A 111,262-nucleotide genomic window follows, 5' to 3' on the forward strand; every position below is an offset into this window, starting at 1 on the left:
GGTCCGGGGTGAGCGCGACGCGGTCGATGGCCGCCTCCCCCTCCCCGGTCGCGGCGGCGAGCCGATCCAGGGTGTCGGCGGTTTCGAGGACGGTGAGGATCTCGTCGACGGCGCTGGACTCGATCGGCACATCGGTGCCGGCGCAGATGTCGACGGGAATGCCCCAGCGGTTGGGGAGGGTGAGCCAACTTTCGTCGGCGCGGACAAGGCGCGGATCCTGCCGGGATGCGCTCATGGGCTTTTCCTTCGTGGCTGCTGGAATTCGGGCATGGGTCAGGCACGTGATCGTCCGCAGTGGACGCACGGGACATCGCCGGTGGGCGATGGGCTCCCCCGAGGTTCAGCAGCCGCGAGGTGCGACGAACACTAGCGGCGGCCTGCCGCTCGTCCAACCGGATTTCGGCGCCCGCGTCCCACGGGGGAACGGACGCCCCGGCCTGGTGCATATGCACTAGGCGATACGAGCGGCTGGTCCAGGCGCACCAGGGAAAAGACGGCGGCGGGAGACGATGCCGGGCGTAGGCGCCGGAGGGAAATCTGGGAGGCGCGTGAATCTCCCGCACTCCCCTTTCCAACGGCGTCTGGAGTGATCAACAGGTGGCGGCATATCTCTATCGGATCGGACGGTGGGCCTTCAGGCGGCGCCGGCTCGTGAGCGCCCTGTGGCTGGTCGGCCTGGTGCTGGCGGTGGTCGCCGCCGCCCTGGCGCCGTCCGGCCAGGACGAGGACCTCGCCATGCCCGGCACCGAGTCGCAGAAGGCGTTCGACCTGCTGGATCAGCGGTTTCCGCAGGGCAACTCCCAGGGCGCCGAGGCCCGCCTGGTGTTCCAGGCCCCCGACGGCCAGCGGATGACGTCCGCGCGGAGCAGGACGGCCGTCGCCGCCGCGCTCGGCTCGCTGGCGAAGGGCGACCAGGTCGCCTCGACCACCGACCCCTACCAGAGCGGCGCCGTCAGCAAGGACGGCACCATCGCCTACTCCACGATCACCTACGCGGTGGACGCCGTCGACCTGACCGAGCACGCGAGGCGCGCGCTGGCGGACGCGGCGGGCAGGGCCCGGGACGCGGGACTGACCGTGGAGGTCGGCGGCTCGGCCCTGGACTCCGAGGAGGCGCCGGGCGGCACGACGGAGCTCATCGGCGTCGGTGTCGCGGCGGTGGTACTGATCCTCGCCCTCGGGTCGCTGGTCGCGGCCGGGCTGTCGCTGCTGACCGCGTTCTGGGGCGTGGCGATCAGCTTCGGCCTGGTCAGCGCGCTGGCCGTCCCGCTGGGGCTGACGTCCACCGTCGCCATCCTGGCGCTGATGCTGGGTCTCGCGGTCGGCATCGACTACGCGCTGTTCATCACCTCCCGCTTCCGCGACGAGCGCGCCGTGGGCGGCGAGCCGGAGGAGGCCGCGGGCCGCGCGGTGGGGACGGCCGGGTCCGCCGTCGTCTTCGCCGGTGCGACCGTCTTCATCGCCCTGGTCGGCCTCGGGGTCGTCGGCATCCCCGAGCTGACCAGGATGGGCCTGGCCGGCGCGGGCGCCGTGGCGCTCGCTGTGCTCGTCGCGCTGACCCTGGTGCCCGCGCTGTTCGGCTTCTTCGGGCGGCGGGTGCTGTCCCGCGCCGTCCGCAGGGCGATGGTTCCGGGAAACGAGCGACCGCACCCCGCCGAGGCCGGGCGGCCCGGCCTCGGCATCCGCTGGGCGCGGTTCGTGCTGCGCCGTCCGGTCGCCGTGCTGCTGGTCGCCGGACTCGGGCTCGGCGCCGTCGCGATCCCGGCGCTGAGCCTCGAACTCGGCCTGCCCGGGGACGAGTCCAAGTCGGCGGACACCACCGAGCGCCGCGCCTACGACCTGCTGTCGGACGGCTTCGGCCCCGGCTTCAACGGCCCGCTGACCGTCGTCGTGGACATGCCGGGGTCCGCGAACGCCAAGGCCACCGCGGACCTGGTCGTCGACACCGTGCGCAGGGTGGACGGGGTCGCGTCGGTGGGTGCCCCGGTGCTCAGCCGGAGCGGGGACACGGCCGTCCTCACCGCCGTCCCGAAGACCGCGCCGAACAGCGGTGAGACCAAGGACCTGGTGCACGCGATCCGGGACGCGGCCCCCGGCGTCGAGGCCCGCACGGGTGCCGGCGTCCTGGTGACCGGCACCACCGCGCTGAACATCGACATCTCCGACGCCATGTCCGACGCCCTCGTCCCCTACCTGACCGTGGTGATCGGCCTGGCGGTGCTCCTGCTGCTGGTGGTCTTCCGCTCGATCCTGGTCCCGATCAAGGCCGCGCTCGGCTTCCTGCTGTCGGTCGGCGCCGCCTTCGGCGTCGTCGTCGCCGTCTTCCAGTGGGGCTGGGCGGCGGACCTGATCGGCATCGAGCAGACCGGGCCGGTCATGTCGCTGATGCCGATCCTCATCATCGGCATCGTGTTCGGCCTCGCCATGGACTACGAGGTGTTCCTCGTCAGCCGGATGCGGGAGTCCCACGTCCACGGCGCGTCCCCCGGCGAGGCGATCGTCAGCGGGTTCCGGCACAGCGGACGCGTGGTGGCCGCCGCGGCGATCATCATGATCAGCGTGTTCACCGGATTCATCGGCATGAACAACCCGACCATCCAGACGATGGGCGTCGGCCTGGCCTCCGCCGTCGCCTTCGACGCCTTCGTGGTCCGGATGGCGATCGCGCCCGCGGTCCTGGCGCTGCTCGGCGACCGGGCCTGGTGGCTGCCCCGTACGCTGAACCGTGTGCTGCCGAACGTGGACATCGAGGGCGAGGCGCTGAGCGGGCGCGCCCCGTCCCCCGCGACCACCCTGCCGCGGTTGCGCCATGGCGGGCGCTGAGCCGGACATGGCGGACGGGGCCGTGCGCGGGACGCGGTGGCGCGCGGGGGCGGTCACGGCGGTGGCGTTCGCGTTCTGCCTGCTCGGGGGCGTGCTCCAGATCGACGACACGCTGGGACCGCCGCCGGTCGCGGCCTACGTGATCGCCGTGGTGTCCTGCGCCGTCCTGCCGGTGCGGCACCGGGCCCCGCTGGCGGCCGTGGCCGGCACGACCGTGTGCGGCGTGCTGGTGCAGCCCCTGGGCCTCCTGCTGACCCCGCTCATCGTGGTCCCCGCCGTCGTCGCCGCCTACTCGCTCGCCGTGCGCCTCGACGGGCGCGCGGCGAGCGCGGTGACGCTGGCCTCCGCCGCGCTGCTGGTCGCCTCCACCCCCCTTTTCGGGGATCTCTCCTGGAAGGACGCGAGCCGGATGGGGCTGGTGGCGGCGTCCCCGCTGATCGCGGCGGTCCTCGGCCACTCGACGCGGAACCGCCGGGCCTACCTGGCGGCCATGGAGGAGCGGGCCAGGCGCGCCGAGGAGAGCCGCGACAGCGAGGCGCGCCGGAGGGTGGCCGAGGAGCGGGTGCGCATCGCCCGGGAGCTGCACGACCTGGTCGCCCACCAGATCACCCTGGCCAACGCCCAGGCGACGGTCGCCTCCCACCTGTTCGACGCCCGTCCGGAGCAGACGCGCAAGAGCCTGCGGGAACTCGTCGCGACCACCCGCGACGCGCTCGACGACCTGCGGGCCACGGTCGGCCTGCTGCGCCAGTCCGGGGACGCGGTGGCGCCCTCCGAACCGGCGCCCGGCCTGTCCCGGCTTCCCACGCTCCTCGAATCCTTCCGCCGCGCGGGCCTTGAGGTGACGGTGGAGCATGAGGGCACCGCCAGGCCGCTGCCACCGGGAGTGGACCTCACCGCCTACCGCATCGTCCAGGAGGCCCTGACCAACGTGGCCAAACACGCCGGTACCGGGACCGCCCGGGTGCGCCTCGCCTGGAACCGCGACCGCGTCACCATCACCGTCGCCGACGACGGAGGGGACGCGCCCGCGGCGGACCAGCCGCCCGGCTACGGGCTGATCGGGTTGCGCGAACGCGCCACCGCGGTCGGCGGGCACCTCTCCGCGGGCAGCCGCCCGGAGGGCGGCTTCCTCGTCTCCACCGAACTGCCCCTCCCGCCCGCCAGGGACACGGCCGCGGAGGACGCGTCGTGACGCTCCGGGTGCTGCTCGCCGACGATCAGGCCCTGCTGCGCGGCGCCTTCCGCCTGCTCCTCGACAGCGCCGACGACATCACGGTGGTCGGCGAGGCCGCCGACGGCGCGGAGGCGGTGAGGCTCACGCGGGAGCTGCGTCCGGACGTGGTGGTCATGGACATCCGCATGCCCGAGGTGGACGGCCTCACCGCCACCGCCGAGATCTGCGCGGACCCGGACCTGCGCGCCAGCCGCATCCTGATCCTGACCACCTACGAGACCGACGAGTACGTCGCCCAGGCGCTGCGCGCGGGGGCCGGGGGCTTCATCGGCAAGGGCATGGGGGCCGAGGACCTGCTGCACGCCGTGCGCACGATCGCCGACGGCGAGACCCTGCTCTCCCCCGCCGCGACCCGGTCCCTGGTCGCCCGTTTTCTGGCCACCGCACCGGACGGGCCCCCGACGCACGTTCCCGAGCAGCTCGCCGTCCTCACCCCGCGCGAACGCGAGATGGTGGCCCTGGTCGCGACCGGCCTGTCCAACCAGGAGATCGCCGACCGGATGTTCCTCAGCCCCTTCACCGTCCGCGCCCACGTCCAACGGGCCATGACGAAACTGGACGCCCGCGACCGGGCGCAGCTCGTCGTCATCGCCTACCAGACGGGGCTGGCCCAGGCCCCCGAGCACACCCCCGACGAGACCTGACGCTCACCGGCCGCCGCCCGGTCGGTGCCGGTTCCAATCGCGAACGGGGACGGCTGGAGCTTGGACACCCCTAATTCGATTGACGCTTCGGAGCGTAGCGAGTTGAGTACTTCCACGTGGTCGCTCCCTCGCCCATCTTCGTAGCCGGTACCGGACGGTCGGGAACATCGCAGCTCGCGAACATCCTCGGCGAACACCCCCGGGTACACAGAATCCCGATCGAGACCAGGTTCCTGGTCGACCCGGGCGGCTTCAGGGACCTGGCGGACGCGCTCACGATCCGATACGACCCTTACGTCGGGGACGACGCCCTCCGCAGGCTCAGCGACCTCCTGACCCGGCGACTCGTTCTCAACATCGACATCGACCGTGGTCACAACGTTCCGCAGGCCATCGGCGAGCGGCACTACTGGGGCGCGGTGGGACGGCTGTGGCCGGAACTCGTCGCGACGACGTTCGACGAGCCCGTGCCGGGCGCGGGGTTCGGCCACACCGACTGGCCCCCCGGGCCGTTCGAGCCTCAGAGCCGCCGACGGGCGGTCCCGAGGTACTTCAGTGATCGGAGCGAACTGCTCGCCGTCCTTCGTCGGGCCGTCGACACGATGTTCGGCGGTGCGGCAGAAGATGCGGGAAAGCCGATCTGGTGCGAGAAGACACCGTTCAATCTTCTGTGCATGGACTTCCTCTGGGAGCTCTACTCCGAGGCGACCATCGTCCACATCAAGCGCCACCCGGTAGCGGTGGTCGCGTCGCACATCGACCAGCCATGGGCGCCGTCCACGGTCGAGGGCGTGCTCGCCTGGCTGAAGCCGATCTATGACCGATGGCTCGCCTGGAAGGCGAACGCCGACCTCGATACCAGGCGCTACGTTGAGATCAAGGCGGAGGACCTCGCCGCGGCCTGGCCGGAGCAGCGAAAGGCCCTCTTCGAGAGCGTCGGCGTTGACGACTTCGCGACCGCGTCGACGTTCCGCACGCGCAACCTCCACCACCGCGACGACCGGTTCGACAGCGACACCCGCGCCCTGATCGAACGAGCGCTCGGGGATGTCATCGCAGCCATGGGATACCGGTAGCGACCGAACAGGCACACCCTCGCGGGGCCTCGATCAACCCCACCGAGGGCTTCTCCATGTGCTTGAGGGTTGCCGGCTGGTTCGGGCTGGTCGCCGAGATCGCGGACGGCGAAAGCCTCCGGGACCGGTTCAACGGAACAGTGGAAGTCATGGCTCTCGGAGACAGCCTCGACCAAGCCCGGTTTGAGGAATCCCCCCAAGCCAGTCCATTCCACCCCGCCCGGCCAGTCGGCGAAAACAGCACAATGGAGGAACCCATGAGCCCGAATTCGGTCACCATGGTCGACGGATATGTTCCGGTCATCGATATCGCCGCCCGGCACGACGAATCCGGCCGTGCCGCACTCGCCGAGGCGATCGGCAGGGCCTGCCGGACGTCGGGCTTCTTCGTCATCGTCGGTCACGGGATCCCATCTGAGCTCATCGACCGCATGCACACGGCGACCACCACGTTCTTCACACAGCCGGACGCAGAGAAGGACCGGTTCGCGAGCCGACCGGGATTCTCCGGCTTCCGCCGGTCCGGCGGCACCACCGCCCAGAGCCTCGACCGCAGGACGCCGCCCGACCTGTGCGAGTCCTTCGGCGCGCACGTCACGGGAGAGCTGGGCGACCGGGAGCGCGAGGCGCTCGGCGACTACTGGGCGACCTGGAAACTGGCCAACCTGTGGCCGCGGACCCCGGCCGACTTCAAGGACACCTGGCAGGAATACATGGCCGCGATCCACGCGCTGGCGGCCGACCTGCTGCATCTGTGCGCCCGCGCCCTCGGGCTCGCCGAAGACCACTTCGACGACAGGTTCGACCGGCACGTCTCATCGCTGGTCGCCAACTTCTACTACCCCCAGGTGGACGAGCCGCTGCCGAACCAGCTCCGCAGAGGCGCGCACACCGACTTCGGCGGGCTCACCGTCCTCTACCAGCAGGACGACAAGGGAGGACTGCAGGTCCTTCAAGGCGAGGACACCTGGCGCGACGTCCGCGCCATCCCAGACAGCTTCGTGATCAACATCGGTGACCTCATGGCCCTGTGGACCGGCGGCCGGTGGGTCTCGACCATGCACCGGGTGGTCAACCCCGAGCGGGCGGACACCTCCTCACGCCTGTCCATCCCGTTCTTCTTCCAGCCCAACCACGATGCGGAGATCGATCCGCTACCGCCCCTCTCCCCCGTCGCCAACCAGCAACCGCCCCAGTCCGTCATCGCCGGGGAATGGATGGCCATGAAGACACAGAAACTGTTCGCCCCCGCCCAGTAGCCAACGGTTCCGCCGGACCGAGGGCCGCGAATGCCGGGCGCCCCGCGGAGCCCACGCGGACTCGCAGCGCCCGGCACCGCTCCGCCGCTCAGGGGTAGACGTTATTTCGCCTCGGGGCCGAACCTGCGCTGGTACGCCGAGGGGGTGACGCCGGTCTCGCGACGCATCAACGCACGCAGATTGGCGGCGGTGCCGAGCCCGCTGCGCCGCGCGACGACCTCGAAGCGGGTCTCGCCCCGCTCGATCAGGCGGCATGCCAGAGCGAGGCGTTCGCCGGTGAGCCATCTCAGCGGGGTCGTGCCCAGTTGCGCCTGGAAGCGGCGATGCAGCGTCGCCGGGCTGACCGCCGCACGCGCCGCCAGGGCGGCGACCGTGAGCGGCGAGTCCAGCCGTTCGTTGGCCCAGTCCAGGACGGGTGCCAGCGACTCGTCCGGCAGGTTGGGCATGGGACGCTCCACGAACTGCCGCTGCCCGCCGTCGCGATGCGCCGCGAACACCAGTCGCCGGCTCACGGCGTTGGCGATCTCCGCGCCGTAGTCGCGGCGGACCACGTGCAGCCCGAGGTCGAGTGCGGCCGCGCTTCCGGCGGCGGTGAGGATGTCACCGTCGTCCACGAACAGCACATCCGGCTCCAGCCGCACGGAAGGGAAACGGGTGCGGAAGGAGTCCGCCCACTGCCAGTGCGCGGTGGCGCGGCGTCCGTCGAGCACCCCGGCTTCGGCCATGGTGAAGGCGCCGCTGCAGAAGCCGATCAGGCGCGCCCCGCGCTCGTGCGCCCGCCGGATGGCGTCGAGCACGACCAGACGGCGGGGAACCTCCACGTCGGGCCGGTTGGGGACGATCAGGGTGTCCGCCTCGTCGGCCTCCTCCAGCTCGGCGACCCCCGTGAGAGTGAAGAACCCGTCCCGCATCACGGTGCTCGGCTCGGCGGCGCAGAGCCTGAAGTCGTAGAGGTCACGGCCGAGCTCGGGCCTGGGCAGACCGAAGACCTCGGTCGCACAGCCGAGTTCGAACGGGTTGGAGTTCTCGTCGACGATCACGACGACCCGGTGCAGGCCCGCGCGAACGGCGTGCGAGGATTCTTTCGCCATATGCAATTCCTAGCACTCACGCGGAGCGCCCGCACACCCCAGGATGAGCCTATGAGCAACGACCCCATCCTTCTCGGCAAGGCGCTGACCTCCTTCGACGCCCTGTGGAGCCCCCGCATCGTCACGCGGGTCAACGACTACGACGTCCGCATCGCGAAGGTCGAAGGCGAGCACGTCTGGCACGTCCACGACGACACCGACGAGTTCTTCCTCGTGCTCGACGGAGAGCTGCACATCTCCCTGCGCGAGCCCTCAGGGGAGCGCACCGTTCTGCTCCCCCAAGGCGCGGTCTTCACCGTCCCCCGGGGCACGGAGCACAGGCCCTACGCTCCGTCCGGCGCCTCCATCCTCATGTTCGAACCCTCCGGGACCTCGTCGGTCGGCGATCGCCACGACGACATCCCGGACCACGTGGACGCGACGACCGGGCACGCGCTCGACTCCTGATCCAGAGCACGCTCGAACGGCGAGCAGCCTCACCGAGGCGTGCCGTTCCGGCAGATCGGACCGAAGAGCGGCTGAAGACCCACCTTCTTGGTCCTGGCCTCCCTGCCCAGCCTGGAGGCCAGGACCACCGCCTATCCGGCCCTGCTTGCAGTGAGACGTTGGGCACGCGGCTACCCTGGGGATCCGAAAGACCGATCCAAGGGGGCAGTCAAGTGCCGGACTCTCCGGTCAATTCTGCCCGTGAAGCGGGCTCCGACCTGCATCTTGAGCTGTCGCCCACCGGACCCCGCCGGGCGGCGGTGGCGGCGGCACTGCGGGAGGCGGTGCGCAGTGGACGGCTCGCGCCGGGGACGCGGCTGCCGCCGTACCGTTCGCTGGCGGTGGACCTGGGGGTCGCGCGCAACACGGTCGCGGACGCCTACGCCGAGTTGGTCGCCGAAGGCTGGTTGACCGCTCGGCAGGGTGCCGGTACCCGGGTCGCCGCACGCGTCGTCGCCAAGCCCCGGCGCGCGCCCGGAAAGGCGCCCGACCGCAAGGTCGGCGCCGTCGCCCACAATCTGCGGCAGGGCCAACCCGATGCGACGTCCTTCCCCCGTGCCGCGTGGACCGCGGCCGTCCGTCGCGCGATCACCGCCGCGCCGCATGACGCGTTCGCCCCCGGCGATCCTCAGGGACGTCCCGAACTGCGCCGGGCGCTGGCCGAGTACCTCGCGCGGGCGCGTGGGGTGTCCGCCTCACCGGACCAGATCGTTGTCTGCGCCGGGTTCGCGCACGGGCTGCGCCTGCTGTTCGGCGGTGTGCTGTCCGGGCCGCTGGCCGTCGAGCCGTACGGCCTGTCCTTCCATCGCGGCATCCTGGCCGACGCCGGAGTGCGCACGATCCCGATGGGCCTTGACGAGAGCGGCGCACGGACCGACGAACTGGCGTCGCACCCTGGTCTCGCGTCGCGGCGCGGGGCAGGTGGCGTCCTCCTCACGCCCGCTCACCAGTTCCCGACCGGCGGCCCGCTGCATCCGACGCGCCGTGCCGCAGCCGTCGACTGGGCGCGCGGCCGTGGCGGCGTGGTGCTGGAGGACGACTACGACGGCGAGTTCCGCTATGACCGTGAACCGGTCGGCGCCCTTCAGGGGCTCGATCCTGACCACGTCGTCTACCTGGGTTCGGTGAGCAAGAGCCTGTCCCCGGCGATCCGGCTCGGCTGGATGGTGCTGCCGCCGCACCTGGTCGAGGCGATGCTCGCGGCCAAGGGGTTGCGCGAGGCGTGGACGGGTGTCACCGACCAGTTGGCGCTCGCGGAGTTCATCGCGTCCGGGAACTACGACAAGCACATCCGCCGCATGCGGCAGCGCTATCGTGCCCGCCGCAACCTGCTGGCGGTGACCTTGGCCGAACGCGCCCCGCACATCGCGGTGACCGGGATCGCGGCCGGGCTGCACGCGGTCCTGCGTCTTCCACCCGGTACCGAGGCCTCGACCGCCAGGGCGGCCACCCGGATGGGCGTGGCGCTCGACGGCCTCGCGACGTTCCGACACCCCGACAGCCCCCAACCCCACCGCGACGGCCTGGTCGTCGGATACGCCACGCCTCCCGACCACCGCTACCGACCGGCGCTCGACGGGCTGTGCCGCGCCCTGCCGCCACCCCCCGCCGCCTGAGCCGCACACCGCTTCAGAACGCAAAGCGTGGTGCCACCCGGAAGGGGTGGCACCACGCCGAACCTGTGACGATCAAACGTGCATGACCGATCGACCGCCGGTCTGCTCGTGGCGCTCGGCCACCGGCGCGGTGCGGGGCTTGCGCAGGCCGAGTGCGACCAGCGCGGTCGCCACGATGCCCGCCGCGGCGATCAACACCGCACCGCGCAGCCCGTCGGTGGTCGCGGCACGCAGCGCCTGGCCCCCGAGCCCGTCCAGGCCCGCGTTGGCGACGGCCACCAGCAGGGCCAGGCCGACCGCGCCGCCGACCTGCTGGCTGGTGGACACGACGCCCGAGGCGATCCCCTGGTCCGCCGCGGCCACCCCCGACGCGGCGGCACCGAACATCAGGGTGTACCCCGCGCCCTGGCCGAGCCCGAGCACGAGCAGCCCGGGGATCAGCGCGGCGTAGGAGGCGTCGGTCGCCATGGTCGCGGCGACGATCACGGTGCCGACGCCACCCGCCGCCAGCGCCGCGACAAGCACCGGCCGGATCCCGTACCGGGTGGCCAGCCTGCCCGCGAGCTGCGAGCCGACCGCGATGGCGGCCATCGGCGCCAGGAACGCCAGCCCGGTGGTCAGCGCGTCGTAGCCGTGCACGCCCTGGAAGTACACGGTCAGGAAGTACATCAGCGTGCCGAAGGTGCCCATGTACAGGAACGTGACGACCGTCCCCACGCTCAGGTCGCGGTTGGTGAACAGGCGCAGCGGCATCAGCGGGTCCGCGCTGCGCCGTTCGACCGCGACGAAAGCGGCGAGCATGAGGGCGCCCGCGAGCGCGGCGGTCAGGACCACGGGCGAGAGCCATCCCGACTCCGGCCCCTGCACCAGGGCGAACACCACGGCCGTGACGCCGATCGTCGAGGTCAGCGCCCCCGCGACGTCCATCGAACGGTTACCGGCGCGCGGGCCGTCCGGTGCGATCAACACGAAGGCGAGCAGCGCGGCGGCACCGGCCAGGGGCACGTTGACGAAGAACACCGCCTCCCAGCCGAACGCGTCCGTCAGCACACCGCCGAGCAGCGAGCCGAGGATCATCCCGCTGCCGCCCGCAGTGCCCCACACCGCGAACGCCCGGTTGCGCTCACGCCCTTCGGCGAAGCTCGTGGAGACCAGGGTGAGCGTCGCGGGGAACAGGAGCGCCCCACCGATCCCCTGTCCGGCGCGGGCCCCGACCAGCACCGCGGCGGATTCGGCGAGGCCACCGAGCAGCGAGGAGACCGCGTACAGGACCAGTCCCGAGGCGAACAGCCGCCGCGACCCGAACAGGTCACTCGCCCGCCCGCCGAGCAGCAGGAAGCCGCCGAACGCGACGGCGTACGCGCTGACGACCCACTGGAGGTCCTGCGCGGAGAAGCCGAGGCCGGAGCCGATCTCCGGCAGCGCGACGTACACGATGTTGTAATCGATCGAGATGATCAACTGAGCGAACGCCAGCAGCGCCAGCGTCGCTCCCAGGCGGCGCCGCCCGGGTGCTGAGGACGTGGTCGAGGGCATGGGGAAACCACTTTCGGAGAAGGAGGCGCAGGGGGGACACCCGGCCGGGCCGCTGGTTCACGCGGCCCGGCTACGGGCTCAGTGCTCGGCGAGGGCCTTCGACCACACGGGGCTGTCGAAGTAGTGGTTGTCGTACTGCTGCGAGCTGTCGCGGATGTCCTGCACCGTGGCCTCGCCCCGGTGGACACGCTCCAGGAGCCGGTAGTAGTCGAAGCGCTCCAGGCCGGGGGTGAAGACCACCAGCATCTCGGCCTCACTGCCGGGAGCCGGCGCGAACGCGTGCGGCACGGTCGGCGGGACGGTGAGGAAGTCGCCCTTGTCCAGGGTCAGGACCTCCGCGTCCACGAGGATCCGCATCGTGCCGTCCAGGACGAAGAACATCTCGGTCGCCTTGGTGTGGAAGTGCGCGGGAGCGCCCGGCGAACCCTTCTGGAACGTGGCCTTGTTGGCGGTCAGCGCCCCGCCGGTCGCGCCCGCGTCGGCGAGCAGGGTGATCAGGCTCGTCGCGCCGTCCTGGAGGGACTCGGCGGTCTCGGACCGGACGAGAAGGGGTGCGTTCGAGTGGTTCGAGGCGGCGGCGTTCATGGATTCTCCCGGAGGGCCGGCCTGGCTTCCCACCAGGCGCTTCTTGCTGACACCGATGAATCTACGGCGCCCAAAGACCCATCAGATGGTTCATTCGGCGGCAAGCATCATGGGTCAATTTCTCGGTAGTCCCGAGGGGGCGCGTCCGGACACGTGCCCCTCCACCAGCACATGTCGATGGGCTCCACTTCCGATGCCCGGGATGGCCCTCGAACTCGTCAAGGCGCGGACGGCATCCCCCTAGGAGCGCGTCACCACAGCCGGCGCTCGTCCGGCGCGCACGCCTCCGACGCCGGGCGAACACGGAAGCCGAGCACACGATCAGCCGGGTGCGGGACGGTCAGACGTCCTCGTCGTGAAGGTCCATCAAGACGATGTCGGTGGCGCGGGCGCGGACCTCGGCGCGGGTGCGGCCCGGGTGGTCGGCGGCGAGGAAATGACTGCCGATGGCCAGGCAGAAGGCCAGCAGGCTGCGCGCCTCGATCTCGTCGGGATCAGAGCAGAACGTGCCGATCATTTCGCGTGCCAGCGTGATGCGCTGGTTGTCGACGCGGCGCAGGCGTTCGGAGACCGTCTCGTCGCGTCGCGCCCAATCCCGGACGGCCAGGTCGATCGGCAGCAGGCGGTCACCCGACAGCGTCAGCCGGCCGGCGAGCCGGATCTTGGCCCGAGCGTCGCCGCCCTCGTGTGCGACGCGGGCCACCACGTCGTCGATGCTCTCGCGCTCCCAGACGTCCAGCATCGCCTCCAGCAGCGCGTTCCTGTCGGCGAAGTGCCCGTAGAAGCCGCCCTTCGTCACGCCGAGGCTCTTGGCGAGCGCCTCGATCCGTACGGCCTCGGGTCCGCCCGCGGCGAGTGCCCGCAGTCCTTCCTCGATCCACGCGGCCTGTGGCGTTCGAACGGCTCCCACCGTGTGACCCACCTCATTCCCCAAGATCTATACGCACCCGTATATAGAGCCTAACCTCGATGTATACGCCAGCGTATAGGGCTGGTGGGCAAGGAGGAGACCATGTCGAACCGACTCCCGCACACCGAGCACACCTCACGCCCATGGCGGATCCACGAACTCACACCGGGATTCCGGGTGGAGGACGTGTGGCGGTACCGCACTCCTGGCGCGGGCCCGGACGACTTCCCGGTGATGCTCGACGCGCTCGCAGCGCTCGCCGGCCCCGGAAACGCGGGCCTCTCGGTGCGGTTCCTCTTCGCCGTCCGCTGGAAGCTCGGCGCCCTCCTCGGCTGGGACAAGCCCAAGGCGAGCCTGGGTAAGCGGGTCAGGTCGCTGCGGGAGATCCTGCCGTCCGATCTGCCCGTGCCCCCAGACGGCCAGGCCATCCGCGGCACTCCGTTCACCCGGCTGTACGTCCTCGAAGACGAGTCCGCCCTGGAACTGGCGAACAAGACCGTGCACACGGTGTGCCACCTGGGATGGGTACAGGGCGAGAACGGCGACTACGAGCTGCACATGGCCGCGCTGGTCAAGCCCAACGGAATATTCGGACGCCTTTACATGGCTCTGATCAAGCCCTTCCGGTACCTCATCGTCTACCCCAAGATGACCCAGCAGTGGGAACGCGCATGGCGCGACCGCGCCCGCCTCGTCCCAGGCATCAGGGCTTAGCGGAATGAAGAGGGCCCGCGTCCGCAAATGGACCCGGGCCATCTTCACTCACGCGGCCCCCATCACCCCTCGCCATTGAGAGCATTCGTACGCACGAAGTGCCGAGTTGGGTGTATGGATATGGTTGTCTAGGGGTGCGGTCGGTACGGAACCGTCGTCGCGATAACGGTGTCACCACACACGGCGCCCAGTGCGGCGAGCGCCCTGTGTCGCCTCGGCCTATTGATCGGGGACGGGTGCGGGTAGGGCGCGCATGTTGTCGCCCAGATGAGGGCGGCGGGAACGATCATGCGGAGGTTGTGGTCGCCGTAGCGGGCCGCCTGGGCCCCGGGGCCGTATGAGCCGTCGCCAAGGAAGCGACTCCCGCCCAGGTGGCCCTCGCCCGGCTCCTCACCTGCGGCGGCGACGTCATCCCCATCTCCGGCAGGGCGGCGTGCATCGTTCCTCCGTCACGCTGCCAGGGCCACGCGGAGGAACTCGAAGATCTCCGCCTGGGCGTCCACCGCCTGCGGCTCCACACCCGGCAAGGTGAGGAACGCGTGCCGCGCTCCGGGGTACTCCGTGAGCTGCACGGATGTCCCGGCCGCCCGCAGTCGCTCGGCGTAGCGGCGGCCGTGATCGGCGACCGCGTCCTGGGTCGGCACCACGACCAGGGCGGGAGCGAGCCCGCCCAGGTCGTCCGCGTACAGGGGCGAGAACGCGCGGGCGTCGACTCCCTGCGGGACGGCTAGCCGCCGCAAGAACTGAAGCAGGGGCTTGGCGCGGCTCGGGCTGTAGGCGTACTCGGCGACGGACGGGTAGTCGAGCATCGTCTCGGTCACGTCGGTCGCGGGGTTGACCAGCACCTGCGCCCTGAGCTCCACGCCGGCCTCCCGGGCCCGGACGGCCGTCAGGGCGCTGATCAACGCGCCGAAGCTCTCACCGAACACGGCCGCGCGCGTCGGGTCGGCGCCCCACTCCGAGGCGTTCCGCATCACGTGCTGGAGCACATCCCAGCCGTCGGCGGCGGCGTTCGGGAGCGGACTGTCCGGGGCGACAAGGCGGTGCTCGACGGAGACGACGAGCGCGGGCAGCCGCGCGGCGAGATGGCTGTTGGTCCAGTCGCACTGCGCCGCCGTCCCCACGAAACCGCCTCCGTGGACATGGACCACGAGGGGCAGGTCGGTCGCGGCCTCCAGCGGCCGGTACACCCGGACCGGAAGGTCTCGACCGGGCAGCTCGACGTCCTGCCACTCGATCAACGCGCCGGGGTCCGGTTCCCCGATGAACGCCCGAGCCGCGCTGGACGCCCGCCAGTTGTTCTCGGCGGTGCGATAGGAGATCAGCTCTTCGGCGGTGATCGCCGAGAGGTCCGGCTCCGGCGGGCGCTGCACATCAGTGGTCTCGCTCATGTCTCCCTCTTCCTTCCTGGCCGAGAGCCCTCGGCCGCTGCGTTGTCCTCATTATGCACGCACCGCGTGCAACGGCAAGTGCATGCCCTAGAGTGAGCACGGACGAGAGGGGCGAGATGGCAGGCCGAAGGCGTTGGTCCACCGAGGAGATCCTGGACACGGCGGCAGAGCTGCTGCGTACGGGCGACACCGAGCCGTTCAGCGTGCGCAAGCTCGCCGCCGCGCTCGGGACCGACTCCTCCAGCCTCTACCGGCACTTCCGCAACAAGACCGAGCTGCTACGCGCGGTTGCCGACCGGACCCTCGCGGCCGCGATGGACGGCTACCGCCCCGAGGGCGACTGGAAGCAGCGGATCACCGCCACGGCCCTGCGCCTGCGAGAAGCGTTCGGGCAGCACCCCCAACTCGCCGTGGTCTGGGGACGCTACGCGTCGGGCGGCGCCGGTTCCCGGCTGGTGATGGAGGAGGTGCTCCAGGCCCTGCGGGCCTCGGGCCTGCCCGATGAGGAGATCCCGTCCCGCTACCACCGGATCGTGATCCTCCTCGCCGCGCTGATCGCCTCCGAGGCCGGCATCGGCACCCTCGCCCCCGATGAGTACGAACAGGGCATGGAGCACTTCCGTGTCGCGGTCCTCGGCGCGGACCCCGACCAATTTCCCGCTCTGGCCCACTTCGCGCGCGAGATCCGCCCGCTCGCGGCCGATCGCCGCGCCGCGTTCGACGAGATCCTCTCCGGGCACCTCGCGCAGATCGAGGCCGCGATTCGCTGAGGCGAGTTGCCGACGCCCCTAGTCGGCCTCGAATTTCAGGTTGCTCTCAACATCGACGACCATCGCGTCCACGTCGAACGTCAGCTTTACGGGGCCCGCCAGCCATCCGAGATGGTGGGCGTAGAAGAATTCGTAGGATACGACTCCGGCTCGCGCGATCATCGGTTGCTCGTCTCCCCTGGCCCAGCCGCTGCCGATCGGCACCCAGGGCCGCCCGTCCGCGCCGACCACCTCGAACTCCGTGCCGTCAAGGACGAGCGTCCAGGCCGTGGATTCGGGATCGCTCAGGCTGTGCGCGGGCTGATCACGCCGGACCGTCTCGTAGCGGGCCATGACGGTGCCTCGCCCATCGAGGATGACGAACGGGACTTCGCCGGCCGCGATCACTTCTCCATCTGCCACGTCCCGTATTGTCCTGCGGTCACTCTCCGGGCGTCCGCAGATTCCCGGTCTTGGGGCGCTTGCCTATGTCGGGCTGAGGGGCTGGTAGGTCACGTGGCCGGTGTGGCGCGCTGTCAGTGCACGTGGCAGCCGGTGGGCGGCGGTGGGCGCCATACGGGATATCGCCTTGTCAGGAGGGAGGAAGACGAAGGCGGCGATCTCCTCTTCTTGGACCGTGATAGCGGAATGGTCGAGGACGCCGCCGTCGAAGACCAGGTAGATCATCGGCCGGGGCCGACCGCTTCCAGCCGCGACGAAGTCGACGGCCAGAAGCGGGCCGGCTGCACGGTCCAAGCCCAGTTCTTCGCGAATCTCCCTACCGCATGCGACGTGGGGAGGTTCGTTGTCCTCCGCGACTCCGCCGGGCAGACCCCAGTCGGTCCGGTAATGGGTCTTCACCAGCAGGACGTGTTCCTGCGGATCGGTCAGGAGCATGCCCGTCGCCAGATAGCAGGCGGGCAACCGCTCGAACCAGGAGGTGGGATCCGTCCAAGGCACCGAGCGATCCTGGTCCGGTCCGCCCGATGAGGCGGGATCAGGCTTGGGGGTCGAGGAGCACCCTGCCGAGAGGACGGTCTTCGACGACGCGTCTTTGAGCCTCGGCGGCCTCTTCCAGCGGATAGACGCGGTCTATCACGGGGGTGATCTCGTGGGCCGCGAGGTGCCCCAGCAGGGTGCGATACGTGTCGGCCAGTTCCTCCTGCGTGAAAGCGGTGAACAGGAAGCCCTCCACCCGCGTGGTCTTCCAGATGAGGTCGGTGACGTCGATGGCGGCCTTCCTGCCGGCGGTGTAGCCGATGCTGACCAGGACTCCCCCGCGCCGGAGCGTGCCGAGTGCCGGGCCGGTGAGGTCGCCGCCGAGGCCGTCGAGAACGATGTCCACCCCCGCGCCGCCGGTCAGCCGCGCGACCCCGGCGCCCAGCGTTTCCCGCTCCAGGTCGATGACCGCGAGGGCGCCGGCGCCGGGGACGGCGGCGAGGCGGTCGGCGCCGCGGACGGTGGAGATGACCTGCGAGGCGCCAAGGATCGGGGCCACCTGGGCGGCGGCGTAGGCGACCGCGCCGTAGATCCCGGGTGCGAGGACGACCTGCCCCGGCCGCATCCGGGCGGTCCTGGTGAGCGCCAGCCAGGCGGTCAGGTAGCCCGCCCCGGCCACCAGGCCGGCGGCCTCCTCGTCGCTGACGTCGTCGGGAATGGGGACGAGGTGGCTCGGCGGGACGGACGCCAGTTCCCGCCAGGTGCCGTCGCGTGTCGTCCCGTAGCCCCACCCGCACAGCAGGACGCGCGCACCGGGTGCGTGCCCCGACGGGCCGGGCTCCGCCACGCGCCCCACGGCACTGGCTCCGGGCACCAGCGGCAGCGGCCGGTGCATCGACGGGGGCAGGACGCCGGTGCGGACCTTGTCGTCGAGGGGGCTGACGCTGGCGCGGGCGATCCGGATCACGACGTTGTCGGCGCCCGATTCCGGCTCTTCCAGTTGGTCGACCCGCAGGGTGTCCCGTCCGCCGAACTCGTGGAAGCGCACGCCGCGCATCAGGCCAGCCTCTGCGCGTTGAGCCAGACGGTGCCGGGGTTGACCCGGTCCGGGTAGCGGTGGGTCATCTCGTCGAAGAACGTCCGCGCCGAGGGCTTCCCGGCGAGCACCTCGCGGGCGGTGCGCAGGTATTCCGCGGTCTCGTCGAGGATGCGCGGGTCGTCGGCACGGGCGGCGTCCTTGTGGCCGGCGACCACGGCGTCCGGTGACAGGGCGCGAACGGTGTCGAGGGCGCGGAGCCAGGCGTCGATGCCGCCGTCGAGCCCGCCGTCGGCGAGATACTGGTGGACGTTGTTGTAGGCGACGTCCCCGGCGACGACCAGACCGAGCGCCGGGACGTGCAGGACGGTGGAATCGTCGCAGTCGCTGTGCCCGACCTCGACCGCATGCAACGGGTGCCCCTCCAGGGTGAGGCCCTCGGCCGGAAGCGCCTGCGCGATCACCTGGACGTCGGGGAGCTGCCCAGGGAAGAGGTTCTCCCAGAATGCCTTCCGCCGCCCGGTCGTCGAGCCGTGCATGAGCCGGATGGTGCCCTCGGTGGCGTGCACCCGCGCTCCGGGAAAGCGCTCGGCCAGCAAGGACGCGCCGAACCAGTGATCGCCGTGGCCGTGGGTGATGTAGATGTGGGTCAGCCGTTTGCCGGAGCCTTCGACCCAGTCACCGACCCGGCGGGTCTGCTCGACCGTGAACGGCGGGTCGACCAGGACCGCGTCCGTGTCGCCGGAGACCAGGGTGGTCGACAGCGGAGACCACTGCTGGCGCGCCCCGGTCGGCAGCGTGCCGGTGGTGGGGATCGGCTCGGACACGAACACCTCGTACGACAGCGTCGCCGGGCTCGACTCGGGCATCGCCTTACTCCTTAGTGGATCATGTTGTATCATAAGGATGGAAGGTATCCTAAAGATAGTAGATCCGGGAAGTGGACCATGTCACATCGCGAGCTGGACATCGAGCACCTCCGGCCGTACTGCCCGTACTACGCCGCGGCGATGGACATGATCGGCCGCCGCTGGGCCGCGACCGTGCTGCGCGCGCTGCTCGGCGGCGCCACCCGGTTCAGCGACATCGCGGCCGCCGTTCCGGACATGACCCACAAGCTGCTGTCGCAGCGGTTGAAGGATCTTGAGGCCGACGGGCTCGTCGAGCGCAGCGTGGAGCCCGCCACCCCGGTGCGCATCGAATACCGGCTGACCGAGAAGGGGGCCGCGCTCGGCCGGGTGCTGCTCGACCTCAACCGGTGGGCGCTGGAGTGGGTCGAGCTTCCGGCCGAGTCCTGACGCCGTCAGCCGCATCCAGCGGGCGTCGATGAGCACCGCGGGCCGACATCATCGGCCCTCGCCGAAGAACTACGAAGCGTGATCGCTAGGCGGTGGCGGTGAGCGCGGCGGGGATCGCGGCGAAGGTCTCCTCGACCAGTTCCATCAGTGCGCCGCGGTCCCCTCGGCCGCCCTGCGCCGTCCAGCGCAGGGAGGCCGTGCGCCAGGCGGCGACGAATATCTCCACGGCCAGGCGGAGGCGCCATTCCTCGACGCCGGCGTCGGAGCGGCCGCTCACCACCGCGACCAGGGCCCGAGTGGTGTCCTGGCAGTAGCCGAGGCTGTGCGCCTGCAAGGCGGGGACGGCTTCCGACAATTCGCGGGCGGCCAGGAAACGGCGCTCCCAGTCGTCGTCCATGGCGCTCAAGGTGGTGGCCAAGGTGACGCGGAGGGCCTCTATCACCGGGCCGTTCATCTCCCGCGCCGCCACATCGTCGAGATAGGCCGACCACAGGTCGCTGTCGGCGGCCAGCGCGACGTCCTCCTTGGACCGGTAGTTGCGGAAAAAGGTGCGCCTGGAAACCTCCACCGCGTCGCACAGGTCGTCCAGCGTGGTGGCGTCGTATCCGCGTTCGGTGAACAGGCGGAGAGCGGTCTCGGCCAGGGCTCGGCGAGTGCGCGCCTTCTTGCGCTCGCGCAGCGGCAGGTCGCGCAGGTCATCACTCACACCACGAGGCTACCACCTGGGGGCTATTGCCCTTTGACAGCTAGTGCCACTCAGTGGCACTGTCGCCTTGGTGGCTGATTGGCCGTCGATCCTGCCCTGAAGGAGCCCGAACTCGTGACGACCGGACCCGCCGGACGCCCCCGTCCAACGATCACGCTCGCGGTGGTGATGCTCGCCTTCCTCACCGTGCCGATGTCGATCTCCGGGGCGGCCGTGGCGCTGCCCGACATCGGCGCGGACCTGCGCACCGCCGGTGCCCCTCTCCAGTGGGTCATGAACGCCTACAACCTGACGTTCGCCTCGTTCACGCTGGTCGCCGGCTCCACGGCCGACCTGGTGGGGCGCCGCCGGACGTTCGTGGCCGGCGCGGGGCTGTTCGCCGTCGGCTCGCTGGCCGCGGCCGCCGCCCCAGGCATCGCCCTGCTGGACGCGGCGCGAGCCCTGTCGGGCATCGGCTCGGCCGGGGTGTTCGCCAGCGGCGGCGCGATCCTCGCCACCACCTTCGACGGCGCGGCGCGCACCCGCGCGTTCGCGGCGCTGGGCAGCGCCGCCGGGCTCGGTCTGGCGGCCGGGCCGACGCTGTCGGGCTGGCTGGTCGGAGCGCTGGGCTGGCGCGCCACCTTCGGGACGCACGCCGCCTTGGTGGCCGTGGCGCTGGCCGGGGTGGGCTACGTGGCCGAGTCGCGCGCCGCGGAGCGCCCCCGGCTGGACGTGACCGGTGCGGTGGTGTTCGTCGCCGGGTTGGGCGCGCTGGTCCTGGGTGCGGTCCAGGGTCCGGAGTGGGGGTGGACGAGCCCCGGCGTGGTGGCTCTGCTGGCCGCCGGTGTGGGGCTGCTGGTGGCCTTCGTCGTTCTGCAGGCGCGTTCCGCCGCGCCGCTCCTCGACCTGTCGCTGGCGAAGAACCGCCGGTTCCTCGCGTTGTGCATGGTGCCCGTCGTCTCGACGTTCGGCTTCGTGACGCTGCTGACCTACCTGCCCACCTACCTGGTCGGGGCGAGCGGCCTGTCCCCGCAGCGCGCCGGGACGGTGCTGCTGCTGATGACCGCGCCGGTGCTGCTGGCCCCGCCGCTGGCCGGCGGGCTGGTGAACCGGGGCGTATCGCCCCGCGCACTGATCACGCTTTCCCTGGCGTTGTTCGCGGGCGGCAACGCCTGGCTCACCGTGATCGGCCCGTCCACGTCCGTCGCCGTCATCGCCGGGCCGCTGCTGATGGTCGGGCTGGGCGCCGGCCTGTCGTTCGGCGTGGGGGACGGAGCGGCGATGAGCCTCGTCGAACCCGAACGGGCCGGAATGGCGACCGGCTTTCTCAACACCATGCGCATCGGCAGCGAAGCCATTGTCATCGCCGTTTACGGCGCCGTCCTGGTCAGCCTGATCAGCGGTCGCGTCGGCTCCAAGGAACTGGCCGTGCGGGTCGCCGCCGGAGACGTCACCGGCGGTGCCTCCGGCGCGCCGGCCGCAGGATTCACCGATGCCCTGCACATCGCGCTGTACGGGACGGCCGCCGTGTGCGTCGTCGGCACGGTGGCCATAGCCGCCGCACTGGCCCAGCCGCGCAGACGCGTCGCCGCGGAGGTGGGCGCGGCGGACTCCCCCGCGCCCACCAAGGTCACCTGACCGGGCGCGTCGAGGGCTGGCGGGGCTCGCCGCATCGCCTTGACGCATGTGGTTGCGGACGACCAGCCCGTCCAGGAGGCCGAACCGGTCGGCCTCCTGGACGGGACGAGCCCTCAGGCGAGATCAGTCGGCGGGCCTGCCGAACCAGCGGGCGAGGTGGCCGTCCAGCTCCTGCTGATCGTCACCGATCCAGGCGACGTGGCCGTCGGGGCGCAGCAGGACGCACGGAACATCCAGCGCGGCCGTGGAATCCGCGAGGTGATCGACCCGGTCCGACCAGCCGCCGGCGCTCAGGCGTTCGGTGCGGTCCAGCAGCAGGCCGCGGCCGCGACGCAGCAGACCGTAGAGACTGCCCTGTTTCAGGTCGATGTCGTGCAGGCGGCGGCCGAGCAGGTCGGGGCCCTCGCCGAAGTCGTAGCGGATGCCGATCGCGCTGATCTTCTCGGTCAGATGGCGGTTCACCTCGTCGAAGTCCATCAGTTCGCTGAGCAGCCTGCGCACGGCCCGCGGGCCCGCTCCGGCGGACTGCAGTTCCATCTGGGCTCGGGTGTTGTCCAGTACGTCCGCGGCGACCGGATGGCGTTCGGCGTGGTAGGTGTCCAGGAGCGTTTCCGGCGCCCAGCCGCGGATCCGCGCGGCCAGTTTCCAGCCGAGGTTGAATGCGTCCTGAACTCCCAGGTTGAGGCCCTGACCGCCGGTGGGCGGATGGATGTGCGCCGCGTCGCCCGCCAGCAGCACCCGGCCGACCCGGTACCGGTCGGCCAGCCGGGTGGCGTCGCCGAAGCGGGACAGCCAGCGCGGGGAGTGCACGCCGAAATCGGTTCCGGCGATGGCGCGCAGCTCCCGTCTGAAGTCCTCGATGGTGGGCGGTTCCGCGCGATCGCTGACCCCGGCGGCGGGGACCACGACGCGATAGGCCCCTCCGCCGAAGGGGCCGAGCGTGAACGCCTTGTGGGTCTCACGGATTTCGGCCACCTTGGCGGCGATCTCCTCCTGCGGTGCGCGCACCTCCATCTCGCCCATCAGCGTGTCGGTGCGTGAGGGCTCGCCGGGAAAACCGACGCCGAGCAGTTTGCGCACCGTGCTGCGTGCGCCGTCACAGCCGACGAGATAGCGCGCCCGCAGCCGTTCTCCGCCGGCCAGTTCGACGGTCACGCCCTCCTCGTCCTGGACGAGACCGGTCACCGCGCGACCACGCCTGACCTGCGCGCCCAGCCCGACCGCGTGTTCTTCGAGCAGGCGCTCGACGACCGGCTGCGGGATTCCCAGCAGATAGGCGTAGGCGGAGTCCAGGCCCGCGGGGGCGGGTTTGCTGATGGCCGCGAAATAGGCTCCGGCCGGACGCCGCCGTCCGTGTTCGAGAACGCGCTCCAGCAGGCCGCGCATCGCCATCAGTTCGAGACTGCGGATATGCAGGCCGACGATGCGGACGAACGAGGCGGGCTCGGTCTCCTTCTCCACGACGAGGACCCGCACATCGTGCAGCCGCAGTTCGGCGGCCAGCATCGCACCGGTCGGCCCGCAGCCAGCGATGATCACGTCGTGGCCGAGGGGCGCGCGGACGTCGCGCTCGGCCGTGTCGTTCGACGACGGCCGGGCGGTGGATCGCGAAGCGTGCATAGGTGTTGCCTTTCGGGAGTGCCCTGATGGTGAGGCGCTCCCGGCGACACCTACGTCAATCGCCCAACCGCGACCGGAAGGGGAGCACCCACGTCGTTACTGCGTTCATGGGTCTCACCTCCTCGGGCGGTGTCACGGCCAACTGGAAGCTACAAGCACGCTCGTCATCCCGTCCACTCCTTTTCACGGTGCCGCGCTGGGAGCGCGGTGGCGTCACGCCCTCGTCCGCCGGTCATCGCTTGTCCATCGCGTGATCGACGGGCGTCCCTCCCGCAAGCGTTTCGGCCGGGGGCCCGGCGAGGCGGTGGGCCAGTTCGGACAGGCCCAGGGCGAGCAGGGCGACCACGGCCGCGGCCGGGGCGAGCCGGTCGGCGCCGAGCCAGCCGATGCCGACCGCACCGGCCATGCCCGACAGGGAGATGGCCAGGTAGAGGATGGCGGCGTTGAGGGAGACATAGACCGAGGCCGAGGCCGGATCCAACGCGATCAGCCGGTGCTGCTGGGGGGTCGTCAGCGCCCAGGCCGGGATTCCGTAGGCGACCACCATCACGGTCGCCGCGGCGAAGGAGTCCGTGGTCAGGGGCATCACCAGCAGCGCCGCGACGAGCAGGACGATCGCGCCGGACGCGACCGCGCGCCCGCCGAGCCGGTCGGCCAGCGTCCCGCCCGCGTAGTTGGCCACCGTGCCGACCAGGCCGAAGACGAACAGCAGCAGGGCCAGCCGGTCGGCGTCTCCGCCGGTCGCGGGTTCGAAGACGGCGGAGATGTAGGTGTAGGGGATGTAGACGGCGGTGAAGCCGACCAGCGTGGTGCCCATCAGGGCGAGCGCGCGCGGGTCGCGCAGCGGGCGCAGCCGCTCGCCGAGGCCCTCGGGCGCCGGGGCGGTGATCCGCTTGGGGATCACCGCCGACACGGTCCCGATGCCGAGGACGGCGAGGGCGGCCAGGAACCACACCGTCGCGCGCCATCCCAGCGTCCCGCCGAGGACGGTCCCGATGGGGGCGCCCAGGGCGGTGGCGGCGGTGAAGCCGGTCATGACCGCGGCGATCGCCCGGCCCCGGCGCTCGGCGGGGACCAGTGCCGCCGCGGTCACCGACGCCGCCGGTACGAACAGTCCGGCCCCCACAGCGGCGACCATCTGCGCGGCCACCAGCGCGGGGAAGCTCGGCGCGAGCGCGGTGGCGGCGTTGCCCGCCAGGTAGACGCCGAGCGCGAGCAGCAGGATGCGGCGCCGCGGCCAGCGGGCGGTCAGCGTGCCGAGGACCGGCGCCAGCAGCGCGCAGACCAGCGCGAACGCGGTGACCACCTGCCCGGCCGCCGCGATCGAGATGTCGAAGGTGTCGCCGAGCAGGGGCAGCATGCCGGCGAGGACGAACTCGTCCGTCCCGACCGCGAAGACTCCGAGTCCGAGGGCGAGCACGCTCCAGCGGGCGTGCCGCGTCCGTCCGTCATCGGCCACCAGGACCTCCAAAACGGTACCGATCGGTTCCATTGACTGCCCGGTACGGTACTGATCGGTTCCGTTTTGGGTCAAGTCGCGGTACTCTCGGCGGTATGCCGACACGAGCCCGCGAACGCCTCGTCCAGGCCGCCGAGGACCTCTTCTACGCCGAGGGCATCCACGCGGTCGGGGTGGAGCGCCTGCTGGAGCGGTCCGGCGTGGGCCGGGCGTCCTTCTACCGCCACTTCGCCAGCAAGGACGACCTGGTGGCGGCGTTCCTGCGGGAGCGGGACGAGACCTGGCGCCGCGCCCTGGCCGAGGACGTCGCCGCGCGCGGCGACGAGCCCCTGGCCGTCTTCGACGCGCTGGAGGCGGGCTTCGGCGACGACTACCGCGGCTGCTCGTTCATCAACGCGATGGCCGAGATCGCCGACACCGACCACGCGGTCTACTCGCTCGCCGAGGACCACAAGCGCGCGGTCACCGGCTACGTCGACGGGCTGCTCGCCAAGGCCGGGTACGCCGAGCACGCCGAACTCGCCGAGCAGTTCGTCCTGCTGCTGGACGGGGCGATCGTGACCGCGCAGCGCCTCCGGACCCCCGAGCCCGCGCGCCGGGCCCGCGCGATCGCCGAGACCCTCCTCGCCAACGCCGGATAGCGGCAGGGTCGCCCTCGGGTGCGGGCGGCGCCCGGCCCACCGCAGGTCGCAACGTGTCCCCGCCGTCACCGCCCGCAGCGGGACTATCTCAAGTACCCAAACATTCAGGGCCAAGACTGGCACACAGCGCAAAGCGGAAGCGGTCGAGCGCGCGGCAGAATTACCTTGATGCCGAGATATCCGACGCCGTCCGCTCGCTCGCGCGCCGCGCTGGCAGGCGGGCACCCCGGCCCGGCGGCGCGGTGCCCCGTCCTGCGACCGCAGACCGCTGACGCGCACGAGATGTGAGGTGGTTGTCATGATCATCGGAGTTCTCAAGGAGGATCCGCCCGGCGAACAGCGGGTGGCGGTGACCCCGGACACCGTTACCGAACTGCAGAAACTCGGGTACGAGGTGGTCGTCGAGCCCGGTGCCGGAGCCGGGGCGGGCTTCCCCGACGACCGCTATGAGGCCGCCGGCGCGGCCGTGGGGTCCGCGACCGCCGCGGACATCGTGCTGGGTGTCAACCCGCCCTCCCCCGAGCGGCTGGACGCGCTGCGACCGGGCACCACGCTGATCGCCCTGCTGAACCCCCGGCTCGATCCGGAGTTCGTCGAGGAACTCGCCAAGCGCCCCATCACGGCGCTCTCCCTGGACGCCGTCCCGCGGATCTCCCGCGCGCAGTCCTTCGACGTCCTGTCCTCGATGGCCAACATCGCGGGCTACCGGGCGGTCATCGAGGCCGCGCACGAGTTCGGGCGGTTCTTCACCGGCCAGGTGACCGCGGCGGGCAAGGTGCCGCCGGCGAAGGTGCTGGTCGCGGGGGCCGGCGTCGCCGGGCTCGCGGCGATCGGCGCGGCGGGCAGCCTGGGCGCGATCGTCCGCGCCACCGACCCGCGGCCGGAGGTCGCCGACCAGGTGCGCTCGCTCGGCGGCGACTACCTCGCCGTCGCCGAGGCCCGGCCGGACGACGCCCCCGACACCGGCTACGCCAAGGAGATGTCGGACGACTACAACGTCCGCGCCGCCGCGCTCTACGCCGACCAGTGCCGCGACGTCGACATCATCGTCACCACCGCGCTCATCCCCGGCAGGCCCGCGCCGAAGCTGATCACCGCCGAGATGGTGGCGACGATGCGTCCGGGCTCGGTGATCGTGGACATGGCCGCCGCCAACGGCGGAAACGTCGAGGGTACGGTCCCCGGCGAGCGGGTGGTCACCGCGAACGGCGTGGTCATCCTCGGCTACACCGACCTGGCCGGACGGCTGCCCGCGCAGGCGTCGCAGCTGTACGGCACCAACCTGCTCAACCTGATGAAGCTGATGACCCCGCAGCGGGACGGCGCGCTCGTCCTGGACTTCGACGACGTCGTGCAACGCTCGATGACCGTCGTCCGCGAGGGTGAACTCACCTGGCCGCCTCCCCCGGTGGCGGTGTCGGCGGCGCCGGTCGCGGCCCCACCGGTGGAGCGGGAGGCCGAGAGGGAGGCCCCGTCCCGCGCGGCGAACCCGGCGCTGCGCCGGCTCGCCGCCGCGGCCGCGGCCGCCGGGCTGTTCGGCCTGGTCGCGCTCTCGCCCGCGGCGCTGCAGGTGCACCTGACCGTGTTCGCGCTGGCCATCGTGATCGGCTACTACGTCATCGGGAACGTGCACCACGCGCTGCACACCCCGCTGATGTCGGTGACCAACGCGATCTCCGGGATCATCGTGGTCGGAGCGCTGGTGCAGATCAGCGCCGGAAACGCGGCGATCACCGTGCTCTCCCTCGCGGCGATCCTGCTCGCGAGCATCAACGTCTTCGGCGGATTCGCGGTCACCCGCCGCATGCTCGCCATGTTCGTCAGGAGCTAGCCGATGACGATCGCGACCTCCGCGACCGCGGCGTACATCGTCGCGGCGCTGTTCTTCATCCGCGCGCTGGCCGGGCTGTCCCGGCACGAGTCCGCGCGCCTGGGCAACACCTACGGCATGCTCGGCATGGCCGTGGCGCTCGCCGCCACCATCGCGCTCACCATCGACGACGGCATCGACGCGCCCGCGTTCGGGCTGCTGGTCGCGGCGATCGCGGTCGGCGCGCTGATCGGCCTGAACCGGGCCCGCGCGGTGGAGATGACCGCGATGCCCGAGCTCATCGCGCTGCTGCACAGCTTCGTCGGGCTGGCCGCCGTCCTGGTCGGCTGGAGCGGCTACCTGCACGTCGAACGCCACCCCGACGGGACGGAGGCGGCCTCGCTCGCCCGCGAGGACATGCTCGGCATCCACAGCGCCGAGGTCTTCATCGGCGTGTTCATCGGCGCCGTCACCCTGACCGGCTCGGTCGTGGCGTTCGGGAAGCTGTCGGGCAGGCTGAAGTCCGCGCCGCTGATGCTGCCGGGCAAGAACCTGCTCAACGTCGCCGCGCTCGCCGCCTTCGTCGCGCTCACCGTCGTCTTCGTCGTCGAACCCCAGGCGTGGGCGCTCGTCGCGGTCACGGCGGTGGCGCTGCTGCTCGGCTGGCACCTGGTCGCCTCCATCGGCGGCGGCGACATGCCGGTGGTGGTCTCCATGCTCAACAGCTATTCGGGATGGGCGGCCGCCGCGTCCGGGTTCCTGCTCGGCAATGACCTTCTGATCATCGTCGGCGCGCTCGTGGGCTCCTCCGGCGCCTACCTGTCGGCCATCATGTGCAAGGCGATGAACCGCTCGTTCATCTCGGTCATCGCCGGCGGTTTCGGGCTCGAAGCGCCCGCCGCGTCCGGCGCCGACCAGGGCCGGCACCGGGAGATCACCGCCGAGGAGACCGCCGAGGCGCTCGCCGGGGCCTCCTCGGTGATCATCACCCCCGGCTACGGCATGGCCGTCGCCCAGGCGCAGGCCCCGGTCGCCGCGCTGACCGAGCGGCTGCGGGAGCGCGGCGTCCAGGTCAGGTTCGGCATCCACCCGGTCGCCGGCCGCCTGCCCGGACACATGAACGTGCTGCTCGCCGAGGCCAAGGTGCCCTACGACCTGGTGCTGGAGATGGACGAGATCAACGACGACTTCGACGCCGCCGACGTGGTCCTGGTGATCGGCGCCAACGACATCGTCAACCCCGCCGCCGAAGACGACCCCACGAGCCCCATCGCCGGAATGCCCGTCCTGGAGGTCTGGAACGCCGCCCGGGTCGTCGTGTTCAAGCGCTCCATGGCCACGGGGTACGCCGGCGTCCAGAACCCGCTGTTCTTCCGCGACAACACCCAGATGCTCTTCGGCGACGCCAAGGAAAGGGTCAACGACATTCTCCAGGCCCTCCAGCACGCCACTCCCCTGGCGACCGCCTCGCGATCCTGATCAGCTCGGCGCGGTGGTCAGCACCAGCTCCGCCCCTCGGGCAGATTCCGCAGCCCGGGGGCGGAGAGGTGCAGAACCTCGTAGTGCTCGGTCGCCTCCTCGTCCGGTGCGGAGGAGTCCGCCCACACCACGAACCGCACCAGTTGCCAATGCCGGGGATCGACGGCCAGCGCGGCGGTGTGGATACCGTCATGGCCGGAGAGCCGCCGCAGTTGTCCGGCCTCCCACTCGATCAGTTCGGAGAGGCCCAGCCCGGTGCCGTCCAGGTCGGGGTCGGAGGGTATCGAGGTGAGGCGGCGCGAGGCCGCCCGGGGAAGTGCCGCACGGGCGGGACCGGCATGGTAGGCGATGCCCGTCCAGTGCCGGACGACGGGGCGGCCGAAGTCGCGGACGATGTTCTGGAACCCTCCCCCGCCGACGAGGAATCGCGCCATCGCGCCGGTGTCGTTCCACAAATAGAAGGGGGCGTACTGGTTGACCGGTGAGCCGTCGATGCCGCGTTCCCGGATGGCATACGCCTTCAGCCCCAGCCCGGCCCGATGGTCGAGGACGTGCCCGCCCTCGGCGACCCGCTTGCGGATGATCTGCATGTCGTAGTCGGCGGGCAGGGTGAGCTCGTACTGCTTCGCATACACGGACGCTGCTGCCTTTCCTTGTGGGCTATCAGCGGACAGGTCGGGCGGCGCGGTACGGAAGACCGGCGTGAATGGACGGGCCCTCTCTACCCGGCAGGGCGGACATGGGCGGTCAGAAGGCCCAGCACCCCGGTGATCGCCTGGTCGAACGGCCGCACGGAACCGGCGGCACGGGCCAGGACGTAGGCGCCCTGCAAGGTCGCGACGATCGTCGCGGCGGTCGCGCGCGGGTCCAGCGCGGCATCCAGTTCGCCGCGCTCGCGCCCCTCCTCCAGCACCTGGGCAAGGCTTTCTCGCAGCCAGGCGAGGGTCTCGTCGACCGGGGCCCGCAACGCGGGGTCGGCCATGACGTCGGGGTCCTGGGTGAGGCGGCCTATCGGGCAGCCCTTGAGAGCGTCCCGCTCCCGGTGGAGGTACGCGGCGACGCGGTCCATGGCGGTCCCCGGCGCGGAGAGCAGCTCCTCGGCCTTGGCGCACATCTCCTCGGCGGTCCGCCGGATCGCGGCGAGCGCCAGATCCGGCTTGCCGGTGAAGTGGTGGTACATGCTGCCCTGCCCGGCCCCGGCCCGCTGCTGGATCGCCTTGGGGCTGGTGCCGACGTAGCCGCGCTCCCAGAGCAGCTCGCGAGTGCTCTCGATCAGGCGGTCCGCAGTGCTCATGCGAGCAGTGTACATACTCGTAGGTACAGGATTGCGGATCGTCGGCGACAGGCGTCCTGGAAATTTCTTCAGAGAAATCCGGGAGGAGGTGTCGGATCGGGGTGGTGGTGTTCGTAGCAGGGGTGAGGCCGCCCACGGGGGGCGGCGCAGAGGTGAAGGATCCGCGATCATGAAGCTGACGACCATGACCCAGGTCACCGTCGACGGGGTGGTGCAGGGCAACGGCGGCGCGTCGGAGGAGGACCGCAGGAACGGGTTCGTGCGCGGCGGCTGGGCCCTGGGGAGGGGTGACGCGGAGACCGACGCCCTTATCAACCGGACCTACCAGCGCGCGGACGCGTTCCTGTTCGGCCGCCGGACCTACGAGCTGTTCGCCGGTTCGTGGGGTTCCTGGACGGCCCGGGACGTCCCCGGTTGGGAGCCCGTCTGGCGGGCGCTGAACACCGCCCCCAAGTACGTGGCGTCGACCACGCTCACCGACCCGGAGTGGGCGGAGACCACCGTCCTGTCCGGGGACGTCGCGGCGGCCGTCCGGGAGTTGAAGGCCCGGCCGGGGGGCGAGGTGCAGGTGCACGGCAGCGGCACCCTGGTCCGGTCGCTGCTGGAGCACGACCTGGTGGACGAGATGACCCTGATCGTGGTCCCGGTGATCCTAGGCCAGGGCACGAGGCTGTTCCCTGAGACCGGCCCGGATCTCGCGCTCGACCTGGTCGAGTCGCGCGTCGACTCCAGGGGCGTGACGACGCAGCTCTACCGGCCGGCCGGACGCCCGACCTACCCGTCGACCGAGGCGGCAAGCCGGTAGACAAGGGGCATGACGCCACAGGAGGTGATCTTGAGATGCGGTACCTGATGTCCGTCGTCCACGACCGGCCCACGCTCGCCACCCCGGACGAGCAAGCCGCGATCGACGTGTTCAACGACCGGCTCCACACCGGGGGCCACTGGGTCTTCGCCGGCGGCCTCGCCGCCCCCGAGACGGCCACCGTCGTCGACAACCGGGACGGGGAGGCGCTGGTCACCGACGGACCGTTCCTGGAGTCCAAGGAGTACCTCGCCGGCTTCTGGATCATCGAGGCGCCCGACCTGGACGTGGCGCTCAGGCTCGCCGCCGACGGGTCGAGGGCCTGCAACCGGAAGGTCGAGGTGCGGCCGTTCCTGTGAGGAGTCCGGCGATCGACGTCCAGGCGGCGCTCACACGGGCGCACCATGAGGAGTGGGCCCGGGTGGTCGCCGGTCTGACCAGGCGTTTCGGTGACCTCGACATCGCCGAGGAGGCGGCCGCCGAGGCGTTCGCGACCGCCGTCCGGCGATGGCCGGCCGAGGGCGTCCCGCCCAACCCCGGCGCCTGGCTGACCACCACCGCCGCCCGCAAGGCCATCGACCGGATCCGGCGCGAGAACAAGCGCGACGACAAGCACAGGGAGGCTCAGATGGTCTACGACGGCCCGCCCGAGACCGTCGGCGCCATCGACGACGACCGGCTCCGGCTGATCTTCACCTGCTGCCATCCCGCGCTGGCCGTGCAGGCCCGCGTGGCGTTGACGCTGCGCATGGTCGGCGGTCTGACCGTGCCCGAGATCGCCCGCGCCTTCCTGGTGCGGGAGACCGCCATGGAACAGCGGATCACCCGCGCGAAGGCCAAGATCAAGGCGGCCCGCGTCCCGTATCGGGTGCCGTCGGCGGAGGACCTCCCGGCGCGCGTGTCCGGGGTGCTCGCCGTCCTGTTCCTGGTGTTCAACGAGGGCTACCTGGCGACCGGCCCCGGCACCGACCCGCTACGTCCCGGCCTGACCGCCGAGGCGATCCGGCTCGCCCGGCTGATCCGCGCCCTCATGCCGGACGACGGCGAGGCGGCCGGACTGCTGGCACTGATGCTGCTCACCGAGGCCCGCGGCACCGCCCGGGTCTCGGCCGACGGGCAACTGGTCCCGCTGGCCGAGCAGGACCGTGGTGCCTGGGATGCCTCGCTGATCGCCGAGGGGCACCGCCTGGTACGCGGGCGCCTCGCCGCCGCCGCGGCGGGGACGGCTCCGGGCCGCTACCAGATCCTGGCGGCGATCAACGCCGTGCACACCTCCGCCCGCGACGTCCGCGACACGGACTGGACGCAGGTCCTCGCCCTCTACGACCAGCTCGTCCGCCTCGACTCCTCGCCGATCATCGCCCTCAACCGGGCCGTCGCGGTCGCCGAACTGGACGGCCCGCAGGTGGCACTGGCGGCCGTGGACCGTCTTGGGGACACGCTGTCCGGCTACCACGCCTACCACGCCACCCGCGCCGACCTGCTGCGCCGCCTGGGCCGGAGCCGGCAGGCGCGCGCGGCGTACGACAAGGCCATCGACCTGGCGGGCAACACCGCCGAGACCGCCTACCTGACCCGCCGCCGCGATCAACCGCACTGACCGCGACGCGTGCGGGCGTCGGCGAGGACGGGGTTCTGAGTCGACCGGTGAGAGGCGCTCCCCCGCGATCCCAGATCAGGCCGTTCGGCTGTGAACGGAGAGCACGGCGCCGAGTGCGGTGGCGCCGTCGAGGAGGGCCCTCGACCGAGCGGTGATGCCGGCGTCCCTGGCGGCCAGCGCGGTGGCGACGTCCCGCGAACGGCGGGTGCGCCGCAGCTCCGGCATGATCGCTCGAAGGGGCGGGATGCGGTATCCGGCCTTGCGCAGCTGGTGGACGATCCGCGCGTCCCGCACCTGGGCCGGCGTGTATCGCCGCGTTCCGCGCACGGGGTCGCGGTCCGGAACGACGAGTTCCTCCGCGTGCCAGTGCCGCAACGTCGAAGGGCGCACGCCGAGGGCGGCGGCGAGTTCGGAGACGCTCATCGAGTCCGACGCGTGCACGTCCTCGATCGGTTCGCTGGAGATCGCCTCGGCGGCCTCCTCGGCCTGCCTCAGTTCCACGCGTTCCACATCGAGCCGTGCGTGCGCCGCGTCGAGAAGGGCGAGTGCCTGTGAGAGGGGGCGCTCGTGGAAGGCCCGGACGATCTTCTTTGCCTCACTCGGTCCCGCCCCCGCCGCGAGGGCCCGGTAGGCCAGTGCTGAGTGCAGGTGCACCTCTCCGTAGATCCGGTAGCCCGTGGCCGTCCGCGTCGCGGGTGGGAGCACACCGTCCCGCTCAAGGTTGCGAACCTGCTGGACGGAGTACCCGGCGCGCCGTGCGACATCAGCGGTCCGCATACCGCCCGATTTGAGACTTGGCATACCGGCACCCCCTTGCCTCCGCGTCAAAGTCTCCACATGCACTTCAATGCAACGCTAGAGCACATGACCATCGAGGAGATCATCGGCTTCGTGGACGGGCTGGACGGCGTCCTGACCCTCAGGCCCGCGCCCGGCGACGGGACGCCGGAGATCAGCTGGGGCGACACGTTCTTCTACTACGCGCCTGACGGGACCACCCCGGTGACGACTCAACCTTTCGCGACCGTCGTGACCAAGAACTACCCCGACGACGAGGCGTCGCGTCTGGACCGGCCGGACACCTTCCGCGTGAACATCGCCGCCGGGAAGGAGGCGTTCGTCCAGTGGACCGGTCACGCACCACGCGAGGCGGCCTCCGCCGGGTCCGACCCGAGCGCCACCGACACCGTGATCGCGCACCCCGTCTACGGCACCGCCGGCTGGCTGGCAGTGGTGAACCCGGGCGGGCGCACTGAAGCCCCGACCCGTGAACTGCTGCGTACCGCGTACCAGCTCGCACGCTCACGCCATGAGCGACGTGCTGGATGAGGGATCCACGGTCTTCCCTCTACTCCGAAGGGTTCGGCCCCGTAGTGGCCAGTGCCGGTGGACAACTGGAGCCGTCCACCGGCTGATGGCTTCGCACGAACGTGTGGGCAGTGGTCGTCAGCCTTGCAGAAACGTGCGTACTTGCCGGGCGACCGGTTCGGGTGCCATCCAGAACGCGGAATGGTCCTGGTCGGGCAGGGTCAGCACGGTGACGTCCGGCAGGATCTTGGCCAATGCGTGGGCGCCCTCGCGGATGAACGCCTCGCCGTTGCCGCCGACGGCCACTGCGACCGGGGCGTCGATCGACCAGCGGTCGGCGGGCAGCGGTCTGCCGTCTTGGAGGCCGCGCAGGATCTGGCCGTCGTAGGCATAGGTGTGGGCGTACTCGGCCATCGCGTCCCAGGACGGGTCCTGCTTCATCGCCGGGATGAACTCGGCCGGGACACCGACCATCTCGGTCATGAAGTACTCGACGGCCTCGCCACGCCGGCCCGCCGCGACCAACGCCTGCTGGTGTTCGAGGTAGTCGGCGGGCGCCGGAGTCCGGGATTCATCGACGATGAACGGCGGCTCATACAGATAGAGCCCGGTCACCTTGCCGCCCAGCGCGTCGGCGGCGTCGAGGGCGAGCCCGCAGGCACCGGATCCGCTGGCCAGGGCCGCCGAGCCGCCGGCGACATCGATCAGCGCGGCGATGTCGTCGATCTCGCGCGCCGGGTCGTAGGGCTGCGGGTCGCCGCTGGCGCCGCGACCGCGGCGGTCGAAGCTGATCACGGTGAAATGTTCGGACAGCGCCGCGGCCAGGCCGGCGACACCGGTGTGGTCCTCGGCGACGTTGCTGATCACGATGATCGCGGGACCCGAACCGGTCTTCTCGTAGGCGATCGTCGTTCCGTCGGCGGAGGCGACGGTGGGAAGGCCGGACATATCGAGTTACTCCTTGGTTGTTGGTGCGCCGGCGTGATCGCCGTCGATGTCGTCCAGCAGGTCGGCGAGTCGTCCGAGAGCCTCGGCGTATCCCTCGGCCATCTGGAGCTCAACGGCCCGCCGCAGCGCGTGGCCGTCGGGAAAGCTCGCCGCGACCTCGACGGCGCAGCCGGTCCCGGTCGAGGCGAAGGCCACCGCGGTCGGAAAGGTGCCCGTGTCGTCGGGCCGCCACCCCTGGTCGGCGAAAGCGGCGTCGTAGCGCAGCTCGGCACGCGCGTCGACCACCTGGTAGCTGGCGACGCTGCGGACCGGGTCGGCGGATCGGTCCTCCGGCGCGATCTGGAACCGCCAGCGTCCGCCCGGCCGCACGTCCATCTCATAGACGGTCGTGGCCCAGCCCTGCGGACCCCACCAGCGGCTGATCGCCTCGGCGTCCGTCCAGGCCCACCAGACACGGTCGACGCCGGCGGTGTAGGTGCGCCTGATGCGCACGGTGTTGCTCGCCTCGTCGATCACGATGCCCTCGGCCATCCTCAAGTTCCTTCCTGGCCCGTCTCGTCGGGTACCCGGTCGCCGTCTTCGAGGAAGGAGCCGAGACGGTCCATCCGTTCCGACCACAGGACGGCGAATCCCTGCACCCAGTCGCCCAACTCGCGCATCGACCCGGTGTTCAGCCGGTAGATCCGCTGCTGCGCCCGTTTGGTCACCTCGACCACACCCGCCTCGGCGAGCAGCCGCAGATGCCGGGACACCTGCGGCTGGCCCAGGCCCAGCGCGTCGACGATTCCGCCCACCGGCAGCGGGCCGTCCTTGAGCAACTCGACGATCCGGAACCGATTCGGCTCCGAGATCGCCGTCAACCGCTGTTGCACACTGTTGACCACCCCTCGAACATACATCAGTGTGTATATATACACAAGTGCATATTCGAGTTGACTCAGAGCTGCGGGCGTCTGAAGATCGAGTCGCCGGACGGATGGACCGGATCGTGCGCGAGTCCTGCCTACAGGGTTGCCGGCAGATGCGGTGCGGTCGCCGTGAGAACCGTCCACGGCCAAGGACGGAGCAACACGCGGGCAGAGCGTAAGGCCGAGAAGGCGATCGGTTTCAACGCTCCCCGGTCGGCGCCGGACGCCGCAGACCCATGCGGCGCGGTTCGGCGCCGGCGGGTCAGCCCTCTCCCCCGGACGCCGGGCCGGTTCGGCCGCCGTAGGTGGCGATCTTGTATTCCGTCGCCGCCAGCGACAGGGTCAGCTCCTTGAGCTGCCGGCGGATCGTGTCGCGGTGTTCGAGCAGGAGGTCAAGTCGCTCGGGGACGGTGTCGTCGCCCTCGTCGGCCAGCCGCATGTAGTGCTGAAGGTCGCGCATGGCCATCCCGGACAGGCGCATGCGGGTCAGGAACACCAGTCTCCGTACCGCCGCCGCGTCGTAGCTGCGGTGGCCGCTGGCGTCGCGGGCCACCTCGACCAGCCCGATCCGCTCGTAGTAGCGCAGCGTGTGCGGCGACATGTCGAGCAGGTCGGCGACCTCCGTGATGGTCATGGGTTCGTTGGCGGCGCCGACGTCGACGAGGCGGTGGATCACCTCGACCGACATCGGGCCGTCGACCTCGTCGAGGGCGGCGAGCGCCCTCGACATCAGATCGTCCGTGGCCATGACACCACTCTAGATCGGCCGGGCGGACGCGGAGGCTCCGGGGAAGTCGGCGGCACGCGCGGTAGGAGCCCAGCGTTCGAGCTCCTCCAGGTTCCGCCGGTAGGACCTTCCGATGCGCTCGACCGCCTCCCGCCCGAGCGGAAGGCGCAGCGGCAGCTCGTCACCGCCGACCAGGTCCACGATGATCTCCGCGGCCCGCACTGGATCGCCTTCCTGGATCCCGTCGGCGCTCGCCATGTCGTTGCGGACGGCTTCCAGCAGCCCGTTGTACGCGGCGCTGGCGTCGGCGACCCCGAGCACGTCGGGCGCGTTGAACGAGGTGCGGAACCGGCTCGGCTCGACGATCATCACCCGGACCCCGAACGGCGCGACCTCGCCGGCCAGCGCCTCCGACCAGCCTTCGAGCGCGAACTTGCCTGCCGAGTACGCGCCGACGCCGGGGAAGGAGGTGCGCCCGCCCTGGCTGCTCATCTGCACGATCGTGCCCGACCCCTGCTCGCGAAAGTACGGCAGGACGGCCCGCACGAGCGCCGCCGGACCCAGCAGGTGCAGTTCCAAAGACGCGCGAAGCTCCTCTGCGCCGACCTCCTCGGCAGCGCCGACGACGCCGCGACCGGCGTTGTTCACCAGCACGTCCACCCGGCCGAACCGGTCGACCGCAGACTGCACGACGTCCCCGGCGCGCCCGGTGTCGCGCACGTCGAGCTCGGCGACCAGCACCTGGTCGCGGTGGGCGTCCGCGAGGTCGGCCACCGACAGGGGCCGCCGCACGGCCAGCACCACGTTGTCGCCCCGCCCGACCGCGCACTCGGCGATGGCGCGGCCGAAGCCCGCCGACGCACCGGTGATGATCCATGTCCGCTGAGTTCCAGATTGAGCTGTCATGCCGACGACGCTAGGAGTTCGAGCGCGCTCAAACGCAAGCGGATCGTCCGGCACCCCACATCGTCCCTCGTCCCCGCGCCCAGGACCGAATACGCCCCCCACGGACCAACGTCGCCCCAGGTTCGCTGAGGATCCTCCAGTCCCCCCGCGAACCCTGGAGTCTCCAGCCCCGCCTAGCCCGTGCTACCAGCCCTAAACGGGAGTACCTGGCAGCCGGAGACACGATCGGGAGCGGGCCCGGAGTCCACCATCAGCGGCAGCCGATGAGCGTCGCGCTGGTGTTGCGGCCGTGGGAGCTGCACGCGGGCGGCGCCGAGCACCGCGACCAGGCGGAGAAGGGCCGTGTCGAGCTCGGCGCTCCCGGTTGCCCTCTGGTGACGGACGCTCAGCGATGGCTGGGCACGCCGGTCAGTCGATGCCTTCGATGATGCGGAAGTCGCGCTCGAAGCCGTCGGGGAGGGCCACCAGCGCCTTCTGGTACGCCTCGCTCTCGTATGCCGCGACGGCCTGTTCGAAGCTGTCGAACTCGATCAGGACGACGCGTTGCGTGGTACCGGCCTCGTGGGCGACGATTCGACCGCCATTTGCCGGGAGGAGGGACAGGAGGCGCCCGCCCCCAGCCTGGACAGCCGCCCCGGCCAGTTCGTCGTAGGCGGCCAGCTCCTCCGGGTCGGAAATGGCGGGGTAGACACTGACCCAGTAGCCCTTAGCCATGGAAACCTCCTGCGTTCGGCCGACCATGTCCGACTTCGAATCGACACTCAGGCCGATCGGTCCCTGCGATGGGTGCTGCGCTCGGTTGAATCGTCATATGCGCAGGTTAGAGCTTGATGGACGGTCGAGGGAAAGACCGGTACGCGATAGACTAAGAACGGATCGTTATCAATCGGCAGGGAGGCCACGTGGCGCCGGACACGGTGAGCCTGCGGTACTTCCTTGTTCTGGCGCAGGAGTTGAACTTCACCCGCGCGGCCGCACGGATCGGTATCGCACAGCCCGCACTCAGCGCCCGGATGCGCCGGTTGGAGGCGGAACTCGGTACGGCCCTACTGGTCCGCAACACGCGTAGCGTCGCATTGACCACGGCCGGTACGGCTTTGGCGGAGTCCGCGCCGCCCGCGCTGGCGGCGCTGGACCGGGCCTGGGACGCCGCCCGGAGCGCGGCGGCCGGTGAACTGGGCACGCTGCGCATCGGATACAGCCTCAGCGCCGGGGCAGAGACGGCACCGGCCCTGGTGGACAGGCTGATGCGCGGCAACAGCGGAGTTGAGGTCGGCGCCGTCCCGATGGCGACACCGGAGATCTCCCTTGCGGTCGCCGACGGCCGCATTGATGCCGGGATCACCCGAGGTGAACAGCCGGGCCGTGGGGTGCGCCGGTTCCTGCTGCGGCGTCAGCGCATCGGTGTCCAGCTGTCGCAACACCATCCGTTGGCCGAACACCCCGAGATCGAGATCGCCGACGCGGCCGCCTATCCACTGCGACTCCCGGACCGTACGGCCAACCCCGTGGTCCACGATCAGCTGTCCGCACTGTTCCAGGACACCCGACCACGCCCCCGATTCCACACGGCCGCTGTCTCCTTCGACATGTCTCAGCGCGACCTGCGCGATGGGGTCACGCTCGCCCCGGCCGGGGAATCCGCGGCCACGGCATCACCGGCCGGTCTCACCTGGCGACCGCTGCGGGGCGCGCCCAGCTTGACGTTCCACCTGGTCCTCCCGCGCGAGCAGTCGCCCCTTCACCGCCGCATCCGCGCCGCCGCCAAGAGCCTGGCGCACGAGCTGCACTGGCTGCCGGACTGACGCGTAAACGGACGTCTGCAAGACCCTCGCGGAAATGCCCTGGGGGCTCCCTCGGAGGTGCACAGGTCCGGCCCAAGCGCGAGACGGACCTCGTAGCCGTCGAGCACGCCCACGCCGCCTCGGCGTAGTTTCAGGAGAAAGGGCCTGGTCAAAGCCCTACGTCGTCCAGGGCGTTGTTGGCCCATGCCGAGCCGCGCCGCCAGTAGCGGAACACCATCGCCAGGCTGTTCCAGCGGCCGTGCTCCTGGATGGTGGAGGGGGCCGCACCGGACTCTGCGGCGGCGGTGGCCGCTCCGGCGCGCAGCCCGTGGAAGGTGTACCTGGCGGCGTCGTCCAGGTCGGCGCGCCGGGCAGCGTCGCGCACGATCGTGTTGAGCGTCTCGTCGCTGATCCGGCCGGCGCCGCGACCGGCATAGCCGGACGTACCGGCCAGGTGGTCGTGCCTGTCGATGCCGCGTAGCAGCGGGCCGCTGGTGATGCCGTGCGCGTCCAATGTGGCCACCCAGCTGCGGAGCAGGGCGACCGGGTCGGTCTGCGGACGGCGTCCTGGTTTGAGGATCACCTCTCGGCCGATCGCGTCCTGGTCGGACTTGGATCGCCGCACGCCGACGATCAGGCCGCGCCCGGTGAACGTCAGATCCTCGATGTCCAGGGCGGCGACTTCCGAGCGGCGGCCCATCATGGCGAAGCCGAGGACGAGGACGGCCTGGTCGCGCTCGGCGCGCAGCGGGCTGATCCGGTGCGCCTCCGCGGCCGAGCCGATCGCGTCGATCATGGCGCGGAGCCCGCCGAGGTCGATCTCCGGGGCGCGGCGGGCCCGGTAGCGGCGCGCCGGATCGGGATCGCTGGCGCGCTCCCTGCGGTAGGCGCGCAGCGCCATGCGGGCCAGCCGGGCGTCGCAGTCGTGTCCGGCGAGCTTGTGCGCCGACTGCACGCAGCTGAGCATCGCGTCGATGGTCGAGGGGGCGGGCGGGCGGCCGTACTGGGTGGTGGTGCCGGTCAGGTGATGCATGTACTCCGCAAGCGTCTCCCGGGTGGCGGGCAGCGCGGTCCGGCCTGTCAGCTCGCACCAGCGAGTGAAGGTGGCCCAGTGTCGCGTGTAGGCCCTGCTGGTGTTGTCGGCCAGCCCGGCCATGACGCGTGCGGCTGCGGCGGGCGACAGACCATGGTCCGGATCTACCGGTTGCTCGATCGGAGGGATGACCGCGGACGTCCCGACGGCGGTCTGCATGGCGAGAGGCTCGCGGTTGTCGCCGAGAGTGGACATGGCTGGTGGTCTCCGTGATGAACGCAGATGGTGGTTAGGAGATCCGGTGGCGACCCGGCACAGGTCGCGGCACGCCGTCGTCCCGTGACACTGCTCGCATGATCAACCCTCCTGAGGCGACGGCGCAGGTTCCACGAGCCTAGCCGATGATCTTGAATCTGGTTGGGGTTAAGTCTGCATTAACCCCAACCAGATGCTGAGGCCGAAATAGGTTTCGCGAAACCCTGAAACCTGATCGCGGTTTCGCGAAACATCCCCTAGAGTAGTGATCATGCGCTCCGAACCTGATCGGGCCTCGGTCAACGTCCCGTCCGGTGTCCAGCTCGCGGACGAGGTGGTCACCGCGCCTGGCGCCGCACCGGATCCGGATGCTCCGTACGGGCGGTGCAAGCAGTGCCAGGAACCGCTCCCCGCGCCCGCGGGTACCGGCCGACGCCGCGAGTACCACCGCAGCGGGGAGGGACCCGGCGGGCAGGACTGCAAGGAGGCCGCGCGGCGGGCCCGTGACTCGGCCGTCGGAGCCGCCCTCGCCCAGCCGCTGCAAACGCTCATCGCATGGACCGACCGGGAGGAGGCGGCCCGCCGCGCCCACGCGCGGCTGCTGCGCGAGACCGCCGACCGCGACGAGAAGCACGCCGAAGCCCTCACCGAACTCAAAGAGACTCTGGCCGCGCGCAACAGCGAGCTTGAAAACGAGATCGCTCAGGCCCGTGACGCCGTGACCGAGGCCGACAATGCCCGCAGGTCCGCCGAACGCCGCGAGCAGACCGCCCGCGACCAGGCCGACGCAGCCCGCGACGCCGTCCGGCAGGCCGACGAGCGCGCCGCCGAGGCCGCCGAGCGGACCCGCCTGGCAGAACGCGCCGCGGCCGCCGAGCAGGTCGCCCGGGCCAAGGCCGAGCAGGAGACCACCGAGGCCATCAAGAGCGGGAACCAGGCCCGCGCCGCACTGGAGGAGACCAGGCGCCGCCTCGCCGAGACCGAGGCGCACCTGCGGCGGGTCCAAGGCGAGTTGGGGCGCGTACGGGACGAGCGCGATGATCGAGCCGCCCGGCTGGAGGCATCGACCGCCGACCTGGCAGCCACCCGTCAAGCCCTCACCGAGAAGGACGCGGTGATCGGCGACCTCACCACGCGGTTGGAACACGCCGAGCAGCAGACCGACGCCGTCCGCCGGCAGGGCGTCCAGGACCTGCGAACCGCCCGCGAAGCGGCCGAGCGTGAGGTCGGCCAGGCCCGCTCCCGGCAGTTGGATGCCGAAGAGGCGGCCGAACGCATGCGTGGGGAACGCGATCAGGCCCGCACCGACCTGGCCGTAACCCAGGCCGGACACCGCGCCCAACTCCAGGCATTGGAACGCGATCGCGCCGCAGCCCGCGCCGAGGCCGACGCGCAACGCGAACGCGCCGTTACCGCCGAACAGCAGGCCGCCTCACGACACCCTTCGGACCGGCCCGGGGTTTGAAGCCTGAGCGGCGACCAGGAAAGAGGCTTGAGGAACATCTCCGCGAACTCGTGCGCGTCTGGAGGATTGACCCATGTGATTGACGCCTCCAGCCCTCGTGGCCCGCTGTTGTCGATCTCGGAGGGCGCTGGGGCGGACGGTCGGTGGCGCCGCCGGGTGCCGAGCTGGAACGGCTGGTCCTCATGGCGGACGCGGACCGGGAACTGATCCGGGAGAGGCCGTGCGGTTCTTGGGCCGGTTCACGCCCGACCTGCGGCAGGTCCGGCGGAGCAGTTGGTGAACGCTGATCCGTCGTGCTGACGGCACGGCCCGCACGCATGCCGGGGAGATACGGCAGGACGAGAGATGGGGGGACCTCGCCGAGGTCACCGGGGATCTGCGGGAGTGCATGGACGCGCGGGCGTGGACGCTGGCCTGACTGGTGGGCTCGGTGCGAGGGGCGGTCGGCCAGCGGCTGTGGGACTCGTTGTGCAGGCTGCTGAGCAGCGGGCAATGCGGGACCCGCTGCTGATGGCCGGAGCTTGCTGTTGCTCTGGAGAGGACCGCTGACGGAACGGGTGCCGCGGTGGGCATGGCCTGGCTGCCGCAAGGAGTGGTGGCGCGTGGATTCCCCCAGGGAGGTCAGCCCAAGCACACGGCGTGGCGGTCGGTGCGGGCCGGTCAGCCCGCAACGACCTCGCGAGGCGACGTTCACCTGGCCCGGCGCCCGACGAGCGCGCCGGGTCGTTCAGGACCTGCGGCCGTGGAAGGTGCGGCGCAGGTCGCTCACCCAAGCGTCGGGGATCTCCCAGGGGATGAAGTGGCCGCCGTGGTCGTGAGCATTGACGTTGACGTGGTTGCACCAATCGGCTTGCGGGCTGGACTTGAACGCGCGGACGCGCTCGTCGGCGGTGTCGATGCCGGGCGGGTTCTCGTAGGTGACGAAGGTGAGGCCGACCGGGGCCTGTACGACCGGGGTGCGGTCGTGGGCGGGGGTCCAGGGGTAGCGGTTGGCGTTGGCGTAGTAGCGAATCGATGTGGCGATGGAGTTGTTCGCCCAGTAGATCGTGGCGTGGGTGAGCATGTCGTCCTTGGTGAAGACGGACTCAAGGTCGCCGCCGTTGTCGCTCCAGGCGTTCCAGCGCTCCAGCAGCCAGGCGAGTAGCCCGGCGGGTGAGTCGCTGAGCCCGTGGGCCAGGGTGGCGCCGTCGAGCATGTGCACGGCGAGGTGGGACGCCGAGCGGCGGTCCCGCTCGATGATGCGGGCGCGGACCTCGGCGGGCTGGTCGTCGGTGAGGGGCCGGCCCTGGGCGAGGTCCCAGGCGCGGGGGCCGGTGAAGAAGTCGAGCGGCAGCCCGGAGGCAATGTGGATGCCGTACAGCTCGTCGGCGTACTTGTGGCCGAGCTGGCTGGAGACGAGCCCGCCGATGTCGCAGCCCCCGGCGGCGTACTTCTCGTATCCCAGGGTCTCGGTCATCAGGGTGTGCCAGAGGTCGGCGATCTTCCAGAAGTTGACGTCGGGAAAGCCGGTGAGCGGGCCGGGGAAACCGAAGCCGGGCAGGGACGGCACGATGACGTCGAACGCGTCGGCGGGGTCGCCGCCGAACGCGGCCGGGTCGGCGAGCGGGTCGACCACCTTCGACCAGTGCCAGAATGTCCACGGCCAGCCGTGGGTGAGGATCAACGGGATCGGGCGAGGGCCGCGGCCGGGCTTGCGCATGAAGTGCACCGGGACCCCGGCGACGCTCACCTGGTAGTGCTCGTAGGCGTTGATGGCGGCCTCGGCCTTGCGCCAGTCGTAGCCGTCCTGCCAGTAGGCGACCAGCTCACGGAGATAGCCGTCCGGGACGCCGTAGAACCAGTCTTCATTCCCCTCATCCAGCGGCGGACGGGTCAGCCTGAGACGGGCACGCAGGTCATCGAGGACCTCGTCGGACACGTGGATCGGAGTGGGCTCCAGGGGAAAGGACTGCAGGGTGGTCATGGCGTGGTTCCTTACCGGGTGGGTGAAGCGGTGCCGTCGGCCCGTTGGATGGTTGGGCGGCGAGCCGGGCCATTTCCAGGGTGGTCAGCGAAAGTGTTTGGTGACGGGGGGCTAAACAGTACGCTGCGCGGGTGGGAGAACTGATCGGCTACGCCCGATGCTCGACCGAGTTCCACGACCTCACCGCCCAGACAGAGATCCTGACCGGTCTCGGCGTCCACGACGACCGGATCTATCTCGACAAGGGACTCACCGGCACCAACCGGGAACGGCTGGGCCTGGACCAGGCCCCGGCTGCCGTCCGCGCCGGCGACACCCTGGTCGTCCGCGAAGTGCGGCTGTCGCTGGGCGGCAGCATCTACGACCCCGCCGACCCCATGAGCACGATGTTCTTCAACATGCGCGCCGTCTTCGCCGAGTTCGAGGCCGACCTTTTGAAGATGCGCACCCGCGGCAAGCTCAAAGGCCGCGCCCCCAAGCTCACCGCCCGGCAGCAGGCCGAGCTGGTGCGCATGCACGGCACCGGCGACCACACCATCGCCGAGCTGATGGAGGTGTCTCTGTTGGGCGGGCGACGGTGTATCGGGCGCTGGAGCGGATTCGTGATGCGGCCAGATGAGTTTCGGCAATTTCGCCCGCAAGGTGCGCGACCCCGCCTTGCCGTATGGGCGGCGCGTATCGGCGCTTCGCTCCTGTGTACAGCTCTACCGGCCGATCGGTTTCCAGGCGACGCTGAGTTTCCTGCAGGCCAAAGCCGGGCCGTTCCGCACAGATGAGGCCGCCCTGCTACGAGCCCTGGCCGTCCTGGAGGTCAGCCGTTCCGCCTGGCATGCCGAGCAACGGACCTACGCGGCCGCCCGCCGGCAGGCCAAGCGGACTGGCCAGCGGAGCCCCCACCCCAGCGAGCCCAACCCGTACACCCCCACACACTGGTACGGAGCACGCCAGGAGGCGGCGCTGCACGCCGTGCGCTTCTGGCACCGGCAACGACTCGCGGCCCTGATCGCCGATGACGACAAGCCCTCGCAGGAGCTGTGTGAATTCGTGCAGGTGTGCCTTGATGCGGGCGGCCGCCTGACATCCGCTCAGCAGCGGCTGCTGATTCACTGCATCGATCAGCTCACGGCCCGTCTACAGCCCGCCCTGTGGCGCGACGACCAAGCAGAGTACTTCCGCACCCGCGACCTGTTGACGGTGGCCCGGCTCCTTGAGGCGGCTGGTACAACCAACCCGGTCAGTACATCCGGAGGCCAGTGACATGACCGAGTCCGTCAGCCAGAGGGAACTAGCCTTCCTGCGAGCTTCGCCGCGATGATCAATATCCCCGAGCTCTCTTGGCGGCCCATCAGCCACTCCTCCGACGTCGTCAGCGTCGGCCAGCAGATCACCGCCGAGGTCCTCGACGTCGACATCGAGCGCCGACGGGTGCCGCTCTCTTAAAGCGCTCCAGGACGACCCGCTGGTCGAGCTCCGGCAGCGGATCGGCCGGACCGTCACCGGCCCCGTCACCAAGGCCGTCCCCTTCGGCGTCTTCGTCCGCGTCGAAGACGACGAACACGGCTTCGAGGGACTCCTGCACAACTCCGAACCAGGCGAGCGGACCGCGGAGATCGGAGATGTCCTCACCGTGAAGATCGCTCAGGTGGACGTCACGCGGCGCAGGATCGGACTCACCCTTGCGCGCTGAGCACCGAGTACTGACCAGTGTCCACAGGAGTACGGACATCCGTGCAGGCCACTACGGAACTGACCCCGTCCGCACGCCATCCGTTCCACAAGTGCGTTCCGAAAGGACCCGTACGGAGCTGACTTACGGTGCGATTCGGGGATGGGAACCGGGAATCAGCATCCTCAGGGCGGGCTCGAACTCGGCTACGCCCGGGTCTCCACCACCAAGCAGTCCCTTCGACCGCCGACTGGCCGTCCTGGCCGCCGCCGGGATCTGCGATGAGCGGATCTACGTCGACAAGAAGAGCGGCCCGCCGTCGACCGCGACGGCATGAACCGGCTCCTGGCCTAAGCCCGGTCCGGCGACACGATCGTCGTGCACACCCTGGACCGGATCGGCCGCAACCTGCGCGAGGTCCTCAACCTGGCCGAGAAGGGTATCGGCATACGGTCACTCGCCGGCCCGCTTCCCATCAGCACCGCCCACCAGGGCATGGGTCGCATCGCCTTCTTGCTGCTCGCCCTGTTCGCCGAGATGGAGAGCACCTTCACCGCCGGGTGCGCCAGCCATGCCCGCGCCGTCGCCGAACCTCCGGCCGCCAGATCGCCCACCCCGAAGACAAGATCGAATACGCCCGGCTCCTCAAATCCCAGGGCGACTCCCTCGGCGTGATCGCCGCCGAGACCGGCATCCCCAAGACCTCGTTGCACCGCTACCTCGACCGAACCAGCCAGAGAGTGGGGATGGGCGGCAGGCAGGGTGATCGCATCGGCCTGCCGCCCCCGAGATGGATCATCCATCCCGGGGGGCGGGCGCGCGCCAGTCTGAGACCGCTTCAGTCGACTGGGGTATCCAGCCATCGGCCATCCCGCATGACCGTGCGCCCGACGAATTCGTGAAAGCCGTTCCAGACTTGGATGCGCCTGGGGTGCAGGCGTAGGTAGAGGAAAATGCCCTCCGGGTGGGTGCGGGGATCTGTGGAGACTTTGGCGTAGTGCTCGGCGATGCCGGCGTCGATGTCGGGGACGTCGATCAGCGACGCGCTGGTGTCGATCATGATGACGTCGGTGGTGTCGCCGAGAGCGACCCGCGCTTGTGGGTGGGCTTTGATGTTGGCGACAGTGCGGCTCTTCGCGAAGGTCGCGGTAAACAGGGCCGAGCCGTCCCAGGCATAGGCCACGGGGATCAGATGCGCACCATGGCCGTCGCTGCCGGTGGCCAGCCACATCTGGGAGCCGGTTTCGAGCCGGTTTCGAGCATGGGCCCGCCGCTCGGCCAGGCTGCGCGGGACCGGGATTGAGGTGAGTTCTTCGTCAGTGTGCACGACGATCCTCCTTCACGTGGGCGAAAGTTCTCCGCCTGTTGGCGGCTGTACGTTCTAGATCAACGGCGCTGCGCGCTTCGACACGTCGCCGGACCATTCGTCAGCGGGAGCCTGCGAGCGGCTCGTCGCTTGGCGTGTGGGGCTGTTGGGCAGGCTGCCTCCCGGGTCCGACAAGGGATGCTTGCTATGCGGCCGGCCTGGTGGGCCGCCCGTCTTCTGCAGGGCGGGGACTATGCCGCCGGGGGTGGGTCTTCCTGGGTGCGGGGGAAGAAGGGAAGTTCGATGTGGACGCGGTCGGCGGCGGCGAGGATCCTTGAGGCGTCATCTACCGGCGGGTGGATCGCCTGGTTGATCCGCTGCTTGATGTCCTTGCCGTCGGCGCCGACGGCCATGACTCTGCGGTCCCAGCCGCGGGTGAAGATCCCTCCGGCGCCGCCCAGGTCCAGGCAGGTGACGTAGGGGCCGGGGGTGAAGTCGCGCGGCGGGATGCCGAGCAGGTCGGCCCCGGCGTTGTAGCCGGCGACCTTGCCGAGCGGGGTGGCGTGCTGGCAGGCCTGCATGACGGTGTGCTCGGCGTCGAAGGCCGCCGCGGCGGTGTCGCCGGCGACGAAGACCTCCGGAAGCGCGCGCAGGTGACGGTCGACCGGCACCCGGCCGAGGTGGTCGAGTTCGCCGGAGATCTGCCGGGTGAGCTCGCTGGCCCGCATACCCACCGACCAGACCACCGCGTCCGCCAGAACCTTGGTGCCGTCGGACAGGACGGCGTATCCGTCGCCTACCTCCTCCAGCGTCGTTCCAAGGCGCCGCTCGACCCCCAGTTGGTCCAAGGCCGCTTCGATGGCCGTGCGCGGGCCCGGGCCGAGTTGTTCTCCGATCGCCTGCGCCCGATCCACCAGCAGCACCCGGCCGCGGGCCGCGAGTTCGGTCGCGGCCTCCAAGCCGGTGAACCCGGCACCGACCACTACGACCGAGTGGTTCTCCCGGCCACGCAGATGGTCGGCGAGCCGACGGGCCGCCTCCAGGGTGTCGATGTCGAAGAGCCGTTCATTGCCGGGAAGGTCCCGCGGCCGGACCAGCGCGCTGCCCGCCGCCAGGACCAGGCGGTCGTAGACGATCTCCTCACCACCTGCCACCACCACTCGACGGTCGGTGTCGATCGTGCTCACCCAGGCCCGCCGGTGCTCGACGCCGATCGGGTCGAGGATCTTACTCAGCGCGACCTTGGCCAGCTCCGGCTCCGGCTCGTACAGCCGCGGCCGCAGCACCAGATGCTCGTTCGGCGTGATGAGCGTGATGTGCAGGTCCGCGCCGGAGTTCGTGTCCCCCGGCGTGGTGCGGGTACGTGCCAGCGCGGCTCCCGCCGCGCTCCACACGCCCGCGAAACCGCCTCCGATGATCACAACGCGTGCCATCGAGTCGTCCTCTCTCAGCCTCGCCCCCCACCGGGGATCGGTGGGGGTGCCAGGGAGACAAGACAGCGGGCTCAGATGTGACCGACACGCTCCAGCTTCTCGGGATTGACCAGTCTCCGCAGCTCGGTGATCCGCCCGTCGGTGATCTCCACGGTGTCGAGCCAGATCAGCTTCCCGCCGCAGTAGGTCGCCAGGGCCGGTCGCCCGTTCACCTCGATGATCTCGAACGCGTCCGGGCGTCGGATCTCGATCTGCCTGATCGCCAGCAGGGCGATCGGTTCAGCACCCCGAACCGGCCGGCGCGCGGCGGTCGCCCTGCCGCCTCCGTCGGCGACATAGACCGCCTCGGGGTTCAGCAGTTCGACGAGCCGGGCCATATCACCGGCGTCGGCGGCCGCCTTGAACGCCTTGAGCGCCCGCTCGGTCTCGGCCCGGCTCGCCCGCGGACGCTCCCGCACCGCGGCGACCCGCGCCCGCGCGCGGGAGGCGAGCTTGCGGCCGGCAGCGGGCGTGACGGCTAGCACCTCAGCGATGTGCGTGAACGGAAAATCGAAGACGTCATGCAGAACCAGTGCCACACGCTCGGCCGGGGTGAGCCGCTCCATGACCACCAGCATCGCGGTGCCCACCGACTCATCCAGCAGCACCCGGGCGGCGGCGTCAGAACCGGTCAGCAGCGGTTCGGGCAGCCAGGGACCGACGTAGGACTCGCGCCGCACACGCGCCGATTGCAGGACGTTGTACGACGTGCGGGCGGCCACGGTCACCAGCCAGGCCCGCAGATCACGCACCTGCACCAGATCCGCGGCCGTGGCGCGCAGCCAGACCTCCTGCGTCACGTCCTCCGCCTCGGCCACGCTGCCAAGGATCCGGTAGGCCGCCCCGAAGACCGCCGGGCGATACAGCTCCCAGTCGGCCTCCGCCCACGTGCCCGACAACCCCACCCTCGGCCCCCTGTATCCCCACAGTTCAGTGGTCGACGCCCAATGCTAGATAAGAGCGATCTACCGCCCCGAACCGACCCGTTAACGCACACCGGCCGCTATCCCCGATAGCGATCTTGCAATGATGTTCCGTAAGAGGATCCTCCAACGCAACAGCGCCCGAACCGATTTGAGTCCTAGGTCGACCACGGCTTCTCCGGCACCACCCGCCGCCAAAGGCAACGACCTCGACTAGGCCCTCGCCGCTGTCTGGGGCGAATATGCCCGGTTCCTGAAAGCCCAAGGCGGTTCGCTCGGCGTGATCTCCGCCAGGACCAGCATCCCTGGTTCTGGGCTCGATCGGAGGGTGCGGGGGGCTCGCCGCAGTGACCAGTTGGCGTCTGCGCCCGACTCCCCAGACGACCAGGCAGAAGACCAGGTGAGGTCTACCCCACCAGTGCAGGGGACTCCAGACATCCGTGCAGACGGCTTCGGAAATCGACATCCGCCTCGGCTACGCCCACGCATCGACGCACAACTCGACTCCCTGACCGAGGCCGGTGTGACGGGACTTCCCGGAGAAGATCTCCACCCGCGCCACCGAGCGACCCGAGCTGGAGGCCAGCGACGTCGGTCTGGAGTTCCTCACCGGAGAGCCGAAGGGCCCGCACGACCCGTCCGGCATCGTCTTCACCGTGCTCGCGGCAATGTCCGGCATGGAGCGCGAGTACATCCGAGACCGCACCCTCGACGGCCACGAGTCCGCACGCAAACGCGGCAAGCCCATCGGCGGCGCCGGGGTCACCGACGACGACATGCTGTCCATGGCCCTCCACCCCCGCGCCCGCCACCGTCATGCGGATGCTGCGAGAGCACGAGGAACAGGCCGGCGGCCGCGCGTGCGCTGGCCGGGGCAGGCCGCCGGTCGGCCAAGGACAGCGGACCGCCGGTGCGGCCGCCGATCAGGCGGGCGATGCCGGACGGGGACCTCGGCTTCTGGCCGAAGCACCGCTGCCAGGGTCTGCGCGCGGCCGGGTGGGGCTCAACCGATCACTAGTCCGGGAGCCGCAAGGAGTGCTGGGCGTCCGACCATGCCCAGGGCCGGCCAGTGAAGCTGCACGCCGGCCCACCTCCGGTACCGCGTCGCGAGCCCGGGCTGGCAGCTCGTCCGGGACGCTCCAGAACCGCGCGCGGTCATTCGCAGGGGCCTCATTCATGATCATCCCCTTGTTTTTCCCGCGATGGCTTGCCAAGATCATCTACAGCAAGATCGTTTGCATTGGCGGCGGTCATGGTGGCGTTCGCCTGCCTCGACTCCAACCCCGAGTCCGACGATCCAGCAGGACGGTGGCGATGAACACCTGACGACGACACTGCTCGCGCGGCGGGCGCTCGCGCATCGGCATCACCGGCCATATCTCGTGCGCGCGGGGCCCCCAATCCCGTCCGTTTCCCCTCTCGATCTCATCCTCCCGGCCCCCTCGAAAGGAAATGCCGAGCATGCGTCGCTTGACCATCGTCCCCATAACACTCGCCGCAGCGGCGGTGACCGCCGCCGCGCTCATGCCCATGACGTCGGCGATGGCCCTACCCGGCGAGCCCTCCGAATCCGAGATCGTGCTGGCCGACCAGCAGCCGATCCACCGCCCCACCCTCGACCAGATAAAAGCCGACGCGGAGCAGAGGGGGATTCCCCTCAAGCAGGCGATCGACGACTACGTTGCCCGCGCGGCGCCCAAGCTGACCAAGTCTGATGAACCCGATGGGCGGGTCGACATCCCAGAGGTCACCATCGACGACCTGACCGCCGCGGAAATCCATGACCTGAACCTGATCGCCAACGACGACGGCAAGAACCTGGCCGAAACCATCGACGCGCAGGGCTGGCAGAGCAGATTCAGTGACATCGCCGACAAGTTCGAGGCCGACTATCCGGACCTCTTCTCCGGTGCCGTCAAAGCCGAGGACGGCTCATGGGCATGGTTCGGTTTCAAGGGGGAGATCCCGGCGGCGGCCGTCGAGGACGCCAAGGCGCTGCCGGTGAAGACGACGATCAGCGGTGACCTCGGTTACAACCAGGCCGAGATAGCGGCGGAGTCCGAGCGGGTGCACCAGAAGGTGAGCGACCACCCGGCCGTCGCGGCGGTCACGGCCAGCCCCGATGCCCGGTCGGGCGTGATCAACGTCAGCGCGCAGCTCAAGCCCGGCGTCAAGCATGACAGCGCCCTCGAAAAGGAGCTGAACGGGCTTCCCGCGCTCTGCGGCGGGAGGGTCAGCGCGAAGGTCGTCATCGCCGGCGATGTCCGGACACGACCAATGGACGGCTACATTCGGGGAGGCGGGCACCTGAACGGTAACTGCACCACCGGTTTCAACCTGGAGAGGGCCGTCTCCGGGCCCGCGCTCTACCGGACCTCCACCGCCCAGCACTGCCTGGGCCCGGGCACCGAGTCCTACCGCAACCACGGCAACGACAGCGGGGGAACGGAGGTCGGCAACGTGTGGTACCACCGGGGCCAGTACGGTGACTTCGCCATCAACACCGCAGGTTCGTACACCGTCACCCGGACCTTCTACTTCACCCACACCCAGAAGCGCTACGCGACCTCGGAGAACACCCCCCGGGTCGGCATCCGGGTCTGCCACTACGGCCTGACCAGCAATGAGAAATGCGACACCATCAATGCGGTTGAACTCACCGTAAAATTCACCGACGGCGTCACGGTGGGCAAGCAGGTCCGGACCGGGAGGCTGATCGCGGCGGGCGGTGACAGTGGCGGACCCTTCTACTACGGCGGCAAAGCCTACGGCACTCTCAGCGGCGGAGGGCCTACCGGCACGGTGTTCACCACGATCCGTATTCTCCGGGACAGGACCGACTACAAGGTCTTCACCAAGTAGGACGCCACGCACCCCATCACATGGTGCTCTTAGTGTGCCGTTCCTTCCTGGCGCACGTAAGAGACCTCACGGAGAATGTGATCACGTAGCACGCAGTCCGGCGGCATTCCATTGCGGTTCGGCCAGGAGGCTGGTCCTCAATGGGATGTCGTCGTGCCGGCCGCCGGTACCGTGAAGTCGGACTTGCTCGCCGATCCGGCACCGGATGGCCGGGGGCGCGGCCCGTGATCTTCTCCGTGCCCCTACCGCGCTGCCGCGCGCCCGCGGTGGACGGGTCGGTCAGCACCGGCAGGGATCTCGGTCATCAGCGGCTGCCGGGCCTCCCCTGCTTGGCTCGTTCGGTCAACTCAGCGTCGGTCCTGGTCTGGTCCGCGACTCGCGCGCCGACACCGCGTGGTCGAACAGGGTGACGACGTCGTCCAGCACGGCGACTGGGCCGGCGGCGTCAGCAGGATCGGGTATCACCGCCGCGGGTCGGGGCGCTGCATCGCCTGGTCGGTCGAGCGGCGTCCCACAGAGGCCGTAAACCGGCGGCGCTCGGCTGGGATCATCGACACGTCCAGCCGACATGCGTCCAGGCCACGCAGGAACGGACTCGCTCGCGGTCGGCGGCTTGGTCAGCCACGCCAGCCGGGGGCATGTGCAGCGTCGTGCGCCAGCAGCCCGTTCAGCTCGGCGGTCAGCAGGGGCTCGACCTTCTCGATCAGCGCGGTCGCCGCCGTCCGGGCGACGGCTCCGCTGTCGCTGTTCCTGCGGCACGACGTCGCCATGGTGGGCGGCTACTCTTTCCGACTCCCCGATCTGCCCGGCGGACTGCGTTCCCTGAACGCCGCCGAGCAGACTCGGTGTCGGCGTGGCTGTCTACGGTTGGGTGAATGGGAATGGAGATCGATGACGTCGGGGGGTGGCTGCGGGAGCGGCTGCCGGGGCTGGCCGAGGAGTACGGGGTACCGGGGGTGGCGGTCGCCGTCGATGCCGGGGGGCGGGTCGCCGAGGCGGCGGCGGGGGTGCTGAGCACGGCGACGGGGGTGGAGGCGACGGTCGACTCGGTGTTCCAGATCGGGTCGGTCACCAAGGTGCTGACGGCGACGCTGGTGATGGGGCTCGTCGCCGAGGGGCTGGTGGAGCTCGACGCGCCGGTGGACAGATACCTTCCCGGGTTTCGGGAGGCGACCGTCCGGCAACTGCTGTGCCACACGGCCGGGTTCGAGGGGGACCTGTTCACCGACACGGGCAAGGGGGACGACTGCCTGGAGAGGTATGTGGAACTGCTTGCGGACGTACCGCAGATCTTCGAGCCCGGGGCGATGTTCTCCTACAACAACGCGGGCTACTGCGTCCTCGGCCGGATCGTCGAGGTCGTGCGGGGCGAGCCGTTCGACCGGTGCATGCGCGACCACCTGTTCACACCCCTGGGCATGACGCACGCGTCGAGCGATCCGTACGAGGCGATCCTCCATCGCGCGGCGGTCGGGCACCTGGGCGGGCGCCCCGTCCCGGTCTGGGCGATGCCGCGCTCGGAGGCGCCAGCCGGGTCGATGCTCGCCATGACCCCGCGCGACCTGCTGGCCTTCGCCCGTGCGCATCTCGCCGACGAGGGCCTGCGGGCCATGCGGGAGCCGCAGGTCTCCCTGCCCGACATCGGCTGGGGGACGGCCTGGGGCCTGGGCTGGGAGCTCTACGACCTGCCGGGCGGCCCGGTGTTCGGCCACAACGGCAACACCATCGGGCAGTCGGCCGTCCTGCGGGTCGATCCCGGCCGCGAGGTGTCGGTGGCGATCTTCACCAACGGCGGCGACCGCAAGCCGCTGATGAAGGAGATCCTCGGCATGGTCGTGGAGTCGCCTGCCGAACCCGTCCCCGACCCGGCGGCGCGCCCGGACATCAGGCGCTGCGCGGGCGTCTACCTGTCGAGCACGAGCCGGACCACGGTGAGCCCGAACGAGCGGGGACGGCTGTGGCTGGAGCAGATCCCCCTCGGCCTCGCGGTGAAGGCCGGCAACAAGCCGTACCGCACGGAGCTGCTCGGCTGGCGGGGCGACTCCCTGCTGCCCGCCGAGCCTGGCCATGGACCCGTCGCGTTTCTGGGAGACGACGGCGAGGGTCGTGCGCGTTATCTGCACACGGGCCGGGCCGACGTTCGCGCGCCTGGCCGAATCGAAGTCTGAGCATGCGAATGGATGCGCGGAAGAATCTGACGGCCCCTCGGAGACGGTCAGCCTAGGGCTGCGCCGCGGCGAGATCTCCGGCAGCCGCTTGACCCGCACGGGGAAACGTGGCCGATCTCCTCATCGGCCACGTCTCCCCCTTCTGTAGGTGGCGATCAGCGATGCCCCGTCCGCGCATGGCCAGGGCCCTTGGTCCATGCTGCTCAACCCGTGTCTGAGAGCGGCACCGGCCTCGACGACGCCCGGGTAGGACACCCTGTCCAAGGGGTGAGAGAGCCGACGCGGAGCCAGGCGGTGGCGAGTTGGCCTCCGACCACTGCGAGTGCGCACGGCCGCTCACTCCCCACATCCTCCAGTGCGTAGCCGGTGAGTGTCAGGTAGGTCGTCTGGCCAACGATCAGAGGTGCGATCAGCTCTGTTGAGGGTCTTCTGGGCGGTGTCCTCGTCGGCTTCGCGGCGGACGAGGACACCGAGCACCTCGGGAATCGGTTCTCACTTGGGGGCTGCGGGAATGTCGGCCAGGAAGGGGCGGACTTCCAGCCATTCGTGGAGGGGCTCGCCGCCGGGGCCTGGGGCTGCCGACAGTTCCCCGGCGACCTCAAGTGCGCGGTCCCAGGAGTCCACGTCGATGATGTACCAGCCGGCGATGAGGTCCTTGGTCTCGGCGAACGGGCCGTCGGTCACCGGTGGGCGCCCCTGGCCGTCGTAGCGTACGAACGTGCCTTCGGGCGTCAGGGCCTGGGTGTCGACGAACTCGCCCCGCTCCTGGAGACGGGCGCCGAACTCGCGCATGTACTGGATGTGCGCGTCGACTTCTTGCGGCATCCACCGGTCCATCGAGTCGTGCTCGACGGTGGGAGGCGGACCGCCCTGGTAGTGCTTCAGGATCAGATACTTCATCAGGGTTCCCTTGTGAGTGCGCGGTCAGGCGTTCTGACGTTCGGCCCGCTGCCGGACGAGTTCCTCGACCGCGCTGGGGAGGGTCGTCTCGAAGTCGATCAGCTTCGCCCAGGTGGGGGTCACGACGATCCGGACCATGCCGTCGTAGAGCGAACGGACCTCGGCCTCCCAGGCGACCCGCTGCTCGGGCGTCATCTCGTAGGAGCCGTTGATCTGGAGGAACTCGTCCGGGATGCCGTCGACGACGTCCAGTTCGGCCCGGCCGCGGAGCAGCAGGATCTTCGGCGGGTGCACCTCGGTGTCGATCGTCAGGGCGACCGCGGGATTGCTGCGCAGGGCGGGGAGCTTCGGCGCGTTCTTGGTCGTGCACATGACGATCTCGGAGCCGTTCCAGGTGAACGAGATCGGGATCGAGCGCGGCGTTCCGTCCTGGGCGACGTAGGCCAGGCGGGTCACGTCGCGGGCCAGCAGTTCCCGGCTGTGCGGGCGGTCGAGGATCTCGGCGATCTCGTTCGGGTGCATGGTCGGCCTCCCTGTTGCTCACATGGCCGTGGTGGCCACTCGTGCCCCAGGGACGGAGCCGATGCCGTCTTCTCGACACCTCGGACGAACCGATCTGAAAAAACTTTCGGTTCCGGCCTGCGCCACGTGATGTGGATCGCCGCCGGCCACCGATCCGGGCTCAGCTCAGGCGGGCCCGGAGTAGGCAGAACTCGTTGCCCTCGGGGTCGGCCAGGCAGTGCCAGGACTCCTCGCCGGTCTGGCCGATGTCGACCGGGCGCGCGCCCAGCGCCAGGAGGCGTTCGAGTTCGGCGTCCTGGTCGCGGTCGGTGGCGTTCACGTCGATGTGCAGCGGCAGTTTGGCGACCCTGGGGTCGGTGGTGGGGCTGAGGATCAGGGTCGGCTGCAGACCGCCGAACCCCTCCCGGGGTCCGATCTCCACCGAGCCGTCCTCGTCGGTGTGGAGCACGACGAAGTCGAGCACCGCGCACCAGAACGTCGCGAGGCGCTGCGGGTCCCGGCAGTCGAGCACCAGCTCGGAAATACGCGAAGCCATGATCGACATCCTACGGGGCGGCGCCGCGAGGCGGTCATGCGGGAGCGGGCGGGCTAGTCGACGGCGGCGGTCGGACGGGGCGCGGGTTCGTGGTCGGCCAGGGCGGACGGGGTGAGGACGCGGAACACCGGGACGATCATCAGCGCGGTGCTGGCGGCGGCCAAGGCGAAGACCAGGCGCGGGCCGGTGGTCTCGGCGACGAGTCCGGCGAGGGCGGCGCCGAGCGGGACCGCGCCCCAGCCGAGCGTGCGGCTCGCGCCGCCGACGCGTCCGAGCAGTTCGTCGGGGGTGAGGCGCTGACGCAGGGTGCGGACGGTGACGTTCCACATGCCGCTGCCGAGGCCGCCGACGAAGGTGGCGCAGCCGATGATCCAGGGGTCGGCGGTCAGGGCGGGCGCGCCGAGGAGGACGACGCTGGTGACGACGTCCCCGCCGAGGACCCACCGGAGGCCGAGGCCGCGCCGGACGAGGACGGTCAGGAAGCTGCCCGCGACACCGCCGACCGCCAGGGCGCTGAGCAGGGCGCCGTAGCCGACGGAGTTGAGGCCGACCGGCCCGGGCGCGACCACGTACAGGACGAGCACCGCCATCCACGCGCTCCAGCACGCGGCCATCACCGTCACCATCAGCGCGAGCGTGCGCATGACGCGGTGGTTCCACAGGAACCTGAGGCCGTCGGCGATGTCGGCGCGCACCGTGGCGGGCGCGGATCTCGCCGGACGGTACGCCCCGCGCAGCAGCAGCATCCCGGCGGCGGCGAGGAGGTAGGCGCCGGCGATGCCGCCGGCGGCGAGGGCCGTGCCGCCGAGGATCAGCGCGCCGCCGATGGGCGGGCCGACGAACTCGTTGAGGGTCGACTCGGTGCCCTGGAGCCAGGAGTTGGCCTGGTCGAGGCGGTCGCGGCCGACGACGGCGGGGACGAGCGCGCTCGTGCCGATGTCGGCGAAGGTCTCGCCGAGGCCGATCAGGAACGCGGCGGCGTACAGGGCGCCGAGCGAGCCGAGGTCGGTCAGCAGCGCGGCGCACAGCGCGAGGGCCGCCGCGCCGCGGGCGAGGTTGGCGCCGAGGATGAGGAGCCGTCGGTTCGTCCGGTCGACGAGGGCGCCCGCGACCAGGGGCGCGGCGGCGTAGGGCAGGGTGCGCGCGAGCGTGGCCCCGGCGACCAGGGCGGGCACGTCGGTGAGGCGGGTGGCCAGCAGGGGGAAGACGGCGAGGGCGAGGCCGTCGCCCAGGTTCCCGCCCGCGGCGGTGAGCCACACGCCGAAGAACCCTCGAACTCTCATCTGCGGTCTCCCCCGGGTACGGCGTGCGGTGGGCCGGCGCGAGCAGAGGCCCAGCCACCGGAGCCCGGTGACTGGGCCTCGCCGTGCGGGGTGTCAGCAGAGGAGTGCGGCGGTGGCGCGGGTGAAGGTCCCCTCGCCGTGGCCGCGGACGGTGTGCGCGAACGCCGCGCGCGCGTTGGCGGGCGCCGGGACGGTGCCGATCGGCTCAAGGTCGTACTCCGAGAGCATCGCCCGGACCTGCTCGCCCACGCAGTGGACGCCCTTGTTGCCGAGGATGGTGTCGGCGAGCCGTCCGACCAGGCCGGCCGCCGCGTCGCCCGACCACGTCGACACGACGTACTCGCCGTCGCCGACGCGCTCGAAGAAGCGGATGTCGGCTCCGTTCGCGCTCTCGGTGAGCAGGACGAAGATGCGCCGGTCGGCGAGCTCCATGTCCATGCCGTCCATCTTGCGGATGATCGTCTCGGGGTCGCCGTAGAGGTCGTGCACCTCGGGCGACCAGGAGTAGGCCGTGCAGCCCATGGCCTCCTGTGCGGCGTCCACCGCGCCGGCGTGGGTCGCGTGCTGGGTCTCGGCGGTCATCGGGACTCCTCTCTCGGTCCGCAGATCGTTCGCGGGGAGATCCGCGCCGCTCCGTGGGGCTGGGTTCCCACGTGATGCGCACCCAGATTCTCTGCGCTCGCCTACGTCCGATCAACCGGGCGATTGCCCTTTTGCTCTGGCTTTACGAACCGCTCCGTGCCCTTTGGGTCCGCAAATCCCGTTGCGGACGCCAGATCGCCCGGAATTGAGGTCGATCTATTCGGGTGGTCCGTTCCACAAAGGCGGAAGATTCCCTGGGCGGCCCTTTTCGGAAGGGTCTGGAAGGCGTCCGGAAACCGGCCCTCTCACGCCGGGTGGCGCAGCCCGGTGACGAGGAGGCCGACGACCCGGCGCGCGTCGTAGCGGGGGTCGCCGCCGGCGCCGATGCACAGGTTCCCGACGGCGCGCATCAGCTCGTAGGCGCCCACGTCGGAGCGGGTCTCGCCGGACGCGGACGCGGCGGCGAGCAGGTCGGCGCACACGGGCACGAGGCGGTCGAGGAAGTAGGCGTGCAGGGCGTCGAAGCCGGTGTTGTCGGGTTGCAGGACGGCGGCGAGCCCGTGTTTGGTGACGAGGAAGTCGACGAACCGGTCGATCCAGCGCCGCAGCGCGGAAAAAGGCGAGGCGTTCTCCGCCAATAGGGCGGGTCCGGCCTCGGCGCAGGCGTCGACCTGGTGCCGGTAGACGGCGATGATCAGATCCGACCGGGTCGGGAAATGGCGGTAGATCGTGGCCGTTCCGACGCCGGCCTCGGCCGCGATGTCGCGCACCGGCGCCTCCACCCCGGACCTGACGAAGACCGAGGCGGCCGCGTCGAGCAGGGCCTGCTCGTTGCGCCGCGCGTCGGCCCGCTTGGGGCGCGCCTCCCCCTGGCTCGCGTCGTTCACCGCGCCACTCCCTCCGATGCCCGGGGTTGCTAAACGGGACAGCGTTCCGTATCGTCCGAAACGGGACACGGTTCCGCTTGTGCTCATGATGCCAGAGCGGCGGTCCGGCGACCAACCCGTCCGCACAGCCCCCTCACGGAGGAGCACGAGCATGCAGTACCGCACCTTGGGCCGCACCGGCGTGCAGGTCAGCGCCCTCGCGCTCGGCGCGATGAACTTCGGCCCGATCGGGCGCACCACCCAGGACGAGGCCACCGCGATCGTGGACGCCGCGCTGGAGGGCGGCGTCAACCTCATCGACACCGCCGACCACTACGGCGGCGGCGAGTCCGAGACGATGGTCGGCAGGGCCATCGCCGGACGGCGCGACGACGTCGTGCTGGCGACGAAGGCGGGCCTGCCGATGGGCGAGGAGCGCGGCCACCGGGGCGGCTCGCGCCGCTGGCTGGTCACCGCGCTGGAGGGCAGCCTGCGCCGGCTGGGCGTCGACCACGTCGACCTCTACCAGATCCACCGCTGGGACCCCGCGACCGCCGACGAGGAGACGCTGTCGGCGCTGACCGACCTGCGGCGCGCGGGGAAGATCCGCTACTTCGGGTCCTCGACGTTCCCGGCCTACCGCATCGTCCAGGCGCAGTGGGCGGCGCGCGAGCACCACCTGGGCCGGTACGCGACGGAGCAGCCGGGCTACTCGGTTCTGCAGCGCGGCGCCGAGGCGCACGTCCTGCCCGTGGCGCAGGAGTACGGCCTCGGCGTGCTGGTGTGGAGCCCGCTGGCCTCGGGGTGGCTGTCGGGCGCGGTCCGCGAGGGCCGGGAGGTCACCACGAACCGGTCGAGGTTCATGCCGGCGCGCTTCGACGTCTCCGTCCCGTCCAACCGGGCCAAGCTGGCGGCCGTCGAACGGCTCGCCGGGGTCGCCGGCCAGGCGGGGCTGACGATGATCCAGCTCGCGCTCGGGTTCGTGACCGCGCATCCCGCCGTGACGAGCGCGCTCATCGGCCCCCGGACGCCCGAGCACCTGCGCTCGCAGCTCGCCGCCGCCGACGTCGTGCTCTCCGGCGACGTCCTGGACGCGGTCGACGCGATCGTCGCGCCCGGCCTCGACCTCGCCCCGCAGGAGAAGCACGACACCCCGCCCTCGCTCCTCGACCCGTCCCTGCGGAGGTCCCGGTAGCGGTCTCGCCGGGGATTCGGCCGGTGAGGGGCGTGCCGCATCCTCCAGAGTGCTGTCTTTGGACATGGCCAGAACAGGCCTCGCGGCCGCTCTCCGCGGGCGGAGCGGAGGGATTTGGCACGTTGCACACGACGTCGGACCCCCGGGCTCACCTGGCGAAAGTGCCCGGGGCCCCGAGTCGGGCCCCCGCCGGGTCGCGGCCCGGTCGGGCGCGGAACTCCCGGACGGGCGGGAGCGGCGTTCACCGACGTCTTGCGTGTCGTGGCGATCGCCGCCATCATTCAAAAAAATTGGCTTCGGCCTAATCGCTTCGACCACCCCGGCTGTGCCATATACCGTCCGCCTGCAAAAATTTCCACCCCCCAGCAGAAGAATTTTTCCAGCGCCGCGGCGGACGCCCGGTAATTCAACGAACACATTTCCTTAGAGTGGCCTGCCCGCGAACGACCTCGCACCAATCGACCGTATCCCCCGGCCCGGCCGACTGAACAACGGCGGCTTGCCTGGTAAGCCGACGAGAGGACGCATCATGACCGCATCCGGACGTTTTCCCGATCAGAACTTCGCAATGCGACGCAGGTCGCTGCTGCTCGGCGGGCTCGGCAGTGCCGCGCTGGTCACCCTGGGCACCACCCAGACGGCCAGCGCCCAGTCCGCGCTGCGGGCGCGGGCGGAGAATTTCGACTTCGACAAGGGCAACTTCATCCGGGACCTGCTCGACTCGCAGGACTCGCGGTCGAACCCGGACGTGTTCGCCCCCATGGATGTGACGCTGGTGGAGTGGGCCAGCCACCTGAACCAGACCGCGTGGTTCGACGCGGCGGCGCCCTACCACCCGACCGCGGTCGGCATCATCACCCGAATCCCCCGCCGCCCTTCCAGCGAGTCGAACACCAACCGGAACAAGAACATCGCCGCCCTGCACGCCTCCTGGCAGTTGCTCAAGGGCGTGGTGCCCGAGCGGTCGGGCTTCCGGAGCCTGCTGCTGTTCGTGGGGCTGAACCCCGACGACGAGTCCCTGGACCCGACCACGCCGGTCGGCATCGGCAACCTCGCCGGAAAGGGCGCGGTCGCCTATGGGCGCAATGACGGTATGAACATGCTCGGTTACGACGGCGGCCGCAAGTACAACCCGCGGCCTTTCTCGGACTACACCGGTTATGAGCCCGTGAACACCGCCTACGAGCTGATCAACCCCTCGCACTGGCAGCCGAAACTGGGCCCGCACCGCCGCCGCCTCGGCGCGCCGCCGCCCGGCACGACCGGGATCGGCGACAAGGGCATCTACACCGTCCAGCACTTCGCCACCGCGCACATGGGGCGGGTGAAGGCGATGACGTTCAAGGACCCGGGTCAGTTCGGCCTCGCCCCGCCCGAGTACATCAACCACCACAACAAGAAGGCCTACAAGGCCTCGGTGGACCACATCCTTGAGGTGTCGGCGGGCCTCACCGAAGAGCAGAAGGTGAAGGCGGAGCTGTTCGACGACAAGCTGCTGGGCATCAGCCGGTCGGTGTTCGCCGCCGCCAGGGCCAATGACAAGAAGCTGGACCTGGACGGCTGGATCCACCTGTTCGCGACGAACACGCTGGCGGTCTTCGACTCGACGGTCGCCATGTGGCACTACAAGCGCAAGTACGACGTGGTGCGGCCGGGCAGCGCGATCCAGCACGTGTACGGCCACTCCCGGGTGACCTCCTGGGGCGGCCCCGGCAAGGGGACGGTCAGGGACATGCCCGCCGACCAGTGGTCCAGCTACCTGAACATGCCCGACCACCCGGAGTACCCGTCGGGCTCCTCGGGGGTCTGCGCCGCGCAGGCGCAGGCGTGCCGGCGGTTCCTCGGCAACGACCAACTGGACCTCAGCATCACCATTCCCGTGGGCTGGACGCTGGTGGAGCCGGGGGTCACCCCCTCCAAGGAGCTGAAGCTGCACTGGTCCAACTGGACCGACTTCGCGGACGACTGCCTGCACAGCCGGGTGTGGGGCGGGGTGCATTACCTGCAGTCGTGCCTGAGGTCCGCCGACTTCGGCAAGCAGTTCGGCGACCGGTCCTACGATCTCGTGCAGCGGCACGTCAAGGGCGACGTCGGCCACTGACCGTAGCGTTCCGAGGGATCTGCCGGGAAGCCCGGGGCGAGTTCTCGCCCCGGGCTTTCCGGTGAACACCGGGGTCCGCTCAGCCGCCTTCCGCGAGCCGCTTCTTCATGCCGAGGTAGTGCGCGCGCTGCTCCTTGTCGAAGTGCTCGATGGCGGTGCGCAGGGTGATCCGCGGCAAGGTGGCGGCGTAGGCGTCCAGGAACTTCAGCAGCCTGGGGCGGTCGTGCCGGCCCGCCTCGCGCAGGAGCCATCCGACGGCGGTGTGGACCTTGTCGTGCTCGTCGTCGCGCAGCAGTTCGGCGAGCCGGAAGGTGTCGTCCACGTCCTTGCGGCCGACGAAGGCCAGCGTGCTGACGAGCGCGATGCGGTGCTCCCACCAGTTGTCGGAGGCGGCCATCTCGTAGAGGACGTCGCGGGGCCGGTCCACCAGGTAGCCGCCGACGATCTGGTGGGAGCTGATGTCCACCAGCCCCCAGCTGTTGATCTTGTCCTTGTGCTTCATGTACAGCTCGTAGAGCACCGCGCGCTCGGCGTCGGTGGCCTTCTTGTGCTTGGCCTTGTCGCCCATGATGCGCAGCGCGCCCGCCCGCAGTTCGGGGATGGGGCCGGCGAGCAGCCGCTCGACCTCGTCGAGGGGCATGGCGGTGAACGGCCGCGCGGTCGTGAGGACCTTGCCCATCCGCACGCCGAGGTCGATGTCGCCGGTGCCGGGATCCGCGGCCCCGAAATGGCGCCGGAGGAGTTCCCGCTGCTCGGCCGAGCAGTGCTCCGCGACTTTCTCCACGTACTGCTCGGCGGTGATGTCGGAGGTCATGCCGGAGGCTCCCTTCGCGCGCACGCGGCGCCCGGACCGAATGGCGACGATATGGCTCGCCATCGTCTCACGGTTCACGCCGGGATAGGCGCGAACCGATCCCGTTCAGGGCCTCCGGGGCCCGATTCCATGTCAAGGCGGGCGGCGGTTCTTCGACGTTCGCGGGTCGCCGCCGACAATCCAAGGTATGCCGCCCGGAAATTAATGGGAAACAGTCGGCGTCCCGATCCCGTGGGGCGGTCACGCGGCCGGTGTGCGCGCCCTGACGCCGAGGACGATCGGGGTGGGGTCGCCGGTCTCGGCGAACCGGTCGAGCGTCATCCCCGCCTCCAGGAACGCGTGCATGAGTTCGGGCAGCGGGCGGTGGACGGCGCCGATCCTGGCGCGCACGCCCCGGTCGGTCCAGGACGCCTTGGTCCAGTGGCCGTCGCGGTAGCCGGGCCGGATGACGACCGCGTCCGGGTCGGTGCGGTCGGCGAACCCGCCGCAGAAGCAGGGGTGGACGCCGACGTGCACGAACACTCCCCCGGGCCGCAGGACCCGGGCGGCCTCGCGGGCCACCGCCGGGTAGGCGGGCATGTCGGTGTGGACCATCACGGCGATGACGGCGGGGAGCGACGCGTCCCGGAGCGGGAGGCGCGCGGCGTCGGCCCGCACGGCGGGGAGTCGGCCGCGGGCGTGCCGCAGCATCCCGGCGGACAGGTCGGCGCCGAACGGCGTCCAGCCGAGGGCGCGGACGCGGGCGGCGTTGACGCCGGTGCCGCATCCGATCTCCAGGCAGGGCCCGCGGCCCTCGCCGAGGAGGTCGCGCAGGACTGCGCCGAGGCCGAACGCGTCGCCGTCCCCGGCGGGGTCGTGCCCGAGGAACTCGTGCTCGTACCAGTCGGCGATCTCGTCGTAGGCCGCGGTCGGCGCCATCCGCCTCTCCCCTGTGCTCACGCGTCGGGCTTCGCGGCCGACTCTAACCGCCGGGGCGTGCGGGCGTCGTCGGCCAGCAGGGCGAGGAGCTTCAGGGGAGTGCGCGGCCCCGGGACGGTTCGATCCTCGGTGAAACGTCCGGGGTGGACCGTGGAGCGCATGGGTGCTCCGACATCGACGACCGGAACCGCCGCGCCCGGACGGGTGGCGCGGCGGGGCGCGATGCTCGTGGTGCTGTGCGCGGGGATGTTCCTGGTCCTGCTGGACGTGACGATCGTGAACGTCGCGCTGCCGGGGATCGGGCGGGCGCTCGGCACGCGCCTGCCGGGGTTGCAGGGGATGGTGGACGGCTACGCGGTGGCGATCGCGGGGCTGCTGCTGGGCGGCGGCGCGCTCGGCGACCGGGTGGGACACCGGAGGCTGACGCTGGGGGGTTCGGGCTGTTCAGGGCGGCGTCGCCGGCGTGCGGGGCGGCGCCGGGCGCGGCCCCGCTGATCGCGGCGCGGGTCGTCCAGGGGGCGGGGGCGGCGCCGCTGCTTCCCGGGAGCCTGGCGCTGATCACGGCGGCGTATCCGAGACAGGCCGAGCAGGCGCGGGCGCTCGGGGTGTGAGCGGGGATCTCCTCGACGGCGCTGCCGGCGGGGCCGCTGCTGGGCGGGGCTGGCGGGCGGGGGCAACGACACCGCGCGGCAGGTCGGGACCGCGCTGGGCGTCGCGGTGTACGGGGCGGTCGCGGGTCCGGCGCGGTTCACGGCGCGGCTGCACGCGTTGGGGTGGGTGACGTTCGGGCTGTGGGCGGCGGCGCTGGCGCTGGTCGCAGTGGTCCCCGCCCGGGGGGACGCGCGGGAAAACCGGTTGGCGTGACCGGCGCGGTTCACTAGAACAGGCGGCATGCTCCGCAAATATCCGCGCACCCGGCACATCGCGGGATCCCGGTTGCAGCCGGGCGACCACGACCTGGCCGCCGTGCCGTTCGGGGAGGTCGCCGGGCGTTACCTGGTGGTCGAGGAGAAGCTGGACGGCGCCAACTGCGGCGTCAGCTTCTCCTCCGAGGGCGAGCTGCGGTTGCAGAGCCGGGGCCACTACCTGGCGGGCGGGCCGCGCGAGCGCCAGTTCGCGCCGCTGAAGGCGTGGGCGGCGTCGGTGCGGCACATCCTGTGGGAGCGGCTGGGCGACCGGTATGTGATGTACGGGGAGTGGCTGTATGCCAAGCACACCGTCTTCTACGACGCCCTCCCCCACTATTTCTGTGAGTTCGACGTCCTGGACCTGCGGGACGGGACGTTCCTGTCGACCGCGCGGCGCCGCGAGTTGCTGGCGGGGACGCCGGTGGTGCCGGTGCCCGTCCTGCACGAGGGGAGGCTGCGGGAGGTGGCGGCGCTGACCGCGCTGGTGGGGCCCTCCACGTGCCGGACGGCCGGGTGGCGGGACGCGCTGCGGGCGGCGGCGAAGGCGGGCGGCGCCGACGCGGACCGGGCGGTGGCGGAGTCCGATCCGTCCGAGGAGATGGAGGGCCTCTACGTCAAGGTGGAGGAGGACGGCCGGACCGTCGGCCGCCTCAAGTGGGTGCGGCCGAGTTTCCTGACGGCGATCCTGGACGCGGGGACGCACTGGCAGGGCCGTCCGATCATCGCCAACGGCCTGGCCGATCCGGAGGTGCTGTATGCGGGTGTTCGCTGACCTGTGCCCGGCGCCGCCGGGCTGGGCCGTGCCGTGGCCGGAGATCCGCGAGGCGTTCGCGTGGGTGCGGGCGCTCGGGGGCGTCCCGCAGGACGCGGTGCACCACGCCGAGGGGGACGTGGAGGTCCACACCCGGATGGCGTGCGAGGCGCTGGCGGCGTCGCCGCGGTGGCGGGCGCGGCCGGCGGCGGAGCGTGTCCGGTTGTTCGCGGCGGTGCTGATGCACGACGTCGCGAAGCCGTACTGCACCCGCACCGACGGGGACGGCCGGATCACCGCGCACGGGCATTCGCGGCGCGGGGACCTGATGGTGCGGCGGATCCTGTGGGAGCTGGGCGCGCCGGTCGCCTGGCGCGAGCACGTCGCCGCGCTGGTCCGCCACCACCAGGTGCCGTTCTGGGCGCTGGAGCGGCCCGACCTGCAGCCGATCGCGTTCCGGGTGAGCCTGCTGGCCCGCAACGACGACCTGGCGCTGCTGGCGGAGGCCGACATCCGCGGCCGGGTGTGCGGCGACCTGGCGGAGGTGCTGGAGAACATCGCGCTGTACCGGGAGTACTGCGCCGAGCAGGGGTGCCTGGACGCGCCGCGCGTGTTCCCCTCCGACCACGCCCGGTTCTGGTACTTCCGCAAGCCGGGACGCGACCCGGACTATGACGCCTTCGACGACACGCGGCTGACGGTGACGGTGCTGTCGGGGCTGCCGGGGGCGGGCAAGGACCACTGGATCGCGGCGCACCGGCCGGACGTGCCGGTGGTCAGCCTGGACCGGCTGCGCGCGGAGATGGGCGTGGCGCCCTCGGGCGACCAGCGCGCGGTGGCCGCCGCGGCGCACGAGCTGGCGCGCGGGCACCTGCGGGCGGGCCGCTCGTTCGTGTGGAACGCCACGAACGTGTCGCGGCAGCTCCGCGAGCAGTGCACGGGCCTGGCCGCCGGCTACCGGGGGCGGGTGGAGGTGGTGGCGCTGGAGGCGCCGCCCGGGGTGCTGCGCGGCCGCAACCGCGCCCGGGCGGCGCCCGTGCCGGACGCGGTGGTGGACCGGCTCGTCCGGCGGTGGGAGACGCCCGACCCGACCGAGGGGCACCGCGTCGCGTGGGTCGCCACCGCCTGAACCCGATGACCGGGCCCGTTGACTGAAGCCGGGTGTGCTCAGCGGTCGGCGACGGCGCGCGCGAGGTAGCCGGACTGGCGGTCGATCTCGCGGCGCGCGATCGTCAGGGGGAAGGAGGCGAACCCGTGGATGCCCTCGGCGACGACCTCCAGTTCGGTGTCGTTGCCGGCGGCCCGCCAGCGCGCGGCCATGAACAGCGAGTCGTCCAGCAGCGGGTCCTCGGTGCCGACCGTGAACCGGGCGGGCGGCATGCCGCGCACGTCGGCGTACAGGGGCGAGATGGCGGGGTCGCGGCGCTCCTCGGGGGTCAGGCCGGGCAGGTACTGGTCGTAGAACCAGCGCATCGCCGGCGTCGAGGTGAACAGCTTGCCGGCGCCGTCGCGCTGGCTGGGCGTCATCGACAGGTCGAAGACGCCGTAGGACAGCTGCGCGGCGCGGAAGGCGGGGGCGTCGGCGCCCAGGCGCAGGAGGGTGAGGACCGCCAGGTGGGCGCCGGCGGATTCGCCGGCGATGAGGAGCCGGTCGGTGCCGAACCGGTCGGCGGCGTGGTCGAGGAGCCAGCGCGCGACGTCCTCGCAGTCCTCGGCGGCGGCGGGGTGGGGGTGCTCGGGCGCGAGCCGGTACCCGACGCTGACGACGCAGACATGCGCCGCCTGGGCGAGGTCCCACAGGTAGATGTCCTGCCCTTCGGCGGTGCCGAGCGTCCAGCCGCCGCCGTGCAGGAACATCAGGACGCCGCGCGCGTCCTCGGTCTCGAACGTGCGGACGGGGACGTCGCCGCCGCGGCCGGGGACGGCCTGGTTCGTGCCCTGCGGCAGCAGGACGGGCGCGGGGAAGGCGCCCTTGCCGGCGGCGCCCGCCGCGCGGACCGCGACCGGGTCCCCGATCTCGTGCGGTCTCGGTCTGCCCGCCAGCGACGCCTTCAAGGCGGCGTTCTCGGCCCGGGTCGCCTCCGCGACGTCCTGGCCGGTCGTGATGTGACCCTCGTTCGCCATGCCGGGAGTGTCGCACCGGGCCCCGCCGTGATCCAGGCCGGACGCGGCGCGCCGCGCCGCCGGCGGTGCCGGGGTGTGGCGGGGCGGCCACGTTTAGGCGCCGGGCAGGGGGAACGGCTTTCTCGCGGGCGCCGGAACGTTCGGGGCGTCCGGACGAGAGCACGCGGAAGGGGCCTGAGGTCATGAGCACCGTGCGGGCGACACACGACGGCGAAGCGGCCGCGCCGAGCCCGGGCGCGTCCCGGCACGACTTCGCCGTCCCGGACCAGCGCGAGGAGCCGGGCACCGGTGAGCTGGTGCGGCAGGCGGCGCAGCAGGTGTCGGAGCTGATGCGCGCCGAGCTGCGGCTGGCCGCCGCCGAGCTGAAGGACAAGGGCAAGCACGCCGGGAAGGGCGCCGGGATGTACGGCGGCGCGGGCCTGGTCGCCCTGTACGGGGTGGGCGTGCTGCTGGCGGCGGCGGTGGCGGCGCTGGCCCTGGTCCTGCCGATGTGGGCGTCCGCGCTGATCATCGGCGCGGTGCTGCTGGCGGTGGCGGGGGTCCTGGCGATGCTGGGGCGGCGGGAGACGGCGCGGGCGACGCCGCCCAAGCCGGAGATGGCGATGGACGAGGCGCGCCGGACCGTCAGCGACATCAAGGAGAGAACGCACCGATGACCATGCAGGACAAATCCCACAGCGGGCCGCGCGGCGACGCGCGCGACGCACCGCATGAGCCGCACGGGCGGGACGGCGCCGGATCCGAGACCGAGGAGCTGCGCCACGAGGTCGACCGGGCGCGCCATCACCTCGGCGAGACGGTGGAGGCGCTGGCCGCGCGGGCGGATGTGAAGGCGATGGCACGGGAGAAGGTGGCCGAGGCCAAGGCGCGGGCGCGGTCGGCGGTGGCGTCGGCGCGGGGCGCGGCGGCGTCCCGGGCGGCGTCGGCGAAGGCGGCCGCGGGCTCGCCCAAGGCCCGCAAGGGCGCGGGCGTGGGCGGCGCGGTCGCGGGGACGGCCGGTGCGGCGGTGGCCGCGGCGGTGCTGGTGCGCCGCCGCCGGGCGGCCGCGGCGCGCCGTCACGGCTGGTCGGGGCGGGCGCGCCGGGTGGCGGCCCGTTCGGCGGGGCTGGCCGGCGCGGCCCGCACGTCGGGGACGCGGCTGGCGGCGCGGGCACCGGGCCCGTCGAGCCTGCCGGGCGTTCCGCGTGGTCTGCCGCGTCGTTTGGCGCGTGGTCTGCCGCGTACGGGCAGGTCGGGACGGTCGCGGCGGAGCGGCTGGGCGCGGCTGGCGGGGTCGCGGGGCGGGGGCCGGTCCGCCTGGTGGCGCCGCTAACGCGGGCGCGCCGGGAGCACGCGGGGAGCACACGGCAAGCAAGCCGGGAGCGCGGCGCGCGCGGGACGGACGGCGGTGGTTCGGGGCGGCGGGCGGAGGAATTTCCGGCGTCGGGCCGCTTTCCGGGAAATCACGGGTCGCCCAACAGGGAACCTCGTGAATAGGATCACCCCTGTGCTGCGTCCCACTTATCCGATCGAGACCGAGCGGCTGGCTCTGCGGCCGTTCCGTGAGGGCGACCTGGACGGCCTCTACGCCTACCAGTCCCTGCCCGAGGTGGCGCGTTTCCTGTATTGGGAGCCGCGGAACCTGGAAGAGTCCAGGTCGTTCCTCCAGCAGAAGATGGGCGCGTCCACCGTTGAGCGGGAGGGCGACTGGCTGGTGCTGGCGGTGGTGTGGCGGGAGACCGGCGCGCTGATCGGCGAGGTCAACCTCCAGTGGCGCAGCCGGGAGCACCGGCAGGGCGAGATCGGCTACATCCTCAACCCGCAGTACCACCGCAAGGGGTTCGCGACCGAGGCCGCCGAGGCGGTGCTGCGGCTGGGGTTCGAGGGGCTCGGGCTGCACCGGGTCGTGGGGCGGCTGGACGGGCGCAACGCGGCGTCCGCGCGGGTGCTGAAGCGGCTGGGGATGCGGCGTGAGGCGCATCTGCTGCAGAACGAGATGGTCAAGGGCGAGTGGACCGACGAGGTCGTCTACGCGATGCTTGAGGACGAGTGGAAGGCCCGCACCTGACCCGGGCCCGCGCCTGACGCCGTTTCGGCGGGGGTGTTCAGCGGTCGCGGCGGTCGGCCTGCTCGTGCAGGGTGCGGGCGAGGTCGCGGACGTGGTCGCGGAGCGCGTCGGGGCGGCGGACGGTGAAGGGCCAGCCGAGCCCGGCGAGCATGCGCGCCATGCCGTCCAGGTGTTCGGCGCGGGTGCTCAGGAGCACTCCCCCGCCGGTCTCGGTGAGGGTGGCGACGGAGGCGGGGACGCGGCGGCGCGCGTCGGTGAGGGTGGTCTCCAGCAGCACCTCGACCTCGTGCGCGTAGGGGACGCGGGCCAGTGACCGGGTGACGTGCTGGACGGGGTCGAGGTCGGCGGGGGTGTCGAAGGTGGCGGGGCGCGGTTCGGCGGAGTCGACGCGGTCGACGCGGAAGGTGCGGGTCTCGCCGCTGCGGTGGTCGTGGCCGGTGACGTACCAGCGTCCGGAGTGGAACACCAGCCCGTAGGGGTCGAGGTCGCGTTCGCTGGTGTCGCCGCGCCAGGAGCGGTAGCGGAGCCGGACGCGGCGGCGCTCGCGGGTCGCGGCGGCGAGGGTGAGCAGGGCCTCGGTGGCGGGGGCGGCGGCGTCGCGGGCGGCGAGGGTGAACCCGAGGGTGTCCTGGAGGGCCTGGACGCGGTCGCGCAGCGCGGCGGGCAGCACGCGCTGGACCTTGGCGAGGGCGCTCTCGGTGGCCTGGCCGGGCAGGCCGACGCGGCGTCCGGCGAGCAGGCCGAGCACGACGGCGGTGGCCTCGTCGTCGGTGAGCATGAGCGGCGGCAGTTTGTAGCCGGGCATGAGCCGGTAGCCGCCGTGGCGGCCGCGTTCGGCGAGGACGGGGACGCCGAGGTCGTCGAGGCGGGCGGCGTAGCGGCGGACGGTCCGCTCGTCGACCTCCAAGCGCCGGGCGAGTTCGGGGCCGCTCATGCGGTGGTGGGCCTGGAGGAGTTCGAGCATGGCCAGGATCCGGGTCGTCGGATGTGACACGGGCCACGCACCTTATCCGGGCGGTTTCTGTCCGGTATGGAGCATAGCGTGAGGTCACGGCTTCGACGGAAGGAATCCGACATGGCGACGTTCGTTCTGGTCCCGGGGTACTGGCTCGGCGGGTGGGCGTGGGAGGAGGTGGCGGCGGCGCTGCGCGCGGGCGGCCACCAGGTGCGCGCGGTGACGTTGACGGGGATCGCGGAGCGGGCGGCGGAGGCGACGCCCGAGGTGGATGTGGACACCCACGCCGCCGACATCGTCCAGGTCATCGAGGACGGCGGTCTGGAGGAGGTCGTGCTGGTCGCGCACAGCGGCGCGAACATGGCCGCGGCGGGCGCGGCCGCCCGGGTCCCGGGGCGGGTCGCGCGGATCGTCTACGTCGACTCCGGTCCGATGCCGCCGGGGCTGGCGGGCCTGGACTTCCACGCCCCGGACGCGCGGGCGGAGCTGCGGCGGCAGGTCGCCGAGGAGGGCGGGGGGTGGCGGCTGCCGGTGCCGCCGTTCGACCCGTCCGCCGAGCCGCACATCCTGGCGGGCCTGGACGCGGCGCGGTTGGAGGAGATGCGGCGGCGCGGCACGCCGCAGCCGTTCGCGACGGTGACGCAGCCGCTGGAGGGGCCGCTGCCCGACGTCCCGCGCACGCTGGTGGCCTGCACGTTCACGGTGGAGGACGTGCGGCGGATGGCGGCCTCGGGCAATCCGGTGTTCGCGATGATGGAGGGCCCGGGCTGGAGCTATCGGGAGCTGCCGACGGGGCACTGGCCGATGTTCTCCCGTCCGGCGGAGCTGGCGGCGCTGCTGGCCGAGGTCGCCGGGCCGGGCGCTCCGCTCCGGTGAGCAGGGCCCGCCCGGCGCAGGCCAGCAGGACGCCGGCGCCCCAGCCGGCGGCGGCGTCGGTGGGCCAGTGGTAGCCGAGCGCGACGACGCCGGCCGCGACGGCGGCGGCCAGGGCGTGCGCGGCGATCGTCGCGCGGCGGGGCGCGCGGGCGAGGGCGGCGGCGAACAGCAGGCAGGCGGCGGCGTTGGCGGCGTGCCCGGACGGGTAGGACAGGGAGCCGTCGGCGGCGAGGGCGTCGTGCCCGGTGCGCGGCGGGGTCCGGGCGAACGCGAGCTGCGCGCCGCGCACGGTCGCCTCGGTCGTGATGAGCCAGAGCGCGGCGGTCAGCAGCGGCCGGATCCGGCGGCGGCGCCAGGCGGCCGCGGCGGCGGTGGCGGCGACGAGGGAGCCGGCGAGCCAGTACTGGCCGGCGTTGACGATCGTCCGCCACGTCCAGTACCAGGCGCCGGTGCGGGGCGGCAGCCCGCCGGCGAAGACGCGGTGGTCCAGGGCGCGGAGCGGGCCGCCGGCGAGCACGTCGAGGGTGGCCGCCGCCGTGAGGAGGGCGGCGGCCGCCGCAAGCGCGCCGGCGGGGGCCGGGCGGGGTACCCGCATCCTCCGATCCTGCCCGATGGGGCGCCGGGCCTGTCGGAGACGCCGCTCACAGCCGGCGCCGGCGGCTCACCGGCGGGTCAGCGGCGGTAGCGCAGGCCGTGCCCGAACCGGTACAGGACGGCGGCGGGGTCGTCGGCGGCGGTGATGGTGACGGGCAGGCGGCCCCGCGGGCGGGTCTCGCCGTAGAGGACCTTGGCGGTGGAGCGGACCGCCTCGGCGGTGGCGGAGTAGGTGGCGAGGTAGGTGGGGGTCTCGGGGAACCAGGCGATGTCGTAGGGGTCGCGGGCGGCGACGACGATGACGGGCTTCCCGGTGGCCGCGAGCGCCTTGACGAGGTCGCGCTGGCCGGGGCCGTTGTGGGGGCTCTCGTCCTTGACGTCCCAGGCGCGGTTGGTGACGGCGACGAGGAGGTCCTGGTCGCGGGCGGCGGCGACGGCCTGGGCGATGCGGGCGGGGGTGGGGCTGAGGCCGGTCTCGCGGACGGTGGCGGTGGCGCCGCGCGCGGTCATCTCGGCGGCGAGGCCGGTGGTGGTCGCGGCGCCCCAGCCGGTGACCAGGACGCGGCGGGGCCCGGGGCGCAGCGGCAGCAGCCGGGCGTCGTTTTTGACCAGGGTGGTGGTGCGGTCGGTGGCGCGCTGCGCGGCGGCCAGGTGCGCGGGGGCGCCGACGACGTCGCCGATCCGGGACTCGTCGGCGTAGGGGTCGCGGAACAGGCCGCGCCGCTTCTTCAGCTCCAGGACCCGGTAGACCGACGCGTCGAGGCGCTGCTCGGTGAGTTCGCCGGTGCGGACGGCGGTGACGACGGCGTCGAGCTGGCGGGGGAACACGCCGGTGCCGGAGGCGTCGGCGGGGGGTTTGAGGAGCACGTCGGCGCCGGCCTTGAGGGCGAGGACGGGGACGCGTTCGTCGCCGTACTTGTCGCGGACGCCCTGCATGTCGAGGGCGTCGGTGACGATGACGCCGCGGTAGTGGAGGCGGTCGCGCAGGATGCCGGTGAGGATGGGCCGGGAGAGGGTGGCGGGGTCCTCGGAGGGGTCGAGGGCGGGCACGATGATGTGGGCGGTCATGATGGCGTCGGCGCCGCGCGCGACGGCGGCGCGGAAGGGCGGCAGGTCGAGGCGCTCCCATTCGGCGCGGGTGTGGCCGATGCGGGGGACGCCGGTGTGGCTGTCGGTGGTGGTGTCGCCGTGGCCGGGGAAGTGCTTGACGGTGGGGGTGACGCCGCCGGCGCGGTAGCCGTCGATCTGCGCGGTGACCATCCGGGAGACCAGGGCGGGGTCGGAGCCGAAGGAGCGGACGCCGATGACGGGGTTGGCGGGGTCGACGTTGACGTCGGCGTCGGGCGCGTAGTCCTGGTTGACGCCGACGGCGCGCAGTTCCCGGCCGGTGATGGCGGCGAGGGCGCGGGCGTCGGCGGTGCGGCGCCCGGCGGCCAGGGCCATCGCGCCGGGCGACTGGGTGGCGGGCGGTTGGACGCGGGCGACGATGCCGCCCTCCTGGTCGGTGGCGATGGTGGCGGGGATCGGGAGGGGCTGGGCGGTCGCGGCGCGCTGGATGCCGTTGGAGAAGGCGGCGAGCTGGCGGGGGTTCTGGACGTTGGCGGGGCCGGCGGAGTAGTAGATGAACCCGCCGGGGTGGTAGCGGGCGATGACCTGGGCGGCGTTGTCGGCGCCGTAGAGGCGGCGGTTGGCGGCGACGTCGGCGGGGGCGGTGGTGTCGGCGCTGGTGCCGTGGACCTGCAGGACGAACAGTTGCGCGGCCTTGTCCCGCAGGGGCATCGAGCGCAGGAGGCGCAGCAGGTGGGGGTCCTGGTGGCGTCCGGTCGCCGGGAGGAGCCCGGGGACGGGCGCGGGCGCGGGGCTCGCGGAGGCGGGAGCGGGCGCGGCGCTCGCGAGGGCCCCCGTGGTGAGTGCGGCGGTGAGCGCCGCGGCGAGCGCGGCGGTGAGTCTCCGGGTGGTGCGGTGTGTGGGGTCGAGCGTGTGGCGCATGACGGCTCCCTCCGCCCCCGAGCGGCCCGCAGAGTAGATGATCAAGGTTGTTGGAACGGTAACCCGGTGGGGCGGGCGCGTCCATGGCAATGGTCGACGAGGCGTCCAGCGTCCGGCATGGGGGCGGTAAAGGGGGGTCAGCGGCGCCGCCGCCGCAGCCGGGGCATCAGGCGGGGGCGGGGCGGCGGGGCCACGGTGAGGGGGTGCTCCTCGATCTCGTAGCGGCGGACGTAGGCGCCGGCGAACGCCTGGACGCTGGCGCCGAACGGCAGGGCCAGCAGCGCGCCGAGCGGTCCGACGACGGCGGCGCCGGCCAGGACGAGCCCGAACGCGACGGCGGGGTGCATGTCGAGGGTGCGGGCGGTGATGCGGGGCTGCAGGAGGTAGTTCTCCAACTGCTGGTAGGCGGTGATGAACAGCAGCATCCACAGCGCGGTGGAGGGCCCCCGGGTGAGCGCGATGAGGACGGGGACGGCGCCGGCGAGGTAGGTGCCGACGGCGGGGATGAACTGGGACACCACGCCGACCCACAGCGCCAGCGTCAGCGCGTAGGGGACGCCGAGCCCGGCCATGGCGGCGTAGTGCGCGGCGCCGGAGATCAGCGCGAGGAGCGCGCGGGAGTAGATGTAGCCGCCGGTCTTCTGCACGGCGATCTCCCAGGCGGACAGGACCTGGCGCTGGCGGTGGGGCGGGAGGACGGAGCAGACCGTGCGGCGGAACTGGGGGCCCTGGGCGGACAGGTAGAAGGTGAACAGCAGCACGCCGAGGAGTTTGAACACGACGCCGAGGGCGGTGGCGCCGATCCCCCAGACGTTCCCGGCGAGGTCGGACAGGTGGCGGGAGATCTGGTCGGTGACGGTGGGCAGGCGCTGGAAGACGGTGTCGCGGGACAGGTGGGTGCCGAAGGTGGAGTTGACCCAGTCGATGGTGGCGCGGACGTCGCCGGGGAACCCGTCGATGAGGTGGGTGGTCTGGGTGGCCAGCAGGGAGCCGATGCCGCCGAGGAACACGGCGGTGAGCAGGGCGATGACCAGGAACATCAGGCCGGTGGCCAGGCCGCGCCGCCAGCCGCGGGCGGCGAGCCAGTTGACGGCGGGTTCGATCGCGAACGCCAGGAACAGGGAGGTGAGCAGCAGCAGGAGGAGTTCGCGGAGCCGCTGGGCGAGCCACACGCCGACGACGAACAGCAGCACGGTGGCGCCGGCGAGCAGGAACGCGCGGGGCAGCCAGGGCGGCATGTGCCGCGGGTCGGGCGGTCCGGCGGGGCCGGCGGGGCCGGGTGGGGCAGGTGGGTCGGGCGGGGCGCCGGCGGTGCCCGTGGGCCCGCCGCCGGGCTTGTCGCCGGGGGTGTGCGGCATGCCCGCACGGTAGCGGCGGCGTACCGGCCGGCCCGCGGGTACGCCCCGGGCGGGGGGCCAACCTTTGCCGAGTCTTCAGCCCGGTTCGGGGGCGCCGGCGGGCCGGCGGCGGACCGGGGGGCGGACGGGTGGCGGGGGCGGGACGGGTGGCCGGCGCGCCGTCGGGCCAGGGGCCGTCGTCGCGGCGGCGGCTCCGGGGCCCGGGGTCAGGTTCGTCGCCTGAGGGCCCGGCACAGTTCCCGCGTGTCCGATTGAAGTGGGCGCGCGCTCGCGGGGCAAGCCCTTTACGGGATCGCCGGGTCCGGCGGGAATCGGTGGGCGAACAGCGAAGCGTAGACGGCGCGGTCGCCGTCGGTGACGATCTGCCCGGCGAGGTGGGGGGCGGTGAGGGTGGACAGCCGCAGGGTCTGGTGCCGGTCCTCTTCGCGGAGGCGGACGGGCCCGGTGGCGGGGCCGGTGAGCTGGGCGGTGATCTGTTCGGTGAGGTGGGCGAGGCGGGCGGAGCGGTCGTGGTCCAGGGCACCGCGCAGTTCGGCGAGGTTCGCGGCGTCGTAGGGCTCGGCGCGGGCGGGCGGGGCGGGTTCGGCGCGGTGGGCGGCGACGCCGTAGGCGTGGCAGGCCAGCGCGGTCCACATCTGCGCGAAGTAGGCGGGGTCGGGGGTGATCTCGACGCCGGCGAGGCGTCCGGCGATCAGGAACAGGGCGCCGACCTGGCCGGGCTGGGGTTCCAGGCGGTTCTGGAACCGGGTGAGGGCGGGCCGGTGGCGGGCGAGGAGCCGGTCGAGGTGCCCGTGCCGGGCCAGGCCGTGGCGGGCGTTGAGGTCGGCGATGGCGTCGGAGAGTTTGCCGTGGTCGGTGACGCCGCGCAGGGCGAGGGCGCGGGCACGCAGTTCGCCGGGCAGGACGAGGAACCGGGGGTCGCCGCCGGTGAGGTGGCCGCTCCGGCCCTCCTGGACGCAGCAGGCGTCCTCGCAGCGGAGGGTCCGCCCGGGCGGGATGAGCGCCGAGCGGCAGAGGGCGCGGGTCGGGGCGCGGTCCTGGAGGTGGCCGATGTGCAGCGGGACGATCGCGACGCCGCCCGCGTCGGGGTTGGTGAGTTCGACCTGTCCGCGGCCGGTGGCGCGGGAGGGTCTCAGGGCGTGGGGCGGCGTGAAGCCGGGGTGGGCGGGCCCGGAGATGGGGACCATGGTGAGCGCGCCGGCCTGCTGCGGGGTGCCGAGGCGGTGCCCGGCGAGGCTGAGCGGGCCGGGGACCAGGGTGTCGAGCGCCGTCAGGTCGGTCACGGCGGGCCCCTTTCACGCGGCGGGTCGGGCGGCGGGCAGGCGACGGGCGGTCGGGCGGGTGGTCAGGCGGCCAGGCGGCGAGGCGGTCGGTCAGGCGGCGAGGCCGGGGGTGAGGGCGTCGGCGCGGCGGTCGAGGTCGTCCAGGCGGGTGTGCAGGAAGGCGCGGAGCCAGGGCGCGCCCGCGGCGCAGTGCCCGAGCATCCAGGGCAGCAGGTCGGCGAAGTCGTCCTGGTGCCAGAACGCGCGCCGGGGCAGGGAGGGGGCGGGGGGCGGCGGGGTGGGGTCGTCGGCGGCGGTGAAGGCGGCGTGGCAGAACACGACGGGGGTGGTGACGCCGGCGGCGGGGAGGGTGGCGATGACGCGGGCGAGGTCGCCGGGGAAGAGGTTCTCGTGGCCGTCGGAGACGACGGCGACGAGGTCGGGGTCGGCGCCGAGGGCGTCCAGGACGCCGGTGGCGAGGTCGGTGGCGCCGCGGGGGGCGCGTTCGTCGCCGCCGGTCTCGACGACCTCCAGCCGGTCGCACACCTCCGACAGGACCATGCGCAGCGCGGCGGCCTGGGACATCAGCGCCCATTCGCGGGCGCCGTGGCCGCGCATGGACGCCGAGGCGTCCAGGACGAGCGCGAGGGTGCCGGGGAAGCGGGGGAAGGCGGCTGCGGCCTCGTCGAGGTGGCGGCCGAGGGCCTCGTAGAGGGCGGCGGCGGGGCCGCCCCGGTACAGGTGGACGAGGGTGGCGGCGATGTCGCCGCGGTCGGTGGCGGTGACGGTGGCGGTGGCGGGTCGGGCGCGCGGGGCGTCCAGGGTGAGGGCGGGTTCGGTGAGGGCGGGCCCGGCGGGCCCGGCGGGGTCGTCGGCCGTGCCGTCCGGGGTGGGGGCGGTGGCGTAGAGGGCGCGGACGCGGGCGGGCGCGGTGCGGGGGGTGGTGAGGAAGCGCAGGAGGCGGCGGCGCAGGTAGTCGGAGGTGGTGTCGCCGTCGGCGATGCGGCGGGCGCAGCCGCGGGCGGTGGCGGTGCCGAGGGCGTGTTCGAAGCAGTCGAGCAGCGCGGGGCGGCGGGCGGCGATGAGGGCGTCGGCGCCGGGGTGCTCCAGGACGAACCGGAGCGCGGTGCGGGTGGTGTGCTTGTGGTTGGCGCGCAGCCGCCGCAGGGCGAGCAGGACGGTGATGACGTGGCCGGGCGGCAGGCCCAGGGTCAGGACGCGGGCGAGGCGGGCCAGGACGGCGCGGGCGGGTTCGTCGAGGCCGGCCTGTGTGGCCTCCAGGATCCGCAGCAGGACGCGGGCGCGCTGCCAGGGCAGGACGCCGGGTGCCAGGGCGAGCAGCGCGTAGCCCTCGGGGTCGCGGCGGTGGGCGGCGCGGTGCAGGTCCGCGTCGTCCCAGCGCAGGGTGCCGCCCCGGGGCAGGGTGAGGGCGGTGTCGTGGGTCCGCAGGTGGTCGAGGAGCGTGGGGGTGTCCATGATTGTTGGCCTCCGCAATCATGGAGTCTAGGAATCCCCGGGAGTGCCTCGACACTCATTTTCCGGCGGCGGGCCCCGGGCGGAGACCGTCTTCGGCGGGCGCGGGCGGCGCGTCCGGCGGCGGCCCGGTCGGGGCGGCGGCGTAGTCGCCGAGGCCGTGTTCGAGGAGGTCGAAGACGCGGGCGGCGGCGGCGTAGACGTCGGCGCGCATCTCCTCCAGGGTCTCCCCCGCGCTCTTGCGGGCGGCGATCTGCTCGATGAGGGCGCTCTGCGCGGCGAAGATCATGGCGGCGGCGGTGGCGGGGGTGATGTCGTCGGGGTCGGCGCCGGTCTCCTCGGCGAGCAGCGCGGCGACGTGGTCCTGCGCCTCCTGGACGATCTCGCGCTGGCGGGCCATGAGGGCGGGGCTGGCGCGGACGGTGCGCGTCCAGATGTCGGAGCCCTCGTGGAAGGCGGTGCGGTAGGAGCGGCTGTCGAGCCCGTCGAGGAAGCGGCGGCGGAACAGCGCGACGACGCCCTCGCCGGGGAGGCGGTCGCGCAGGTCGCGGGCGATCTGCTCGATGTGGTCGCCCTGCCGGTCGAAGAACAGGTCCTCCTTGGTGCGGAAGTAGTTGAAGACGGTGTTGACCGACACGTCGGCGGCGCGGGCGACGTCGGCGATGGTGACGTTGTCGAAGCCGCTGGTGAGGAACAGGCCGGTGGCGATGTCGGAGATGCGGCGCCGGGTCTGGCGCTTCTTGCGCTCCCGCAGGCCCAGTTCGGCCTCGGGCCGCGCGGCGCTCTCCCCCGCCGGCCCCGCCGCCTCTGCGGACCGCGCCGGGGCGCGCTCGTCTGCCATGCCCGAATCCTACCCTCCCTGGGGCGACTTAAAATTTGGAGCTACTTAAAATTTGTGGTTACTCTATCGGCGTTTGCTCACCCGTCCCCTCAACGGAGGTCTCCGTGATCGACGCATGCGGGCTGGCCCGCACCTTCACCACCGGGCACGGCACGGTCGAGGCCGTGCGCGGTGTCGACCTGTCGGTCGCGCCGGGCGAGATCGTGGGGTTCCTCGGCCCCAACGGCGCCGGGAAGAGCACCACGCTGCGGATGCTGACGACGCTGCTGGCGCCGACGGCGGGCCGGGCGCGGGTCGCGGGCCACGACCTGCGCGCCGACCCGGCGGGCGTGCGCCGCGACATCGGGTACGTGGCGCAGGGCGGCGGCACCGACCCCTCGGTCCCGGTCGGCGAGGAGCTGGACCTGCAGGCGCGGCTGCACGGGGTGCCCGACCGGGCCCGGCGGGTCGCGGAGCTGTGCGGGCGGCTGGAGCTGGCGGGTCTGGAGTCGCGTCCGTCGGGGTCGCTGTCGGGCGGCCAGCGGCGCCGGCTGGACCTGGCGCTGGGGCTGCTGCACCGTCCGCCGCTGGTGTTCCTGGACGAGCCGACCAGCGGCCTGGACCCGCAGAGCCGGGGGAACCTGTGGGACCACGTCCGCGCGATGCGCGCCGAGGACGGCACGACGGTGTTCCTCACCACCCACTACCTGGAGGAGGCCGACGCGCTGTGCGACCGCCTCCTGATCATCGACCGGGGCGCGATCGTCGCCGAGGGGACGCCCGCCGACCTCAAACGCCGCGTCGCCGGCGACGTGGTGACGCTGGAGCTGGCGGACGCGGCGGGCACCGCCCGCGCGCGGGCGGCGCTGGCGGGCCACGCCGGGGTGCGGGAGGCGGCGGTGGCGGGGCGGACCGTCCGGCTGAGGGTCGGGGACGGCGAGCGTGAGCTGGCGGGCCTGGTCCGCGCGCTGGACGCGGCGGGCGCGGGCCTGGTGTCGCTGAACCTGTCGCGCCCCACCCTCGACGACGTCTTCCTCACCGTCACCGGCCGCTCGCTGCGCGACGCCGCCTGACCCTTGTTCGCCCTACGTGAAGGAGTTCCCGATGTCGTTGTCGCGGACGGTGTCCGACACCCGTCTGATGTTCGTGCGGTACCTGCGGCAGACGCTGCGCAGCAGGGTCGCGGTGGTGTTCGGCGCGGTGCAGCCGCTGCTGTACCTGCTGCTGTTCGGGCCGCTGCTGAAGGACCTGGTGGGCGTGCGGGGGTTCGGCGGCGGTGACGCCTGGCAGGTGTTCGTGCCGGGCGTGCTGATCCAGCTGGCGCTGTTCGGCGCGGGGTTCGTGGGGTTCGGGCTGATCGGCGACCTGCGCTCGGGGGTGGTGGAGCGGCTGCGGGTGACGCCGGTGAGCCGGACGGCGCTGCTGCTGGGCCGGGTGCTGCGCGACGCGGCGGTGCTGGGCGCGCAGGCGGTGCTGCTGCTGGCGGCCGGGTTCGCGCTGGGGCTGCGCGCCCCGGTGGGCGGCGTCGCGGTGGGGCTGGCGCTGGTGGTGTCGCTGGCGGTGAGCGTGGCGTCGCTGTCGTATGTGCTGGCGCTGCGCACGCGGAGCGAGGACGCGTTCGCGCCGCTGCTGTCGGCGGTGACGCTGCCGCTGATGCTGCTGTCGGGGATCCTGCTGCCGATGAGCCTGGCGCCGGGGTGGCTGGACGTGCTGTCGCGGTGCACCCCGTTCCGGTACGTGGTGGACGCGGCGCGCGCGGCGTTCCTCGGCGACTACGCCGCGGCGGCGGTCGCGGAGGGGGTCGCGGTCGCGGCGGTGCTGCTGGTGGTGTCGGTGGCGCTGGGCGCGCGCCGCTTCCGCGCCGAGAACGCCTAACCCCCCCTCCGACGCCCCTCCGACGCCCGTCCGCCCCCGTCCGATGCCGTCCGATGCCGGTTCAGGCGGGTGGCGCGGAGGGCTGGGCGCGCAGCGGCGGCCGGATGCGCCGGGGCCGGGCGCCGCCGGTCGCCGGCGGGGGCGGCGGCGGCCGGTCCCCGGCGGCGCGCTGCGCGATGTAGGCGCCGGCCAGGACGACGGCGCCGCCGGCCATCTGGGCGGGGGTGAGGCGCTCGCCGAGGACCGCCCAGGCGATGAGGGCGGCGGCGACCGCCTCGGTGTAGCAGATCGCGCCGCCGACCTGCGGGGACAGCCGCTGCAGCCCGGCGACGCCGGCGAGGTAGGACGCGACGGTGCTGATCAGCGCGAGCCCGGCCAGGAGCGTCCAGGCGGGGGCGTGGTGGTCGCCGGTGGGCACGGTGGTGGCCAGCAGGTCCCAGGGCAGGCTCCAGGGCGCGGCGACCGCGGTGAGCGCGGCGGCGGCGATCACCATCCCGGACGTGGTGACCACGAGCGGGTCGACCTCGCCGGCGAAGCTGTCGATGAACAGGAAGTAGCAGGCCTGGCAGGCGGCGGCGCCGAACCCGGCGAGCAGGCCGAGCGGGTCCAGGTCCAGGCCCGCCCACACCTGGACGACCAGCGCGAGGCCCGCCATGGCGACGGCGACGCCCGCGACGGCGGAGCGGTGCAGGGGCGCGCGGCGCACGAACCGCAGCCATCCGAGCACGATGACGGGGCCGCTGAACTCCAGCAGGATCGCGACGCCGACGGGCAGCCGGGCCGCGGCCACGAAGTAGCACGCCTGGCACCCGGCGATGCCGGTGAGCCCGTAGGCGACCAGTCTGCCGAGGTGGGGGCGCAGCCCGCGGGCAGCGGAGGCGCCGCGCAGCAGCGCCACGATCGGAACGAGCACCAGCGCGGCCACCGCGATGCGCAGCCACACCGCCTGCATCGGGGCGAGTCCGGCCTCGATGAGCGCCTTGCCGAAGGACCCCGAGGCGCCGAAGCAGACCGAGGAGAACACCACCAGGCCCACGCCCCAGGCACGCGCGCGCGCCGCACCGTCCACTCCCACCGGTTCCCTCTCCATGGATCACCGACCGCCAGGCTAATGAGCATCATGCCATAACACTCATTACAGGGCGATGGGCGCGACAATGCGGGGACCCCCGCCGGAGAGGACTACTATTCGCCGGGTGAGCTGGCAGGCGGCCGGGGCGGCACCCGGCGGAACCGGAGGCGGGCCGAGCGGGGACCTGTTCGCGGCGGTCGAGGGCAACGTGGCGGAACTGGTCGCCTCGCCGTGGTGGCAGAGCGCGCCGCCGCAGGACCGCGCCGCGCAGATCGCGGCGCGGATGCTGTGGGGCGCCGGGGAGTGGTGGCTGTACGGCGCCTGGGGGCGCTGGTACCGGTGCGGGCTGGACGGCACCTGGCATCCCTGCCCGCCCCCCGCCGCGTTCGAGGACCGCCGCGTCGCGGTGCCCGCGCCGCGCGGCGCGGGCACGCCGCCGGTGCCGCCGCAGCTGTTCCCCACCGGCCCCGACCTGGCCGCGGGACGCGTCGCGCCGCTGGGGTTCCTCGGGCCCGTGCCCGACACCGCCGTGGTCGCGCGGATCTCGCAGGCGCTGACGACGGCGCTGGCGGTGAACCCCGCGCAGTTCGCCCAGCACGACCCGATGTTCCAGCCGGGCACCCCCAGCACCGTCGCGGCCGCGTGGGGCGCGCTGCTGTGGTGCGCGGGGTCGCCGGTGGTGCTGACCGAGCACCCGCTGATCGAGTCGTTCATCCCGTTCCTGACGACCTCGGCGGAGCAGTTGCACTGGATGATGCCGCCCGACTTCGGCACGCTCGCCGGGTACTACGTGCACCGCCTCGGCGCGGGCGACGGCGGCGGCGCCGCGCACATCGCGCGGGTGATGTACGAGGTCGCGGCGGGGCTGCAGGCCGACCCGCGGTTCCGGCCGGGCGCCGACGCGCTGGCGGCGGTGACGGCGGCGTCGCTGCGGCTGGTCAACCAGGACCTGGCGACCGTCCGGTACGGGCCGGAGGCGATCGTGCAGGAGTGGCGGCGCCGCTGCCCCGCCGAGTTCGCGACGCCGATGGTCCGCGACACCGCGCCCGGGGAGTACCTGCGCCTCGCCCTGTACGACCTGCAGCAGATCGTCGCGGGGCTGACCGGCCCGCACCGCGCCGCCGGCGCGCCGGGGCAGCCGGGCCGCGGGCACGACGAGGTGCGGCGGGCGGGCGTCGCGGTGCTGGCCGCCGACCTGCAGGCCGCGCCGAACGCGCTGGCGGTGCTGCAGCGCTGGCTGGACCCCGACAGCGCGCGGACGCTGCAGGCCGTCCTGACCGACCCGGCGAACCCGCTGCGGGCGCTGTGGCCGCGGGAGGGGCGGCTGCCCGAGGCGCTGCGCACCGGCGACGCCGACGCGCTGGCCTCGCTGCTGGCCACCACCTACACGCTGGGGCTGACGTGGTGCCGCCTCGCGCAGGTGCCGCCCCCGGCGACGGGGTTCGCGGTGCCGCAGGCGGTGGCGGCGGAGCTGACCTCCCCCGCGATGCACACCCCGCCCTCGACCGACGAGCTGTCGGCGTGGGACATCATCAAGGCGGCGCGCGCCCACATGGCGGCCGAGCGCGCCATCGACCGGCCGGTCGCGCCGGTGCCCGAGCCGCAGCAGGGCCCCCCGGGCCCGCCGCCCGCGGTCGCGCCGGTGGAGCCGCCGTCGGCTCCCCCGGTCCCGCCGGTCTCCCCGGTTCCGCCGGTCTCCCCGGTTCCGCCGGTTCCGCCGCCGGGGGCGTCCGCGCCGCCGCCGGTGCCCGTGCCGCCGACCGCCGTGGTGGACGAGCGCGCCGAGCCCGCGCGTCCGGCGGCGCCGGTCGCGCCGGTGTGGCCGGACGCCGAGCCCGACCCGCCGGGCGGGCCGGGGCCCGAGCCGGTGTGGCCCGCCGAGCAGGCGACGCAGCTGGACACCGACGCGTTCAAGACCAAGCTCGACCGGGGCCGGGGCTGGCCGGACCGCACCGGCTCCCCCGCCGCGGCTGCTGGGCCCGCGGGGCCCGATCCGGTCCCGCACGCCGATCTCCCGCCGCCGCCCGCGCCGGTGCCGGGCCCGGTCCCGCCGCTGCCGCCGGCGCCCGTCCTGGATCAGGGCGCGCAGGTCGCCGAGGCGTACGGGATCCGGTTCCTGTGCGGCGCCGACGACATCGGCCGCGTGGTGACGGAGGTGCGGCGGCGCGGGAAGTGGGCGCGGCGGCTGCGCGGGCAGGAGGTGTCGAGCGCGTCGGCGCCGGCGCTGATGCTGATCGGGACGCCCTCCAGCGGGCAGCGGCGGCTGGCGCGGATGGTCGCGCGGGCGTTGGCGGAGGTGGAGGCCTCCAGCGGCGAGGTCCACGGCGTCCACGCCGAGGATCTGCGCGAGCGCGGCCCCGACGGCCTGCGGGCGGTGCTGGACGAGCACGCCGGGCACGTGCTGCTGCTGGACGGCCTGGACGGGCTGATCCTGGACGAGACGCAGGGGTCGGCGTACGCGTCGGTGCTGTACCGGGCGCGGCTGGAAGGCGTGAACGACACGGCGCTGCTGGCGACGTGCGAGCCGGACCGGGTCGGTGAGCTGTCGGCGGTCTCGCCGGAGCTGGTCACCGACCTGCGGGCGGTGCGGCTGCCGGACCTGGCGCAGGACGCGGCGCGGGCGGCGCTGCTGGGCCTGCTGGCCGAGGAGCGGTCGCTGCGGATCGGCCCGGACGCGTGGGTGGTGGTGAACCGGGAGGTGGGCGCGCTGCGCGGCCGGGGCCGGCTCACCGGCGCCCGGCTGGTCGAGGCCTACCTGGACCGGGCGGCGACGCGGCATCTGGGCCGGGCGGAGGCGACGCAGGCGATCGGGAGCGCGCTGGCGCTGACGGCCGCCGACTTCGAGGGCCTGGCGGCGGAGCTTTCCGGCCGCTGACGACCCGCCGGGGTCAGCGCGGCCGCGCCCGCGCGCGGGTGTGGGCCTGCTCGTGGGCCTGTTCGTGGGCTTGTTCGAGGGTGTGTCCCGCCAGGAGCGCGTCGGCGCCGGCGGTGAAGGCGGCGCAGTCGCGGATGTCCTCGTGCGGGCAGGCCAGGCCGTGGGCGATGGCGGTGCGCGCCGCCTGGGCCTGCGCGATCCGCTCGTCCAGTTCGGCGAGTTTGGCCTGGTACAACAACCGCCATCCGTCGCCGCCCGGGGCGCTGGGGGGGCGGAACGCCTCGATCTCCCGCAGGGTGAACCCGACGCGGCGGAGCGCGACGATGACCCCGACGAGCCGGGCCGCCGAGGCCGGGTAGCGGCGCTGCCCCGAGACCCGTTCGGGGGCCGGGAGCAGGCCGAGGCCCTCCCAGTAGCGCAGCGCGGACGCGGCGACGCCGGTGCGGGCCGCCAGGCCGCCGATCGTCAGGGGCTCGCTCATTTGACTTCAACCGTACTTGAAGCCCTTCACTGGCGATCATGCGGAGGGGAACGGCGCTGAAACGGCGCGCGATCAGGTACCTGGTGGGTCAGGCCCACCGCCCGCGGGGCGCGGTCGGGTGGGCGAACGGGTGGATGTTCGCCCTGCGGCCCTCCAACCGGAGGCGGAACGTGTGGGCGGTGGGGCTGCTGGAGGTGGGGCCCGCCGACCGGGTCCTGGAGATCGGGTTCGGTCCCGGGATCGCCCTCGCGGCGCTCGCGGCGCGCGCGCCCGGGGGCGTGGTGTTCGGGGTGGACCATTCGCGGGCGATGGTCCGGCACGCCGCGCGCCGCAACGCCGCCGCCGTCCGCGCCGGCCGGGTGCGGCTGCGGTGCGCGCCGGTGGAGGGGCTGCCGGACTTCGGCGGCCCGCTGGACGCGGTCCTGGCGGTCAACTCGGCGGGGTTCTGGCCGGACCCGGTGGCGCGGCTGGTGGAGCTGCGGGGGCTGCTGCGCGCCGGGGGGCGGGTCGCGCTGGTCAGCCAGCCCCGCTGCCCCGGCGCCACCCGCGCCACCACGGCCCGCGCGGCCGGGGAGCTGCGGGAGATGCTCACCCGCGCGGGCTTCACCGGCGTCCGGGTCGAGACCCTGGAGCTGGACCCGCCCGCCGCGTGCGTGCTCGCCACCGCCCCGGCCTGCGGTGAAGGGGGTTGAGACCTTCGCGCCACGGTGGATCGCCGGTGCGGGGGGTCACGATGGGGTGGTGGATCGCGTGGATCGGTTGCTGGCGCTGGTCGCCGAGCTGCGGGCGGCCTCGCCGGAGCCGGTGGACTCCGCCGCCCTCGCGGGTCGGCTGGGGGTGAGCGAGCGGACCGTCCGCCGCGACCTGGAGCTGCTCACCCACGGCGGGCTGCCGGTGAGGTCGGTCCGGGGCGGCCACGTCCTGCCGGAGGCAACGCCGCCGGAGGCGCTGAGCGAGGTGGCGTCGCTGATGGGCCCGGTGCACGACACCCTCGCCGAGGCGGTGCGGACGCGGCGGGTGGTGCGGCTCGCCTACACCGACCAGGCCGGCGCGCGCAGCTTCCGGGACGTGGAGGCGCACGGCCTGGTCGTCGCCCCCTACGGGGAGTACCTGGTGGGGTGGTGCCGGATGCGGGACGGGCCGCGCATGTTCCGGTTGGACCGGGTCGGGGCGGCGTTCCTGTCGGGGCGGGGCGCGGAGGTCCGCGATCTGGACGATCTGCTGGCGGCGCTGCGGGTGCCGATGCCGCGGGGCCCGGCGGGCGCGGCGCGGGCGCGCGCGTGGACGCTGGACCGGGTGGAGTTCGTCCGGTCCCGGCTGCGGGAGGTGACGGCGGAGGTCCGGGGCGGCGGGGAGGGCGCGGCGGCGCTGCGCGGTGTGCTGGGGCATCTGGCGGAGTGGACGCGCTGGCAGGTGGCGGCGGTCCGCGCGGCGGCGACCGATGCGGACCCGGTGCTGGAGGGGCGCCGTCCGCCGTTCCCGCCGGAGTTCGACCGGGATCTGCCCTATGAGCGGCGGGAGCGGATGATCCAGGACGCGATGGCGCTGCGCTCGCTCGGTGATCTGGCCCGCGACCTGCGGGAGGTGCTGGAGGCGGCGGCGCACTGGGCGGCCGACTGCGACGACGGGCTGTGGGAGGAGGACCTGCCCGATCCGCGCCCGTTCGGCCCGCCGGGGATGCCGCGTCCGCTGGCGGACCTGCTGGCGGGTTGGCGCGGTCCGCTGGCCCACATCGAGTGGCATCTGGACCGGCTGTCCGATGACCCGCCCGTCCCGGTGTCGGAGGACGAGGAGGGCGTCTGGGTCGTCGACCGCTGCCCCCTCCAGGCCTGACCCGCGCGCGTCCCCGGCCCACGCGCGCCTCCGTGGGGGCGCGGTGGAGGCGCGGTCGGGGGCGGGAGCGGCGGGCCGCGCCGGGCGACCGGCGCGGGGCTGTCGGCGCGGCGGTGTCCGCGGCCCTGCGTCTTCCGGCGACGTCGGCAAAGGCGCGCCGGTGGGGCCGCTCGGGCGGGCCGGCCCGTGCGGCTGGCTGGCGGGTGGTGCGGGACGCGGCGGACGCCGGTGGTGTCCGCTGTTCGGCTGGGGCGCCGGGGGGAGCGCGGTGGACGCGTCCTGAGGCGGGCGGGCGGGTGGTCGGGCGGGTGTCGGTTGGCGGGTTCAGTTGGCGGTGTGGCCGTTGAGGGGGGTGAGGAGGCGGGTGAACCAGACGGTCTTGCCGGTGCCGTCGGGGTGGGCGCCGAACTCGGTGGCCAGGGCGGTGACGAGCAGGAGGCCGCGGCCGGCCTCGGCCCAGTCCAGGACGCGGGGCGGGCCGCCGGGGGCCGCGGGCGCGGCGGGGTCGTTGTCGCCGATCTCGCCGGTGAGGGCCGGGCCGTCCAGGGTCAGGGTGAGGCGGACGGGCCCGGTGCCGTGCACGATCGCGTTGGTGACCAGTTCGTCGACGATGAGGATGATGTCGTCGACGTCGGCGGGGTCGGTGACCTGCCAGTCGCGCAGGGCGCGCCCGGTGAGGGCGCGGGCGTGGGACGCGGCGCGGGTGTCGGCGTCCAGTTCCCAGGCGGCCCGCCGGTGGTCGGCGCGGCCGGGATGGCCGGGATGGTCGGGGTGGTGGTCGTGGCCGGTGGGGCCCCCGGTGGGCCCGCCACCGGTGTCGTCGATGCCGAGTTCTTTGGTTCCCAATGCCCCGTCTCCTCACCTGTTGCGGTTTCCGCAGGTCAGCGGCCTCAACAGGCTTGTTCCCCGCCGACGCCGCGGTAAGGGGCCGGGCCCGCGGATATCGCCGCGCCGACAGTTCCCCGTGTCGGCGGCGGCCATGGTGGTCATACCCGGCCGTGGCGGTGCCTCCGCGCGCCGTCACGGCCGATCCTGGGACAGGTCCCTCTTTTCCCGCGTCCGTTCGGATAGTGGGACGCATCGCCGGGGGGCGTGGTGCACGGGTCAAGGCGGGCCTCACCCGCGGGTGAGGTGATCGTGACACGCGGGGACCGGTGGAATGAGCACGGGCCGGTAGCCGTTAGGGTGGGGGATGTCGGTGTGGCTTGTGTCCCCCGGGCTCTACACAACGCCTTCGGGGAATACCGCCGGTCCGTCCGGGCTGGAGCTCCGTTGTGCCTTTCGCCGTGAGGCGACCACCACACCGGCCTAAGCGTCGGGGCCCCGGCGAGATCTGATCTCGCCGGGGCCTCGGCGTTTGTACGCGTGGGTCACGCGGGCGGCGCCGTGCGGCGCGGCGGAGGGGCGTGGGCGCGGGGCCGGGCGCCGGTGTGGGTGCGGGGCCGGGAGGGCCGCCGACGGGCGGTGCGCGGTGCGGCGCGCCGGGTGCGCGGTGCGATGCGCATCTAGGACATCGCGGCGATGGCGGCGCCGGCGGCCGCGGCGAGGACCACGACGGCGGTGATCACGATGGCCGCGATCACCCGGACGCGGCGGGTGGTGCGGGCCCGGCCGAGCCGGGAGAGGCGCTGGGCCAGCCGGGGATCGTCCTCGCTCAGGCGGACCTCGATCTGTGTGAGGATCCGCTGCTCCTCCATCGACAGCGCCATGCTCTATACCTCCGGGGGCGTTCAGGTGTCTGGTTCCTGCCCACAGAGCAAGATCATTATCCCCCGGGTGCGGTAACCGTTGCGCCGCGCGCGGGTGCGCTTTCGTGGTGGAGGCGGTCCAGCGCGGTGACGTAGTAGGTGTAGGCGCGGCCGGGCTTGGCGGTGGGGTCGATGACGGCGTCGGCGCGGACGTCGGCGATGAGGCGGGCGGGGTCGACGGGCGCGCATTCGGGGCGCCGGCCGTCGGCGCGGTAGACGGCGTAGGAGGTGGCGTCCCGCGCGGGCCGCCACCGGACGCGGACGCCCGTGCCCTCGGCGGTGGCCTGGACGTCCTGGACGGCCGGCGGCGCCTTCGCCGCCACCGCGCCGCCGCCACCGGGAGCGGCGGGGTCGGCGGGGTCGGCGGGCGGGGGGATGGCGGGGCGGGCGTAGTGGTCGCGGCGGATGCGGGCGGCGAACCCGCGGCGGTTGGAGGCCAGGTCGGAGGCGGAGAAGAACACGTCGCCGCGCACCTGCGGGTGGGCGGCGTTGAGGGTGAGGTGGCGGGACAGCTCGGCGGGTTTCTTCCAGGTGGCGTCCTCGCCGACGCGGTAGGCGCCCTGCCCGATGGTCAGCTGCACGCCGGTGCCCTGGACCTGCCGGGCCCACCAGCGCACGAGTTCGGCGTAGTCGGCGCGGCGGTCGCCGATCGGCCAGTACAGCTGGGGGGTGACGTAGTCGATCCAGCGTTCGCGGATCCAGGTGCGGGTGTCGGCGTAGATGTCGTCGTAGCTCTGCAGGGCGCTGGTGGCCGACCCGGCGGGGTCGGTGGTCTTGTTGCGCCAGACGCCGAAGGGGCTGATCCCGAACCGCACCCAGGGCTTGGTCTGGTGGATCTTCTGGGAGAGGGTCCGCACGAGGGTGTTGACGTTCTGGCGGCGCCAGTCGCCGCGTTTCATGCCGCCGCCGAAGGCTTTGTAGGTGGCGGTGTCGGGGAACTCGCCGGACTCGGGGTAGGGGTAGAAGTAGTCGTCGAAGTGGACGGCGTCGATGTCGTACTTGGTGACGACGTCCAGGACGGCCTTGGTGGCCAGGTCCCGCACCTGCGGGAGCCCCGGGTCGTACCACAGGCCGCTGCCGTACTTGCGGACCCAGTCGGGGTGGCGGCGGGCGGGGCTGGTCGGCGCGAGCTTGTTCAGGTCGTCCTGGCGGCTGACGCGGTAGGGGTTGAACCAGGCGTGGAACTCCAGGTTGCGGGCGTGCGCCTCCTTCAGCATGAACGCCAGGACGTCGTAGCCGGGGTCCTTGCCCTGCGTCCCGGTGATCCACTGGGACCACGGCTCGTAGGGGGAGGGGTAGAACGCGTCGGAGTTGGGGCGGATCTGGACGACGACGGCGTTGAGGTTCATCGCCGCGGCGGTGTCGAGGAGCTTGACGAAGTCGGCCTTCTGCCGCTCGGCGGGCAGGCCCGTGTCCTTGGGCCAGTCGATGCCGGTGACGGTCGCGATCCACATGGCGCGCAGCTGCCGCGCCTTGGAGTCGCCGGGGGCCGGCACGGCGGGGCATTCGGCCTTGGCCTCGGGGCCGACGGGATCGCCGGCGCCGCGTTCGTCGGTGCCGCCGAGGGCGGGCAGGCCGCAGCCGGCCAGCGCCGCCGTCAGCGCCGCCGTCAGCGCCGCGGCGGCGGGTCGACCCGCCGCCGCCTGGATCCGCGTCCTCACTCCCCATGCCATAGCGAGCCATTGTCACCTACTCGTTGCGGTGGTACGTACGGAACGGCGATCCGCGCGTGTCACCGGCCGCCTCACCCGCCGCCGTGTCAGCGGGCGGTGGTGGCGGGGAGGTCCAGGTCGCGGCGGAGGGCGGCGGTGCCGGTGTACAGGTGGGCGCGCAGGCCGGCGTCGCGGGCGGCGTCGACGTTCACCTGCCGGTCGTCGACGAACACCAGCTCGGCGGGCGGGACGGCGAGGGCGTCGGCGACGTGCCGGTAGATGCGGGGGTCGGGTTTGGTGAGGTTCAGGTCGGCGCTGTAGAACCGGCGGCGGAACCGCGCGGACCAGGGCCGGCCGTCGATGTCGCGGGCCAGCTCGCGCGGCGCGTTGGACAGCAGCGCCAGCGGCACGTCCCGGGCGGCGAGGTCGTCCAGGACGGTGAGGGTGCCGGGGTTGAGGTGGGACCACATGTCGATGTCGAGGCCGACGAGGGTGTGGAGCAGCCCGTCGCCGTCCCCGGTGCCGGTGCCGGTGCCGGTGACGCGGGCGGGGTGGCCGGTGTGCCCGGCGGCGGTGAGGTGCTCGCACAGCCCGTCCCAGTAGCCGGCGGCGTCGACGGCGCCGCGGTCGTAGGGTTCGCGGCCGTCCCAGTAGGCGTCCCAGAACGCGGCGGGGTCGGCGGCGAGGGCGCGCGGCAGCCGGTCGGCGCTGTCGCCGGGCGGCCGGTGGCAGATGACCTCGCCGTAGTCGAAGACCACCCACACCATCGCGTCCCCCCGTCTCGAAGATCCCCGGACTTTCTACCAGGGCGGGCGGTACACGGCGATACCCGCGGGGGCCGGGCGCGGTGTCAGGTGGGGGTGGTGAGGTGGACGCCGAGGTCGGTGCGGCCGGGCGCCAGGTCGGGGCGCAGGACGAGGTCGTCGTCGTAGTCGCCGCCGGCCTCGGTGCGGTAGGGCAGCGGCGGGTCGGTGGGCAGGCCCCGCAGCCGCCGGTCGAGCGCGGCGGCTGCGCCGGCGTGGTCGGCGGGTCCGGCGCGGTCGGCGCCGGGGATGAGCAGGGGCGGCAGGACGCGCATGCCGGTGTACCAGAGCGTCCCGTGCAGGAGGGGGAACAGCAGCTGCGCGGTGTCGCCGTGGACGCCGCGCGGGCCGAGGCCGGTGGGGCGGGCGCCGGCGGTGGTGACGACGAGGGCGCGCCGCCCGGCCAGGCCGCCGTCGCCGTAGCGGCGGGTGCGGCCCGCGCCGTCGGTGACGCCGAACGCGAAGCCCTGGACGAACACGCGGTCGAACCAGCCCTTGAGGATGGCGGGCATCCCGTACCACCACAGGGGGAACTGCAGGACGAGCGCGTCCGCCCAGGCGATCTTGTCGTGTTCGGCGCGGATGTCGGCGCTGAGGGCGCCGGTGGCGTGGGCGCGCTCGGACGCGGCGCCGACCCGGAAGCGCTCGCGCGGGTCGTGGCGGTGGTCGGCGGGGGTGACCAGGGGGTTCCAGCCCATCGCGTACAGGTCGGACTGGCGGACGGAGTGGCCGAGGCCGCGCAGGGTGGCCAGGCCGTGGTCGCGCAGCGCGCCGTTGAGGGAGCGCCGCTCGGGGTGCGCGAAGATCCACAGGACGTTCATCGGTGGGCCCTTCGGTGACGGAGGTCGGGTGAGGCCGGTGCGGTTGGTCGGAGCCGGTCGGAGCCGGTCGGAGCCGGTGGAGTCGATGCTGCCCGGGGCGGCGGCGCGGGCGTCAGTGGCCCGCGGGCCGTCCTGTGCGAGGATCGGGCCATGAACGGCCGGGGGGCGGCGCGGGAGCGGCATCGGGTGGCGCATCGGGTGGCGGTGGTGGTGCGCGACGGTGTGCTGCCGATGGAGCTGGGCATCGTGCACCAGCTGTTCGGGCAGGCCAGGTCGGCGGCGGGGGCGCCGCTGTATGAGGTGGTGACGTGCGCGGCCGAACCGGGGCCGGTGCGCACCAGCGCCGACTTCGCGGTGATGGCCGAGCACGGGCTGGAGGCGGTGCGCGGCGCGGGCACGGTGTTGGTGCCCGCCTCGCACGAGCTGGACGAGTCGCGCCCCGGGGAGGGGCCGGTCCCGGCGGCGGTGGCCGCGTCGGGCGCGGAGCGGATCGCCTCGATCTGCACGGGCGCGTTCGTGCTGGCGGCGGCGGGCCTGCTGGAGGGGCGGCGGGCCACGACGCACTGGCTGTCGACCGGGCGGTTCGCGGAGATGTTCCCGGGGGTGCGGCTGGACCCCTCCGTCCTGTACGCCGACGAGGGCGCGGTGCTCACCTCGGCCGGGGAGGCGGCGGGCATCGACCTGTGCCTGCACATGATCCGCCGCGACCACGGCGCGGCGGTGGCCGCGGACGTGGCGCGCCGCACGGTGGTGCCGCCGCACCGGGAGGGCGGGCAGGCGCAGTTCGTGGCGCGCCCGGTCGCCGAGCCGCGGGTGTCCTCGACGGCCGCGGCGCGGGCGTGGGCGCTGGAGCACCTGGACCGGCGGGTGGGCCTGGCCGAGCTGGCGGCGCGGGAGTCGATGAGCGTGCGGACGTTCACGCGCCGGTTCCGGGAGGAGTCGGGGATGTCGCCGTCGCAGTGGCTGGCGCGGCGGCGGATGGAGCGGGCGCTGCAACTGCTGGAGGAGACCGACCTGCCCGTCGACCGGGTCGCCGAGCGGTCGGGGCTGGGGTCGGCGGCGTCGCTGCGGGTGCGGCTGCGCGCCGAGCTGGGGGTGTCGCCGAGCGCCTACCGGGCGACGTTCCGCGGCCCCCGCGCCCCCTGACCGCCGCGCATGGCGATCACCTCCCGCGGGCGGCGGGCGTGCCCGGCGCCGCGGGCCCCGCAGGCCGTTAGGGTCGAGGGCATGGACGTGGCACCGCACGCACCCCGAACCTCCCCGCCGGCGGAGCCGGAGGTGGTGGAGCGCTCCGCCGGGCTGGGCGGGGAGCTGGTGCTGCGCCGCTCCGGCACCGACTTCGAGATCATCGAGAACGGGGTGTTCCTGATGGACACCCGCAACGGCGAGTCCGAGCGGCTGCTGGTCCGCGCCGCCGCCGAGGGCCTGGACGCGCCGGTCCGGGTGCTGATCGGCGGGCTGGGCGTCGGGTTCTCCCTCGCCGAGGCGCTGGCGACCCCCGGCGTCGCGCACGTCCGGGTCGTCGAACGCGAACCGGCGGTGATCGCCTGGCACCGCACCCACCTGCGCCCCTGGTCGCGCGACGCGCTGAACGACCCCCGCGTCACCGTGGAGCAGGCCGACCTCGTCGACGTCCTCGCCTCCCCCGCCACCGGCGCCTTCGACGCGCTGTGCCTGGACATCGACAACGGCCCCGACTGGACCGTCACCCCCGGCAACGCCCAGCTGTACGACGCGGCGGGCCTGTCCGCCCTCACCGCGCGGCTGACCCCGCGCGGCGTCCTCGCGGTCTGGAGCGCGCACGCCGCGCCCCGCTTCGAGGCGCTGCTGCGCGACCGGTTCACCGCCGTCACCGCCCGGCCGGTGCCCGTCCCGCGCGGCGAACCCGACGTCGTCTACCTCGCGCGCGGCCCCCGCCCCGCCTGACCTCGCGCCCGCCTCGCGCCCGCCTCGGGGCCCGCTCGGGGAGGGGAGTTTTCCCCGCCGCCCGGATGTTCCCCCGGGGCCGGGGTATCCGCCCCGGATGGGCGGTTCGCTAGGTTTCGAACCGACAACACCCCTTGGGAGGATCAGTGGCTACTGCCCACGCGGCCCAGCGGCGCCCCGCCGTCCTGGTCGACCTGCTGCCCGGTTCCCTGGCCCGCGACGCCGCGCTCGTCGCCGGCGCGGCCGCCCTCGTCGGCGTCGCCGCGCAGATCGCGGTGCCGCTGCCGGGCACCCCGGTCCCGGTGTCGGGACAGACCTTCGCGGTGCTGCTGGCGGGCGCCGCGCTCGGCTGGAGCCGCGCCGGCCTCGGCATGATCGTCTACCTGCTCGCCGGGATGGCGGGCGTCCCCTGGTTCGTCGACGGCGCGTCCGGCACCACCGCGCCCACCCTCGGCTACGTGATCGGCTTCGTCGTCGCCGCCGCGCTGGTCGGCCGGCTCGCCGAACGCGGCGGCGACCGCACCCCCGCCCGGACGGTCGCGACGATGCTCGCCGGCACCGTCGTCATGTACGCGGCGGGCGTCCCCTACCTGATGGCCTCGCTGGACGTGGACCTCGGCCGCGCCCTGCACCTCGGCGTCACCCCGTTCCTGGCGGGCGACGCGCTGAAGGTGCTGCTGGCGGCGGGCCTGCTCCCCGCCGCGTGGCGCCTCACCGGCGCCTCCCGCGACCGCGCCGCCTGACCCCTCTTCCCACCCCGCCCCTCCCGCGGACGGCGCGCGGGAGGGGCGGGAGTGAGGGGCGGGTGTGGCGGACACCTCACCGCGCTCCCCGACCCCGCCTGTTTGAACAGGTTCAAATCTGGCGTAGAGTGGCTCGCGTGAAGCTCGCCGTGACAGCACCGGACCGCCTGTCCGTCCGCACCGTCCCGGTCCCCGACCCGGGCGACCTGATCTCGGGCCTCCCCCACCCCGCCGCGCTGGCCTGGGTCCGCCACGGCGAGGGACTCGTCGGCTGGGGCGAGGCCGCCCGCCTCACCCTCCCCGGCGGCCCCGACCGGTTCACCACCGCCACCCGCCTGCTCCACGACATCTTCGCCGCCGCCGACATCGACGACCAGGTCGCCGTCCCCGGCACCGGCCCCGTCGCCTTCGGCGGATTCGGCTTCGACCCCCGTTCCGACGACTCCGTCCTCATCGTCCCCCGCCACGTCCTCGGACGCCGCGACGGCCACGCCTGGCTCACCACCATCGGCACCGACCAGGCCCCCGGCCCCACCCTCCTCCGCCCCCCCACCGCACCCACCACCCTCACCTGGAGCGACGGGGCACTCCCCGCCCCCGCCTGGGAAAGCGCCGTCGCCACCGCCGTCACCCGCATCCGCGACGGCCACCTCGGCAAGGTCGTCCTCGCCCGCGACCTCACCGTCCACGCCGGCGAACCCATCGACGCCCGCGTCCTGCTCCGCCGCCTCGCCGACCGCTTCCCCGCCTGCTACACCTTCTCCTGCGCCGGACTCGTCGGCGCCACCCCCGAACTCCTCATCCGCCGCACCGGCGGCCACATCGAATCCCTCGTCCTCGCCGGCACCACCGCACGCGGCACCACCCCCACCGACGACACCGCCCGCGCCGACCGCCTCTTCGACTCCGCCAAGGACCGCGAAGAACACCGCTACGCCGCCGAAATGGTCCGCGACGCCCTCACCCCCCTCTGCTCCCACCTCCACGTCCCCGCCGAACCCGAACTCCTCACCCTCCCCAACCTCATCCACCTCGCCTCCCCCGTCCGCGGCCACCTCACCGCCGACCGCTCCGTCCTGGACGTCGTCGCCGCCCTCCACCCCACCCCCGCCGTCGCCGGCACCCCCACCCCCACCGCCCTCGACCTCATCCGCGAACTCGAAGGCATGGACCGCGGCCGCTACGCCGGACCCGTCGGCTGGGTCGACGCCCGCGGCGACGGCGAATGGGGCATCGCGCTGCGCTGCGCCCAGATCGACGGCACCCGCGCCCGCCTGTTCGCCGGCTGCGGCATCGTCGCCGACTCCGACCCCGCCGCCGAACTCGCCGAAGCCCACACCAAGTTCGGCGCCATGCGCCACGCCCTCCAAGGCTGACCCCCGCACCAGCCCCGCCCCGCCCCCCGGGGGCCCCGCTCCCCAGACCGCCCCAGGTCAGAGCACCCCCAACGATCTGCGATCATGCACGGGCGGACACCGGCACCGAGCGGAGGGACCCGAACAACGTGGACGTCGAACGCACCGCACTACCCGGCATCGGCCTGCAACACACCATGACCACCGGCCGCGGCCGCCGCGTCGGCGTCATCTCCCACCGCACCGGACGCCGCGACCTCGTCGTCTACGACAAGGACGACCCCGACAGCTGCACCGCCGCCGTCATCCTCACCCCCGACGAGGCCAACGCCATCGCCGAACTCCTCGGCACCGGACGCATCATCGAACACCTCGCCGAACTCCACCGCCAGGTCGACGGCCTCGTCACCGAACAACTCCCCATCACCCCCGGCTCCCCCTACGACGGACGCCCCCTCGCCGACACCCGCGCCCGCACCCGCACCAGCGCCTCCATCGTCGCCGTCGTCCGCGACGGCCACGTCATCGCCAGCCCCCGCCCCGACTTCACCTTCACCGCCGGCGACACCATCGTCGTCGTCGGCACCGACGAGGGCACCGCCGCCGTCGCACGGATCCTCACCGACGGCTGACCCGCATGCACTCCACGCTCCAGCTCATCGAACTCGGCGCGATCATCCTCGCCCTCGGCATGCTCGGCGCGATCTCCGTACGGTTCTCCATCTCCCCCATCCCCCTCTACCTCATCGCCGGCCTCGCCTTCGGATCAGGCGGCGTCTACCCCCTCACCACCAGCGAGGACTTCGTCGCCACCGGCGCAGAGGTCGGCGTCATCCTGCTGCTGTTCACCCTCGGCCTCGAATACACCGCCGACGAACTCGTCGGCACCCTCCGCACCTCCGCACCCGTCGGCCTCGCCGACCTCCTCCTCAACGCCACCCCCGGCGTCGCCGCCGCCCTCCTCCTCGGCTGGGGCCCCGTCGCCGCCGTCGCCATGGGCGGCATCACCTACGTCACCTCCTCCGGCATCACCGCCAAAGTCGTCGGCGACCTCGGCTGGCTCGGCAACCGCGAAACCCCCGCCGTCCTGTCCGTCCTCGTCTTCGAAGACCTCGCGATGGCCGCCTACCTCCCCATCCTCACCGCCCTGCTCGCCGGCGCCGGGCTCCTCGGCGGCGCCACCGCCCTCGCCATCGCCGCCGCCACCATCACCGCCATCCTCTACATCGCCCTCCGCCACGGCACCCTCGTCGAACGCTTCGTCGCCAGCCCCAGCGAAGAAGTCCTCCTCCTCAAAGTCCTCGGCCTCACCCTCCTCGTCGCCGGCATCGCCCAACACCTCCAGGTCTCCGCCGCCGTCGGCGCCTTCCTCGTCGGCATCGCCCTGTCCGGCCCCCTCGCCCACACCGCCCAGAAACTCCTCGCCCCCCTCCGCGACCTCTTCGCCGCCGTCTTCTTCGTCTTCTTCGGCCTCCACACCGACCCCGCCGACCTCCCACCCGTCCTCGGCGTCGCCGCCGCCCTCGCCCTCCTCGGCACCGCCACCAAACTCACCACCGGATGGCTCGCCGCACGCCGCGCCGGCGTCGCCACCACCGGACGCATCCGCGCCGGCACCGCCCTCGTCCCCCGCGGCGAATTCAACATCGTCATCGCCGGACTCGCCGTCACCGCCGGCACCAACCCCCGCCTCGGCCCCCTCGCCGCCGCCTACGTCCTCATCCTCGCCGTCACCGGACCCGTCCTCGCCCGCGCCGCCGAACCCACCGCCCGCGCCCTCCGCGCACACCGGACCCGCCGCCGCACCACCCCACCGCAAACCGACGACGAGATCCCCACCGCAACCACCACCGCGACCACCACCACACCCACCGCCGACACCCAGGACGCCGACGACGCCGCCTCACCCGCCCACTGACGCCCCCGCCGCCTCAACCCCGCCCCGGCGGCTGGCACACCGGGCACCAGAACAGGTTCCGCGACGCCACCTCCACCGTCCGCACCACCCCACCGCACACCAGACACGGCTGCCCCGCCCGCCGGTACACATACACCTCACCACCATGACCATCCACCCGCGGCGGACGCCCCATCGCCTCCGGCGTGTGCTCCGGACGCACCGTGTCGATCCGCCCCGCCCGCACCCCCTCCGCCATCAACACCACCAGGTCGTCCCAGATCGCACCCCACCGCTCCGCCGACAACCGCCGACCCGGCAACCGCGGATCCACCCCCTGCCGGAACAGCACCTCCGCCCGGTAGATGTTCCCCGGACCCGCCACCACCGACTGATCCATCAACAACACCGCGATCGGCGTCCGCGTCCGCGAGATCCGCCGCCACGCCCGCCCCGGATCACCGTCCGCCCGCAACGGATCAGGCCCCAACCGGTCACGCAGCAACTTCACCCCGCCCGGCTCCAACAACTCGCACACGTTCGGCCCGCGCAGATCCGCGTGATGCGCCTCCCCCGTCAACCGCAGCCGCACCACACCCACCGGCTCCGGCGCCGGCAACCCCCCGAACACATACTTCCCGTAGATCCCCAGATGGACATGCACCGACCGCTCGTCCGCCAACCGCAGCAGCAGATGCTTCCCGTGCGCGTCCGCGCCCTCCAGCACCTGCCCGTCCACCGCCGCCGCGCCCTCCGCGAAACGCCCCTGCGGACTCACCGCGCCCACGACACGGCCGCCGAACATCCGCTGATGCTCGGCGGCCAGACGATGAACGGTGTGTCCCTCAGGCACCCGCCCAGCATAGGGCTCTCAGCGGTTCCTCACCCCCGCAACGGCTCCCCCACCTCACGCATGTGACCCAGCGCCAACCGGTACGACTCCACCAGCCCCGCCTCCGCGAACGGCAGCCCCAACCTCGCGCAGTGCTCACGCACCAGCGGCTGCACCCGCCGCAGATTGCACCGCGGAACGCTCGGGAACAGATGATGCTCGATCTGGTAGTTCAACCCGCCCATCAACCAGTCCGTCACCGCACCGCCCCGCACGTTCCGCGACGTCAGCACCTGCCGACGCAGATGACCCCACCGCGCACCCGGCTCCGGCATCGCCATCCCCTTGTGGTTCGGCGCGAACACACTCCCCAGATGCACCCCGAACAGCGCCTGGTGCAACAGCACCAGCACCACGGCCTTCCCCGGGCTCAGCAACGCGAACACCAACCCCAGATACCCCACCGCGTGCAGCACGAGCAGCCCGCCCTCCACCAGCCGCTCACGCCGCCCGCGCTCCCGCAGGAACAACGCACTACCGATCTTCAGGTTGAAGCCCTCCAGCGTCAGCAGCGGAAAGAACAACGCCGCCTGATGCCGCGCCACCCACCGCAGCGGCCCCCGCTGCCGCACCGCCTGCTCCCGCGTCCACGCCAGCACGCCCTCCCCCACATCCGGGTCCTTCCCCACATGGTTCGGATTCGCGTGATGCCGGTTGTGCTTGTCGCTCCACCACCCATGCCCCATCCCCAACAGCAGATTCCCCAACGCCAACCCCAGCAACCGATTCGCCCGCGCCGACCCCGCGATCTGCCGATGCCCCGCGTCATGCCCCAGGAACGCCGTCCGCGTCGACACCACCGCCAGCGGAACCGCCAGCAGCACCACCCACCACGACCCGCCCGCGAACGCCACCGCCGCCCACAACGCCGCCGTCGCGGCCAGGTTCAGACCGATCGCCCGCCCGTAGTAGCCGGGACGCCGCTCCAGCAATCCGCTCTCCCGAACCCGCCGCGCCAGCGGCGTGAAGTCGCTGCCGCCCCCCTCCCGACCGGCACGCGCGGACGGGGCGTCGAGGATCGCGGGCATGAAGGCTCCTATCGCAGGGGGCACGCCCCACCGCGGGGCGCACCGCAAAGCTACGGAGCGTGCACCCCCGCGGTCGCCACGCTAGGGAGCCATCCCTGACCTGGCTCGCAGGTCCCGGTCACCTCACGCCACAGCACCATGGCCATCTGAACAGGACCCTGCGCCAGGGAACGGACACGCCGCCCCTATAGGGTCATAAGCCATGAGCGAACGCACCCGGTGGATCGACCTGGACGGCGCCGCCAACGCCCGCGACCTCGGCGGCCTCCCCACCGCCGCCGGCCGCCCCACACGCTGGGGACGCCTCCTGCGCTCCGACAACCTCCAGGACCTCTCGGTCGCCGACGTCCGCGTCCTGGTGGACGACTACGCCCTCAAGAACGTCATCGACCTGCGCACCCACACCGAGATCCACCTCGAAGGCCCCGGCCCCCTCACCCGCGTCCCCAGCGTCACCATCCACCAGCTCTCCCTGTTCGCCGAGGGCGGCCGGCACACCGACGCCGTCGCCGGCACCCCCGCACACTCCGGCACCGCCGCCACCGCCGTCCTCCCCTGGCAGAGCCGCCCCGGCGACGGCGAACCCGCACCCGAGCACGACCGCTCCATCAGCCACTACCACGGCTACCTCAACGACCGCCCCGACTCCATCGTCGCCGCCCTGCGCGTCATGACCCGCACCGACGGCGCCGCGCTCGTCCACTGCGCCGCCGGCAAGGACCGCACCGGCGTCGTCTGCGCCTTCGCGCTGGAGGTCGCCGGCGTGACCCGCGAGGCCGTCATCGCCGACTACACCCTCAGCGGCGAACGCCTCGAACGCACCCTCGGCCGGCTCCGCGGCAGCGACACCTACGCCGCCGACCTGGACTCGCGCCCCGCCGACTCCCACCGCCCCCGCGCGGCGACGATGTCGACGTTCCTCTGCCACATCGACGAGCGCTTCGGCGGCCCGCTCGGCTGGCTGACCTCCCACGGCTGGACGGACGAGGACACCGAAGCCCTGCGCGCCCGCCTCCTCGGCTGACCGGCTGCGCTTCTCTTGGGTGAGTGGTTTTTAGGTATGTGTATTAGAGGGGAAGCACACCGCCCGACGCCTTTACATTGTAAGTTTCAGAATGAAAGCATGAAGCCGGACGTCGTCGCGCTCTGAAATCAGGACGCCAGGAGGGCGCGGACGGCGGCGTGCGCCGCCTTGCGCATCTGGCCGTGCAGCGCCGCGTTCACTTCCCTGTCGGTGCGGGCCTCGACGATCCGCAGCCCCTCCCCCGCGATCGCCTTCGGCAGGTCCGCCGCGAGCTCCAGCCGCCGGTACGGGAGGCCGTGCGCGGCCGCGACCGCCTCCAGGTCCACCCGGTGCGGGGTGCCGAAGACCCGCTCGAACGGGCCGTGCAGCGCCGCTTGCGGCAGCAGCGAGAAGATCCCGCCGCCCTGGTTGTTCACCACCACGATCGCCAGGTCGGGACGGCGGTCCTGCGGGCCGACGATCAGCCCGTTCTGGTCGTGCAGGAACGCCAGGTCGCCGAGCAGCGCGTAGGAGCGGCCGCTGTGCAGCAGCGCCGCGCCCATCGCCGTCGACACCAGCCCGTCGATTCCGCTAGCCCCCCGGTTCGCCATCACCCGGATCCCCCGGCGCGGCCGCATCACCTGGTCCAGGTCGCGGATCGGCATGCTCGCCGCCGAGAACAGCAGCGACCCGCCCGGCAGCGCCGCCACCAGGTCACGCGCCAGCCGGGGCTCGCTCACCTCCGGGACGGCGTCCAGCACCCCGTCGACCGCCGCCGCGGCGGCAAGGTCGGCCGCCCGCCACGACTTCAGCCACGCGTCGTCGCCCGACACCACCGGGATCTCCACCTCCGGCGCGACCTGCGTCGCCGACCGGACCGGGTCGGGCCAGTGCGCCAGGTCGGGCGCCAGCACGATGTGCTCCTCCGCCCGGCGCAGCAGCGACAGCAGCGGACGCGACAGGCCCGGCTTGCCCAGCGTCACCACCACCTCCGGGCGGTGCCGCTCCACGAACTCCGGCACCCCCAGCAGGAAGTGGTGCGAGGACAGCGCGTGGTCGCCGTAGCGGGCGTTGCCGTTCGGCTCGGCCAGCACCGGCCACCCCGCCATCGACGCCGCGGCCACGTACCGCTTGACGTTGACCGCGCCGTCGCCCACCACCAGCACCCCGCGCCGCGTCGGCGGGACGTGCAGCACCGACCCCGGCGTCGCCGCCCGCACCTTCGTCCACGCGCCCGTCGCGTCGCCGTCCAGCGGCTCGCACCACGTCTCGTCGCCGTCGGGGATCAGCGGCTCCCGGAACGCCGCGTTCAGGTGCACCGGACCCGGCACCGGCGCCTGCGCCAGCCCCCACGCCCGGCTCACCAGCGACCGCCAGTACGCCACCATCCCCGGACGGTTCTCCGGCGCGCCGACCTCGGTGCTCCACCGCGCCGCCGTCCCGTACAGCTTGACCTGGTCGATCGTCTGGTTCGCGCCCGTGTCGCGCAGCTCCGGCGGACGATCCGCGGTGATCACCAGCAGCGGGACACCCGACTCGTGCGCCTCGATCACCGCCGGATGGAAGTTCGCCGCCGCCGTCCCCGACGTGCACACCAGCGCCACCGGACGCCCCGCGCGCTTGGCCATCCCGAGGCCGAGGAAGGACGCCGACCGCTCGTCGATCCGCACGTGCAGCCGGACCCGGCCCGCCTCCTCGGCGGCGTGCAGCGCCAGCGCCAGCGGGGCCGACCGCGACCCCGGCGCCAGCACCGCGTCGGTCATCCCGCACCGCAGCAGCTCGTCCACCAGGACGGTGGCCAGCGCGGTCGCCGGATTCACCGCGCCACCCCGAGCACCGGCGGGCCGCCCAGGTGCTCCTGCGCCGCGGCCGCCCGCCGCCGCCACGCCCCGGTCTCGTCTTCGCCGGTGACCTCGAAGCGACGCAGCGCCTCCTCGTCCACGCCCGGCCGCCGCACGGCGACCTCCCCGCCCACCGGGGCCAGCGGAGCACCGACCACGTCGCCCTCCAGCAGGGCCAGCGTCGCCAGCCCGCACGCGAACCGCAGCTCCGGCAGCGCCGCCGCCAGCGCCACCCCCGCCGCCAGCCCCACCGACGTCTCCACCGCGCTCGACACCACCACCGGCAGCCCGCACGCCTCCGCGACCCGCAGCGCCTCCCGCACCCCGCCCAGCGGCTGCGCCTTCAGCACCGCGATGTCCGCCGCGCCCGCGGCCCGCACCCTCAGCGGGTCCTCCGCCCGGCGGATCGACTCATCGGCCGCGATCGGCACGTCCACCCGCCGCCGCACCTGCCCGAGCTCCTCCAGCGTCGCGCACGGCTGCTCGGCGTACTCCAGCTCCCACCGGTCCAGCGCGCGGATCATCCGGACGGCGCGCTCCACGTCCCACCCGCCGTTGGCGTCCACCCGGACCCGGCCGCCCGGCCCCATCGCGTCGCGGACGGCCTCCACCCGCGCCATGTCCTCGGCGTCGGGACGCCCCCGCTCGGCCACCTTCACCTTCGCGGTGCGGCACCCCGACACCTTCGCCATCTCGAACGCCCGCTCCGGCCCGACCGCCGGGATCGTCACGTTCACCGGCACCCGGTCGCGCACCGGCGCCGGGAACCCCTCGAACGCCGCCTCCCGCGCCGCGCCCAGCCAGCGGGCGCACTCGGCCGGGCCGTACTCGGCGAACGGCGAGAACTCCCCCCAGCCGGCGGGGCCCTCGACGAGCACGCCCTCCCGCCGCGTCACACCGCGGAACCGCGTCCGCATCGGGATGGAGTAGACCCGCACCCGCTGACCCCCTGGCGTCACCTATCGAACCGAACCTAGTAGTACCACGGGAAACGCGACCAATCGGCGTCACGCTTCTCCAGGAACGAATCCCGCCCCTCGGCCGCCTCGTCCGTACCGTAGGCCAGCCGCGTCGCCTCCCCGGCGAACACCTGCTGCCCCACCAGCCCGTCGTCGACGAGGTTGAAGGCGTACTTCAGCATCCGCTGCGCGGTCGGGCTCTTCCCGTTGACCTTGCGCGCCCACTCCAGCGCCGTCGCCTCCAGCTCGGCGTGCGGCACGACCGCGTTCACCATGCCCATCCGGTGCGCGGCCTCCGCGTCGTAGGTGTCGCCCAGGAAGAAGATCTCCCGCGCGAACTTCTGGCCCACCTGCCGCGCCAGGTACGCCGACCCGAACCCGCCGTCGAAGCTCGCCACGTCCGCGTCGGTCTGCTTGAACCGCGCGTGCTCCCGGCTCGCGAGCGTGAGATCGGCCACCACGTGCAGGCTGTGCCCGCCGCCCGCGGCCCACCCCGGCACCACGCAGATCACGACCTTGCCCATGAAGCGGATCAGCCGCTGCACCTCCAGGATGTGCAGCCGCCCCGCGCGCGCCGGGTCGATCGTGTCCGAGGTCTCCCCCTCGGCGTACCGGTAGCCGTCCCGGCCCCGGATCCGCTGGTCGCCGCCCGAGCAGAACGCCCACCCGCCGTCCTTGGGCGAGGGCCCGTTCCCCGTCAGCAGCACGCACCCGATGTCGCTGGACATCCGCGCGTGGTCCAGCGCCCGGTACAGCTCGTCCACCGTGTGCGGGCGGAACGCGTTCCGCACCTCCGGGCGGTCGAACGCCACCCGCACCGTGCCGTGGTCGACGGCCCGGTGATAGGTGATGTCGGTGAACCCGAACCCCTCCACCTCTTTCCAGGCGCTCGCGTCGAACAACTCCGAGACCATGTCGTCCTCTCCTGCCGCCCGTTCGGCCCGCCCCATTCAACCGCCCCGGCGGCCCGGACCGTCCTCCGCCCCCGGCACACCAGCCCCACGCCACCGGATGATTTGAACGCGTTCAGCGTAGTCGTCTACCCTGGCGGGATCATGGATCGCCGCCTGCACGCCGTCCTCCTCCCGCCCGGCCCCGACCTGCTCCGGGCGCTGGCCGCCGCGCTCGACGGCACCGGACCCGCGATCTGCCCCCTCTCCCCCGGCCTCCCCCCGCCCGCCCTCCAGGCCCTGCTGGACGCCCTCGCCCCGCACGCCGTCCAGACCGAGGACGGCCTCACCCCCCGCGACGGCGGCGTCCCCGTCCACGACGACACCGCCGTCCTCATCGCCACCTCCGGCTCCACCGGCACGCCCAAGTTCGTCGAGCTGACCGCCGCCGCCCTGCGCCACTCCGCCGCCGGCACCCTCGCCCGCATCGGCGCCGCGCCCGGCGACCGGTGGCTGTGCTGCGTGCCCACCAGCCACATCTCCGGCGTCCAGGTCCTCGTCCGCTCCCTCGTCGCCGGCACCCACCCCGTCCTGCACCCCCGCTTCGACACCGCCGCCGTCACCGACCTCGCCGCGACCGCCGCCCGCGACCTGCACATCGCGCTCGTCCCCACCCAGCTCCGCCGCCTCCTGGACGCCGGCACCGACCTGGCCTCCCTCGGCGCCGTCGTCCTCGGCGGCGCCGCCGCCGCCCCCGGCCTGCTCGCCGAGGCCCGCGCCCGCGGCGGCCGCGTCCACCCCAGCTACGGCATGAGCGAGACCTGCGGCGGCTGCGTCTACGACGGCGTCCCCCTCGACGGGATGCGCGCCGCCCTCGGCCCGGACGGGCGGATCCGCCTCGCCGGCCCGTCCCTGTTCGCCCGCTACCGGCTCCGCCCCGACGCCACCGCCGAGGCCATGGACGGCGACTGGTTCCGCACCCAGGACCTCGGCGCCCTCGACCACGGGCGGCTCCGCGTCCTCGGCCGCGTCGACGACGTGATCAACACCGGCGGCGAGAAGGTCGTCGCCGGCGAGGTCGCCACCGCCCTGTCCCGCCACCCCGCCGTCCACGACGTCGTCGTCGTCGGACGCCCCGACCCCGACTGGGGCGAGCGCGTCACCGCCGTCGTCGTCCCCGCCCCCGGCGCCCACCCCGCCCCCGCCCTACCCGAGCTGCGCGCCCTCGTCCGCGAGACGCTGCCCGCCCACGCCGCCCCGCACGAGCTGGAACTCGTCGAGGCCATCCCGCTGCTGCCCTCCGGCAAACCCGACCGCGCCCGCCTGCGCGCCCCCGCCACAGGCCGCTAGCCCGCCCCCGCCCGGCGCATGACGCGGCGCCCGCCGGGGGAAGACGATCAGCATGGCGGAACAGCGCGCGGACCGGCCCGGGGAACACGCCGGCGGAGCGGAGAACGAGAGCCTCCTCACCGTCCTGCTCGCGCTCGCCGCCAACCTCGGGATCGCGATCGCCAAGATCGTCGCGGCGGTCGCCACCGGGTCGGCGTCGATGGCCGCCGAGGCCGCCCACTCCATCGCCGACACCTTCAACGAGGTGCTGCTGATGGTCGGGCTGCGGCGCAGCGGCCGGCCCGCCGACCGCCGCCACCCCCTCGGCTACGGCAAGGAGCGCTACATCTGGACGCTGCTCGTCGCCGTCGCGATCTTCGGGATGGGCGCCCTGTTCGCCTTCTACCAGGGGTTCCAGACCCTCGTCCGGCACCACGGGAACGAGGCCGACCCGCTCGTCGGCTACTGCGTCCTCGCCGTCTCCCTCGTCCTGGAGGCGATCTCCTGGCGGCAGGCGCTGCGGCAGGTCCGCGCCGCCGCCCGCGCGGAGGACCTCCCCCTCACCGCCTACATCCGCCGGACGGACGAGCCCACCGCGATCAGCGTCCTGCTGGAGGACTCGGCCGCCCTCATCGGCCTCCTGCTCGCCTTCGCCGGCCTCGGGCTGCACCAGCTCACCGGCTCCGCCGCCTGGGACGGCGCCGGATCGGTCCTCATCGGCGTCCTGCTCACCGCCGTCGCGCTGGTCCTCGGCCGCATCAACCTCAACCTGCTCATCGGCAGCCAGGCCGACCCGCGCGTCGTCGCCGACGTCCGCGCCCGGCTGGCCGCGGCCCCCGAAGTGGAATGGGTCGTGGACCTCGTCACCATGACGGTCGGCGCCGACCGCGTCCTCGTCTGCGCGCGCCTGGACTTCCGCGACGCGCTCACCGCCGGGGACGTCGAGCGCGCCTGCGTGCGGATGGGCCGCGAGCTGCGCGAGGCCCACGACGAGATCGACGAGATCTTCCTCGAACCGGTCCCCCGCGACGACCCTGAGCTGCGCGAACGCGTCATCGCACGCTATGGTCGGCCTCTGCCGCCGGAGCAGTCCGGAACTGGGTGAATTGCGTCACATAATCTCACCGCCCGGCGCCTTTACGTAGTAAGGTGACATCGGGTGAGGGTGGACGTGTGAGACGCCCCGATCCGGGCACCACGAACCCCTGGACCGTTCCTCCACGGTCCTCCGGCCGGACGGCCGATCCCGCGCGCCGGGAACAAGAACCCCTCCGCGCGACGTTCCGATAAGTGCGAGCGCAGGCAGCGAGACAGAATCCGCGCCGCACCCACACCACGGAAGGGAGGGGGGCGTCCCCATGCCGCGAACCGCCGCAGAGACCCCGCTCACGGAGCCCGCGAGCCCCGCACTCGACGAGCTCCTGAAGCGTGGCCGCGCCCAAGGGCGCCTCTCGCTCGACGAGGTCAGGGGGGCATTCGAGGCCGCCGGCATCAGCCCCGCCCAGGGCCGCTCGATCCTGCGCGAGCTCTCGGAGTCCGGCATCAGCCTCGCCGGCGAGGGCGACCCCGCCCGCCGCGCCACCTCCAACGGCACGGCGAACGGCACCGCCGACCACGCCGGCGGCGAGCCGGCGCTGACCGCGAAGAAGCGTCCCACGAGGAAGGCCACCGCCAAGAGCGCCCCCAGGAGCACCGCGAAGACCGCCCGGAAGAACGCCAAGGCCGCCGACACCGGCGACGACGAGGCGTTCGAGGTCACCGAGGTCGAGGCCGCCGACGCCCCCGCCGACCTGGACGACCAGTCCACGACCATGGGCGACTCCGTCCACACCTACCTGAAGGCCATCGGGCGGCGGCAGCTGCTGACCGCCGAGCAGGAGGTGGACCTCGCCAAGCGCATCGAGGCCGGGCTGTACGCCGAGCACAAGCTGGAGACCGAGGACCTGCGCCCGCGCGTCCGCGCCGACCTGGAGTGGATCGCCGCCGACGGCCGCCGCGCCAAGGCCCACATGCTGGAGGCCAACCTCCGGCTCGTGGTGTCGGTCGCCAAGAAGTACTCCGACCGCGGCCTGTCGCTGCTGGACGTCGTCCAGGAGGGCAACCTCGGGCTGATCCGCGCCGTCGAGAAGTTCGACTACTCCAAGGGCTACAAGTTCTCCACCTACGCGATGTGGTGGATCCGCCAGGCGATCCAGCGCGGGTTCGCCGACTCGGCCCGCACGATCCGGCTGCCCGTCCACGTGCTGGAGATGCTGAGCAAGCTCAGCCGCGTCGAGCGCGACATGCACCAGCGCCTCGGCCGCGAGCCCACGCCCGAGGAGCTGGCCGTCGAGCTGGACAAGAGCCCCGAGCAGATCCGCGAGCTGCTGCGCACCAGCCGCCAGCCGATCAGCCTGGACTCCACGATCGGCGAGGACGGCGAGACCCGCATCGGCGACCTCATCGAGGACACCGACAGCCCCGAGGCCGCCGAGCTGGTCGACCGCCAGCTCATGGCCGACCAGCTGCGCCGCACGCTGGACATCCTCTCGCCGCGCGAGGCCAAGATCATGGCGATGCGGTTCGGGCTCTACGACGGGACGCCCCGGACCCTCGACGAGATCGGCAAGGCCCTCGGGCTGACCCGCGAGCGGATCCGCCAGCTGGAGAAGGAGTCGCTGTCCAAGCTGCGGCACCCGAGCAACGCCAGCCCGCTGCTGGACTTCGCCGTCTGACCCGACACCCGACAGCGAGAACGGGGCCCGCCGGAGAACTCCGGCGGGCCCCGCGCCGCGCGGGTTCAGTCGGCGCGGCGGAACTCCAGGATCGCCACGCCCATCAGCCCCACGCCCATCAGCACGACGATGACGACCTCCAGCCAGACCGGCACGACCCAGCCGTTCCAGGTCACGCCCGGGTTGAAGGTGCGCTCCAGCGCGGGCGAGGCGTCCAGGTGCCGGAAGACCGCCTGGCGGAGCGGGTCCACCGCGTAGGTGAGCGGGTTGAAGCGGGTGAGGACGCTCAGCCAGGTCGGCAGCCCGTTCAGCGGGTACAGCGCGCCCGACAGGAACATCATCGGCATCATCGCCATCTGCATGAGGCCGAAGAACGACTGCATGCTCCTGATCCGCGCCGCCATCATCACCCCGAAGCCCGTCAGCGCGAACGCGCCGAGGAACATGAGCCCGACCAGCTCCAGGAGCAGCAGCGGGTCGTAGGGGACGCCGGCCAGGCCCGCCAGCAGCACGATCACCGTGCCCTGCACGGTCGCGACGAACGCGCCGCCGATGCACTTGCCGATCACGATCGCGCTCCGGCTGACCGGCGCGACGAGCATCTCGCGCAGGAACCCGAACTCGCGGTCCCACACGATCGACCCGGCGGAGAACATCGCGGTGAACATCACCGACATCGCGCACACGCCCGGGAAGATGAACGTCTTCAGGTCGATGTCGCCGGCGGGCCCGCTGCCCGAGGCCATCAGGTTCGACAGCCCGGTGCCCATGACCAGCAGCCACAGCACCGGCTGGACCAGCCCGCTCACCAGCCGCACCTTGTCGCGCCAGAACCGGATCAGCTCCCGGTGCAGGACGATCCGCACCGCCCGCAGGTCGTGCCGGACGCTGCGCTCGGGCACCGAGACCCGCACGACCCCCGCGGCGGGGGCCGGGGCGCTCGTTCTCGTCGTCATCCTCATCTCCTCATCGCGCGCATCATCACGCGCATGTGGTCGCCGGCCCCGGCCTCCGCGTCACGGATCGTGCTGCCGGTGAAGCTCATGAACACGTCGTCCAGCGACGGGCGGGCGACGCTGACCGACCGGATCGGGACGCCCAGCTCCGCGAACAGCCGGGGCACGAACGCCTCACCGGCGACGACCCGGAACGTGACGGCGCCCTCCGACATGACCGCCTCCAGCCCGAACCGGTCCGCGATCTCGGCGATCGCCGCCCGGTCGTCGGCGGTCTGGATGCGCACCCGGTCCTCGCCGACCCCGGCCTTGAGCGCCTCGGGGGTGTCCAGCGCGACGATCCGCCCCGAGTCCATGATGGCGATGCGGTCGCAGTACTCCGCCTCGTCCATGTAGTGGGTGGTCATGAAGATCGTGATCTCCTCGGCCTCCCTGAGCTGGCGGATGTACTCCCAGATCGACGCGCGGGTCTGCGGGTCGAGGCCGACGGTCGGCTCGTCCAGGAACAGCACGCGCGGCGAGTGCAGCAGGCCCCGCGCGATCTCCAGCCGCCGCTTCATGCCGCCCGAGAAGGTCTGCACCCGGTCGCGGCGGCGGTCCCACAGCCCGACCATCTCCAGCACCTGCCCGATCCGGTCGGTCGTGACCGACCTCGGCACCCCGTACAGCTCGGCGTGGAAGCGCAGGTTCTGCTCGCCCGTCAGGTAGCCGTCGAGCGTCGTGTCCTGGAACACCAGCCCGATGTTGCGGCGGACGGTGTCGCGCTCGGCCACCACGTCGTGCCCGGCGACCCGCGCGGTGCCGCCCGAGGGGCGCAGCAGCGTGCAGAGCATGTTGATCGTGGTGGACTTGCCCGCGCCGTTCGGGCCGAGGAAGCCGAACACCTCCCCCGGGCGGACCGAGAACTCGATCCCCCGCACGGCCTCCGCGTCGCCGAACCTCTTCGTCAGGCCGTCGACCTCGACGGCGTCTCCCCCGTCCGGCATGAGCCCTCCTCGCCGTATTCGTTTTGGATATACCAACGGTAGGATTGTCCTATCTCTCTGGTCAAGAGAAATTCGGGACACCAAGGGAGGGCCCGTGTCGGAGCAGCCCGATCCGCTGCGCGAATCGCCGACCTACCTGCTGTATGAGTTGGTCCGGCTCGTCCGGCGGACCGGCGCCGAGATGTTCCCCGGCGACCGCGTCCGGCTGCCGCACCTGATGGTGCTGGACTGCGTGGCCCGCCACGGGCCGCTGTCCCAGCGGGAGGCCAGCGAGTACCTGCGGATCGACGCCGGCGACATGGTCGGCCTCGTCGACGCGCTGGAGGCCGCCGGGCATGTGGAGCGGCGCCGCGACCCCCGCGACCGCCGCCGCTACGCCCTCGACGTCACCGAGGACGGACGGCTGTTCCTCGGCGCCGCCCGCGAGAAGCGGGCGCGCCTCAACGACCTGCTGTTCGCCCCGCTCACCGGCGACGAGCTGGAGCGGTTCAAGGAGCTGATGGTGCGCGTCCTCGCCCACCACGACACCCGCTTCGGCGACCCGTCCGCCGCGAGCGCGCCCGGCGGCAACGGCGCCGGAGGCGCGGCGCCGCCA

At 72.7% G+C, this 111,262-nt stretch carries 110 protein-coding genes and 2 pseudogenes (2 of these 112 only partly in view); 53 read left to right on the plus strand and 59 right to left on the minus strand.

The window, feature by feature from the left end:
- On the minus strand, positions 1–235 hold the 5' end (the start) of the coding sequence (locus tag KLI87_RS28745; RefSeq protein ID WP_214619434.1) for an RtcB family protein. It extends 1,277 nt beyond the left edge of the window; only the first 235 of its 1,512 coding nucleotides appear in the window; its start codon is at positions 233–235; its stop codon lies off the left edge, out of view.
- Positions 236–651: 416 nt separating this feature from the next.
- Here KLI87_RS28745 and KLI87_RS28750 point away from each other — a divergent pair, with 416 nt between their 5' ends.
- The 5 genes from KLI87_RS28750 (at position 652) to KLI87_RS28770 (ending at position 7,039) form a co-directional block, all read left to right on the plus strand.
- A complete protein-coding gene (locus tag KLI87_RS28750) occupies positions 652–2,823 on the plus strand; it encodes an MMPL family transporter (protein WP_308166267.1) in 2,172 nt (723 codons plus the stop codon).
- Positions 2,810–4,018, plus strand: coding sequence for a sensor histidine kinase (locus KLI87_RS28755; RefSeq protein ID WP_214619436.1), 1,209 nt, complete (start codon positions 2,810–2,812; stop codon positions 4,016–4,018). Before KLI87_RS28750 ends, KLI87_RS28755 begins: the two co-directional genes overlap by 14 nt.
- Positions 4,015–4,704: a response regulator transcription factor gene (locus tag KLI87_RS28760; protein ID WP_214619437.1), complete on the plus strand. Its 690-nt coding sequence runs from the start codon at positions 4,015–4,017 to the stop codon at positions 4,702–4,704. Before KLI87_RS28755 ends, KLI87_RS28760 begins: the two co-directional genes overlap by 4 nt.
- 116 nt (positions 4,705–4,820) lie before the next feature.
- Positions 4,821–5,780 carry a sulfotransferase gene (locus KLI87_RS41670; protein WP_214619438.1) on the plus strand — a complete coding sequence of 320 codons (960 nt, stop codon included), beginning with the start codon at positions 4,821–4,823 and terminating at the stop codon, positions 5,778–5,780.
- Positions 5,781–5,842: 62 nt separating this feature from the next.
- Positions 5,843–7,039 carry an isopenicillin N synthase family oxygenase gene (locus KLI87_RS28770; RefSeq protein ID WP_214619439.1) on the plus strand — a complete coding sequence of 399 codons (1,197 nt, stop codon included), beginning with the start codon at positions 5,843–5,845 and terminating at the stop codon, positions 7,037–7,039.
- A 101-nt stretch (positions 7,040–7,140) separates the two neighbouring features.
- On the opposite strand, the gene KLI87_RS28775 is transcribed toward KLI87_RS28770, so the two are convergent.
- Positions 7,141–8,130 (minus strand): helix-turn-helix domain-containing protein, encoded by a 990-nt coding sequence (locus KLI87_RS28775; protein WP_214619440.1) that lies wholly within the window; start codon positions 8,128–8,130, stop codon positions 7,141–7,143.
- Between the two features lie 51 nt (positions 8,131–8,181).
- Here KLI87_RS28775 and KLI87_RS28780 point away from each other — a divergent pair, with 51 nt between their 5' ends.
- Both KLI87_RS28780 and KLI87_RS28785 read left to right on the plus strand, forming a co-directional pair.
- Positions 8,182–8,577, plus strand: a complete 396-nt coding sequence (locus KLI87_RS28780) for a cupin domain-containing protein (protein ID WP_214619441.1) — start codon at positions 8,182–8,184, stop codon at positions 8,575–8,577.
- A 212-nt stretch (positions 8,578–8,789) separates the two neighbouring features.
- Entirely contained in the window at positions 8,790–10,232 is a 1,443-nt protein-coding gene (locus KLI87_RS28785; protein WP_214619442.1) for a PLP-dependent aminotransferase family protein, read from the plus strand.
- A 72-nt stretch (positions 10,233–10,304) separates the two neighbouring features.
- On the opposite strand, the gene KLI87_RS28790 is transcribed toward KLI87_RS28785, so the two are convergent.
- The 3 genes from KLI87_RS28790 to KLI87_RS28800 form a co-directional block, all read right to left on the minus strand.
- Complete coding sequence (locus KLI87_RS28790; protein WP_214619443.1) at positions 10,305–11,768, minus strand: MFS transporter; 1,464 nt, start codon at positions 11,766–11,768, stop codon at positions 10,305–10,307.
- 78 nt (positions 11,769–11,846) lie between these two features.
- Positions 11,847–12,353 (minus strand): cupin domain-containing protein, encoded by a 507-nt coding sequence (locus tag KLI87_RS28795; RefSeq protein ID WP_214619444.1) that lies wholly within the window; start codon positions 12,351–12,353, stop codon positions 11,847–11,849.
- Positions 12,354–12,693: 340 nt separating this feature from the next.
- A complete protein-coding gene (locus KLI87_RS28800; RefSeq protein WP_214619445.1) occupies positions 12,694–13,263 on the minus strand; it encodes a TetR/AcrR family transcriptional regulator in 570 nt (189 codons plus the stop codon).
- A 102-nt stretch (positions 13,264–13,365) separates the two neighbouring features.
- On the opposite strand from KLI87_RS28800, the gene KLI87_RS28805 reads away from it, so the two are divergent.
- Positions 13,366–13,977 carry a DUF2867 domain-containing protein gene (locus KLI87_RS28805; protein WP_214619446.1) on the plus strand — a complete coding sequence of 204 codons (612 nt, stop codon included), beginning with the start codon at positions 13,366–13,368 and terminating at the stop codon, positions 13,975–13,977.
- A gap of 449 nt (positions 13,978–14,426) precedes the next feature.
- Here the strand turns inward: KLI87_RS28805 and KLI87_RS28810 are convergent, their stop codons facing one another.
- Entirely contained in the window at positions 14,427–15,368 is a 942-nt protein-coding gene (locus KLI87_RS28810) for an alpha/beta hydrolase (protein WP_214619447.1), read from the minus strand.
- Positions 15,369–15,484: 116 nt separating this feature from the next.
- Here KLI87_RS28810 and KLI87_RS28815 point away from each other — a divergent pair, with 116 nt between their 5' ends.
- Positions 15,485–16,138: a TetR/AcrR family transcriptional regulator gene (locus tag KLI87_RS28815; RefSeq protein WP_250904305.1), complete on the plus strand. Its 654-nt coding sequence runs from the start codon at positions 15,485–15,487 to the stop codon at positions 16,136–16,138.
- 18 nt (positions 16,139–16,156) lie between these two features.
- Here the strand turns inward: KLI87_RS28815 and KLI87_RS28820 are convergent, their stop codons facing one another.
- From KLI87_RS28820 to KLI87_RS28835, 4 genes are all read right to left on the minus strand, one after another.
- Positions 16,157–16,540 (minus strand): hypothetical protein, encoded by a 384-nt coding sequence (locus KLI87_RS28820; RefSeq protein ID WP_214619449.1) that lies wholly within the window; start codon positions 16,538–16,540, stop codon positions 16,157–16,159.
- Positions 16,541–16,603: 63 nt separating this feature from the next.
- Positions 16,604–17,077: an NUDIX hydrolase gene (locus KLI87_RS28825; RefSeq protein WP_308166269.1), complete on the minus strand. Its 474-nt coding sequence runs from the start codon at positions 17,075–17,077 to the stop codon at positions 16,604–16,606.
- Between the two features lie 37 nt (positions 17,078–17,114).
- Complete coding sequence (locus tag KLI87_RS28830) at positions 17,115–18,113, minus strand: zinc-binding alcohol dehydrogenase family protein (protein WP_214619450.1); 999 nt, start codon at positions 18,111–18,113, stop codon at positions 17,115–17,117.
- On the minus strand, positions 18,113–18,961 hold the full coding sequence (locus KLI87_RS28835) for an MBL fold metallo-hydrolase (RefSeq protein WP_214619451.1): 849 nt from the start codon (positions 18,959–18,961) through the stop codon (positions 18,113–18,115). Before KLI87_RS28835 ends, KLI87_RS28830 begins: the two co-directional genes overlap by 1 nt.
- A 78-nt stretch (positions 18,962–19,039) precedes the next feature.
- Here KLI87_RS28835 and KLI87_RS28840 point away from each other — a divergent pair, with 78 nt between their 5' ends.
- Positions 19,040–19,390: a helix-turn-helix domain-containing protein gene (locus KLI87_RS28840; RefSeq protein WP_214619452.1), complete on the plus strand. Its 351-nt coding sequence runs from the start codon at positions 19,040–19,042 to the stop codon at positions 19,388–19,390.
- A gap of 85 nt (positions 19,391–19,475) precedes the next feature.
- On the opposite strand, the gene KLI87_RS28845 is transcribed toward KLI87_RS28840, so the two are convergent.
- Positions 19,476–20,096, minus strand: coding sequence for a TetR family transcriptional regulator (locus KLI87_RS28845; protein WP_214619453.1), 621 nt, complete (start codon positions 20,094–20,096; stop codon positions 19,476–19,478).
- Positions 20,097–20,210: 114 nt separating this feature from the next.
- Here KLI87_RS28845 and KLI87_RS28850 point away from each other — a divergent pair, with 114 nt between their 5' ends.
- A complete protein-coding gene (locus KLI87_RS28850; protein WP_214619454.1) occupies positions 20,211–21,713 on the plus strand; it encodes an MFS transporter in 1,503 nt (500 codons plus the stop codon).
- A gap of 123 nt (positions 21,714–21,836) precedes the next feature.
- Here KLI87_RS28850 and rox read toward each other — a convergent pair whose 3' ends face one another.
- The gene (gene rox / locus KLI87_RS28855) at positions 21,837–23,252 is read right to left on the minus strand and encodes a rifampin monooxygenase (protein WP_308166271.1); all 1,416 of its coding nucleotides are present in this window, start codon (positions 23,250–23,252) and stop codon (positions 21,837–21,839) included.
- Positions 23,253–23,565: 313 nt separating this feature from the next.
- Positions 23,566–24,792, minus strand: coding sequence for an MFS transporter (locus tag KLI87_RS28860; RefSeq protein ID WP_308166272.1), 1,227 nt, complete (start codon positions 24,790–24,792; stop codon positions 23,566–23,568).
- Positions 24,793–24,887: 95 nt separating this feature from the next.
- Between KLI87_RS28860 and KLI87_RS28865 the strand changes: the two genes are divergently transcribed.
- The 3 genes from KLI87_RS28865 (at position 24,888) to pntB (ending at position 28,722) form a co-directional block, all read left to right on the plus strand.
- A complete protein-coding gene (locus KLI87_RS28865; RefSeq protein ID WP_156216428.1) occupies positions 24,888–25,433 on the plus strand; it encodes a TetR/AcrR family transcriptional regulator in 546 nt (181 codons plus the stop codon).
- Between the two features lie 298 nt (positions 25,434–25,731).
- Positions 25,732–27,264 carry a Re/Si-specific NAD(P)(+) transhydrogenase subunit alpha gene (locus KLI87_RS28870; RefSeq protein WP_214619457.1) on the plus strand — a complete coding sequence of 511 codons (1,533 nt, stop codon included), beginning with the start codon at positions 25,732–25,734 and terminating at the stop codon, positions 27,262–27,264.
- Positions 27,265–27,267: 3 nt separating this feature from the next.
- On the plus strand, positions 27,268–28,722 hold the full coding sequence (gene pntB / locus KLI87_RS28875) for a Re/Si-specific NAD(P)(+) transhydrogenase subunit beta (protein WP_214619458.1): 1,455 nt from the start codon (positions 27,268–27,270) through the stop codon (positions 28,720–28,722).
- Positions 28,723–28,739: 17 nt separating this feature from the next.
- On the opposite strand, the gene KLI87_RS28880 is transcribed toward pntB, so the two are convergent.
- Positions 28,740–29,357 carry a DUF4865 family protein gene (locus tag KLI87_RS28880; RefSeq protein ID WP_214619459.1) on the minus strand — a complete coding sequence of 206 codons (618 nt, stop codon included), beginning with the start codon at positions 29,355–29,357 and terminating at the stop codon, positions 28,740–28,742.
- 86 nt (positions 29,358–29,443) lie between these two features.
- Positions 29,444–30,016, minus strand: coding sequence for a TetR/AcrR family transcriptional regulator (locus tag KLI87_RS28885; protein WP_250904306.1), 573 nt, complete (start codon positions 30,014–30,016; stop codon positions 29,444–29,446).
- Between the two features lie 169 nt (positions 30,017–30,185).
- Here KLI87_RS28885 and KLI87_RS28890 point away from each other — a divergent pair, with 169 nt between their 5' ends.
- From KLI87_RS28890 to KLI87_RS28900, 3 genes are read left to right on the plus strand one after another with little or no spacing between them, the layout of a single operon-like run.
- The gene (locus KLI87_RS28890) at positions 30,186–30,821 is read left to right on the plus strand and encodes a dihydrofolate reductase family protein (RefSeq protein ID WP_214619461.1); all 636 of its coding nucleotides are present in this window, start codon (positions 30,186–30,188) and stop codon (positions 30,819–30,821) included.
- Positions 30,822–30,856: 35 nt separating this feature from the next.
- On the plus strand, positions 30,857–31,180 hold the full coding sequence (locus KLI87_RS28895; RefSeq protein WP_214619462.1) for a YciI family protein: 324 nt from the start codon (positions 30,857–30,859) through the stop codon (positions 31,178–31,180).
- Positions 31,177–32,421, plus strand: a complete 1,245-nt coding sequence (locus tag KLI87_RS28900) for an RNA polymerase sigma factor (protein ID WP_214619463.1) — start codon at positions 31,177–31,179, stop codon at positions 32,419–32,421. The genes KLI87_RS28895 and KLI87_RS28900 overlap by 4 nt, the downstream gene beginning before the upstream one ends.
- A 75-nt stretch (positions 32,422–32,496) precedes the next feature.
- Here the strand turns inward: KLI87_RS28900 and KLI87_RS28905 are convergent, their stop codons facing one another.
- Positions 32,497–33,198 carry a MerR family transcriptional regulator gene (locus KLI87_RS28905; protein WP_214619464.1) on the minus strand — a complete coding sequence of 234 codons (702 nt, stop codon included), beginning with the start codon at positions 33,196–33,198 and terminating at the stop codon, positions 32,497–32,499.
- An 87-nt stretch (positions 33,199–33,285) separates the two neighbouring features.
- Between KLI87_RS28905 and KLI87_RS28910 the strand changes: the two genes are divergently transcribed.
- Positions 33,286–33,750, plus strand: coding sequence for a DUF6194 family protein (locus KLI87_RS28910; protein WP_214619465.1), 465 nt, complete (start codon positions 33,286–33,288; stop codon positions 33,748–33,750).
- A gap of 117 nt (positions 33,751–33,867) precedes the next feature.
- Here the strand turns inward: KLI87_RS28910 and KLI87_RS28915 are convergent, their stop codons facing one another.
- The 6 genes from KLI87_RS28915 to KLI87_RS28940 all read right to left on the minus strand — a co-directional run bounded on the left by KLI87_RS28915 (position 33,868) and on the right by KLI87_RS28940 (position 37,932).
- Positions 33,868–34,677 (minus strand): alpha/beta fold hydrolase, encoded by an 810-nt coding sequence (locus tag KLI87_RS28915; RefSeq protein WP_214619466.1) that lies wholly within the window; start codon positions 34,675–34,677, stop codon positions 33,868–33,870.
- Positions 34,678–34,683: 6 nt separating this feature from the next.
- Positions 34,684–35,208 (minus strand): SRPBCC domain-containing protein, encoded by a 525-nt coding sequence (locus KLI87_RS28920; RefSeq protein ID WP_214619467.1) that lies wholly within the window; start codon positions 35,206–35,208, stop codon positions 34,684–34,686.
- A gap of 2 nt (positions 35,209–35,210) precedes the next feature.
- Positions 35,211–35,561: a helix-turn-helix transcriptional regulator gene (locus KLI87_RS28925; protein WP_214619468.1), complete on the minus strand. Its 351-nt coding sequence runs from the start codon at positions 35,559–35,561 to the stop codon at positions 35,211–35,213.
- Between the two features lie 286 nt (positions 35,562–35,847).
- Positions 35,848–36,333: a MerR family transcriptional regulator gene (locus KLI87_RS28930; RefSeq protein WP_156216416.1), complete on the minus strand. Its 486-nt coding sequence runs from the start codon at positions 36,331–36,333 to the stop codon at positions 35,848–35,850.
- 9 nt (positions 36,334–36,342) lie between these two features.
- Positions 36,343–37,218 (minus strand): SDR family NAD(P)-dependent oxidoreductase, encoded by an 876-nt coding sequence (locus tag KLI87_RS28935; protein ID WP_214619469.1) that lies wholly within the window; start codon positions 37,216–37,218, stop codon positions 36,343–36,345.
- Positions 37,219–37,626: 408 nt separating this feature from the next.
- Positions 37,627–37,932, minus strand: coding sequence for a DUF1330 domain-containing protein (locus KLI87_RS28940; RefSeq protein ID WP_214619470.1), 306 nt, complete (start codon positions 37,930–37,932; stop codon positions 37,627–37,629).
- Positions 37,933–38,120: 188 nt separating this feature from the next.
- Here KLI87_RS28940 and KLI87_RS28945 point away from each other — a divergent pair, with 188 nt between their 5' ends.
- Positions 38,121–39,023 carry a LysR substrate-binding domain-containing protein gene (locus KLI87_RS28945; protein ID WP_214619471.1) on the plus strand — a complete coding sequence of 301 codons (903 nt, stop codon included), beginning with the start codon at positions 38,121–38,123 and terminating at the stop codon, positions 39,021–39,023.
- Positions 39,024–39,171: 148 nt separating this feature from the next.
- On the opposite strand, the gene KLI87_RS28950 is transcribed toward KLI87_RS28945, so the two are convergent.
- Positions 39,172–40,290, minus strand: coding sequence for a tyrosine-type recombinase/integrase (locus KLI87_RS28950; RefSeq protein ID WP_214619472.1), 1,119 nt, complete (start codon positions 40,288–40,290; stop codon positions 39,172–39,174).
- A 271-nt stretch (positions 40,291–40,561) separates the two neighbouring features.
- On the opposite strand from KLI87_RS28950, the gene KLI87_RS28955 reads away from it, so the two are divergent.
- Positions 40,562–41,755, plus strand: a complete 1,194-nt coding sequence (locus tag KLI87_RS28955; RefSeq protein ID WP_214619473.1) for a hypothetical protein — start codon at positions 40,562–40,564, stop codon at positions 41,753–41,755.
- Positions 41,756–42,482: 727 nt separating this feature from the next.
- Here KLI87_RS28955 and KLI87_RS28960 read toward each other — a convergent pair.
- Positions 42,483–43,718, minus strand: coding sequence for an epoxide hydrolase family protein (locus tag KLI87_RS28960; protein WP_214619474.1), 1,236 nt, complete (start codon positions 43,716–43,718; stop codon positions 42,483–42,485).
- Between the two features lie 131 nt (positions 43,719–43,849).
- Between KLI87_RS28960 and KLI87_RS28965 the strand changes: the two genes are divergently transcribed.
- The 5 genes and pseudogenes from KLI87_RS28965 to KLI87_RS28980 form a co-directional block, all read left to right on the plus strand.
- Positions 43,850–44,494, plus strand: coding sequence for a recombinase family protein (locus KLI87_RS28965; protein WP_308166273.1), 645 nt, complete (start codon positions 43,850–43,852; stop codon positions 44,492–44,494).
- Positions 44,495–44,684: 190 nt separating this feature from the next.
- Entirely contained in the window at positions 44,685–44,975 is a 291-nt protein-coding gene (locus tag KLI87_RS40445; protein ID WP_250904308.1) for a hypothetical protein, read from the plus strand.
- Between the two features lie 54 nt (positions 44,976–45,029).
- Positions 45,030–45,158, plus strand: a complete 129-nt coding sequence (locus tag KLI87_RS40450; RefSeq protein WP_250904309.1) for a S1 RNA-binding domain-containing protein — start codon at positions 45,030–45,032, stop codon at positions 45,156–45,158.
- Between the two features lie 40 nt (positions 45,159–45,198).
- Entirely contained in the window at positions 45,199–45,405 is a 207-nt protein-coding gene (locus tag KLI87_RS41915; protein WP_374225488.1) for a S1 RNA-binding domain-containing protein, read from the plus strand.
- A 348-nt stretch (positions 45,406–45,753) separates the two neighbouring features.
- A pseudogene (locus KLI87_RS28980) lies at positions 45,754–46,059 on the plus strand (recombinase family protein); the annotation flags it as partial.
- Between the two features lie 163 nt (positions 46,060–46,222).
- Here KLI87_RS28980 and KLI87_RS28985 read toward each other — a convergent pair.
- From KLI87_RS28985 to sigJ, 3 genes are all read right to left on the minus strand, one after another.
- Complete coding sequence (locus tag KLI87_RS28985; RefSeq protein WP_214619477.1) at positions 46,223–46,711, minus strand: pyridoxamine 5'-phosphate oxidase family protein; 489 nt, start codon at positions 46,709–46,711, stop codon at positions 46,223–46,225.
- Positions 46,712–46,941: 230 nt separating this feature from the next.
- The gene (locus KLI87_RS28990; RefSeq protein WP_214619478.1) at positions 46,942–48,123 is read right to left on the minus strand and encodes an NAD(P)/FAD-dependent oxidoreductase; all 1,182 of its coding nucleotides are present in this window, start codon (positions 48,121–48,123) and stop codon (positions 46,942–46,944) included.
- Between the two features lie 71 nt (positions 48,124–48,194).
- A complete protein-coding gene (gene sigJ, locus KLI87_RS28995; RefSeq protein ID WP_308166274.1) occupies positions 48,195–49,067 on the minus strand; it encodes an RNA polymerase sigma factor SigJ in 873 nt (290 codons plus the stop codon).
- A gap of 614 nt (positions 49,068–49,681) precedes the next feature.
- On the opposite strand from sigJ, the gene KLI87_RS41920 reads away from it, so the two are divergent.
- Together KLI87_RS41920 and KLI87_RS29005 are read left to right on the plus strand one after the other, a co-directional pair.
- Positions 49,682–50,158, plus strand: coding sequence for a hypothetical protein (locus KLI87_RS41920; protein ID WP_374225489.1), 477 nt, complete (start codon positions 49,682–49,684; stop codon positions 50,156–50,158).
- A gap of 397 nt (positions 50,159–50,555) precedes the next feature.
- Positions 50,556–51,947, plus strand: coding sequence for a S1 family peptidase (locus tag KLI87_RS29005; protein ID WP_214619479.1), 1,392 nt, complete (start codon positions 50,556–50,558; stop codon positions 51,945–51,947).
- Positions 51,948–52,564: 617 nt separating this feature from the next.
- Here KLI87_RS29005 and KLI87_RS29010 read toward each other — a convergent pair.
- Positions 52,565–52,717 (minus strand): hypothetical protein, encoded by a 153-nt coding sequence (locus KLI87_RS29010; protein WP_214619480.1) that lies wholly within the window; start codon positions 52,715–52,717, stop codon positions 52,565–52,567.
- A gap of 111 nt (positions 52,718–52,828) precedes the next feature.
- Between KLI87_RS29010 and KLI87_RS29015 the strand changes: the two genes are divergently transcribed.
- Positions 52,829–54,115 carry a serine hydrolase gene (locus KLI87_RS29015; protein ID WP_214619481.1) on the plus strand — a complete coding sequence of 429 codons (1,287 nt, stop codon included), beginning with the start codon at positions 52,829–52,831 and terminating at the stop codon, positions 54,113–54,115.
- Positions 54,116–54,607: 492 nt separating this feature from the next.
- Here the strand turns inward: KLI87_RS29015 and KLI87_RS29020 are convergent, their stop codons facing one another.
- The 6 genes from KLI87_RS29020 to KLI87_RS29045 form a co-directional block, all read right to left on the minus strand.
- A complete protein-coding gene (locus KLI87_RS29020; protein ID WP_214619665.1) occupies positions 54,608–55,018 on the minus strand; it encodes a YciI family protein in 411 nt (136 codons plus the stop codon).
- A gap of 21 nt (positions 55,019–55,039) precedes the next feature.
- The gene (locus KLI87_RS29025; RefSeq protein WP_214619482.1) at positions 55,040–55,537 is read right to left on the minus strand and encodes a pyridoxamine 5'-phosphate oxidase family protein; all 498 of its coding nucleotides are present in this window, start codon (positions 55,535–55,537) and stop codon (positions 55,040–55,042) included.
- 160 nt (positions 55,538–55,697) lie between these two features.
- On the minus strand, positions 55,698–56,072 hold the full coding sequence (locus KLI87_RS29030; RefSeq protein ID WP_214619483.1) for a VOC family protein: 375 nt from the start codon (positions 56,070–56,072) through the stop codon (positions 55,698–55,700).
- A 53-nt stretch (positions 56,073–56,125) separates the two neighbouring features.
- Complete coding sequence (locus KLI87_RS29035; protein WP_214619484.1) at positions 56,126–57,355, minus strand: MFS transporter; 1,230 nt, start codon at positions 57,353–57,355, stop codon at positions 56,126–56,128.
- Between the two features lie 93 nt (positions 57,356–57,448).
- Positions 57,449–57,937: a hypothetical protein gene (locus tag KLI87_RS29040; RefSeq protein WP_156216398.1), complete on the minus strand. Its 489-nt coding sequence runs from the start codon at positions 57,935–57,937 to the stop codon at positions 57,449–57,451.
- 305 nt (positions 57,938–58,242) lie between these two features.
- Positions 58,243–58,824, minus strand: coding sequence for a TetR/AcrR family transcriptional regulator (locus KLI87_RS29045; RefSeq protein ID WP_308166275.1), 582 nt, complete (start codon positions 58,822–58,824; stop codon positions 58,243–58,245).
- A gap of 151 nt (positions 58,825–58,975) precedes the next feature.
- Between KLI87_RS29045 and KLI87_RS29050 the strand changes: the two genes are divergently transcribed.
- Together KLI87_RS29050 and KLI87_RS29055 are read left to right on the plus strand one after the other, a co-directional pair.
- Positions 58,976–59,998 (plus strand): aldo/keto reductase, encoded by a 1,023-nt coding sequence (locus tag KLI87_RS29050; RefSeq protein ID WP_156216397.1) that lies wholly within the window; start codon positions 58,976–58,978, stop codon positions 59,996–59,998.
- Between the two features lie 568 nt (positions 59,999–60,566).
- A complete protein-coding gene (locus tag KLI87_RS29055; protein ID WP_214619485.1) occupies positions 60,567–62,099 on the plus strand; it encodes a DUF6851 domain-containing protein in 1,533 nt (510 codons plus the stop codon).
- A gap of 79 nt (positions 62,100–62,178) precedes the next feature.
- Here the strand turns inward: KLI87_RS29055 and KLI87_RS29060 are convergent, their stop codons facing one another.
- From KLI87_RS29060 to KLI87_RS29070, 3 genes are all read right to left on the minus strand, one after another.
- Positions 62,179–62,913 carry a DNA alkylation repair protein gene (locus KLI87_RS29060; protein ID WP_156216396.1) on the minus strand — a complete coding sequence of 245 codons (735 nt, stop codon included), beginning with the start codon at positions 62,911–62,913 and terminating at the stop codon, positions 62,179–62,181.
- Between the two features lie 240 nt (positions 62,914–63,153).
- Positions 63,154–63,831, minus strand: a complete 678-nt coding sequence (locus KLI87_RS29065) for a class I SAM-dependent methyltransferase (protein ID WP_214619486.1) — start codon at positions 63,829–63,831, stop codon at positions 63,154–63,156.
- Positions 63,832–63,848: 17 nt separating this feature from the next.
- Positions 63,849–63,992: a hypothetical protein gene (locus KLI87_RS29070; protein WP_214619487.1), complete on the minus strand. Its 144-nt coding sequence runs from the start codon at positions 63,990–63,992 to the stop codon at positions 63,849–63,851.
- On the opposite strand from KLI87_RS29070, the gene KLI87_RS29075 reads away from it, so the two are divergent.
- The 3 genes from KLI87_RS29075 (at position 63,991) to KLI87_RS29085 (ending at position 66,619) form a co-directional block, all read left to right on the plus strand.
- On the plus strand, positions 63,991–64,326 hold the full coding sequence (locus tag KLI87_RS29075) for a hypothetical protein (RefSeq protein ID WP_214619488.1): 336 nt from the start codon (positions 63,991–63,993) through the stop codon (positions 64,324–64,326). The two genes, KLI87_RS29070 and KLI87_RS29075, sit on opposite strands and share 2 nt — an antisense overlap.
- 396 nt (positions 64,327–64,722) lie before the next feature.
- The gene (locus KLI87_RS29080; protein WP_214619489.1) at positions 64,723–65,511 is read left to right on the plus strand and encodes an RNA ligase family protein; all 789 of its coding nucleotides are present in this window, start codon (positions 64,723–64,725) and stop codon (positions 65,509–65,511) included.
- Positions 65,495–66,619, plus strand: a complete 1,125-nt coding sequence (locus KLI87_RS29085; protein WP_214619490.1) for an AAA family ATPase — start codon at positions 65,495–65,497, stop codon at positions 66,617–66,619. The genes KLI87_RS29080 and KLI87_RS29085 overlap by 17 nt, the downstream gene beginning before the upstream one ends.
- Positions 66,620–66,657: 38 nt before the next feature.
- On the opposite strand, the gene KLI87_RS29090 is transcribed toward KLI87_RS29085, so the two are convergent.
- Positions 66,658–67,614: an alpha/beta hydrolase gene (locus KLI87_RS29090; protein WP_214619491.1), complete on the minus strand. Its 957-nt coding sequence runs from the start codon at positions 67,612–67,614 to the stop codon at positions 66,658–66,660.
- Positions 67,615–67,796: 182 nt separating this feature from the next.
- Here KLI87_RS29090 and KLI87_RS29095 point away from each other — a divergent pair, with 182 nt between their 5' ends.
- From KLI87_RS29095 to KLI87_RS29105, 3 genes are all read left to right on the plus strand, one after another.
- A complete protein-coding gene (locus tag KLI87_RS29095; protein WP_156216391.1) occupies positions 67,797–68,270 on the plus strand; it encodes a phage holin family protein in 474 nt (157 codons plus the stop codon).
- Positions 68,267–68,926: a DUF3618 domain-containing protein gene (locus KLI87_RS29100; protein WP_214619492.1), complete on the plus strand. Its 660-nt coding sequence runs from the start codon at positions 68,267–68,269 to the stop codon at positions 68,924–68,926. The genes KLI87_RS29095 and KLI87_RS29100 overlap by 4 nt, the downstream gene beginning before the upstream one ends.
- A gap of 174 nt (positions 68,927–69,100) precedes the next feature.
- Positions 69,101–69,661, plus strand: a complete 561-nt coding sequence (locus KLI87_RS29105; RefSeq protein ID WP_214619493.1) for a GNAT family N-acetyltransferase — start codon at positions 69,101–69,103, stop codon at positions 69,659–69,661.
- Positions 69,662–69,698: 37 nt separating this feature from the next.
- On the opposite strand, the gene KLI87_RS29110 is transcribed toward KLI87_RS29105, so the two are convergent.
- Positions 69,699–70,655 (minus strand): YafY family protein, encoded by a 957-nt coding sequence (locus KLI87_RS29110; RefSeq protein WP_308166276.1) that lies wholly within the window; start codon positions 70,653–70,655, stop codon positions 69,699–69,701.
- A gap of 81 nt (positions 70,656–70,736) precedes the next feature.
- Between KLI87_RS29110 and KLI87_RS29115 the strand changes: the two genes are divergently transcribed.
- On the plus strand, positions 70,737–71,492 hold the full coding sequence (locus tag KLI87_RS29115) for an alpha/beta fold hydrolase (RefSeq protein WP_214619494.1): 756 nt from the start codon (positions 70,737–70,739) through the stop codon (positions 71,490–71,492).
- 73 nt (positions 71,493–71,565) lie between these two features.
- Here the strand turns inward: KLI87_RS29115 and KLI87_RS29120 are convergent.
- From KLI87_RS29120 to KLI87_RS29145, 6 genes and pseudogenes are all read right to left on the minus strand, one after another.
- Positions 71,566–72,087 (minus strand): annotated as a pseudogene (locus KLI87_RS29120) (hypothetical protein); the annotation flags it as partial.
- A gap of 77 nt (positions 72,088–72,164) precedes the next feature.
- The gene (locus KLI87_RS29125; RefSeq protein ID WP_214619495.1) at positions 72,165–74,075 is read right to left on the minus strand and encodes a glycoside hydrolase family 3 protein; all 1,911 of its coding nucleotides are present in this window, start codon (positions 74,073–74,075) and stop codon (positions 72,165–72,167) included.
- 137 nt (positions 74,076–74,212) lie between these two features.
- Entirely contained in the window at positions 74,213–75,433 is a 1,221-nt protein-coding gene (locus KLI87_RS29130; protein ID WP_250904310.1) for an AI-2E family transporter, read from the minus strand.
- Between the two features lie 284 nt (positions 75,434–75,717).
- The gene (locus KLI87_RS29135; RefSeq protein ID WP_214619496.1) at positions 75,718–76,716 is read right to left on the minus strand and encodes an ARPP-1 family domain-containing protein; all 999 of its coding nucleotides are present in this window, start codon (positions 76,714–76,716) and stop codon (positions 75,718–75,720) included.
- A gap of 90 nt (positions 76,717–76,806) precedes the next feature.
- On the minus strand, positions 76,807–78,171 hold the full coding sequence (locus KLI87_RS29140; protein WP_214619497.1) for a hypothetical protein: 1,365 nt from the start codon (positions 78,169–78,171) through the stop codon (positions 76,807–76,809).
- 55 nt (positions 78,172–78,226) lie between these two features.
- Positions 78,227–79,009, minus strand: a complete 783-nt coding sequence (locus tag KLI87_RS29145) for a TetR/AcrR family transcriptional regulator (RefSeq protein WP_214619498.1) — start codon at positions 79,007–79,009, stop codon at positions 78,227–78,229.
- 104 nt (positions 79,010–79,113) lie between these two features.
- Here KLI87_RS29145 and KLI87_RS29150 point away from each other — a divergent pair, with 104 nt between their 5' ends.
- Entirely contained in the window at positions 79,114–80,061 is a 948-nt protein-coding gene (locus tag KLI87_RS29150) for an ATP-binding cassette domain-containing protein (protein WP_214619499.1), read from the plus strand.
- A 31-nt stretch (positions 80,062–80,092) separates the two neighbouring features.
- A complete protein-coding gene (locus KLI87_RS29155) occupies positions 80,093–80,863 on the plus strand; it encodes an ABC transporter permease (RefSeq protein ID WP_214619500.1) in 771 nt (256 codons plus the stop codon).
- Positions 80,864–80,924: 61 nt separating this feature from the next.
- On the opposite strand, the gene KLI87_RS29160 is transcribed toward KLI87_RS29155, so the two are convergent.
- Positions 80,925–81,938 carry a DMT family transporter gene (locus KLI87_RS29160; protein ID WP_308166278.1) on the minus strand — a complete coding sequence of 338 codons (1,014 nt, stop codon included), beginning with the start codon at positions 81,936–81,938 and terminating at the stop codon, positions 80,925–80,927.
- A gap of 121 nt (positions 81,939–82,059) precedes the next feature.
- Between KLI87_RS29160 and KLI87_RS29165 the strand changes: the two genes are divergently transcribed.
- Positions 82,060–84,810 (plus strand): hypothetical protein, encoded by a 2,751-nt coding sequence (locus tag KLI87_RS29165; protein WP_214619501.1) that lies wholly within the window; start codon positions 82,060–82,062, stop codon positions 84,808–84,810.
- Between the two features lie 13 nt (positions 84,811–84,823).
- On the opposite strand, the gene KLI87_RS29170 is transcribed toward KLI87_RS29165, so the two are convergent.
- Positions 84,824–85,291, minus strand: coding sequence for a MerR family transcriptional regulator (locus KLI87_RS29170; RefSeq protein WP_214619502.1), 468 nt, complete (start codon positions 85,289–85,291; stop codon positions 84,824–84,826).
- A 38-nt stretch (positions 85,292–85,329) separates the two neighbouring features.
- Here KLI87_RS29170 and KLI87_RS29175 point away from each other — a divergent pair, with 38 nt between their 5' ends.
- Entirely contained in the window at positions 85,330–85,983 is a 654-nt protein-coding gene (locus KLI87_RS29175) for a class I SAM-dependent methyltransferase (protein WP_214619503.1), read from the plus strand.
- A 49-nt stretch (positions 85,984–86,032) separates the two neighbouring features.
- Entirely contained in the window at positions 86,033–87,124 is a 1,092-nt protein-coding gene (locus tag KLI87_RS29180; RefSeq protein WP_214619504.1) for a YafY family protein, read from the plus strand.
- 324 nt (positions 87,125–87,448) lie between these two features.
- Here the strand turns inward: KLI87_RS29180 and KLI87_RS29185 are convergent, their stop codons facing one another.
- The 5 genes from KLI87_RS29185 to KLI87_RS29205 form a co-directional block, all read right to left on the minus strand.
- Complete coding sequence (locus KLI87_RS29185) at positions 87,449–87,970, minus strand: ATP-binding protein (RefSeq protein WP_156216379.1); 522 nt, start codon at positions 87,968–87,970, stop codon at positions 87,449–87,451.
- Positions 87,971–88,629: 659 nt separating this feature from the next.
- Complete coding sequence (locus KLI87_RS29190) at positions 88,630–88,833, minus strand: DUF3040 domain-containing protein (protein ID WP_214619505.1); 204 nt, start codon at positions 88,831–88,833, stop codon at positions 88,630–88,632.
- Between the two features lie 56 nt (positions 88,834–88,889).
- Entirely contained in the window at positions 88,890–90,545 is a 1,656-nt protein-coding gene (locus KLI87_RS41185; RefSeq protein ID WP_214619506.1) for a glycoside hydrolase family 10 protein, read from the minus strand.
- An 86-nt stretch (positions 90,546–90,631) separates the two neighbouring features.
- Positions 90,632–91,291 carry an HAD family phosphatase gene (locus KLI87_RS29200; RefSeq protein WP_214619507.1) on the minus strand — a complete coding sequence of 220 codons (660 nt, stop codon included), beginning with the start codon at positions 91,289–91,291 and terminating at the stop codon, positions 90,632–90,634.
- 83 nt (positions 91,292–91,374) lie between these two features.
- Entirely contained in the window at positions 91,375–92,148 is a 774-nt protein-coding gene (locus KLI87_RS29205) for an NAD(P)H-dependent oxidoreductase (protein ID WP_214619508.1), read from the minus strand.
- 150 nt (positions 92,149–92,298) lie between these two features.
- Between KLI87_RS29205 and KLI87_RS29210 the strand changes: the two genes are divergently transcribed.
- From KLI87_RS29210 to KLI87_RS29235, 6 genes are all read left to right on the plus strand, one after another.
- Entirely contained in the window at positions 92,299–93,294 is a 996-nt protein-coding gene (locus tag KLI87_RS29210; RefSeq protein WP_214619509.1) for a GlxA family transcriptional regulator, read from the plus strand.
- 81 nt (positions 93,295–93,375) lie between these two features.
- Positions 93,376–94,074: a spermidine synthase gene (locus KLI87_RS29215; RefSeq protein ID WP_214619510.1), complete on the plus strand. Its 699-nt coding sequence runs from the start codon at positions 93,376–93,378 to the stop codon at positions 94,072–94,074.
- A gap of 146 nt (positions 94,075–94,220) precedes the next feature.
- Complete coding sequence (locus tag KLI87_RS29220; protein WP_214619511.1) at positions 94,221–94,817, plus strand: biotin transporter BioY; 597 nt, start codon at positions 94,221–94,223, stop codon at positions 94,815–94,817.
- Between the two features lie 137 nt (positions 94,818–94,954).
- Entirely contained in the window at positions 94,955–96,193 is a 1,239-nt protein-coding gene (locus tag KLI87_RS29225) for an isochorismate synthase MenF (RefSeq protein ID WP_214619512.1), read from the plus strand.
- A gap of 128 nt (positions 96,194–96,321) precedes the next feature.
- Positions 96,322–96,804: a cation:proton antiporter regulatory subunit gene (locus KLI87_RS29230; RefSeq protein WP_214619513.1), complete on the plus strand. Its 483-nt coding sequence runs from the start codon at positions 96,322–96,324 to the stop codon at positions 96,802–96,804.
- 5 nt (positions 96,805–96,809) lie between these two features.
- On the plus strand, positions 96,810–98,090 hold the full coding sequence (locus KLI87_RS29235) for a cation:proton antiporter (protein ID WP_214619514.1): 1,281 nt from the start codon (positions 96,810–96,812) through the stop codon (positions 98,088–98,090).
- A 13-nt stretch (positions 98,091–98,103) separates the two neighbouring features.
- Here the strand turns inward: KLI87_RS29235 and KLI87_RS29240 are convergent, their stop codons facing one another.
- Together KLI87_RS29240 and KLI87_RS29245 are read right to left on the minus strand one after the other, a co-directional pair.
- A complete protein-coding gene (locus tag KLI87_RS29240; RefSeq protein ID WP_214619515.1) occupies positions 98,104–98,922 on the minus strand; it encodes a DNA-formamidopyrimidine glycosylase family protein in 819 nt (272 codons plus the stop codon).
- Positions 98,923–98,951: 29 nt separating this feature from the next.
- Positions 98,952–99,989, minus strand: a complete 1,038-nt coding sequence (locus KLI87_RS29245; protein ID WP_156216371.1) for an acyl-CoA desaturase — start codon at positions 99,987–99,989, stop codon at positions 98,952–98,954.
- Between the two features lie 202 nt (positions 99,990–100,191).
- Between KLI87_RS29245 and KLI87_RS29250 the strand changes: the two genes are divergently transcribed.
- On the plus strand, positions 100,192–101,013 hold the full coding sequence (locus tag KLI87_RS29250; protein WP_156216370.1) for a tyrosine-protein phosphatase: 822 nt from the start codon (positions 100,192–100,194) through the stop codon (positions 101,011–101,013).
- Positions 101,014–101,141: 128 nt separating this feature from the next.
- On the opposite strand, the gene menD is transcribed toward KLI87_RS29250, so the two are convergent.
- From menD to KLI87_RS29265, 3 genes are read right to left on the minus strand one after another with little or no spacing between them, the layout of a single operon-like run.
- Positions 101,142–102,812 carry a 2-succinyl-5-enolpyruvyl-6-hydroxy-3-cyclohexene-1-carboxylic-acid synthase gene (gene menD / locus KLI87_RS29255; RefSeq protein WP_214619516.1) on the minus strand — a complete coding sequence of 557 codons (1,671 nt, stop codon included), beginning with the start codon at positions 102,810–102,812 and terminating at the stop codon, positions 101,142–101,144.
- Positions 102,809–103,771: an o-succinylbenzoate synthase gene (locus tag KLI87_RS29260; RefSeq protein ID WP_214619517.1), complete on the minus strand. Its 963-nt coding sequence runs from the start codon at positions 103,769–103,771 to the stop codon at positions 102,809–102,811. The genes menD and KLI87_RS29260 overlap by 4 nt, the downstream gene beginning before the upstream one ends.
- A gap of 35 nt (positions 103,772–103,806) precedes the next feature.
- Positions 103,807–104,706 (minus strand): 1,4-dihydroxy-2-naphthoyl-CoA synthase, encoded by a 900-nt coding sequence (locus KLI87_RS29265; protein ID WP_156216369.1) that lies wholly within the window; start codon positions 104,704–104,706, stop codon positions 103,807–103,809.
- Between the two features lie 141 nt (positions 104,707–104,847).
- On the opposite strand from KLI87_RS29265, the gene KLI87_RS29270 reads away from it, so the two are divergent.
- The 3 genes from KLI87_RS29270 (at position 104,848) to KLI87_RS29280 (ending at position 108,725) form a co-directional block, all read left to right on the plus strand.
- A complete protein-coding gene (locus KLI87_RS29270; protein WP_214619518.1) occupies positions 104,848–106,032 on the plus strand; it encodes an AMP-binding protein in 1,185 nt (394 codons plus the stop codon).
- 52 nt (positions 106,033–106,084) lie between these two features.
- Entirely contained in the window at positions 106,085–107,116 is a 1,032-nt protein-coding gene (locus KLI87_RS29275) for a cation diffusion facilitator family transporter (protein ID WP_214619519.1), read from the plus strand.
- 253 nt (positions 107,117–107,369) lie between these two features.
- On the plus strand, positions 107,370–108,725 hold the full coding sequence (locus KLI87_RS29280) for an RNA polymerase sigma factor (protein WP_250904311.1): 1,356 nt from the start codon (positions 107,370–107,372) through the stop codon (positions 108,723–108,725).
- Between the two features lie 65 nt (positions 108,726–108,790).
- On the opposite strand, the gene KLI87_RS29285 is transcribed toward KLI87_RS29280, so the two are convergent.
- Positions 108,791–109,681, minus strand: a complete 891-nt coding sequence (locus KLI87_RS29285; RefSeq protein ID WP_156216365.1) for an ABC transporter permease — start codon at positions 109,679–109,681, stop codon at positions 108,791–108,793.
- 2 nt (positions 109,682–109,683) lie between these two features.
- Positions 109,684–110,667, minus strand: coding sequence for an ATP-binding cassette domain-containing protein (locus tag KLI87_RS29290; RefSeq protein ID WP_156216364.1), 984 nt, complete (start codon positions 110,665–110,667; stop codon positions 109,684–109,686).
- 94 nt (positions 110,668–110,761) lie between these two features.
- On the opposite strand from KLI87_RS29290, the gene KLI87_RS29295 reads away from it, so the two are divergent.
- Positions 110,762–111,262, plus strand: the 5' portion of a protein-coding gene (locus tag KLI87_RS29295) for a MarR family transcriptional regulator (RefSeq protein ID WP_308166280.1). It continues 30 nt past the right edge of the window; only the first 501 of its 531 coding nucleotides appear in the window; its start codon is at positions 110,762–110,764; the stop codon falls past the right edge of the window.

Source organism: Actinomadura sp. NEAU-AAG7 (assembly GCF_018603865.1).
Lineage (GTDB): Bacteria > Actinomycetota > Actinomycetes > Streptosporangiales > Streptosporangiaceae > Spirillospora > Spirillospora litoris.

Excerpts from the sequence above, each read along its gene's own strand:
- KLI87_RS28755 (WP_214619436.1), top strand. The coding sequence starts at position 2,810 with ATGGCGGGCGCTGAGCCGGACATGGCGGACGGGGCCGTGCGCGGGACG.
- KLI87_RS28775 (WP_214619440.1), bottom strand. The coding sequence starts at position 8,130 with ATGGCGAAAGAATCCTCGCACGCCGTTCGCGCGGGCCTGCACCGGGTC.
- KLI87_RS28780 (WP_214619441.1), top strand. The coding sequence starts at position 8,182 with ATGAGCAACGACCCCATCCTTCTCGGCAAGGCGCTGACCTCCTTCGAC.
- KLI87_RS28790 (WP_214619443.1), bottom strand. The coding sequence starts at position 11,768 with ATGCCCTCGACCACGTCCTCAGCACCCGGGCGGCGCCGCCTGGGAGCG.
- KLI87_RS28795 (WP_214619444.1), bottom strand. The coding sequence starts at position 12,353 with ATGAACGCCGCCGCCTCGAACCACTCGAACGCACCCCTTCTCGTCCGG.
- KLI87_RS28805 (WP_214619446.1), top strand. The coding sequence starts at position 13,366 with ATGTCGAACCGACTCCCGCACACCGAGCACACCTCACGCCCATGGCGG.
- KLI87_RS28810 (WP_214619447.1), bottom strand. The coding sequence starts at position 15,368 with ATGAGCGAGACCACTGATGTGCAGCGCCCGCCGGAGCCGGACCTCTCG.
- KLI87_RS28815 (WP_250904305.1), top strand. The coding sequence starts at position 15,485 with ATGGCAGGCCGAAGGCGTTGGTCCACCGAGGAGATCCTGGACACGGCG.
- KLI87_RS28830 (WP_214619450.1), bottom strand. The coding sequence starts at position 18,113 with ATGCGCGGCGTGCGCTTCCACGAGTTCGGCGGACGGGACACCCTGCGG.
- KLI87_RS28835 (WP_214619451.1), bottom strand. The coding sequence starts at position 18,961 with ATGCCCGAGTCGAGCCCGGCGACGCTGTCGTACGAGGTGTTCGTGTCC.
- KLI87_RS28840 (WP_214619452.1), top strand. The coding sequence starts at position 19,040 with ATGTCACATCGCGAGCTGGACATCGAGCACCTCCGGCCGTACTGCCCG.
- KLI87_RS28865 (WP_156216428.1), top strand. The coding sequence starts at position 24,888 with ATGCCGACACGAGCCCGCGAACGCCTCGTCCAGGCCGCCGAGGACCTC.
- KLI87_RS28870 (WP_214619457.1), top strand. The coding sequence starts at position 25,732 with ATGATCATCGGAGTTCTCAAGGAGGATCCGCCCGGCGAACAGCGGGTG.
- pntB (WP_214619458.1), top strand. The coding sequence starts at position 27,268 with ATGACGATCGCGACCTCCGCGACCGCGGCGTACATCGTCGCGGCGCTG.
- KLI87_RS28885 (WP_250904306.1), bottom strand. The coding sequence starts at position 30,016 with ATGAGCACTGCGGACCGCCTGATCGAGAGCACTCGCGAGCTGCTCTGG.
- KLI87_RS28890 (WP_214619461.1), top strand. The coding sequence starts at position 30,186 with ATGAAGCTGACGACCATGACCCAGGTCACCGTCGACGGGGTGGTGCAG.
- KLI87_RS28895 (WP_214619462.1), top strand. The coding sequence starts at position 30,857 with ATGCGGTACCTGATGTCCGTCGTCCACGACCGGCCCACGCTCGCCACC.
- KLI87_RS28905 (WP_214619464.1), bottom strand. The coding sequence starts at position 33,198 with ATGCGGACCGCTGATGTCGCACGGCGCGCCGGGTACTCCGTCCAGCAG.
- KLI87_RS28910 (WP_214619465.1), top strand. The coding sequence starts at position 33,286 with ATGACCATCGAGGAGATCATCGGCTTCGTGGACGGGCTGGACGGCGTC.
- KLI87_RS28915 (WP_214619466.1), bottom strand. The coding sequence starts at position 34,677 with ATGTCCGGCCTTCCCACCGTCGCCTCCGCCGACGGAACGACGATCGCC.
- KLI87_RS28920 (WP_214619467.1), bottom strand. The coding sequence starts at position 35,208 with ATGGCCGAGGGCATCGTGATCGACGAGGCGAGCAACACCGTGCGCATC.
- KLI87_RS28930 (WP_156216416.1), bottom strand. The coding sequence starts at position 36,333 with ATGGCCACGGACGATCTGATGTCGAGGGCGCTCGCCGCCCTCGACGAG.
- KLI87_RS28935 (WP_214619469.1), bottom strand. The coding sequence starts at position 37,218 with ATGACAGCTCAATCTGGAACTCAGCGGACATGGATCATCACCGGTGCG.
- KLI87_RS28940 (WP_214619470.1), bottom strand. The coding sequence starts at position 37,932 with ATGGCTAAGGGCTACTGGGTCAGTGTCTACCCCGCCATTTCCGACCCG.
- KLI87_RS28950 (WP_214619472.1), bottom strand. The coding sequence starts at position 40,290 with ATGTCCACTCTCGGCGACAACCGCGAGCCTCTCGCCATGCAGACCGCC.
- KLI87_RS28955 (WP_214619473.1), top strand. The coding sequence starts at position 40,562 with ATGCGCTCCGAACCTGATCGGGCCTCGGTCAACGTCCCGTCCGGTGTC.
- KLI87_RS28960 (WP_214619474.1), bottom strand. The coding sequence starts at position 43,718 with ATGACCACCCTGCAGTCCTTTCCCCTGGAGCCCACTCCGATCCACGTG.
- KLI87_RS40450 (WP_250904309.1), top strand. The coding sequence starts at position 45,030 with ATGATCAATATCCCCGAGCTCTCTTGGCGGCCCATCAGCCACTCCTCC.
- KLI87_RS28990 (WP_214619478.1), bottom strand. The coding sequence starts at position 48,123 with ATGGCACGCGTTGTGATCATCGGAGGCGGTTTCGCGGGCGTGTGGAGC.
- KLI87_RS29010 (WP_214619480.1), bottom strand. The coding sequence starts at position 52,717 with ATGGCGACGTCGTGCCGCAGGAACAGCGACAGCGGAGCCGTCGCCCGG.
- KLI87_RS29015 (WP_214619481.1), top strand. The coding sequence starts at position 52,829 with ATGGAGATCGATGACGTCGGGGGGTGGCTGCGGGAGCGGCTGCCGGGG.
- KLI87_RS29025 (WP_214619482.1), bottom strand. The coding sequence starts at position 55,537 with ATGCACCCGAACGAGATCGCCGAGATCCTCGACCGCCCGCACAGCCGG.
- KLI87_RS29030 (WP_214619483.1), bottom strand. The coding sequence starts at position 56,072 with ATGGCTTCGCGTATTTCCGAGCTGGTGCTCGACTGCCGGGACCCGCAG.
- KLI87_RS29035 (WP_214619484.1), bottom strand. The coding sequence starts at position 57,355 with ATGAGAGTTCGAGGGTTCTTCGGCGTGTGGCTCACCGCCGCGGGCGGG.
- KLI87_RS29040 (WP_156216398.1), bottom strand. The coding sequence starts at position 57,937 with ATGACCGCCGAGACCCAGCACGCGACCCACGCCGGCGCGGTGGACGCC.
- KLI87_RS29050 (WP_156216397.1), top strand. The coding sequence starts at position 58,976 with ATGCAGTACCGCACCTTGGGCCGCACCGGCGTGCAGGTCAGCGCCCTC.
- KLI87_RS29055 (WP_214619485.1), top strand. The coding sequence starts at position 60,567 with ATGCGACGCAGGTCGCTGCTGCTCGGCGGGCTCGGCAGTGCCGCGCTG.
- KLI87_RS29060 (WP_156216396.1), bottom strand. The coding sequence starts at position 62,913 with ATGACCTCCGACATCACCGCCGAGCAGTACGTGGAGAAAGTCGCGGAG.
- KLI87_RS29065 (WP_214619486.1), bottom strand. The coding sequence starts at position 63,831 with ATGGCGCCGACCGCGGCCTACGACGAGATCGCCGACTGGTACGAGCAC.
- KLI87_RS29075 (WP_214619488.1), top strand. The coding sequence starts at position 63,991 with ATGGGTGCTCCGACATCGACGACCGGAACCGCCGCGCCCGGACGGGTG.
- KLI87_RS29070 (WP_214619487.1), bottom strand. The coding sequence starts at position 63,992 with ATGCGCTCCACGGTCCACCCCGGACGTTTCACCGAGGATCGAACCGTC.
- KLI87_RS29080 (WP_214619489.1), top strand. The coding sequence starts at position 64,723 with ATGCTCCGCAAATATCCGCGCACCCGGCACATCGCGGGATCCCGGTTG.
- KLI87_RS29085 (WP_214619490.1), top strand. The coding sequence starts at position 65,495 with ATGCGGGTGTTCGCTGACCTGTGCCCGGCGCCGCCGGGCTGGGCCGTG.
- KLI87_RS29090 (WP_214619491.1), bottom strand. The coding sequence starts at position 67,614 with ATGGCGAACGAGGGTCACATCACGACCGGCCAGGACGTCGCGGAGGCG.
- KLI87_RS29095 (WP_156216391.1), top strand. The coding sequence starts at position 67,797 with ATGAGCACCGTGCGGGCGACACACGACGGCGAAGCGGCCGCGCCGAGC.
- KLI87_RS29100 (WP_214619492.1), top strand. The coding sequence starts at position 68,267 with ATGACCATGCAGGACAAATCCCACAGCGGGCCGCGCGGCGACGCGCGC.
- KLI87_RS29115 (WP_214619494.1), top strand. The coding sequence starts at position 70,737 with ATGGCGACGTTCGTTCTGGTCCCGGGGTACTGGCTCGGCGGGTGGGCG.
- KLI87_RS29125 (WP_214619495.1), bottom strand. The coding sequence starts at position 74,075 with ATGCGCCACACGCTCGACCCCACACACCGCACCACCCGGAGACTCACC.
- KLI87_RS29130 (WP_250904310.1), bottom strand. The coding sequence starts at position 75,433 with ATGCCGCACACCCCCGGCGACAAGCCCGGCGGCGGGCCCACGGGCACC.
- KLI87_RS29140 (WP_214619497.1), bottom strand. The coding sequence starts at position 78,171 with ATGGACACCCCCACGCTCCTCGACCACCTGCGGACCCACGACACCGCC.
- KLI87_RS29145 (WP_214619498.1), bottom strand. The coding sequence starts at position 79,009 with ATGGCAGACGAGCGCGCCCCGGCGCGGTCCGCAGAGGCGGCGGGGCCG.
- KLI87_RS29155 (WP_214619500.1), top strand. The coding sequence starts at position 80,093 with ATGTCGTTGTCGCGGACGGTGTCCGACACCCGTCTGATGTTCGTGCGG.
- KLI87_RS29170 (WP_214619502.1), bottom strand. The coding sequence starts at position 85,291 with ATGAGCGAGCCCCTGACGATCGGCGGCCTGGCGGCCCGCACCGGCGTC.
- KLI87_RS29175 (WP_214619503.1), top strand. The coding sequence starts at position 85,330 with ATGCGGAGGGGAACGGCGCTGAAACGGCGCGCGATCAGGTACCTGGTG.
- KLI87_RS29190 (WP_214619505.1), bottom strand. The coding sequence starts at position 88,833 with ATGGCGCTGTCGATGGAGGAGCAGCGGATCCTCACACAGATCGAGGTC.
- KLI87_RS41185 (WP_214619506.1), bottom strand. The coding sequence starts at position 90,545 with ATGGCATGGGGAGTGAGGACGCGGATCCAGGCGGCGGCGGGTCGACCC.
- KLI87_RS29200 (WP_214619507.1), bottom strand. The coding sequence starts at position 91,291 with ATGGTGTGGGTGGTCTTCGACTACGGCGAGGTCATCTGCCACCGGCCG.
- KLI87_RS29205 (WP_214619508.1), bottom strand. The coding sequence starts at position 92,148 with ATGAACGTCCTGTGGATCTTCGCGCACCCCGAGCGGCGCTCCCTCAAC.
- KLI87_RS29210 (WP_214619509.1), top strand. The coding sequence starts at position 92,299 with ATGAACGGCCGGGGGGCGGCGCGGGAGCGGCATCGGGTGGCGCATCGG.
- KLI87_RS29215 (WP_214619510.1), top strand. The coding sequence starts at position 93,376 with ATGGACGTGGCACCGCACGCACCCCGAACCTCCCCGCCGGCGGAGCCG.
- KLI87_RS29235 (WP_214619514.1), top strand. The coding sequence starts at position 96,810 with ATGCACTCCACGCTCCAGCTCATCGAACTCGGCGCGATCATCCTCGCC.
- KLI87_RS29245 (WP_156216371.1), bottom strand. The coding sequence starts at position 99,989 with ATGCCCGCGATCCTCGACGCCCCGTCCGCGCGTGCCGGTCGGGAGGGG.
- KLI87_RS29250 (WP_156216370.1), top strand. The coding sequence starts at position 100,192 with ATGAGCGAACGCACCCGGTGGATCGACCTGGACGGCGCCGCCAACGCC.
- KLI87_RS29265 (WP_156216369.1), bottom strand. The coding sequence starts at position 104,706 with ATGGTCTCGGAGTTGTTCGACGCGAGCGCCTGGAAAGAGGTGGAGGGG.
- KLI87_RS29270 (WP_214619518.1), top strand. The coding sequence starts at position 104,848 with ATGGATCGCCGCCTGCACGCCGTCCTCCTCCCGCCCGGCCCCGACCTG.
- KLI87_RS29275 (WP_214619519.1), top strand. The coding sequence starts at position 106,085 with ATGGCGGAACAGCGCGCGGACCGGCCCGGGGAACACGCCGGCGGAGCG.
- KLI87_RS29280 (WP_250904311.1), top strand. The coding sequence starts at position 107,370 with ATGCCGCGAACCGCCGCAGAGACCCCGCTCACGGAGCCCGCGAGCCCC.
- KLI87_RS29285 (WP_156216365.1), bottom strand. The coding sequence starts at position 109,681 with ATGACGACGAGAACGAGCGCCCCGGCCCCCGCCGCGGGGGTCGTGCGG.
- KLI87_RS29290 (WP_156216364.1), bottom strand. The coding sequence starts at position 110,667 with ATGCCGGACGGGGGAGACGCCGTCGAGGTCGACGGCCTGACGAAGAGG.